Origin of the sequence: Nannocystis pusilla, assembly GCF_020073745.1 — a bacterium.
Classification (GTDB): domain Bacteria; phylum Myxococcota_A; class Polyangia; order Nannocystales; family Nannocystaceae; genus Nannocystis; species Nannocystis radixulma.
This window is the reverse complement of record NZ_JAIRAU010000001.1, coordinates 1-114756: the sequence shown is the minus strand read 5'-3', so window position 1 is coordinate 114756 and position 114756 is coordinate 1. Positions and strand designations below refer to the sequence as shown.

General features: G+C 71.6%; 97 protein-coding genes (1 of these 97 only partly in view). 47 read left to right on the top strand and 50 right to left on the bottom strand.

Translation table 11 applies throughout. From position 1 onward, the window contains the following. A protein-coding gene (locus K7C98_RS00480) for an HU family DNA-binding protein (RefSeq protein ID WP_224189476.1) crosses the window boundary here: on the bottom strand, nucleotides 1-125 show its 5' end (the start). It extends 301 nt beyond the left edge of the window; the window shows 125 of its 426 coding nt (coding positions 1-125); its start codon is at nucleotides 123-125; the stop codon falls past the left edge of the window. Nucleotides 126-211: 86 nt separating this feature from the next. After that, nucleotides 212-736, bottom strand: coding sequence for a hypothetical protein (locus K7C98_RS00475; protein WP_224189475.1), 525 nt, complete (start codon nucleotides 734-736; stop codon nucleotides 212-214). A 152-nt stretch (nucleotides 737-888) separates the two neighbouring features. Here K7C98_RS00475 and K7C98_RS00470 point away from each other — a divergent pair, with 152 nt between their 5' ends. From K7C98_RS00470 to K7C98_RS00450, 5 genes are all read left to right on the top strand, one after another. Continuing rightward, nucleotides 889-1536, top strand: coding sequence for an RNA polymerase sigma factor (locus K7C98_RS00470; protein WP_224189474.1), 648 nt, complete (start codon nucleotides 889-891; stop codon nucleotides 1534-1536). Beyond that, the gene (locus K7C98_RS00465) at nucleotides 1533-3146 is read left to right on the top strand and encodes a FecR domain-containing protein (RefSeq protein ID WP_224189473.1); all 1614 of its coding nucleotides are present in this window, start codon (nucleotides 1533-1535) and stop codon (nucleotides 3144-3146) included. Before K7C98_RS00470 ends, K7C98_RS00465 begins: the two co-directional genes overlap by 4 nt. Nucleotides 3147-3384: 238 nt before the next feature. Beyond that, a complete protein-coding gene (locus K7C98_RS00460; protein WP_224189472.1) occupies nucleotides 3385-3624 on the top strand; it encodes an RNA recognition motif domain-containing protein in 240 nt (79 codons plus the stop codon). A 42-nt stretch (nucleotides 3625-3666) separates the two neighbouring features. Further along, nucleotides 3667-4212, top strand: coding sequence for a GNAT family N-acetyltransferase (locus K7C98_RS00455; RefSeq protein WP_224189471.1), 546 nt, complete (start codon nucleotides 3667-3669; stop codon nucleotides 4210-4212). A 96-nt stretch (nucleotides 4213-4308) separates the two neighbouring features. Then, a complete protein-coding gene (locus K7C98_RS00450; RefSeq protein ID WP_224189470.1) occupies nucleotides 4309-6528 on the top strand; it encodes a DUF3160 domain-containing protein in 2220 nt (739 codons plus the stop codon). A gap of 123 nt (nucleotides 6529-6651) precedes the next feature. Here K7C98_RS00450 and K7C98_RS00445 read toward each other — a convergent pair whose 3' ends face one another. Beyond that, a complete protein-coding gene (locus K7C98_RS00445; RefSeq protein ID WP_224189469.1) occupies nucleotides 6652-6945 on the bottom strand; it encodes a gamma-butyrobetaine hydroxylase-like domain-containing protein in 294 nt (97 codons plus the stop codon). A gap of 7 nt (nucleotides 6946-6952) precedes the next feature. Then, nucleotides 6953-7960: a hypothetical protein gene (locus tag K7C98_RS00440; RefSeq protein WP_224189468.1), complete on the bottom strand. Its 1008-nt coding sequence runs from the start codon at nucleotides 7958-7960 to the stop codon at nucleotides 6953-6955. A gap of 183 nt (nucleotides 7961-8143) precedes the next feature. On the opposite strand from K7C98_RS00440, the gene K7C98_RS00435 reads away from it, so the two are divergent. After that, complete coding sequence (locus K7C98_RS00435; RefSeq protein ID WP_224189467.1) at nucleotides 8144-9079, top strand: ribonuclease Z; 936 nt, start codon at nucleotides 8144-8146, stop codon at nucleotides 9077-9079. A gap of 65 nt (nucleotides 9080-9144) precedes the next feature. Here K7C98_RS00435 and K7C98_RS00430 read toward each other — a convergent pair whose 3' ends face one another. Further along, nucleotides 9145-11754: a serine/threonine-protein kinase gene (locus tag K7C98_RS00430; protein WP_224189466.1), complete on the bottom strand. Its 2610-nt coding sequence runs from the start codon at nucleotides 11752-11754 to the stop codon at nucleotides 9145-9147. A 126-nt stretch (nucleotides 11755-11880) separates the two neighbouring features. On the opposite strand from K7C98_RS00430, the gene K7C98_RS00425 reads away from it, so the two are divergent. The 4 genes from K7C98_RS00425 to K7C98_RS00410 all read left to right on the top strand — a co-directional run bounded on the left by K7C98_RS00425 (nucleotide 11881) and on the right by K7C98_RS00410 (nucleotide 16991). Then, the gene (locus K7C98_RS00425; protein ID WP_224189465.1) at nucleotides 11881-13245 is read left to right on the top strand and encodes an acetyl-CoA carboxylase biotin carboxylase subunit; all 1365 of its coding nucleotides are present in this window, start codon (nucleotides 11881-11883) and stop codon (nucleotides 13243-13245) included. A 3-nt stretch (nucleotides 13246-13248) separates the two neighbouring features. Next, nucleotides 13249-14979 (top strand): acyl-CoA carboxylase subunit beta, encoded by a 1731-nt coding sequence (locus K7C98_RS00420; RefSeq protein ID WP_224189464.1) that lies wholly within the window; start codon nucleotides 13249-13251, stop codon nucleotides 14977-14979. 2 nt (nucleotides 14980-14981) lie between these two features. After that, complete coding sequence (locus K7C98_RS00415) at nucleotides 14982-15650, top strand: acetyl-CoA carboxylase biotin carboxyl carrier protein (protein ID WP_224189463.1); 669 nt, start codon at nucleotides 14982-14984, stop codon at nucleotides 15648-15650. 174 nt (nucleotides 15651-15824) lie between these two features. After that, nucleotides 15825-16991, top strand: a complete 1167-nt coding sequence (locus K7C98_RS00410) for an AI-2E family transporter (protein ID WP_224189462.1) — start codon at nucleotides 15825-15827, stop codon at nucleotides 16989-16991. 206 nt (nucleotides 16992-17197) lie between these two features. On the opposite strand, the gene K7C98_RS43285 is transcribed toward K7C98_RS00410, so the two are convergent. The 5 genes from K7C98_RS43285 to K7C98_RS00390 all read right to left on the bottom strand — a co-directional run bounded on the left by K7C98_RS43285 (nucleotide 17198) and on the right by K7C98_RS00390 (nucleotide 21582). Then, on the bottom strand, nucleotides 17198-17332 hold the full coding sequence (locus K7C98_RS43285) for a hypothetical protein (RefSeq protein ID WP_263429130.1): 135 nt from the start codon (nucleotides 17330-17332) through the stop codon (nucleotides 17198-17200). A gap of 218 nt (nucleotides 17333-17550) precedes the next feature. After that, entirely contained in the window at nucleotides 17551-18114 is a 564-nt protein-coding gene (locus tag K7C98_RS00405; RefSeq protein ID WP_224189461.1) for a hypothetical protein, read from the bottom strand. Nucleotides 18115-18381: 267 nt separating this feature from the next. Then, on the bottom strand, nucleotides 18382-19698 hold the full coding sequence (locus tag K7C98_RS00400; protein WP_224189460.1) for a sensor histidine kinase: 1317 nt from the start codon (nucleotides 19696-19698) through the stop codon (nucleotides 18382-18384). 240 nt (nucleotides 19699-19938) lie between these two features. Next, entirely contained in the window at nucleotides 19939-20223 is a 285-nt protein-coding gene (locus K7C98_RS00395) for a hypothetical protein (protein ID WP_224189459.1), read from the bottom strand. A gap of 138 nt (nucleotides 20224-20361) precedes the next feature. Next, a complete protein-coding gene (locus K7C98_RS00390) occupies nucleotides 20362-21582 on the bottom strand; it encodes a hypothetical protein (RefSeq protein ID WP_224189458.1) in 1221 nt (406 codons plus the stop codon). 331 nt (nucleotides 21583-21913) lie between these two features. On the opposite strand from K7C98_RS00390, the gene K7C98_RS00385 reads away from it, so the two are divergent. Further along, nucleotides 21914-22699 (top strand): energy transducer TonB, encoded by a 786-nt coding sequence (locus tag K7C98_RS00385; protein ID WP_224189457.1) that lies wholly within the window; start codon nucleotides 21914-21916, stop codon nucleotides 22697-22699. A 70-nt stretch (nucleotides 22700-22769) separates the two neighbouring features. On the opposite strand, the gene K7C98_RS00380 is transcribed toward K7C98_RS00385, so the two are convergent. Beyond that, complete coding sequence (locus K7C98_RS00380; RefSeq protein ID WP_224189456.1) at nucleotides 22770-23894, bottom strand: gluconolactonase; 1125 nt, start codon at nucleotides 23892-23894, stop codon at nucleotides 22770-22772. Between the two features lie 10 nt (nucleotides 23895-23904). Next, nucleotides 23905-25617, bottom strand: coding sequence for an alkaline phosphatase family protein (locus K7C98_RS00375; protein ID WP_224189455.1), 1713 nt, complete (start codon nucleotides 25615-25617; stop codon nucleotides 23905-23907). Between the two features lie 93 nt (nucleotides 25618-25710). On the opposite strand from K7C98_RS00375, the gene K7C98_RS00370 reads away from it, so the two are divergent. Next, nucleotides 25711-26373 (top strand): DUF4920 domain-containing protein, encoded by a 663-nt coding sequence (locus tag K7C98_RS00370; protein WP_224189454.1) that lies wholly within the window; start codon nucleotides 25711-25713, stop codon nucleotides 26371-26373. Nucleotides 26374-26458: 85 nt separating this feature from the next. On the opposite strand, the gene K7C98_RS00365 is transcribed toward K7C98_RS00370, so the two are convergent. Together K7C98_RS00365 and K7C98_RS00360 are read right to left on the bottom strand one after the other, a co-directional pair. Next, entirely contained in the window at nucleotides 26459-27721 is a 1263-nt protein-coding gene (locus tag K7C98_RS00365) for a hypothetical protein (protein ID WP_224189453.1), read from the bottom strand. A gap of 239 nt (nucleotides 27722-27960) precedes the next feature. Then, nucleotides 27961-29040, bottom strand: coding sequence for a hypothetical protein (locus tag K7C98_RS00360; RefSeq protein ID WP_224189452.1), 1080 nt, complete (start codon nucleotides 29038-29040; stop codon nucleotides 27961-27963). Between the two features lie 165 nt (nucleotides 29041-29205). Between K7C98_RS00360 and K7C98_RS00355 the strand changes: the two genes are divergently transcribed. From K7C98_RS00355 to K7C98_RS00345, 3 genes are all read left to right on the top strand, one after another. Continuing rightward, nucleotides 29206-30801, top strand: coding sequence for an aldehyde dehydrogenase family protein (locus K7C98_RS00355; protein ID WP_224189451.1), 1596 nt, complete (start codon nucleotides 29206-29208; stop codon nucleotides 30799-30801). A gap of 115 nt (nucleotides 30802-30916) precedes the next feature. Further along, nucleotides 30917-31882, top strand: coding sequence for a hypothetical protein (locus K7C98_RS00350; protein ID WP_224189450.1), 966 nt, complete (start codon nucleotides 30917-30919; stop codon nucleotides 31880-31882). Then, nucleotides 31879-32646 carry a hypothetical protein gene (locus tag K7C98_RS00345; protein ID WP_224189449.1) on the top strand — a complete coding sequence of 256 codons (768 nt, stop codon included), beginning with the start codon at nucleotides 31879-31881 and terminating at the stop codon, nucleotides 32644-32646. Before K7C98_RS00350 ends, K7C98_RS00345 begins: the two co-directional genes overlap by 4 nt. 155 nt (nucleotides 32647-32801) lie before the next feature. Here K7C98_RS00345 and K7C98_RS00340 read toward each other — a convergent pair whose 3' ends face one another. Together K7C98_RS00340 and K7C98_RS00335 are read right to left on the bottom strand one after the other, a co-directional pair. Then, nucleotides 32802-33449 (bottom strand): 4Fe-4S single cluster domain-containing protein, encoded by a 648-nt coding sequence (locus K7C98_RS00340; RefSeq protein WP_224189448.1) that lies wholly within the window; start codon nucleotides 33447-33449, stop codon nucleotides 32802-32804. A gap of 116 nt (nucleotides 33450-33565) precedes the next feature. Next, nucleotides 33566-34387 (bottom strand): pseudouridine synthase, encoded by an 822-nt coding sequence (locus K7C98_RS00335; protein ID WP_224189447.1) that lies wholly within the window; start codon nucleotides 34385-34387, stop codon nucleotides 33566-33568. A 62-nt stretch (nucleotides 34388-34449) separates the two neighbouring features. On the opposite strand from K7C98_RS00335, the gene K7C98_RS00330 reads away from it, so the two are divergent. The 5 genes from K7C98_RS00330 to K7C98_RS00310 all read left to right on the top strand — a co-directional run bounded on the left by K7C98_RS00330 (nucleotide 34450) and on the right by K7C98_RS00310 (nucleotide 37547). Next, nucleotides 34450-35049 (top strand): RNA polymerase sigma factor, encoded by a 600-nt coding sequence (locus tag K7C98_RS00330; RefSeq protein WP_224189446.1) that lies wholly within the window; start codon nucleotides 34450-34452, stop codon nucleotides 35047-35049. 72 nt (nucleotides 35050-35121) lie between these two features. After that, nucleotides 35122-35658, top strand: a complete 537-nt coding sequence (locus tag K7C98_RS00325) for a hypothetical protein (protein ID WP_224189445.1) — start codon at nucleotides 35122-35124, stop codon at nucleotides 35656-35658. Continuing rightward, a complete protein-coding gene (locus K7C98_RS00320) occupies nucleotides 35655-36200 on the top strand; it encodes a hypothetical protein (RefSeq protein ID WP_224189444.1) in 546 nt (181 codons plus the stop codon). Before K7C98_RS00325 ends, K7C98_RS00320 begins: the two co-directional genes overlap by 4 nt. Before the next feature lie 65 nt (nucleotides 36201-36265). Further along, nucleotides 36266-36805, top strand: coding sequence for a hypothetical protein (locus K7C98_RS00315; RefSeq protein ID WP_224189443.1), 540 nt, complete (start codon nucleotides 36266-36268; stop codon nucleotides 36803-36805). Next, nucleotides 36792-37547: a hypothetical protein gene (locus tag K7C98_RS00310; RefSeq protein ID WP_224189442.1), complete on the top strand. Its 756-nt coding sequence runs from the start codon at nucleotides 36792-36794 to the stop codon at nucleotides 37545-37547. Before K7C98_RS00315 ends, K7C98_RS00310 begins: the two co-directional genes overlap by 14 nt. 87 nt (nucleotides 37548-37634) lie before the next feature. On the opposite strand, the gene K7C98_RS00305 is transcribed toward K7C98_RS00310, so the two are convergent. Then, nucleotides 37635-39953: an Rv1355c family protein gene (locus K7C98_RS00305; RefSeq protein WP_224189441.1), complete on the bottom strand. Its 2319-nt coding sequence runs from the start codon at nucleotides 39951-39953 to the stop codon at nucleotides 37635-37637. A 396-nt stretch (nucleotides 39954-40349) separates the two neighbouring features. Here K7C98_RS00305 and K7C98_RS00300 point away from each other — a divergent pair, with 396 nt between their 5' ends. Beyond that, on the top strand, nucleotides 40350-40778 hold the full coding sequence (locus K7C98_RS00300) for a hypothetical protein (RefSeq protein ID WP_224189440.1): 429 nt from the start codon (nucleotides 40350-40352) through the stop codon (nucleotides 40776-40778). A 168-nt stretch (nucleotides 40779-40946) separates the two neighbouring features. On the opposite strand, the gene K7C98_RS00295 is transcribed toward K7C98_RS00300, so the two are convergent. The 3 genes from K7C98_RS00295 to K7C98_RS00285 all read right to left on the bottom strand — a co-directional run bounded on the left by K7C98_RS00295 (nucleotide 40947) and on the right by K7C98_RS00285 (nucleotide 44968). Next, the gene (locus tag K7C98_RS00295; protein ID WP_224189439.1) at nucleotides 40947-41675 is read right to left on the bottom strand and encodes a hypothetical protein; all 729 of its coding nucleotides are present in this window, start codon (nucleotides 41673-41675) and stop codon (nucleotides 40947-40949) included. A 248-nt stretch (nucleotides 41676-41923) separates the two neighbouring features. Further along, complete coding sequence (locus K7C98_RS00290) at nucleotides 41924-44197, bottom strand: Rv1355c family protein (protein WP_224189438.1); 2274 nt, start codon at nucleotides 44195-44197, stop codon at nucleotides 41924-41926. A gap of 129 nt (nucleotides 44198-44326) precedes the next feature. Beyond that, complete coding sequence (locus tag K7C98_RS00285; protein WP_224189437.1) at nucleotides 44327-44968, bottom strand: bifunctional 4-hydroxy-2-oxoglutarate aldolase/2-dehydro-3-deoxy-phosphogluconate aldolase; 642 nt, start codon at nucleotides 44966-44968, stop codon at nucleotides 44327-44329. A gap of 165 nt (nucleotides 44969-45133) precedes the next feature. On the opposite strand from K7C98_RS00285, the gene K7C98_RS00280 reads away from it, so the two are divergent. Both K7C98_RS00280 and K7C98_RS00275 read left to right on the top strand, forming a co-directional pair. Beyond that, a complete protein-coding gene (locus K7C98_RS00280; protein WP_224189436.1) occupies nucleotides 45134-45919 on the top strand; it encodes a rhomboid family intramembrane serine protease in 786 nt (261 codons plus the stop codon). Then, nucleotides 45906-46730 (top strand): SDH family Clp fold serine proteinase, encoded by an 825-nt coding sequence (locus tag K7C98_RS00275; RefSeq protein ID WP_224189435.1) that lies wholly within the window; start codon nucleotides 45906-45908, stop codon nucleotides 46728-46730. The genes K7C98_RS00280 and K7C98_RS00275 overlap by 14 nt, the downstream gene beginning before the upstream one ends. 62 nt (nucleotides 46731-46792) lie before the next feature. On the opposite strand, the gene K7C98_RS00270 is transcribed toward K7C98_RS00275, so the two are convergent. Further along, a complete protein-coding gene (locus tag K7C98_RS00270; RefSeq protein WP_224189434.1) occupies nucleotides 46793-47614 on the bottom strand; it encodes a lysophospholipid acyltransferase family protein in 822 nt (273 codons plus the stop codon). A gap of 74 nt (nucleotides 47615-47688) precedes the next feature. Beyond that, on the bottom strand, nucleotides 47689-48603 hold the full coding sequence (locus K7C98_RS00265) for an alpha/beta fold hydrolase (protein WP_224189433.1): 915 nt from the start codon (nucleotides 48601-48603) through the stop codon (nucleotides 47689-47691). Between the two features lie 339 nt (nucleotides 48604-48942). Here K7C98_RS00265 and K7C98_RS00260 point away from each other — a divergent pair, with 339 nt between their 5' ends. The 6 genes from K7C98_RS00260 to K7C98_RS00235 all read left to right on the top strand — a co-directional run bounded on the left by K7C98_RS00260 (nucleotide 48943) and on the right by K7C98_RS00235 (nucleotide 57853). After that, complete coding sequence (locus tag K7C98_RS00260) at nucleotides 48943-50106, top strand: glycosyltransferase (RefSeq protein ID WP_224189432.1); 1164 nt, start codon at nucleotides 48943-48945, stop codon at nucleotides 50104-50106. Between the two features lie 128 nt (nucleotides 50107-50234). Further along, nucleotides 50235-50987, top strand: a complete 753-nt coding sequence (locus tag K7C98_RS00255; RefSeq protein ID WP_224189431.1) for a DUF2334 domain-containing protein — start codon at nucleotides 50235-50237, stop codon at nucleotides 50985-50987. Nucleotides 50988-50990: 3 nt separating this feature from the next. Next, nucleotides 50991-51980 carry a glycosyltransferase family protein gene (locus K7C98_RS00250; protein WP_224189430.1) on the top strand — a complete coding sequence of 330 codons (990 nt, stop codon included), beginning with the start codon at nucleotides 50991-50993 and terminating at the stop codon, nucleotides 51978-51980. A 13-nt stretch (nucleotides 51981-51993) separates the two neighbouring features. Further along, nucleotides 51994-54660, top strand: a complete 2667-nt coding sequence (locus K7C98_RS00245) for an efflux RND transporter permease subunit (protein ID WP_224189429.1) — start codon at nucleotides 51994-51996, stop codon at nucleotides 54658-54660. 176 nt (nucleotides 54661-54836) lie between these two features. After that, on the top strand, nucleotides 54837-56003 hold the full coding sequence (locus K7C98_RS00240; protein WP_224189428.1) for a mannose-1-phosphate guanylyltransferase: 1167 nt from the start codon (nucleotides 54837-54839) through the stop codon (nucleotides 56001-56003). Nucleotides 56004-56446: 443 nt separating this feature from the next. After that, nucleotides 56447-57853: a glycosyltransferase gene (locus K7C98_RS00235; RefSeq protein ID WP_224189427.1), complete on the top strand. Its 1407-nt coding sequence runs from the start codon at nucleotides 56447-56449 to the stop codon at nucleotides 57851-57853. 55 nt (nucleotides 57854-57908) lie between these two features. On the opposite strand, the gene K7C98_RS00230 is transcribed toward K7C98_RS00235, so the two are convergent. Continuing rightward, nucleotides 57909-59255, bottom strand: a complete 1347-nt coding sequence (locus K7C98_RS00230; protein ID WP_224189426.1) for an ABC1 kinase family protein — start codon at nucleotides 59253-59255, stop codon at nucleotides 57909-57911. A 479-nt stretch (nucleotides 59256-59734) separates the two neighbouring features. On the opposite strand from K7C98_RS00230, the gene K7C98_RS44535 reads away from it, so the two are divergent. The 3 genes from K7C98_RS44535 to K7C98_RS00215 all read left to right on the top strand — a co-directional run bounded on the left by K7C98_RS44535 (nucleotide 59735) and on the right by K7C98_RS00215 (nucleotide 62584). After that, nucleotides 59735-60751 carry a helix-turn-helix transcriptional regulator gene (locus tag K7C98_RS44535; protein ID WP_224189425.1) on the top strand — a complete coding sequence of 339 codons (1017 nt, stop codon included), beginning with the start codon at nucleotides 59735-59737 and terminating at the stop codon, nucleotides 60749-60751. Between the two features lie 209 nt (nucleotides 60752-60960). Then, a complete protein-coding gene (locus tag K7C98_RS00220) occupies nucleotides 60961-61995 on the top strand; it encodes a type I asparaginase (RefSeq protein WP_224189424.1) in 1035 nt (344 codons plus the stop codon). 10 nt (nucleotides 61996-62005) lie between these two features. Next, nucleotides 62006-62584 (top strand): TlpA family protein disulfide reductase, encoded by a 579-nt coding sequence (locus K7C98_RS00215; RefSeq protein ID WP_224189423.1) that lies wholly within the window; start codon nucleotides 62006-62008, stop codon nucleotides 62582-62584. A 129-nt stretch (nucleotides 62585-62713) separates the two neighbouring features. On the opposite strand, the gene K7C98_RS00210 is transcribed toward K7C98_RS00215, so the two are convergent. The 3 genes from K7C98_RS00210 to K7C98_RS00200 form a co-directional block, all read right to left on the bottom strand. Then, the gene (locus K7C98_RS00210; protein WP_224189422.1) at nucleotides 62714-63451 is read right to left on the bottom strand and encodes an MYXO-CTERM sorting domain-containing protein; all 738 of its coding nucleotides are present in this window, start codon (nucleotides 63449-63451) and stop codon (nucleotides 62714-62716) included. A gap of 107 nt (nucleotides 63452-63558) precedes the next feature. Next, a complete protein-coding gene (locus K7C98_RS00205) occupies nucleotides 63559-63843 on the bottom strand; it encodes a glutaredoxin domain-containing protein (RefSeq protein WP_224189421.1) in 285 nt (94 codons plus the stop codon). A gap of 48 nt (nucleotides 63844-63891) precedes the next feature. Continuing rightward, nucleotides 63892-64620, bottom strand: coding sequence for a hypothetical protein (locus K7C98_RS00200; protein ID WP_224189420.1), 729 nt, complete (start codon nucleotides 64618-64620; stop codon nucleotides 63892-63894). A gap of 141 nt (nucleotides 64621-64761) precedes the next feature. Here K7C98_RS00200 and K7C98_RS00195 point away from each other — a divergent pair, with 141 nt between their 5' ends. Then, on the top strand, nucleotides 64762-65709 hold the full coding sequence (locus K7C98_RS00195; protein WP_224189419.1) for an HDIG domain-containing metalloprotein: 948 nt from the start codon (nucleotides 64762-64764) through the stop codon (nucleotides 65707-65709). Nucleotides 65710-65914: 205 nt separating this feature from the next. On the opposite strand, the gene K7C98_RS00190 is transcribed toward K7C98_RS00195, so the two are convergent. From K7C98_RS00190 to K7C98_RS00175, 4 genes are all read right to left on the bottom strand, one after another. Beyond that, nucleotides 65915-66250: a hypothetical protein gene (locus K7C98_RS00190; RefSeq protein ID WP_224189418.1), complete on the bottom strand. Its 336-nt coding sequence runs from the start codon at nucleotides 66248-66250 to the stop codon at nucleotides 65915-65917. A gap of 112 nt (nucleotides 66251-66362) precedes the next feature. Beyond that, entirely contained in the window at nucleotides 66363-67181 is an 819-nt protein-coding gene (locus K7C98_RS00185; RefSeq protein ID WP_224189417.1) for a pseudouridine synthase, read from the bottom strand. 709 nt (nucleotides 67182-67890) lie between these two features. After that, nucleotides 67891-68859: an Hsp33 family molecular chaperone HslO gene (locus K7C98_RS00180; RefSeq protein WP_224189416.1), complete on the bottom strand. Its 969-nt coding sequence runs from the start codon at nucleotides 68857-68859 to the stop codon at nucleotides 67891-67893. A 22-nt stretch (nucleotides 68860-68881) separates the two neighbouring features. Further along, a complete protein-coding gene (locus tag K7C98_RS00175) occupies nucleotides 68882-70105 on the bottom strand; it encodes a S1C family serine protease (protein WP_224189415.1) in 1224 nt (407 codons plus the stop codon). A 150-nt stretch (nucleotides 70106-70255) separates the two neighbouring features. Between K7C98_RS00175 and K7C98_RS00170 the strand changes: the two genes are divergently transcribed. From K7C98_RS00170 to ybaK, 3 genes are read left to right on the top strand one after another with little or no spacing between them, the layout of a single operon-like run. Further along, entirely contained in the window at nucleotides 70256-72157 is a 1902-nt protein-coding gene (locus K7C98_RS00170) for a serine/threonine-protein kinase (protein WP_224189414.1), read from the top strand. Nucleotides 72158-72201: 44 nt separating this feature from the next. Next, nucleotides 72202-73698, top strand: a complete 1497-nt coding sequence (locus tag K7C98_RS00165) for a PQQ-dependent sugar dehydrogenase (protein ID WP_224189413.1) — start codon at nucleotides 72202-72204, stop codon at nucleotides 73696-73698. Between the two features lie 7 nt (nucleotides 73699-73705). After that, a complete protein-coding gene (gene ybaK, locus K7C98_RS00160; protein ID WP_224189412.1) occupies nucleotides 73706-74179 on the top strand; it encodes a Cys-tRNA(Pro) deacylase in 474 nt (157 codons plus the stop codon). Nucleotides 74180-74215: 36 nt separating this feature from the next. Here the strand turns inward: ybaK and K7C98_RS00155 are convergent, their stop codons facing one another. The 3 genes from K7C98_RS00155 to K7C98_RS00145 all read right to left on the bottom strand — a co-directional run bounded on the left by K7C98_RS00155 (nucleotide 74216) and on the right by K7C98_RS00145 (nucleotide 77845). Beyond that, a complete protein-coding gene (locus K7C98_RS00155) occupies nucleotides 74216-75796 on the bottom strand; it encodes a hypothetical protein (RefSeq protein WP_224189411.1) in 1581 nt (526 codons plus the stop codon). Nucleotides 75797-75805: 9 nt separating this feature from the next. Beyond that, nucleotides 75806-77356, bottom strand: a complete 1551-nt coding sequence (locus K7C98_RS00150) for a hypothetical protein (protein ID WP_224189410.1) — start codon at nucleotides 77354-77356, stop codon at nucleotides 75806-75808. Between the two features lie 63 nt (nucleotides 77357-77419). After that, nucleotides 77420-77845, bottom strand: coding sequence for a ribonuclease III domain-containing protein (locus tag K7C98_RS00145; RefSeq protein ID WP_224189409.1), 426 nt, complete (start codon nucleotides 77843-77845; stop codon nucleotides 77420-77422). A gap of 112 nt (nucleotides 77846-77957) precedes the next feature. On the opposite strand from K7C98_RS00145, the gene K7C98_RS00140 reads away from it, so the two are divergent. Beyond that, the gene (locus K7C98_RS00140) at nucleotides 77958-79208 is read left to right on the top strand and encodes a spinster family MFS transporter (protein ID WP_224189408.1); all 1251 of its coding nucleotides are present in this window, start codon (nucleotides 77958-77960) and stop codon (nucleotides 79206-79208) included. Nucleotides 79209-79424: 216 nt separating this feature from the next. On the opposite strand, the gene K7C98_RS00135 is transcribed toward K7C98_RS00140, so the two are convergent. The 4 genes from K7C98_RS00135 to K7C98_RS00120 all read right to left on the bottom strand — a co-directional run bounded on the left by K7C98_RS00135 (nucleotide 79425) and on the right by K7C98_RS00120 (nucleotide 84975). Then, nucleotides 79425-80744, bottom strand: coding sequence for a hypothetical protein (locus K7C98_RS00135; RefSeq protein WP_224189407.1), 1320 nt, complete (start codon nucleotides 80742-80744; stop codon nucleotides 79425-79427). 13 nt (nucleotides 80745-80757) lie between these two features. Beyond that, complete coding sequence (uvrC, locus tag K7C98_RS00130; RefSeq protein ID WP_224189406.1) at nucleotides 80758-83166, bottom strand: excinuclease ABC subunit UvrC; 2409 nt, start codon at nucleotides 83164-83166, stop codon at nucleotides 80758-80760. A gap of 107 nt (nucleotides 83167-83273) precedes the next feature. After that, nucleotides 83274-84362 carry a M50 family metallopeptidase gene (locus K7C98_RS00125; protein WP_224189405.1) on the bottom strand — a complete coding sequence of 363 codons (1089 nt, stop codon included), beginning with the start codon at nucleotides 84360-84362 and terminating at the stop codon, nucleotides 83274-83276. Between the two features lie 25 nt (nucleotides 84363-84387). Next, nucleotides 84388-84975 (bottom strand): hypothetical protein, encoded by a 588-nt coding sequence (locus K7C98_RS00120; RefSeq protein WP_224189404.1) that lies wholly within the window; start codon nucleotides 84973-84975, stop codon nucleotides 84388-84390. A gap of 439 nt (nucleotides 84976-85414) precedes the next feature. Between K7C98_RS00120 and K7C98_RS43275 the strand changes: the two genes are divergently transcribed. After that, entirely contained in the window at nucleotides 85415-86032 is a 618-nt protein-coding gene (locus K7C98_RS43275; RefSeq protein ID WP_263429129.1) for a single-stranded DNA-binding protein, read from the top strand. A gap of 124 nt (nucleotides 86033-86156) precedes the next feature. On the opposite strand, the gene ttcA is transcribed toward K7C98_RS43275, so the two are convergent. The 8 genes from ttcA to K7C98_RS00075 all read right to left on the bottom strand — a co-directional run bounded on the left by ttcA (nucleotide 86157) and on the right by K7C98_RS00075 (nucleotide 91706). Continuing rightward, the gene (gene ttcA / locus K7C98_RS00110) at nucleotides 86157-87035 is read right to left on the bottom strand and encodes a tRNA 2-thiocytidine(32) synthetase TtcA (RefSeq protein WP_431312823.1); all 879 of its coding nucleotides are present in this window, start codon (nucleotides 87033-87035) and stop codon (nucleotides 86157-86159) included. Nucleotides 87036-87076: 41 nt separating this feature from the next. Further along, nucleotides 87077-87502, bottom strand: a complete 426-nt coding sequence (locus K7C98_RS00105) for a secondary thiamine-phosphate synthase enzyme YjbQ (RefSeq protein ID WP_224189402.1) — start codon at nucleotides 87500-87502, stop codon at nucleotides 87077-87079. Next, on the bottom strand, nucleotides 87499-87759 hold the full coding sequence (locus K7C98_RS00100; RefSeq protein ID WP_224189401.1) for a DUF1244 domain-containing protein: 261 nt from the start codon (nucleotides 87757-87759) through the stop codon (nucleotides 87499-87501). The genes K7C98_RS00105 and K7C98_RS00100 overlap by 4 nt, the downstream gene beginning before the upstream one ends. A 94-nt stretch (nucleotides 87760-87853) precedes the next feature. Continuing rightward, a complete protein-coding gene (locus tag K7C98_RS00095) occupies nucleotides 87854-88441 on the bottom strand; it encodes a hypothetical protein (protein WP_224189400.1) in 588 nt (195 codons plus the stop codon). 120 nt (nucleotides 88442-88561) lie between these two features. Then, nucleotides 88562-89245 carry a succinylglutamate desuccinylase/aspartoacylase domain-containing protein gene (locus tag K7C98_RS00090; protein ID WP_224189399.1) on the bottom strand — a complete coding sequence of 228 codons (684 nt, stop codon included), beginning with the start codon at nucleotides 89243-89245 and terminating at the stop codon, nucleotides 88562-88564. A gap of 67 nt (nucleotides 89246-89312) precedes the next feature. Beyond that, a complete protein-coding gene (locus tag K7C98_RS00085; RefSeq protein WP_224189398.1) occupies nucleotides 89313-90002 on the bottom strand; it encodes a sterol desaturase family protein in 690 nt (229 codons plus the stop codon). Then, a complete protein-coding gene (locus K7C98_RS00080; RefSeq protein ID WP_224189397.1) occupies nucleotides 89983-90762 on the bottom strand; it encodes a FadR/GntR family transcriptional regulator in 780 nt (259 codons plus the stop codon). The genes K7C98_RS00085 and K7C98_RS00080 overlap by 20 nt, the downstream gene beginning before the upstream one ends. Nucleotides 90763-90935: 173 nt before the next feature. Further along, a complete protein-coding gene (locus tag K7C98_RS00075) occupies nucleotides 90936-91706 on the bottom strand; it encodes an arginyltransferase (RefSeq protein WP_224189396.1) in 771 nt (256 codons plus the stop codon). A gap of 85 nt (nucleotides 91707-91791) precedes the next feature. On the opposite strand from K7C98_RS00075, the gene K7C98_RS00070 reads away from it, so the two are divergent. The 3 genes from K7C98_RS00070 (at nucleotide 91792) to K7C98_RS00060 (ending at nucleotide 96276) form a co-directional block, all read left to right on the top strand. Further along, complete coding sequence (locus K7C98_RS00070) at nucleotides 91792-92622, top strand: MBL fold metallo-hydrolase (protein WP_224189395.1); 831 nt, start codon at nucleotides 91792-91794, stop codon at nucleotides 92620-92622. A gap of 98 nt (nucleotides 92623-92720) precedes the next feature. Next, a complete protein-coding gene (locus K7C98_RS00065) occupies nucleotides 92721-93128 on the top strand; it encodes a response regulator (protein ID WP_224189394.1) in 408 nt (135 codons plus the stop codon). Nucleotides 93129-93582: 454 nt separating this feature from the next. Continuing rightward, nucleotides 93583-96276: a putative bifunctional diguanylate cyclase/phosphodiesterase gene (locus tag K7C98_RS00060; RefSeq protein WP_224189393.1), complete on the top strand. Its 2694-nt coding sequence runs from the start codon at nucleotides 93583-93585 to the stop codon at nucleotides 96274-96276. 3 nt (nucleotides 96277-96279) lie between these two features. Here the strand turns inward: K7C98_RS00060 and K7C98_RS00055 are convergent, their stop codons facing one another. Next, nucleotides 96280-96750: a VOC family protein gene (locus tag K7C98_RS00055; RefSeq protein WP_224189392.1), complete on the bottom strand. Its 471-nt coding sequence runs from the start codon at nucleotides 96748-96750 to the stop codon at nucleotides 96280-96282. A 34-nt stretch (nucleotides 96751-96784) separates the two neighbouring features. After that, nucleotides 96785-97378 carry a tRNA-(ms[2]io[6]A)-hydroxylase gene (locus K7C98_RS00050; RefSeq protein ID WP_224189391.1) on the bottom strand — a complete coding sequence of 198 codons (594 nt, stop codon included), beginning with the start codon at nucleotides 97376-97378 and terminating at the stop codon, nucleotides 96785-96787. Nucleotides 97379-97407: 29 nt separating this feature from the next. Here K7C98_RS00050 and K7C98_RS00045 point away from each other — a divergent pair, with 29 nt between their 5' ends. The 4 genes from K7C98_RS00045 to K7C98_RS00030 all read left to right on the top strand — a co-directional run bounded on the left by K7C98_RS00045 (nucleotide 97408) and on the right by K7C98_RS00030 (nucleotide 100994). Continuing rightward, nucleotides 97408-98256 (top strand): hypothetical protein, encoded by an 849-nt coding sequence (locus K7C98_RS00045; RefSeq protein ID WP_224189390.1) that lies wholly within the window; start codon nucleotides 97408-97410, stop codon nucleotides 98254-98256. 10 nt (nucleotides 98257-98266) lie between these two features. Next, complete coding sequence (locus K7C98_RS00040) at nucleotides 98267-99226, top strand: sensor histidine kinase (protein ID WP_224189389.1); 960 nt, start codon at nucleotides 98267-98269, stop codon at nucleotides 99224-99226. Continuing rightward, nucleotides 99223-99978: a response regulator transcription factor gene (locus K7C98_RS00035; protein ID WP_224189388.1), complete on the top strand. Its 756-nt coding sequence runs from the start codon at nucleotides 99223-99225 to the stop codon at nucleotides 99976-99978. Before K7C98_RS00040 ends, K7C98_RS00035 begins: the two co-directional genes overlap by 4 nt. A gap of 62 nt (nucleotides 99979-100040) precedes the next feature. Continuing rightward, nucleotides 100041-100994: an acyl-CoA desaturase gene (locus tag K7C98_RS00030; RefSeq protein ID WP_224189387.1), complete on the top strand. Its 954-nt coding sequence runs from the start codon at nucleotides 100041-100043 to the stop codon at nucleotides 100992-100994. 86 nt (nucleotides 100995-101080) lie between these two features. On the opposite strand, the gene K7C98_RS00025 is transcribed toward K7C98_RS00030, so the two are convergent. The 3 genes from K7C98_RS00025 to K7C98_RS00015 form a co-directional block, all read right to left on the bottom strand. Beyond that, a complete protein-coding gene (locus tag K7C98_RS00025) occupies nucleotides 101081-103993 on the bottom strand; it encodes a carboxypeptidase regulatory-like domain-containing protein (RefSeq protein WP_224189386.1) in 2913 nt (970 codons plus the stop codon). Between the two features lie 60 nt (nucleotides 103994-104053). Beyond that, nucleotides 104054-106972 carry a carboxypeptidase regulatory-like domain-containing protein gene (locus K7C98_RS00020; protein ID WP_224189385.1) on the bottom strand — a complete coding sequence of 973 codons (2919 nt, stop codon included), beginning with the start codon at nucleotides 106970-106972 and terminating at the stop codon, nucleotides 104054-104056. A gap of 104 nt (nucleotides 106973-107076) precedes the next feature. Beyond that, nucleotides 107077-107325 (bottom strand): hypothetical protein, encoded by a 249-nt coding sequence (locus K7C98_RS00015; protein WP_224189384.1) that lies wholly within the window; start codon nucleotides 107323-107325, stop codon nucleotides 107077-107079. A 673-nt stretch (nucleotides 107326-107998) separates the two neighbouring features. Between K7C98_RS00015 and K7C98_RS00010 the strand changes: the two genes are divergently transcribed. Both K7C98_RS00010 and K7C98_RS00005 read left to right on the top strand, forming a co-directional pair. Then, nucleotides 107999-109306: a metallophosphoesterase family protein gene (locus K7C98_RS00010; RefSeq protein ID WP_224189383.1), complete on the top strand. Its 1308-nt coding sequence runs from the start codon at nucleotides 107999-108001 to the stop codon at nucleotides 109304-109306. A 1740-nt stretch (nucleotides 109307-111046) separates the two neighbouring features. After that, on the top strand, nucleotides 111047-114598 hold the full coding sequence (locus K7C98_RS00005) for an AAA family ATPase (protein ID WP_224189382.1): 3552 nt from the start codon (nucleotides 111047-111049) through the stop codon (nucleotides 114596-114598). The last annotated feature ends 158 nt before the right edge of the window (nucleotides 114599-114756 follow it).

Genomic DNA, 114756 nt, shown 5'->3' with positions numbered 1-114756 from the left:
ATGCCTTCGCCGCGGACCATCGCCTCCGTCATGGCCCCGAAGATCGTCCCGACGACCAGCTCGGCCTTGCCCTTGGTCAGCTTCGCAGCTTCGGACACGCGCTCGATGAGTTCGGATTTGGTCACGTCGCAGATCTCCCAGACCGCCGGGGGCGATGATGGTAGGCGGAAAAAACGAGAGATCTCAAGCAGTAAGACGGCCCCTGAGGCTGCTAGGGCACCGGTGGCGGATCGCCCGTCCTGGCGTCCCAGGGACCCTCACGGCCGAACAACTCCAGGTTGAGGGCCGAAAGGCCGAGACCGGCCTGGGCGGCCAGCCACGCGTAGGCCATGCGCACCCGGGCCTGCGCGCCGCCGACCCGGATCAGCAGCGCGAGATCCGCCGGCCAGCGCGACTCGGCCGAAGTGCCCTTGACGAAGGCCAGCAGCCCTGCTGGCCCGTCCTTGCCGGCCGTCGCCCGCCGCCACGCCTGCAGATCGGCCAGCAGCGGGTGCAGGTCGGCCCACAGGACCACCGGCGCCGCCCCGACCGCGCGCCAGCTCGCGCGCGGGCGTTGCGGGGCCGAGAGCCCGGCCAGCGCCTGATCCTTGCGGGTTTGACAGCGGGCGGGCCCGGCCAGCTGCGACTCGCGGAGGCAGCCGGGCCAGGTTTGCGCCGCCGCGCGGAGGGCTGCGTCCTGGGCCGGGCCTGGGGGCATCGCCTCCAGGGTCGCGAGGGCCGCGTACTTGGCGGCCATCGCCGCACATGCCTCCCGGTCGAGCGGCCGGTCCCAATACCGGACGCGCCAGGACGAGAGCGCGCCCGTCGCCGGATCGATCACCTGTCCAGTGTAACCCTGCTATGGTGAGGCAAGCGCCCGGAAATTTCCGCGGAAAGGTTGTCGGATCGGTGACACGCAACGCCCGCACCATGGATCAGGCCCTGCCGATCGCCGATCTGTTCGCCGCCGACGCGACCACCGACGCTGCCCACGCGTCCGAGGCCCGTGCGTCCGAATACCTCACCACCGAGGAGCAGCTCGTCCTCGCCGGGGCGCGCGCCGGCAACCCGCGGGCGCTGCGACAGTTCTACGAGGCGCACCAGTCACAGGTGCGCGGCCACCTCTACCGTCTGCTCGGGCCCGACAGCGAGATCGACGACATCGTCCAGACCGTGTTCGCGCGGGCGTTCGCGGCGCTCGGCACCTTCAAGGGCAACTCGGCGCTCAGCACGTGGCTGTACCGGATCACCACCAACACCACGCACAACCTGCTGCGCCAGCGCTTCCGTCGCAACCGCGTCAAGTCGGCCTTTCAGTGGTGGACCGACGGGCGTGACGCGCACCTGCACTCCGGTCGGGTCGACGTGCGCGGCGAGGCCGAGCGGCTGCTGCAGCGGCTCGCGCCCGACCTGCGCGAGGTCTTCGTCTTCTATCACTACGAGGGCCTGACCCTGCAGGAGATCTCCCAGATCCTCGACAAGCCGGTCTCCACCGTCGGCGACCGGCTCACGCGCGCCCGCAAGCGCCTCCACGACCTCGTCCACGGCGACGCATGAATTCCACGCTCCACGACGACGCTGCTCCGCGCTACGGCTGCCTCGAGTGCCGCGAGGACGCCGAGCTCGTCGTCTGCGATCGTCTGCACCCCGAGGGTCTCGCCCGCTACCACGCCCACCTCCGCGGCTGCGACGCCTGCCGCCGCGCCCATCAATTGCTCGGCGCCGTCTACCGCGGCCCCGACCCGGCGAGCTCGGGCCACGGCATGGTCGCGCGCGACCGCGAGTTCTCGGCGATCCTCCGCAAGGTCCGCGCCGCCGCACCTGTCCCTTGGTACAGGCAGAACGCCAGCCTCGCCGGCGTCGCCGGGCTGGCCGCCGTGCTCGCCTGGCTGCTCGTCGTGCCCGCGGGCGGGCCGGCGCTGCACGAGCCCGGCGGCGCCGCGTCGGGGTTGTCGCGCGACAGCTCGCCCGTCGAGACGCCCGCGCTGGCCGAGCCCGAGCGGGCGGCGGGGCTCGACCATCACGCGCAGGCCGACTACGGCCGGGTCGTCGCCGGCAACAGCTTCGTCGCCGAGGGCGAGCGCCCCGTCGCCACCGACACCTTCCCGGTCGGCACGCGCTTCGAGGTGTTCCCGGGCAGCAGCATGCAGATCGGCCTGGTGGGGAAGATCCTCGCCAACTTCGGCAGCGGCTCCGAGGTCCACTGGACGCGCGCCGACCCCGGCCTCGTCGAGCTCGACCTGCGCCGCGGCATGATCGCCGTCCGCTACGAGCGCCTGCCGGCCGACCCGATCCTCAAGATCCGCACGCCCTCCGCGATCGTCCGCGTCGTCGGCACCGTCTTCACCGTCGAGGTCGACGACCACGGCGGCACCGCCGTCGCCGTGCTGCGCGGCGAGGTCGAGGTCCTCGACCCCACCACCCAGGAGCTGCTCGCCGAGGTCAGCGCCGGCTATCGCTTCGACGTCGCCCGCTCGACCTACGCCGACGTCGGCCGGCACGAGGTCGGCCTCGCCATGCCGCTCAGCCACGGCGACGGCGACGGCCGGTACGGCCTCGCCGACGGCACCATCCCGCCGAGCTGGGTCGTCCCCGGCCTGCCCGACGTCCCCCGCCTGCGCCGCCTCGAGCACATCGTCGCCCGCACCCCCGGCGCCGGCGATCGCACGCGCCTCGAGCGCCCGCACAGCGCCATGCACAAGCGCGGGCGCGAGGTCCACGGCGACGACGGTCAGGCCCTCATCGACAAGCTCGTGCGCGACACCAAAGCCTCGCGCCGCGAACAACTCATGGCCTCGCTCGCGCACTGCCAGGGCCTCTACGAGTCGGCCGAGACGCGCTACCTCTCGGCGCGCTGCCTCACGCAATTCATGAGCGAGCACGGCGACGACGACATCGCCGAGGGCCACCTCTTGATCGGCATCCTGCGCATGGACTTCGCCAACGACTATCCTGCCGCCAAGCAGGCGTTCGAGAAGTTCCTCGCCCGCGCCCCGGACCACCCCGACGTCGAGCTCGCGCGCTACCGGCTGTGGCTCGCCAGCACCGAGAACGGCGACATCCACGAGGCCATCGGCCACGGCCGCGACTACCTCCGGCGTTATCCCGACGGCAAGTACGCCGGCAAGATCCTCCAGCGCTTCCCCCGGCTCGTGTCCGAGCTGTAGCGCGGCGACACGTCGCGCCCGCAGCGAGCCCCGCGGGCCGCGATCGTTCGGCACGCCCCGTCCACCTTCGCTACCGGCGTCGTCAACGTCGTTAGGCGAGACGGATCGACCACGACACGACACTGACGATCGCGGCCGCTTCGGCCGCCGACCGGCGCGTGCGACCTCGCCGTGCTAAACACCGACGTGCGGCTCCAGGGCCGCGGGACCACCTCGTAGTAGCAAGAAGGAGGCAACGATGCCCAAGCGCATTCGTGTAGAGGGTTTGAGCATGTCCACCACTCCGGCGACGCTGCAGGCCGGCTTTACCAACTTCGGGCCGCTCGTCCGCTGCCAGCTCGAGTTCGACGTGAATGGTGTGCCGCTGGGCGTCGCGCACCTCGAGTACGGCGCCACCGAGGCCGGCGCGGCCGCGATCGCCAACATGAACAATACGCCGTTCGACGGCGCGACCATCAGCGTCCGAGAAGACTCGTGAGCGCGGCTTGTCGGCGGCGGCGGACCTCGCTAGCTTCCCCGCGTGATCGTCGTCGACCTCACGTATGATCGTCCGGACCTGCTCGAACAGGCAGCCGAGGTGTTGCACGCGCGGATGCCCGAGGGCTGGCCCGACCTCGCGGCCGCGCGCGACGAGGTCGACGCGGCACTCGACCCGGCCCGGATCGCGCGGGCCGTGGTGGTGGGCTCGACGCTGCTCGGCTGGGCCGCGGCCAACGAGCGTTACACGGATCACGTATGGGAGATCCACCCGCTCGTGGTGAGGGCCGACCGCGAGCGCAGCGGCGTCGGCCGCACGCTCGTGCGCGACCTGGAGGACCGCGTGCGCGCGATGGGCATCCATACGATGTTCGTCGGCTCCGACGACGAGCTCGGGCTGACCTCGCTCGCGGGCGTCGACCTCTACCCCGACGTCATCGGCCACCTCGCCCGCCTCCAAAACCTGCGCGCGCACCCGCTCGGCTTCTATCGACGCCTCGGCTACTCGGTGATCGGCGTCATGCCCGACGCCAACGGCTTCGGCCAGCACGACATCTACCTCGCGCGTCGCCTGGTACCCCCATCCTGATCGCGGCGCCGCGACATCGACGTCATGGTGGCACGCACTGGCCCACGCGCCGGAGAATTGGTTGACGGGCAGCGAAGTCCATCTACCCTCGGGTGCATGACATTGCTTCGCCTGTCCTCCCCCTTCGTCGCGCTGCTGCTCGCCGTCACCGCCTGTCAACCCGACGGCGGCGACAACGGACCGAACCCGGCCCCCGAGGTCGAGCAGCCCAAGCCCGACCCGTGGATCGCCGAGAACTACGCGCCGGTGCAGGAGGAGGCCAAGCAGCTCAGCGTCGAGAAGTTCCTCGAGCTGTACCCGCAGCCGGCCTTCGTCGCCAAGGTCTCGTACGACGCGCTCGCGGCCGCCGGCCTCGACCTGATCGGCCCCTACGCCGGCCTCACCGACGCGCACAACCAGGTTCTGGCGCAGAACGGCTTCGTCGCCGTCGACGCCGCCGAGACCAGCACCTTCGCCACGACGTACCTCGACATCTACGACAACGACCTGCCGGTCCTCATCACCGCCGACAGCATGCTCTACGCGCTGCACAAGTCGTTCGACTCGATGCTGATGTACTTCGAGCGGACGGTCCTCCGCCCCGAGATGGCGCGGATGCTCGAGGTGACGCACGGCGAGCTCGGCCAGCGCCTGGCCAAGCTCCCGCCCGAGCTCGCCGCCGCCGCCGCCGACCTCGACGTCTACCTCACCGTCGCCCGCTCGCTGCTCACCGGCTACGCCGAGCCGGTCAGCGGCGACCAGGCCGTCAAGAGCAAGGTCGAGCGGATCCTCGCCGCCGCGACCGCGCTGCAGCCGGGCGAGCTCGAGCTGTTCGGCGTCTCCAGCCTCTACGACTTCTCGCAGCTCGAGCCCCGCGGCCACTACGAGGACGACACCGACCTGCAGACCTACTTCCAGGCGATGATCTGGCTCGGCCGCACCGACCTGCCGATGGTCGTCTACGACGAGGAGCAGAAGCCCAGCTTCAACCGCCGCGGGCTCGACGCCGCGTTCCTGCTGCATCATGTCCTTCAGGACAGCGGCGCCGAGACCAACTGGAAGCGCATCGACAGGACCATCTCGCTGCTGATCGGCGAGCGCGACAGCATGAGCCCGGCCGACATGACGGCCTACATGGACGCGGTCGAGGCCCACACGCCGGAGGAGCTGGTCAAGCTGTCCGACGAGGCCGTGTACAAGGCCCTCATCGACGGCGACTACGGCATCCAGCGCATCATGTCGCAGATCATGTTCACCGACCCCAACGCGCCGCAGCTGATGCTCCCGCGCGTGTTCCACCTGCTGGGCCAGCGGTTCACGATCGACTCCTACGTGTTCAACAACGTCACCTACGACCGGGTGCAGGACCTGCGCACCGGGACCAAGGTGACGCGCATGCTGCCGAGCGAGCTCGACGTGCAGTTCGTGCTCGGCAACAACAGCGCCGCGCACCACCTCAAGCCCGAGCTCGACGAGTACGGCTACCAGGGCACGCTCCACGAGATGCGCTTCCTGGTCGACAGCCACCCGCAGGACTTCTGGGACGCGAACTTCTACAACGGCTGGCTGGCGGCGATCCGCTCGCTCGGCGAGCACGCCGACTTCGACAGCCTGCCCGAGTCGATGCGCACCGCCGCGTGGGCCGACAAGGGCCTCAACACCCAGACGGCCTCGTGGGCCGAGCTGCGCCACGACACGCTGCTGTACGTCAAGCAGTCGTACTCCGGCGGCAACGGTTGCGAGTACATCGACGCCTACGTCGAGCCGGTCCCGGCCCTCTACGGCCGCCTGGCCCACCTCGGCGAGATCGGGCTCGGGCTGACCGACGAGCTCGCCGACGAGGGCTTCGAGGTCACGGCCGCGCAGGCGTTCTTCAAGCACCTGGGGGACGTCTCCTCGAAGCTCGAGGGCATCGCCCAGAAGGAGCTCGACGGCCTGGCGCTCACGGTGGCCGAGTACGACTTCCTCCGCGGCACGATCGAGATGGAGCTGGTCGGCTGCGGCGAGGTCCAGTACGACGGCTGGTACGGCAAGCTGTTCTTCGACCAGTCGAAGATCGCCGAGTTCGAGCCGACCATCGCCGACGTGCACACGGCCCCCACCGACGCCCAGGGCGACCCGAAAGGCTGGGTCCTCCACGCGGCCACCGGTCGACCTATGCTGATGGTCTTCACCATGGAAGACTGCTCGGGCACCCGCGCCTACGTCGGACCGGTGTCGAGCTTCCACAGCGTGCTGACCGAGAACTACGACCGCCAGACCGACTCGGCCTGGCGCGAGCAGCTGGCCGGCGATCCGCCGCCGCGGCCGAGCTGGACCGACAGCTTCGTCCGCTAAGACATGCTCTGAAGGGCGTGTCCTTTAGAACATGCGGCGAGCCGGCGCGCACGCCGGCTCGCGTCTGAAGGCGCGAGCCCGGATCGTCGCGAGCGGCGACGGCCCCGCCCGCCGCGTCGGCGCTCAGGTCTGCCCGTACGCGGCGATCCAGCGCAGATGCGGCCAGGTGTAGATGCCGTTGTCGTGGCCGTCGGAGAAGCGGATGCCGAGCGCGTAGGCGCCGACCTCGTGCAGCTCGGCGATCGTCACGCCGGGGGGCGGCTCGTGGAAGCGCAGGCCGGGCGAGTGGCCCTGGCAGGTCGCGCAGGGGCACCAGCCGCGCAGCTGGGCCGCCGACAGGCGCGTCACCGAGCCGTCGTCCCAGGTGACCTCGAGGACAGCTTCGCGGACGTGGTGGGCGATGTCGACCGGGGTCACGACGGGCTCACTCCGTGATGCACAGCGGCTTGCCGCCCTGAACCGTGCAGCCGGCGCACTGGGCCGCGTAGTAGATGTCGTCGACGCAGAGCTCGACCTTCACGTCCATGCCGATCGCCTCGCCGCACTGGCTCTCCTGACCTGGGTCGCACTGACCCTGCGGCGTCTCGGCGCAGGCGCAGCTCCAGCCCTGCTCGTCGCCGACGCAGCCGGCCACCTGCGGGTTGGTGAAGCCGAGGTTCTCGCAGGCGCTCGGCTGGCAAAAATCGGGCAGGAGCACCCAGGTGGTGTCCTGGCAAAACAGCAACTGACCCAGCGCACCGGGGCCGGCATCGCAGGCCGTCAAGCCCGGGCTCATGCAAGTACCGCCCTCCATCGGACCGCCGCTGGTGCCCATCGTCGTGTCGGTCGTGCTGGTGGTGTCGGTCGTCGTCGTCGTCGTCGACTCGGTCGTCGTCGCGGTGTCGCCCGTGCTGGTGCTCGACGTGCTCGTCGTCTCGGTCGGGTCCGTCGTGGTCGTCGTGCCGGTCGCGGTGACCGTCTCGGTCTCGCTGCCCGACTCGGTCGTGCCGGTCTCGGTGACCGTCGGGTCGTCGGTCGTCGTCGGCGTCGTGGTCGTGCTCTGTCCGGGCTCGCACTCCTCTTTCCCGAGCGGCATCGCCTCGCCGAGCGCCGGGACCTTGGCGTTGTAGCGCGCCTGCACGACCTCGCTCCCGGCCGTCCAGACCACCAGGATGTCGGCCTTCAAGGTGCCCGTCGGGGGCGTAAAACCGACCGTGGCGAACCCGTCCTCGAACACCTTCGCCGGATCGGCGATCGGGAACGTCTTGACCAGCGGCTCGCCGATCTTCCCGTCGGCGCCGCTGCTCTGGATCGTCAGCTCCACGCTCGTCGGCAGGCCGACGGTCAGGTCGCACGGGTAGAGCCGAAGCTCGACCTCGGTCGGCTGCTCGCCGCACGCGCAGAGCGCCCACACCGTGGAGCAGCCGATCAGCCTCACGAGGCGAGAATGCACGGCGCGGATTCTACCACAGCGCCCTCCCCGCGTGCGCGCCTCTGAACATCGTATCAGTCCATCCCCGACCCTGCTGTCCGTTCGGACCTGTCTCAAGGGACTTGCCGTCACTGGGACAAACACCGCTCCGCCCGTCCGCTCGCCCCCGCGGCCGACGAGCCTGATCTATGCTCCGCCCCCCTCATGTCCGCCCGCGAGCTCATCGCCCTCGGCACCGCCAGTCAGGTGCCCACGCGCTACCGCAACCACAATGGTTACCTGCTGCGCTGGGACGACCACGGCCTGCTGTTCGACCCCGGCGAAGGCACGCAGCGGCAGATGATCTACGCCGGGGTGACGACCGCCGCGATCACGCGGATCTGCGTGACGCACTTCCACGGCGACCACTGCCTCGGCCTGGCCGGCATCTCCCAGCGGATCTCGCTCGACCGGGTGCAGCACGAGATCGCGGTCCACTACCCCGCGTCCGGCCAGGTGTACTTCGACCGCCTGCGCCACGCCTCGATCTTCCACGACGTCGCTCACATCACGCCGCGGCCGATCCGCACCGCCGGGATCATCTACGAGGACGCCGACCTCACCCTCTCGACCCTGCCGCTCGAGCACGGCGTCGAGGCCTGGGGCTACCGCCTCGAGGAGAAGGCCAAGCGGACCATGCTGCCCGACCGCCTCGCGGCCGCCGGCGTGCGCGGCCCGATGGTGCGCCGCCTCATGACCGAGGGCTCGCTCGAGATCGACGGCCGCACCGTCCGCCTCGAGGACGTCAGCCTGCCGAAGCCGGGCCAGGTGTTCGCGTTCGTCATGGACACGCGCCTGTGCAAGAACGCCTTCGAGCTGGCCCGCGGCGCCGACATGCTGGTCTGCGAGTCGACCTACCTCCACTGCGACGCCGACCTCGCCCACGACCACGGCCACATGACCGCCGTCGAGGCCGCCACCATCGCCCGCGACGCCGGCGTCCGCCGCCTGGTGCTCACCCACTTCTCGCAGCGCTACACCGACACCGAGGCCTTCGTCGCCGAGGCCCGCGCGATCCACCCCGACAGCATCGCCGCCCGCGACTGCGACGTCATCCCCGTCCCGCGCCGCCTCGAACCTGGCGCCGGGGACATGCGCTGAACGACATATCCCACCGTTTATGTCCGCGAGGACATGCCTCGTAGGACACCCTCCCTTGAAGACGATCAGCCGCCGAGCTTGGTCTTGACCTTGGCGATGCGCTGGGCGGCCTTGGCGTCGCCGAGCTCCTGGGCCTTCTCGTACTGCAGCAGCGCGTCGCGGTAGCGGAGCGCGTTGTAGTAGGCGTCGCCGAGCTTGAGCCGGTACGAGCCGTTGTTGGGGGCCACCGCGACCGCCTTCTCGGCGAAGCGTTGCGCCTTGTCGGCCGAACCGCGGTCGAAGTAGATGTCCGACAGGCCGATCAGCGCCTCGGCGTTGCGGCGGTCGTAGCTGATCGCCTGGTTGAACAGCGACTCGGCCTCGTCGCGGCGGCCGGACGCCAGCGCCGTCTTGCCCTGGCCGGCGATCTCGGTCGCCTTCGCCGGGTCGCGCTTCACCGGCGCGTCGGGCAGCTCGTCGTCGCCCGGGTCGTCCTGCTCGCCCTTCTTCTTGCCGCCGCCCTTGCCGGCCTTCGGCGCCTGCTTGGCGGTCGCCTCGGGCGGCGGCTCGACCGGGTCGGGCTCGATCTCCGGCGGGTCTTCCTGCTTCGGCGGCGCCGCCTCCGGTGCCGGCTCCTTGGTCTTCGGCGGCGGCGCGGCCTCGGGCTCGACGTCGACGCCGGCGCCGCGGGCGACCTCGAGGAGCGCCGTCTGGGCCGACAGCGGCGCCTCCGTGCGCGCCTTGGCGATCGCCTTCTTCATGCTCGCCTCGCGCTTGACCTCGTCGGGCTGGATCATCGCCACGGCGATCTCGCCGCTGACCTTCTCGCCGGGGCTCAGGGTGCCGGCCTCGGCGCGCTTGACGTAGTCGGCGATCTCCGCCTGCGAGCGGGCCGCGCGGGTCAGCGCGCGCTCGCTGTGGGGGTCGAACGCCAGCGCCCACGCGTAGTAGTCGCGAGACAGCGCGCGCGTGCCCTCGGTCTCCCAGAACTTGTCGCCGATCGTCAGCAGCTGGTTCGAGAACTCCTTGCGCAGCTCCTCGCCGCGCTCGTCGGCGATGCGCTGGCCGTTGCCCTCGACCGCCTCGAGCTCCTTGACCTTGAGCAGCGCCGTCGGGCCGCCGTCCTCCGGCAGGTTGACGTAGTGGCCGATGCTCGCCGCCTGGCGGGCCGTGCGGCTGAGGCTCTCGATCTGCTCCTGCTCCTCCGGCGTCACTTCCGGCGCGCTGGTCAGCATCAGCACCACCGCCGTCACCACCGCCGCGCCGACGGCCGCGGCCGCCGGCAGCAGCCAGCGGCGCTTGTGCGCCAGCTCGGTCTGTTGCCCGGGCATGCGCGCGAGCAGGCTGGCGCGCCGCTCGGGGTCGATGTCTGGCAGCGGCAGGTCGTCCCACTCGGTGGTGATCCTGGCCGCGATCTGGGCCTCGCACAGCGCCGCCTCGAATTCGGCCATGTTGGCGTAGCGGTCGCCGGGCGACTTGGCGAGGCAGCGCATCACCACGTCCTCGAGCGCCTTCGGGATGTTGCGCTCCGGCTTGATCTGGCTCGGCAGCGGCGGCGCGCGGTTGATGTGCGCCAGCAGCACCTCGGCCAAATTGTCGTCGACGAACGGCGGGTGGCCGACGAGCAGCTCGTACATCACGCAGCCGATCGCGTACATGTCGAGGCGGCCGTCGAATTCGGTGTTGTTGATCTGCTCCGGCGGCATGTAGGCCGGCGTGCCGGCGATCGGGCCGGCGCCGCGGTCGGCCGACAGCATCGCCGACACGCCGAAGTCGACGATCTTCACCATGTCGCGGCGGCCCTCGTGCGTGACGAGGATGATGTTCTCCGGCTTGATGTCGCGGTGGACGATGCCGGCCTTGTGGGCCATGCCGAGGCCCCGGCTCACCTGGCGCAGCACGGCGATGAGGCGTGCGAACTCCAACTCGGTCTCGACCAGGCTCGCCAGGTCGACGCCGCTGAGCAGCTCCATGCAGAAGAACAGGCGCCCGTCGGGCAGCTCGCCGAAGTCGAAGATCTCGACGATGTTCTTCGAGCCGGCGCGGGTGGCCGCGCGGGCCTCGTCGCGGAACACCTGGGCGGTGTCGCTGCGCAGGCTCAGCTCGGCGCGGAGGATCTTCAGGGCGACGCGCCGCTCGATGTCGATGTGCTCGGCTTCATAAACCACGCCCATGCCGCCCTCGCCGAGCCAGCGGAGCAGCTTGTAGCGGGTGCCCGGGATCGGCTTGCCCGCCGTGAGTTTGATCGGCGTGCGCAGCTCGAGGTGCGTATCGGCGTTCGCGATCGTGGGCGGGGTGAACTCGCCGGTGTCACGCTTTCCGCCGGTGTGCGCGCGGATGTCCGGCACCGTGTGGTCGGACGTGACCTGCCGCTCGGCCGTCTGCGCCGCGGCTGCGCCGATGAATTGCCCGGGTTTGGCGACGATCGTGTGCTTCGCCTCGACCACGCGCTTGTCGTCGCGGGTCAGGTCCCGGACGTCGCGCATGGTGTCGTCGTCGTCGTCGTGGGCGACGGCTCTCGGCGGGACCTTCACCGGCGGAGCGGGCCGCGGGGGCGCGACGGCCGGCGGAGGCGGCGAAGGAGCCGTGGCCTGGCGCGTGGCAGCCTGGACCGACGCCGGCAGGCCGATGCCGAAGACCGTACGCCCCTTGTCGTCGCCCTGTCCGCGTCCCTTCTCTGCGCCCTCGTCCGCCATAAGGAGAACCTCGCGGCGATTATAAATGGAAAGCGCGCGCCGAGATCGTCGGCGCGCACGGACCTCGCGCGCGCGCGACGAGCGACGGGGCAGTACCGCGCAAAAGGTGGTAGCCTCGGCGCCTCCATGAGCGCCAAGACCCGCGGCACTCCCGCTGTACCGATGTTTCGCCGGCTGATGGTCGCCAACCGGGGCGAAGTCGCGGTCCGGATCGCCAGGGCTTGTGACCTCCTCGGCATCACGCCGGTGTTTGCCACCTCGACCGCCGACCGTGACGCCGGCTACTTGCAGGGGCGCGAAACCGTCTGCATCGGCCCGGCACGCTCGCCGCAGAGTTACTTGAATATGCAGGCGATCGTCCAGGCGGCGCGCCAGCGCGAGTGCACCGCGCTCCACCCCGGCTGGGGCTTTTTGTCGGAGAACCCGGTCTTCGCGGCCCTGTGCGAGGCCCACGGCGTCACCTTCATCGGCCCGCCCGCCCGCGCCATGCACCTGATGGGCAAGAAGACGCCCGCCAAGGCGGCCATGCGCGCCGCGGGCCTGGCGCTGATCCCCGGCAGCGACGGCATCCTCGACAGCGCCGAGCAGGCCCGCGAGGTCGCCGACCGCGTCGGCTATCCCGTCCTCCTCAAGGCCGAGAGCGGCGGCGGCGGGCGCGGCATGCGGATCGCCCGCGGGCCGGACGAGATCGCCGGCGCCTATACGGACGCCCAGGCCGAGGCGATCGCCGCGTTCGGCGACGGCCGCCTCTACCTCGAGCGCCTGATCGAGGGCGGCCGCCACGTGGAGATCCAGCTCATGGCCGACCGCTACGGCGGCGTCGTCCACCTCGGCGAGCGCGACTGCACCGTCCAGCGCAATCATCAGAAGTTGCTCGAAGAGTCACCGTCGCCGTCGCTCTCGCCCGAGGAGCGCGAGCGCACCCTCGTCGCCGCGGTGCGGGCCGCCGCCAGCATCGGCTACGTCGGCGCCGGCACCATGGAGTTCCTGCTCGATCACGGCACCCTCCGCTTCATGGAGATGAACACCCGCCTGCAGGTCGAGCACAGCGTGAGCGAGGTCCGCAGCGGCCGCGACCTCGTGGTCGAGCAGATCCGCGTCGCCGCCGGTCATCCCCTGTCCTTCGGGCAAGCCGACGTCACCCTCATCGGCCACGCCATCGAGTGCCGGATCAACGCCGAGGACCCGGCCGACAACTTCAAGCCCGCCCCCGGCAGGATCGTCCGCTGGCGCAGCCCGACCGGCGACGGCGTGCGCGTCGACACCCACGTCGACAGCGGCTACGAGGTGCCCCCGCACTACGACAGCCTGCTGTGCAAGGTCATCACCGCGGGCGCCACCCGCGACGAGGCCGCCGACCGCATGATCACCGCCCTCGGCGAGCTGGTGTGCGAGGGCGTGCCGACCACCGTCCCGCTGCACCTGCAGATCCTCCGCTCGCCCGCCTTCCGCTCCAACAACTACGACACCCGCGCGATCCCAGGAACCTGACCGATGGCACATGTCCCTTTGGTCCCGATCGGCACCCCGCGCGAGCAGGCCGCCGACCCCCGCACCTTCGACGAGCAGCGCCAGGCGCTCGGCGACCTCGAGGCCGCGCTCGCCTCGCGCCGCGCCGCCGTCCACGCCGGCTGGGGCGACACCTACGTCGCCCGCGTCCACGCCAAGGGCAAGCTGACCGCGCGCGAGCGCGTCGCCCGGCTCATCGACCCCGGCACGCGGACCTTCGAGGTCGGCACCTTCGTCAACGACGGCCTCGTGTTCGGCGACAAGCTGACCTCGCCGGCGGCGGGGGTGGTCACCGCGTTCTGCCGCGTCGAGGGCCGGTGGTGCATGGTCATCGCCAACGACAACACCGTCGCCTCGGGCTCGTGGTGGCCGCGCACGCCGGAGAAGATCGAGCGGGCGCAGACGATGGCGCTGCGCCTGCGCCTGCCGACGATCTACCTCGTCGATTGCTCCGGCCTGTTCCTGCCCGAGCAGTCGAAGAGCTTCCCCGGGGCGACCGGGGCCGGGCACATCTTCAAGATGAACAGCCTGCTGTCGGCGAACGGCGTGCCGCAGCTGGCCGGCGTGTTCGGCGACTGCATCGCCGGCGGCGGCTACATGCCGATCATCAGCGACCGCGTCTACATGACCGAGCAGGCGTACATGGTGATCGCCGGCGCCGCGCTGATCAAGGGCGCCAAGAGTCAGAAGCTCACCAGCCTCGACATCGGCGGCCCCGAGGTGCACGTGCACCTGAGCGGCTGCGCCGACCGGCGCGTGCCGAACGACGAGGTGCTGATCGACTGCCTGCGCCGCGAGGTCCGCAAGCTGCCGAGCTCGGGCGCCGACTTCTACCGCGGCGACGCCGGGGCGATCGACCCGCTGTTCCCCGCGCACGAGCTGTGCGGCCTCATGCCCGTCGACCACCGCGAGGGCTACGACGCCTATCAAGTGCTCGCGCGCCTGTGCGACCAGAGCCTGTTCTGGGAGCTCATGCCCGACGCCGGCGAGGAGATGATCTGCGGCGTCGGCCGCGTCGGTGGCCTCTACGCCGGCTTCATCATCAACCGCCAGGGCCTCGTCGGCGACCCCGAGCACCCCGGCGCGCGCCGGCCCGGCGGCACCCTGTACCGCGCCGGCATCGCCAAGATCTCCGCCTTCTCGCGCGCGTGCGACAGCGACGGCCTGCCGATCATCTGGCTGCAGGACATCTCCGGCTTCGACATCGGCGTCGAGGCCGAGCGCCAGGGCCTGCTCGCCTACGGCTCGAACCTCATCTACACCAACAGCACCAACACCACGCCGATGTTCACGGTGCTGCTGCGCAAGGCCTCCGGCGCCGGCTACTACGCCATGGCCGGCCTGCCCTACGACCCGGTGGTGCAGCTCTCCACCTGCCTCACGCGCCTGTCGGTGATGGAGGGCCGCACGCTGGCGATCGCCACCTACAACACCAAGCTCGACGACGACTTCGAGATCCTCGCCAAGGACCCCGACGAGCGCCGCGCCATCGAGACCGGCATGCGTTCGGTCGAGCAGCGCATCGAGGCCGACATGGACCCGTACGTCGCGGCGCGGCAGATGGACACCGACGAGATCGTCGGCGTCAGCGAGCTCCGCAGTTACCTTTGCGCGCTCGTCGAGATGAGCTACCAGTATCCTGGTTACCGTCGGGTCAAGAACCCGCGGATCTGGACCATGCACGACCTCGCGGTGCTCACCGGAGGGATCCGCTAGTCATGCCCGTGAAGAACTTCGCCCTCGACGCTCGCCTCACCCCGCCGGTGCTCCGCGCCCGCCTGGCCGCCGGGCCCGACGGGCGCCAGCGGCTGCTCGCGCCGGGCGTCGGCATGTTCCGCAGCGCGCCCGACCCGGGCGCCCTCGTCGGGCCCGACCAGGCGATCGGCGCGCTCGAGATCCTCGGCGTCGTCCATCACGTGCTCGCCCCGGCCGGCGCGGGCGGCCTGGTGATCGCGCCCGCCGAGGCCCCGCGCGGCCCCGTTGCCGCGCGCAGGCCGGTCGGCTTCGACGACCTCCTGCTCACCCTCGACCCCTCGGCCACCCGCGGCGACTCCGCCGCGCAGCAGACCGGCGCGACCGCGGGCGCCACCGTCAGCGGCGCGGTCGTGCTGCGCGCCCCGACGAGCGGTCGCTTCTACGTCCGTTCGGGCCCGGGCAAGCCCGCGTTCATCAGCGTCGGCGCGGTCATCGAGGTCGGCCAGACCGTCGGCCTCATCGAGGTCATGAAGACCTTCAGCCGCGTGCTGTACGGCGGCGACGCGCTGCCCCCCCGCGCCCGGGTTGTCCGGATCTGTCAGACCGATGAATCCGACGTCGCTCAGGGTGACCCGCTCCTCGAGGTCGAGGACGCCGCGAGCGACCAAAATACGAAACCCCACCCGGCATAGCGATAGCGCAGGTGGGGGTCGACTTAGATAGCGTTGAGGGGGGACGGCCTCAGAAGACGGCGGCTCCGCTGACTGCGGACCAGCGAACCCGCGTACTCATAAGGTGCGTCGCAGGCCGATTTGGATGAGAGGCCGATGCATTTTTTTTCCGACCCCGTTTGAAGAGGTTCCTGCTTGGACGAACGACCCGAAGACAAGCGCGAGAAGGTCCGCTGGCTGATCCTGCTGAGCGGAGTCGCGCTCGCCTTCTATCTCTGCTGGCTGATGCTGCAGCCGTTCGTGAAGGTGCTGCTGTGGGGCCTGGTCCTCACCTCGGCCTTCGCCCCGGTGCACGCGAGGATCGAGGCGAAGGTCAAGAGTCCGGACCTCGCGGCGCTCCTGTCCTGCTTCGCGGTGATGCTGACGATCGGCGTCCCGACGGCGCTCATCGGCCTCGCGCTGGTGCGCGAGCTGACGCCGGCGTTCGAGACCCTGCAGGCGATGATCTCGAGCCTGCTCGACCCGCACTCGCCGGTGATCGGCCAGGTGACGACCTGGCTGTCGGAGCGCGGCGTCGACATCGAGGCGGTCAAGCGGCAGGCGATCGAGCAGGCGCAGGCGGCGATGACGGACCTGACCTCGAACTCGATCGGCTACGTGCGCGGGATCCTCGGCGGGATCCTCGGCGTCATCATCGAGGTCTTCTTCGTCTTCTTCACCATGTTCTACCTGTTCCGCGACGGCCAGAAGCTGCACGCCGCCCTCGCGGCCGCGCTGCCGCTGCGCGGGGGGACGATGAACCAGATCTTCGTGCGCGTCCGCGAGGTCATCAGCGCCAGCGTCTACGGCGTGTTCGTGATCGCGGTGCTGCAGGGCACGCTCGGCGGGCTGGCGTTCTGGGTCATCGGCCTGCCGTCCGCGGTGGTCTGGGGCCTGGTGATGACGTTCATGTCGCTGATCCCGCTGGCGGGCGCGTTCGTGGTGTGGGTGCCGGCGGCGATCTACCTGGCGGCCACCGGCTCGTGGGGCGCGGCGATCGGGCTGTCGCTGTGGGGCTCGATCGTGATCGGCCTGGTCGACAACTTCCTGCGCCCCAAGCTGGTCGGCGAGAAGGCCAAGCTGCACGAGCTCTTCATCTTCTTTGCCGTGCTCGGCGGACTGCAGCTGTTCGGCATCGTCGGCCTGTTCCTCGGGCCGGTGATCCTGGCGATCGCGCTGGCGCTGTTCGACGCCTTCCTCCACCCCGACATGTCGCTCAAGGGTGGGCGGCCGACGATCCCCCCGCCGGACCTGCCGCCGGCGCCGCTGCTGCCGCCGCTGCTGCCGCCGAACCGCGGCCCTGCGGGCCAACAGGGTCCTTAAATAGATAACGACCGGCCACGGCGCACTTGGACCCGAACCCTGGAACACCGAGGCCCAGGTGCGCCGTGACCGGTCGAGGACACAGACCGATGACTCGATGAATGAGCGTCGCCCCGGCCTGGAACGGATCACGACTTTTTGCGAACCGCGGCGCGCGTCGTCGCGCCTGCACCGTGACACGTCCGTCGCGAGGCCGTCACATTCGCTCAGACCATCAGGGCCAGGCGCACCACCGCGCTGATGACGCCACCGGCGACGAACAGGCAGCAGAGGTCACTTCTGAGCCTCCGCAGCCGCGCCAGGGCGAGCGGGCCCCGGGGAGAGATTTCTTCGAACAGCATCGGGAAATCTCGATCGCGCGTAACATCCATGACCCCTGGTTGTAACACAGCGAAGGGTCCTCGCAAGATCCATTAGCGCGCATTTTGCGCGCGGAACTGCTCCGAACCTTGTAGACGCAACGAGCGGAGCTGCGGCGGTGGCAGAAGAGCTGCGCGGACCCGCGGCGCGGTTTGCTGCGAGCGCAGCGGCGTCGCGGCCGAGCAGCGCCCTCTGCTGCTCAGGCGAGGTCGTCGAGGTCGTCGTCGTCGTCGCCGCCCAGGCGGGACAGCACGTCGTCGTCGAGCGGGGGTCCCGGGAGTTCGACGGGGAGCGCCACGGGGGCCTCCGCGTCGTCGTCGTCGGCCTCGGCTGTGGCGTCGAGGTCGGCGCTGAGCCGCCGGCTGATCTCCAACTCCGAGGGCTCGGACTCTTCGGACATGTCCTCTAGGTCATCCTCGGCGTCGCCGCCTGATTCACCCTCCGAGTCGGAGCTGCTCGCCGACTCGGCCGCCGTCGCGCCGCCGGCCTCGCCGCTCTCGCCGCTCGCGGCCGCGACCACGGGCGCCGCCTCTTCACGCGGCTTGCGGCCGACAGCCTTCTTCGCGGCCTTCTTCGCGGCCGTCTTCTTCGCGGTCGTCTTCTTCGCGGGGGCGGCCTTCTTCGCGGTCTTCTTGGTGGTCGCCTTCTTCGCGGTCGCCTTCTTCGCCGCGGCCTTTTTGGTCGCCTTCTTGGGCGCGGCCTTCTTCGCGGTCTTCTTGGTCGCGGTCTTCTTCGCTGCCTTCTTCCGATATGACGTAGCCATCGCTCCTCCTCCCCAGGGCCCACTCGCTTGCAGAGCGGTTTTCTGTGACCGCAGCAGTTTGCCATGGAGCGCGGTGACCTTGTCGATCTGGACCAGAGCACGCGGCGACAGGCGACGCGCGCGGCGTCGCTCTCTCGCTGCGTCGCCGCCTCGTCTCACCGCGGATCGTCGCCGGAGCGAGCGACATCTCCGGCGCCCCGGACGACCGCGCCGATCTTCGGCATGGCCCGACACCGCTCGTGCGTGCGGGCGCTCGGCCGGCGACGCTCAGACGGTCCAGGGGTAGACGCCCGAGCGCGTCGGGGTCTCCTCGAGCGACTCGTCTTCGCCGTCCATGCTGCTGGCGGCATCGACCTCGCCGGGCGGCTCGAGGTCGGCCTCGGCGAGGCGCACGGGCAGGCGCACCGTGAAGGTGGTGCCGCGACCGAGCGCGCTCTCGACCTCGACGTCGCCGCGCATCAGCTGGCAGAAGTTGCGGCTGATGGCGAGGCCGAGGCCGGTGCCGCCGTAGCGGCGGGTGGTGGCCGCGCTGCCCTGCGCGAACTCCTGGAAGATGCGCTTGATCTGGCTCGGCGACATGCCGATGCCCGAGTCGGACACGGTGAAGACGAGCTGCTCGCCGTCGTCGTTGGCGGTCCGGTGGGCGGCGAGCGCGACCTCGCCGCTGCTGGTGAACTTGGCGGCGTTGCTGAGCAGGTTGAGGAGGACCTGGCGGACCTTGACGCGGTCGAGGCGGACCGGGCCGAGGGCGTCCTCGCAGCGCGACACGAACGTGTTGCGGTTCTTCTCGATGAGCGGGCGGGCGGTCATCGACACCTCGTCGATGACCTCGCCGAGCTCGAACTCCTCGAGGAAGAGCTCCATCTTGCCGGCCTCGATCTTCGACAGATCGAGCATGTTGTTGATCAGCGACAGCAGGTGCTTGGCGGCCGCCTGGATCTTCTGCATGTCGGGGATGAAGCTCCCCGCCTGGACGACATCGTTGAACTCGTCCTCGAGCAGCTCGCTGTAGCCGATGATGGCGGTCAGCGGCGTGCGCAGCTCGTGGCTCATGTGGGCGATGAAGGCGCTCTTGGCCCGCGACGCGTCGAGCGCCTCCTCGTTGGAGCGGGCCAGGCGACGGGCGCGGCGCTCGAGCGTGTTGCGCTCGAGCTCGAGCCGCTCGGTGTGGGCCGTCTCGAGCGCGAGCGCGAGGTGGTCGGCGATCGCCAGCAGGATGTCGACGTCGTCCTGCGTGAACGGCCCGCGGGTCAGCGGCCGGTCGAGGTAGATGACGCCGAAGAAGCGGTGCCCGAGCAGCAGCGGCGCGGCCAGCATGTGCCGCGGCGGCAGCGGGCTGCCGTCGAGCTGCTCGTTGCCCTCGGCGTCGCCGGACACGGCGAACGGCTCGCGGCTGAGCCGGACGCGCTCGAGCACGGCCGCGCTCGCCAGCGCCAGGTCGGCCTCCTTGCCCTCGGCGTCGCGCGCCGACTTGAGGTGCAGCCGCTCGGTGCTCTCCGAGTAGAAGTACAGGTAAGCCGCGTCGGCACCGACGATCCGGACGATCTCGGGCAACGCGAGCGGCGTGGGCGACTTCCGGATCATGACTCGGAGGGCTAGGAGAGCGTCCTGTAGCTAGAATGGCAGCCTAGACCATCGGCGCGGGCGTATCAACTGTTCGGCGGGAGCGGCCGGTCGGGCCCGCCGGACGGGCCAAGATGGCGCAGATCCGCCCGCGCGCGAGCTCTACGGCTCGTCCGCACGCTCTCGATGTTCACCACGACTACCCAACGTCAGCACGACCACATGGCCCATGCGCCATGCGAAAAACCACCCCGACCGACGCTACGTGTAGCGGAGCGCGCAGCGGGTCTCTTCACCGTCGACGGTGAAGATCAGGCGACAGTCAGGACGCGCGCTCTCGCAGATCGTGCCGCCGATCGAAGACGGACGACCCTCGGGGTCCATCACGGTCTGCACTTCGATGCTGACGCCGAAGGTCTGCTCGAGCGAGCGCACCCACGTCATGTAGTCGTCGGAGCAGTTCGGGTCGCGCGTCAACAAGACACTGCTGCGCTGCGCGATGAGGTTGACCAGATGCGTGTACCGGCGAGGACTGTTAGCGATCACGACACCGACTCCAGGCGTTCCGCCCCACGGACGGAAGACTACTATGGGCCGGAACACCCGATCCATCCATCGACGCAACTCGAGGCCGGAAATCTTTGTAAACCAGATCGCAAAAGTCGGCGCTCGCGCCTCGGGAAGTCAGGGAGTTCCCCTCGATTCGTCGCCCTCGGAGGCGCTGGAGCCGGACGGTTGTCCGTGTGGGACGTTGCGGCAGAACACCCCGCGGTCCCAGATGGTGTTCGACGAGGCGGCGCAGACGACACCGCGGCGCCAGTCGACGGCCAGGCTGCGCACCTGGACCCGTTCCAGGCCCAGCGCCGTCCAGGTCGCGCCGCCGTCGTCGCTGCCCCAAACGCCCTGTCCCCACGACCCGGCGACCACGCGCGCCCCGTCGTCCGGATCGGCGACGATCACCCGGACGTCCGGCGCCGGCGGCGTGCGCCGCTCGAACGACCGTCCGGGCGCGGCGACCTGGAGATCGCTCGACCACAAGCCGCTGTGCCAGGCGTAGCGCCAGCCGCGACCGCCGACGGCCGCGTAGTAGTAGTCGAGACTGTCCTTGGCGGGCCGGGTGAGGTCGACCCACTCGCCCCCCTGGCCCTCGCGTGACCACCACGACGCTCCCAGGGCCACTGCGGTGCCGCCGCCGAGCGCGAGGCTCTCCACCCGGCCGGTCAGGGCCTGCTCCTTCGACCATGTCCCTCGCGCCAGATCGAGACGATGCAGCGCGCCCCCGACGGTCACGAGCAGCTCGTCCGCGCCGACCGCCAGCGCCTTGAACTCGCCGGCCGGGCGGCCCAGCGAGTGCCAGCGACCGGTCGCGGGGTCGCGGCGGTCGAGCCGCGCGGTGCCCTGCGGCGCCGTCCACAGCGCCCCGTCGGGCGCGACGTGGAACTCCCACGCGCGCCCACCGGGCGGCACGCCGAGGTCGCGCCAGTCGTCGCCGCTCCACGCCCACACGCCGCCGCCGCCGTCGTGCACGACGAACCCGTCGACCTGCGAGAAGCGGACGATCGGGTCCGACCAGTTCTCGCTGTCGGCCAGCGGCGCCCACGCGCGATCGATGGGCCAGACGATCAACAACAGCGCCCAGCCGGCCGCGACCCCATGCGAGGCCACCGCCACTCGCACCGCCGCGCGCTGCAGCCATGCGGGCGCCCACTCGAGCAGCTCCGCGAGCGCGCGCGTGTCGAACAACACCCCGAGCGCCGCGCACAACAACGCCGCCCCCGCGAGCCCGCCGCGCAGCGCCCACCACGGACCGACGAGTACGAACACGCCGATGAACACGAGCTGCACGTACATGAAGACGCGGTAGAACACCCGCGCCCCCCGAGCCAACAGGTCGCTCACGCTCACGCGTCGACGATGCCACAGCGCAGCATCCGGGGCCCAGCACGAGTTCGCGGTCGCACACGAGGAGCCACGCGAGGATCTCACCGGCGACCCGCGGCACCTGGCCCGCGACGTCGCTCTTGTTGCTCTGGCCACGGGCGACACCTCGGCCGCGCGCGCGAGGGCGAGCGCGAGCGACCGCCACGGCTGCGCGCGGACGAGGTCGAGACGACCTGTCCCATGGAACAGGAACAGGCACCGGCCGATCCCGCCCGTGCAGTCGCGACCGAACGGTCAGCGTCTGTTCCGAAGCCGGTCCGGTCCGCGCGAGGTCGGGTGCCGTTAATGTGACAACATGTTCGAGCACTATCTGGATCAGCACGCCCCGGACCGCCGTCGTCGTCTGCGTATGTTGGTGGCGGCTCACCTGGCGGCGGCGGCCACGACGGGCGCGATCGGCTTCACCTGGCTCATGGGCAAGCTGCACATCGCTCAGGTCGCCCCGCCGACCGCCAACTTCGTGATGGTGCAGATGTCGCTCGACACCCCGCTGCCGCCGCCTCCGCTGCCGCCCGCGCCGGCGCGCAGCGAGCCGGAGGACCGCCAGGAGCCGGAGGAGCCGGAGCCCGACGACGAGCCGCCGGAGGACGTGACCGAGCTGCTGCCGCCGCCGAAGCCGCGACCGGGCCCGGTCGGCAACGGCCCGCCGACTGCCGTCGGCAAGGCACCGATCGGCGTGCCCGGGGTCGGCGTCGGCATCCCCGGGGTCAACCACATGCCGCTCAACTTCAACACGGGGATCGCCACCGCGCGCCCGCCGAAGCAGGAGCAGCGGGCCCCGGTCCCGCTCTCGGTCGTGCGCGCGCAGTCGGTCTACACCCCGAGCCCCGACCAGGACCGCCTCGCGGCCACCCGCGCCGGCATGTTCGACAAGCGACCCGGCGAGAACGAGACCGCGTTCTGCGTCGACGCCACCGGCCGCACCACCGAGGTCCGCACCGTCAAGGCGTTCCCCGGCGACCCCGGCGTCGACGAGGTCATCCGCTCGACCATCAAGACCTGGCGCTTCCGCCCGTTCATGGTCGAGGGCAAGGCGGTCAAGACCTGCACCTCGCAGGTGTTCCGCATCACCTTTAAATAGAGACATGCCCTTGCGGACATGCCCTTACAAGCATGTCCCTTGAAACATGGCTTAAATCTTAAAAAGATCGTCAGGGCAGGCCGATGGGCGCGCCGTGGATCCCGACGGCGACGCGCCACAGATCGCCGGGGTTGCCCGACAGGTAGATGCTCTCGGGGTCCCAGCCGGGGCCCTGGCCGAACTGCGCGTTGGCGACGCCGCTGTCGAATTCGGCGAGCAGCTCGGGCTGGCCGACGAGCCCGGCGTCGCCGTCGAGGATCCCGCGGAACAGGCGGGCGTTGCCCTGGTCGACGGCGTAGACGTTGCCGCACGCGTCGAGCGCGAGGCCGTCGAGCACGGCGCCCGGGACCGCGAGGACCTCGACGGGCTCGCTGATGGCCTCGCCGAGGTCCTCGACCTCGAGCTTGAGCACCCGGCCCGCGCCGTAGTTGGTGAAGAACAGCAGGCCGCGCGCCTCGTCGAGCACGATCCCGTTGGCGGTCGAGGCCATCGGGCCCTCGTAGACGGTGACCGGGCTCCACCCGTCGAAGCGGACGACCCGGCTGCCGCCGAACTCGGTGAGCCACACGCGGCCGGTCGTGTCGACGTAGAGCCCGTTCGGGCTGTCGAGCCCGCCGACGAGGTCGTTGAGCGTGCCGTCGCCGGCGATGGCCAGCAGGTCGCCCGACTGCGGCAGCGCGACCAGCAGGTCGCCGGAGGTGGTGAAGCGGGTGCCGTAGACCTGCGGCAGGCCGTCGGCGAGCTGCGTCTCCTGCAGGTCGGCGCTGACGATCACGACCGCGTCGTCGCGCTTGAGCGCGAGCCCGCCTGCCCCGTCGAAGCCGAGGTCCTCGCTGCCGTCGTAGCCCTCGCCGACCAGCTCCGGCGCGAACGGCCCGGGCATGATCGTCACGCAGTCGAGGCCGGGCCCGGTGGTCTGCTCGTCCGTCGTGCTCGACGTCGCCGGCTCGGTGGTCGAGCTCGCCGTATCCTCCTCGCCGGTCGAGGTCGCCGTCGTCGTCGGCGGCGCGGTCGGATCTGCGCTCGTGGTCCCGGTGGTCGGTTCGGTCGTCGAGCTCGTGCCGGCCGTCTCGGTCGACGTCGGCCCCGACGTGGCGCCGGTGGTCTCGGTGGTCGAGCCGCCGTCGTCGCCGCAGGCGGGGACGAACAGCAGGGTGGTCAGAGCGATCGTAAGAACAGGTGCGTGCGAGGCCATGGCCCGCACGCTATCGCGTCGTCACCAGGCTGGCCAGGCTGCGGCCGTCGATCTGCGCCGGCGGGTCGACGGCGATGAACTCGGCCAGCGTCGGCGCGACGTCGACGGTCCCGACCGGCTCCGCGAGCGTCTTCGCCACCACCGGCCCGCCGAAGAAGATCAGCGGCACGTGCGTGTCGTAGCGGTACGGCGACCCGTGGCTGGTGCCCCGCGGGAAGCTGGCGGCGAGCGTCCACTCCTTGAAGCGCATCGTCACGTCGGGGCTGCGGCCGGGGAAGAAGCTGCGCCGGTAGCCTTCGAGGAACACGGACGCGCCGGTGTCGGGGGCGTCGCCCGTCAGCACGTCGGCGGTGAAGACCTCGGCGACGAAGTCGAGCGCGGCGAGCTGCTGGCCGACGGCCGCGCGCAGCTTCGCCGGCGCGACCCCCTTGGCCTCGGCCGCGGCGACGTCGAGCCACACGCCGTCCTCGCCGATGTCGAGCAAGGTCTCCGGCGGCAGGCCGAGCGCCGCCGTGGCCGCGCCGACCTGGCGGGTGACGAGCCGCTCGTAGTCGGCCAGGACGACGCGCCGGGCCTCTTTCTGGCCCTGCTGCGCCAGCTGTTCCGGGACCGGGATCGCGCCGTGGTCGGCGGTGAGGGCGAGGACGTAGTTGCCGGCGCCGACCTGGGCGTCGAGCTCGCGCAGGAACACGTCGAGGTAGCCGTCGAGGCGCATGTAGTAGTCCTGGGCCTCGTGGCTCATCGGCCCGTAGCGGTGGCCGACGTAGTCGGCGCTCGAGCAGCTGACCAGCAGGATGTCGGGGTCGGCGTCGCGACCGAGCTGCTCCTCGCGGATCAGCCGGCCGGCGAACGCGAGCGTGAGCTCGTCGCCGAACGGGGTCCACTGCAGCTCCTTCAAGAACTTCTCGCGCGCCTGCGGCGTGCCGTCGTCGAAGCCGTGCGGCAGCTCGGTGTGCGCGCCGTCGGCCTCCCACTCGGCCTTGTCGGCGCCCGAGCGTGAGTACGCCGCGGGCTCGCGCTGGCGCTGCCAGCCCTCGGCGAAGCGCAGGAACACGGCGCCGCCGGCGTTGAATTCGGCGACCCATCCGGGCAGCGCGTCGCCGTACCAGCTCGACGACACGTAGCCGGCCGCCGCGGCGTCGAACCAGTAGGCGCGGTCGGGGTGCTGCCCGCCCATCATCACGCTCGAGCGGTCCTTGAAGGCGACCGAGAACACCCTGGCCTTCGGGACCTGTTCTTTGAGCCAGTCACCGATCGCCGGGCGCATCAGCTGCTCCGGCGAGCGCCCGTCGGGCGAGCCCGCGCGCGCGCCGGTGGCGACGATCCGCGCGTCGCGGTCGTCGGCCGCGTAGGCCTTGCGCCGGGCGGCGCGGTCGTACCACTCGTTCTCGATGATGCCGTGGTGGCTCGGGTGGGTCGCGGTCGACGCGCTGGCGTGTCCGGGGGCGGTGAAGGTCAGCGCGTGCTGGATGTGGGCCTCCTCGAACAGCGCGCCCTGCTGGCGCAAGCGGGCCAGGCCGCCGGAATAGAGGTCGGCGTAGCGCGTGAGGTAGTCGGCGCGCATCTGGTCGACCACGAGCAGCACCACCAGACGCGGCCGTGGGCCGGCCTCCGGGATCTCGGGCGCGTGGACCGTCGACATCGCGCCCGGCTCGCGCGTGCAGGCGGCGAGCAGGCCGAGAGCGAGGGTCCACGAGAGCGTCGGGCGGTGCGCTGCGGGCATGTCCGGCCTGGTTTACGCGGCTTCGCAGCCCCGGTCCAGGTGTGAGGCAGGCACCGATTGACAGCCCATGGTCGCCCTTTCACACTCCGCGCCATGCACGTCCGCCACGCGATCCTCGCCTCGCTCCTCGGATGCACCGTCGTCGCCTGCCAGGGCGGCGCCGCTGCTCCCGCCGCCCAGCCCGCAGCCGAGCCCGCGAAGGTCGCCGAGCCCGCGAAGGCCGCCGAGCCCGCGAAGGTCGCCGCCGCCGCGCCCGAGAAGCACGAGGCCGAAGAGGGCTGCATCTACGCCGACGCTCACAACAAGAAGGAAGGCGACGACGAGGCCGACTGCCCGCACGGCGGCGGTCACGACACTCCCGCCACCGGCGAGCCGGGCCACTTCGGCGCCGCGTTCGCGCTCAAGGAGACCCGCGCGCTCGGCCCGATCCTCGCCGCCGGCAAGGACGCGCTGCCCAAGGACGCCGTCCAGGTCAGCGGCACCGTCGACAGCGTGTGCCAGAAGAAGGGCTGCTGGATGGTCGTGAAGGACGGCGAACAGCAGGCGCGGATCCTCATGAAGGACCACAGCTTCACCGTGCCGATGGACACCAAGGGCAAGCCGGTGGTCGTCGAGGGCACCCTCGAGGCCCGCACCTTCACCGAGGCCCAGGTCAAGCACCTCGAGAAGGACGCCGGCAAGGACCCGGACGCGGCCGCCGGCGAGCGCACCGAGTACGTCCTCACCGCCTCGGGCGTGAAGATCCAGAACAGCTAGGTCGGCGCGGGGTCGGGAGACCCTGCCTGTCTCGCGGGCCATGTCCCCGGCGCCATGCGCCGAAGGACATGGCTCTTCGCACATACTAGCCCGACGGCGAGCCGGCGTTGCTGAGGGCGAAGCCGGTCATGTCGCTGTAGGTGTAGGGCGCGGTCAGACCGGTGAAGGTGTCGACCACCTTGGTCAGCGGCTCGACACGGTAGGCGTAGGGCTCCTGCAGCGTCACGCCCCAGACGTAGCCGTAGAAGTCGATGCTGATGCCGTGGACGTAGCTGGGGATCGCCAGCGTGTCCTTCTGCGTCATCGTCATGGTGTCGATGGCGAGGATCGTCGCCCCCGCGCCGGACATGTAGAGCGTGCCGTTGCCGTCCTCCATGCAGCCGTCGCCGCCGGGGACCGCGAGGGTCTGCCAGGTCTCGGTCATCGGGTCGAAGCGGGCCGCGCCGGAGCCGCTGCACGTCCACACGAAGCCCTTCGAGTCGACGGTCATGCCGTAGCCCGGCAGCGCCATCGGCCACAGCTTGTACTGCAGGGTCACGCGGTCGACGAAGACCAGCTGGCCCATGCTGAGCTGCGAGCCCCAGAAGTTGCCGTCGCCGTCGACCGCGGCGCCGTAGATCCCGTAGTAGTCGGGGGTCACGCCGACCACGTTGACGGTGGCCTCGATCGCCCCGGTGTCGCCGTTGACGAGCAGGATGTCGAGCTGGTTGTCGGCGTTGACGAAGTCGTCGTTGTTGCCGGAGGTCCAGACCTTCTGGTTCTCCCACTGGCAGGTCGCCTGGTTGAAGTTGCCCTGCGTCCACGCGACCGGCCGCTGGCTGATGTAGCTCATCGGCGTGTACCAGGCGACGCACTCCTCGACGCCCCACGGCAGGAAGTTGGCGTCGGCCGCGGTCTGGATCCCCGGCATCCCGTTGGTGTCGGCGCACCGCTCGGACTGCGCGTACACCTTGGTCAGGCCGCCGTTGCGGTTGGCGATCACGACGTCGCCCGAGAGGTTGACCGAGGTGCGCGAGGGGCTGCCCGCCGAGTCGGGGCGGACGATGTAGCGCCCCTCCTCGACCAGGTTCACCGTGTTGATCTTGCTCATCGTGCCCTGGCCGCTGTTGGCGACCCAGATGTACGAAAAGTCAGGTTCGTCGCCGCCGCCGCCGCCGCAGCCCATGCCGCCGTCGGGCACGATGCCGAGGTCGAACTTCGGTCCGCTGTCGTTCGTGGCGGTGCCGGTGACGCCGTCGGTCGGGTCGGTCGGGCTGGTGCCGTTGCTCTCGCTGCCGGTGCCCATCGTCGGCGTCTCGCCGGTCGGAGCCGCGGTCTCCGACACGCCGGCCGTCTCGGTCGCGGTCATCGTCGCCGTCGCGCTCGAGGTGGGCGTCAGCGTGGCGCCGCCGCCGGCGTCGTCGCGGCCGCGCTGTCACCGCAGGCGAACACCACCGACGCGGCGATAAGGGTTTTAAGCTCGTTTCTCATGAAAAACTCCCCGATGCCGCACGCTAACACGGCAGGGGGAATTCTCGTCACCAGAAGCGGGGATCCCCGCTCGCGCCGGAAGGGCTCCTCCGGATCTCGCCGAGCGCGAATCCTCGCTCAGTCGCGCCGACGACGACGCAGGCCGAGCAACAACAGGCCGAGGGCCCACGGCGCAGGTCCGCCCGTGACCGAGCAGGTCAGCGAGGTGTCGTTCGACGAGGCCGGCTCACCGGCCGCGAGGCGCACCGAGACCGCAGACTCGACGCCGTAGGCGCGCGCGGTGACGCGACGGAACTCTTGATCGGGGTCGTGCTCGTAGATGAACACGTCGCCCGGCTCGGTGAACCCGCGGTCGGGCAGGGCCCAGTCGAAGTCGACGCCGTAGATCGGCTGCTTGTCCTCGGCCACCGCCTGCGCGACGAGCAACCACTCGCCGGCGAGCTCGTCCGGATTGGACGCGTCGCCGTCGATCAGCTCGATGCCGGCGATCATGCTCGGGCGCACGCCGTCGATGTCGATCTGCTCGACGAGCAGATCGCCGAGCCACAACTCGGCGCTGTGCCGGCCCTCGGCGCCGACGCTGACCTGCAACCAATTGCGGTTGTCGACCAGCTCGGAGTGCCGCACCGCGGCGTCGATCGCCGTGCTGCCCACGGCCTGGATGTCGGTCGAGCCCTGCAGGCGGATGTCGTTGTGCAGATACTCGACGGCGAAGGTCGCGGTGCCGCCGACGACGATCCGCGGGCGCGGGGTCTCGCCGCGGAAGTCGGAGTTGTCGAGCGCGTAGATCGGCGCGGCGAACAACTTGGCGCGGGTCGGCCGCTTGACCTCGACGGCGGCGCTGCCACGGATCGCGCCGGAGGTGTCACGCAACAGCAGCTCGGTGACGCCCTCGCCGGCCGCGGCGACCTCGACCGCGAGGATGTGCGCGCCCACGCGGTACGGCGCAGCGCGCAGCTGCAGGACCTTCGGGTCGGTGCTCTCGACCTTCCAGTCGACGAAGTCGGTCTCCTGGTCGTTGTCCTCGACGAACACCTCGAACTGCGCCCCGAGCACGTACGGCGTGCTGAGCTCGTCGCCGAACTCGGCGCGCGGCTTGAACTCGTACAGCCGGCTGTTGACCGAGTCGGTGAAGGTGAACTCGCTGGTACACGCGGCGAGGAGACTGAGGCCGAGGAGCGTGGACGCGACCCGCATACCTTCAAGCTAGACGGACACGATGGCGCGCTCAAGTGCGGCGGGCTGCCAAACTGTCACTTCGGCCCGCCGGCCCGCATGGGGCGGACCACGATGGCGCCGGGCGGCCAGAGTGGGGCGGATCACGCGCAGGCAGGCGATGCTTTGCGGTAGGGTCCCCGCGCCATGGACCACGCCGCCTCGCCGAAGAGCCTCGCCGCCGCGCGCCCGACGATCCCCTGCTCCGACCCGGCCACCGGCGAACCGCTGGGCGAAGTCCCGGTCATGGATCGCGCCGAGGTGCTCGCCCGCCTGCAGCGCGCCCGCACTGCGCAGGCCGCGTGGGCGAAGACGAGCTTCGCCCAGCGCCGCCGCGTCGTGCGCCGCGTCCTCGAGCACCTGCTCGCCCACACCGACGAGCTGTGCCGCCTCATCAGCCGCGACAGCGGCAAGACCCTCGAGAACGCGACCGTCGAGCTGTGGCCGATCTGCGAGATGCTGCGCTGGAACCTGGCCCACGCCGAGGCGGCGCTCAAGCCGCAAAAAGCCTCGTCCGGCGTGCTCATGCACAAGTCGGCGCGCATCGAGTACCACCCGCTCGGCGTGATCGCGGCGATCTGCCCGTGGAACTTCCCGCTGCAGAACGTGCTCGCGCCGGCGATCCCGGCGCTGATGGCCGGCAACGCGGCGATGATCAAGGTGTCCGAGTGGACGTCCTGGTCGGCGCCGCGGATCCAGCAGATCTTCGACGAGGCGCTGACGGCCGAGGGCCACTCGACCGACCTCGTGCAGCTGATCACCGGCTACGCCGAGACCGGCGCGGCGCTGGTCGGCGCGGGCGTCGACAAGGTGATCTTCACCGGCTCGATGGCCAACGGCAAGCGCGTGCTGCAGACCGCGGCCGAGACGCTGACGCCGGTGATCCTCGAGCTCGGCGGCAAGGACCCGATGATCGTGTGCGACGACGCCGACGTGCACCAGGCGGTCCACAACGCGCTGATCGGCACGCTCACCTCGGCCGGCCAGCTGTGCATGGCGGCCGAGCGGATCTACGTGTTCGACGCCGTCTACGACGAGTTCGTCGCCGCGATCGCCCGCATCGTCGGCAGCCTGCGCCAGGGCCCGCCCCTCGGCGGCGGCGTGGTCGACGTCGGCGCGATGACGATGCCGGCGCAGGTCGACATCGTCGAGCGCCTGGTCGCCGACGCGGTCCAGCGCGGCGCCCGGGCCATCGTCGGCGGCAAGCGCGGCCCCGGCGGCCAGTACTTCGAGCCGACGGTGCTGGTCGACGTCGACCACGACATGAAGATCATGCGCGAGGAGACCTTCGGCCCGGTGATCGCGATCATGCGCGTGCACTCGGAGGAGGAGGCGATCCGCCTGGCCAACGACTCGGCCTACGGGCTGTCGTCGTCGGTGTTCTCGCGCGACCGCGCCCGCGCCGAGCGGATCGCCCGCCGGATCGTCGCCGGCTCGACCGTGATCAACGACTTCGCCATGCACTACATGGCCCACGAGCTGCCGTTCGGCGGCGTGCGCGGCTCCGGCTTCGGCCGCCTCAACGGCCCCGAGGGCCTCCGCGGCCTGTCCAACGTCAAGGCCGTGATCACCGACCGCCTGCCGCTGCACGCCGCCGTCGAGATGTACCCGGTCCGCCCCGGCAACTACGAGCAGGGCAAGGCGATCCTCCACATCCTCTACAGCACGAGCCTGGCCGGCCGCGCGCGCGGGCTCGTCGACATGGGCAAGGCGCTGTGGAAGCGCGCAGCGACCAAGAAGTGAGGCGCGCCGGCGAGGCGCCCCGGCAGCGCGCAGTCGCGGGAGAGACGCCGTGGAGACGCGCGAGGTCGACGTAGCGAGCGCCGGGCCGGCGAGCGACCCACATGTCCCTCGGGACATGGTTTCGCGAGCAGGCCGCGGCGCGGCCCTGGCGCTGCTCGCCGCCGGCTGGGCGGCCCTCCGCCTGCAGATGAACGGCGAGTACAAGGGCGCGACCTGGGCCCAGATCGCCGACTTCACCGCGCCGCTGCCGTTCGGCCACCGCCCGCTGATGCCGCTCGTGGCCTGGCCGCTGCGCGCCGCCACCGACTGGCCGCTCGCGCTGGTGTGGGGCGTGCTCGAGGCCGCGGCCGCGCTGGCGCTGTGGTTCGCGCTGCGCGCGGCGCTGCGGCCGGTCGTGGGTGCCCGCTGGGACATGTTCTTCGCGACATGCTTCTTCGCGCTGCTGCCGTTCGCGTTCCTGCTCCGCCACAAGTGGGCGGTGTTCTACCCGTGGGACACGCCGGCGATGGCGTTCACCGCCGCCGGGCTGGCGCTGGTGGCCGCGCGCCGGTTCACCGCAGCGGCGGCGCTGTGCTTCGCGGCGGCCTTCAACCGCGAGAGCGCGGTGCTCATCCCGGCAGCGGCCGTGGCGCTGCACGTGGGCTCTTCGGGACATGTCCTCAAAAACATACGAGGGATGCTCCGCCCGCTCCTGGCGATGCTGGCCGCCGGCGCCGCGGCGCGCCTGGCGGTCGCGCTCGCGCTGCCCGACAACCCGGGCGCCGCCCTGCACTTCTCGCTCGGAAAAAACACCCCGCGCTGGCTGCACAACCTCGAGTGGCTGGCCGACCCCGTGCACTGGTTGTGGCTGCCGATGTACTTCGCGCTGCTGCCGCTGGCCTGGCTGCTGCTATGGCGCCGGCTCTCCGGCCCCCACCGCCGCCTCGGCCTGGTCGCCCTGGCCTGGTTCGCCGGCCTCATGCTGGTCGCCAACATCTACGAGCCGCGGGTGTACGGCGAGATCCTCGTGCTGCTCTACGTCCCGGCCGCCGCCGCCGCGTGCCGCTGGCTGCGGGCAGCGGATACACTGGGCCCGGCATGACCAAGATCGAGCTGACGCCGGCCCAGAAGCTGCAGATCTTCGAGGAGTACCAGCGACGCATGCGCAGCTGCGTGCCGTGGGACTCGGCGATGAAGTGGACGCCCGAGCTCAACCTCGTCGGCGAGACGTATCGCCCGTTCATCGCGTTCCCCGAGCTCGCGCCGTCCGACGCGCCGGTGGCCGAGCTCAACCCGGCCGAGCGCGCCGACTCGCCGAACAAATTGTTCCGCTACTGCATCCGCCTGCACCGCGCCGGCCGGCGCCTGCTGACGTGGTGGGGCGCGCAGACGGGCTCGGTGATCTTCGACAGCGACGTGCCGATCCCGGCGATCTTCCAGTGCCCCGACGGCGAGCCGGGGGTGTGGAACGAGTCGCCGTGGATGTCGCTGACGCCCGCGGAGCTGATGACGCTGCGCGAGGGCACGCGCCTGGCCAAGGGCCGCGTGGTGATCGCGGGGCTCGGCCTCGGCCATCAGTTGATCGAGGTGTCGCGCCGCCTGCAGGTCAAGGAGGTCGTGCTGGTCGAGCTCAGCCAGGAGCTGGTCGACTTTTACTTGCCGCGGATCCGCCCGCACGTGAAAAAACGCCTGACGGTGATCGTCGGCGACGCGTTCGAGGTCCTGCCGACGCTCTCGGCCGACGTCGCACTGGTCGACATTTTTCCAAACTACGGCGGCAACGAGGCGGCGATGCAGGAGCTCCGCCGGCGCTGCCCGAAGATCAAGAAGCTGTGGGGCTGGGGCACGGCGACGATGACGCTGTGACGTGGTCGCGGAGGCTTCCGCGACCCCGTCGGGCGAGTCTCTCGGTGAGCGTCCCGCGTCCGTCGGGCGGGGCCGCGGAGATCGTCGCGGGCGGTCGAGGGGCGGCGCAGTGGGCCTGCGTCCGCTCGGGAGACTCAGGTCCGTTTTACATATGTCTATTTGGACATGTTCCTGAGAACTTGTCGCAGGAGATCTGGCGCGCCGTGGGCGGTGAGCCGGCCGGTCGCGTCGATCTGCAGCTCGACGTGATTGCGGCCGCGCCACAGTGCCGGGTCGGCGTGGCGCGGGGTGAGGTGGACGACCTGCTGGTTGGTCGAGCCGATCCAGCGCCGGCCGTCGACGGGCTCGCGCCGGCGGGCGTCGAAGCGGCCGTCGACGAGGGTGTCGACGGCCGCGAGCAGCGGGCGCATCTCGGGCAGGACCTGCAGCTCGGCGTGGGTGCGGCCGGTGAACACGATGGTGCCGAGGCCGAGCTCGCGCGCGGCGAGGCTCAGCGCGGCCACGGCGGCGGGTTGCTCGCTCGGTTCGCCCCCGAGCACGGTCAGACCGGCGAGGCCGTGCACGTCTCGCGCGACGCGGAGCTCGTCCACCAGCGCCGCCACGGCGACAGACTCGCCGCCCTCGCGGGCGAAGAACTCGGGGTTGCAGCAGCCCGGGCAGCGCAGGCTGCAGCCCTGCACCCACACGGCGAAGCGCCGGCCCGGGCCCTCGGCCTCGGTGCAGGCGACCCGAGCCGCGACGACGAGGCGGAGCTCGGCGTCGGTCGCGAGCGGACCTCTGTCGCCGCATGTCTCTTCGGACATCTGACTTCCCGCTCCGCCTGAGGCCTGGCGCGACGCGTCCTCGCCCGGCGCTCCGGCCGTTCGACCTCGGGCCCCGCTCGCCGCTCCGTCATGCATGGCCGCCGCGCCACGCCGGCTCATGCATCCTCGCCGGCCTCGTCGGCATCTTTTATAGCTGTCTCTTCGAGCATGTCCTCCTCGCCAGGCTTGAGCGGTGCCGGGTGCAGGGTGCCGGCGAACAGGGCGTGGAGGTCGATCTCGCGGTGCTCGCCGGCGGGCAGGTCGCGCGGGAGCTCGAGCGGGCCGAACGAGACGCGGCACAGGCCGAGGACCTCGGCGCCGAGGGCGGCGAAGATCCGGCGGACCTCGTGGAACTTGCCGGAGGCGATCGAGATGCTCGCCAGCGCACCTGTCCCTTCGGGCACGTACAGACCGGGGTGGACCTCGGCCTCGGCGAGCGCGCGGAGGTCGAGGATCTCGGGGCGGTGGCCGTCGTCGAGCTCGAAGCCGGGCGGCGGCGCGCGCCACGGGCCGGTCAGGGCGGCCTGGTAGGTCCGGCGCACGGCGTAGCGCGGGTGGGTCAGCCGGTGCAGCAGCGCGCCCTCGGTGGTCCACAACAACAGGCCGGAGGTGTCGAGGTCGAGGCGACCGACGGCCCGGAGATCGCGCCCGAGCGGGGCGCCGCGGACCAACTCGTAGGCGGTGCGGTGGCGATCGTCGCGCAGCGCCGTGACCACGCCGACCGGCTTGTGCTGAAGGAGGTGATAGCGGACCCGCAGCGCCACCGGCGAGTCGTCGAAGAGCACGGTCCGCGGCAGGGCGCTCGGCGCGATCTTCAGCCCAGGGTCGCGCAGCGGCTCGCCCTCGGGCGTCTGCACCCGCCCGGCGCGGCAGGCCCGTGTGACCTGTCCGCGCGACAGACCGAGGTTGTGAGCGATCAGGAGGTCGAGCCGCGGCACCCCCGAAGCCTAACCTCGCCGCGCTCGCCACACCGACGAAAAGCGCGATAGTCTCGCGGCGCGTGGGTCGCCCCGAGCCGCTCCCCGACGAACGCAGCGTGGTCGAGAAGGCCGCCGCCGGGGACCGCCGCGCCTTCGAGCGGATCTACCGCGCCTACGCGCCGACTTTGTTCTCGTACGTGCTGGTGCCGATGCTCGGCGACCGCGACGACGCCAACGACTGCCTGCGTGAGACCTTCCTCTCGGCCTACCGGCACCTGCCGAACTTCGTGTGGCAGGAGGCCGGGGTCTACCCGTGGCTGAAGACGATGGCCAAGAACAAGGCGCGCGACCTGCTGCGGGCCTCGGGCCGGCGTCAGCGGCTGCGCGGGGCGTTCGAGGAGCACCTCGGCAACGCCGGCGCGGCCGAGCCGAAGAACCCGGCCGAGGAGGAGCTCCAGCGCGACGCGCTGCGCGTCCGCATCGAGGCGGTGCTCGCCGAGCTCAACCCGCGCTACGCCCTCGTGCTGCGCCTGCGCCTGCTCGAGGATCGCCCGCGCGAGGAGTGCGCCGCCACCCTCGACGTGAAGATCGGCACGCTCGACGTGCTGTTGTTCCGCGCGTGCAAAGCCTTCCGCGCCGCCTGCGAAAAACGCGGCCTGCCCGTCACCGCGGAGTCATGACTTCCATGGCCTCGCGTAAGCTGTGCCAGGCAGCCCTCGTTCAGCCACCAGACCGCGCCTCAGGAGGCTCGCATGACCGGGTCTGATCCGTCCGCCAGTTCCACCAAGCCCGATATCGACCGCACCGCGGCCCGCGGCGTCCTCGACCCGGCGTGGGAAGACGAGCTGCGGCGCGGCCAGGAGGCCGACGGCGAGTCCGGCTCGATCGACGCGGAGCTGGCCATCGTCCGCCTGCTCCGCCACGCGCGGGCGCCCGAGGCGCTCACGGCCGGCGACCTCGACAACTTGTGGGCGGGCGGACTCGCCCCGGCGCTGACGCCCACGCCGTGGTGGCGCCGCCGCTGGCTGTGGGGCGCCCTGCCCGCGGTCGCCACCGCCGCGGTGGTGCTGGTGGTCGTCCGCGGCCCCGAGGCTCCGGCCCCCGAGGCGACGATCGCCGCCAGCGCCGCCCCCGCCTCCGCGCTCGCGCCGAGCACCTCGCAGCTGCTCGCCAAACAATTCGCCCAGCTCGAGGCCGACGCGCGGCGCGACCTCGACGCCCGCGTCGACGACGACCGCGGCGTCCTACGACATGACCTTTTGGCCATGTCACTCGGAGACAAGCCATGACGCGCCACACGTGGATCGCCACGCTCCTCGGCGCCGTCGTCGGCGCGGGCGTGATGCTGGCCGGCCTGGCCCAGGCCGGGCGGCTCGCGCCGGCCCCGCGGCCCGAGGTCCTCGTCACCCTCGCCCAGACCGTCGACGCCGAGCACAAGCGCGTGGACCTGCTGATCAAGCAACGCGACTACGCCGGCGCGATCGCGGCGCTCGAGCAGATGCGCGCGATCTCCTGGCCCGAGCCGGCCGTCGCCGGCGACGCCGCCGCGGTGCTGCGCCACGACGTCTACGGCCGCCTGCTCCGCCTGCGCCTCGACCACCCCGAGGTCGACCCCAGGGCTCCCGACGCGCTCGCCGCGGTCGCCGGCGAGGGCCTCGGCCCCGACTACAAGTCGATCGCCACCAACGCGTTCACCGCCCGCCTGGTCGGCCTGCGCGGGGAGATCGCCGAGAAGCAGGGCCGCGACGACGACGCCCTCGTCGCCTACGAGGAGGCCCTCGACATGAACCGCGCGCTGCTCCAGCAGGCGCTCGCCGGAGCCGCGCCATGAGTCGGCCGCCTGCTCGTTCAGACCTGTTCCTTCGGCCCTTGCGTTTCCGCCCTGTCGCAATGCACATGTCCCTGCGAACACTCTCCCTCGCCCTCGCCGGGTTGGTCGTGAGCGCCTGCGCCAAGCGGGCCACCGAGACGGCGGCGCCGGAGGAGGCTGCGGCGCCGGCCGGCGGCGAGGCGTCTGCAGACATCGACGCGCTCGAGGCCCAGCTGGCGGCGCGCGAGGACCAGCTGCGCGCGCTCGGGGCGGCTCCGCCGGCCCGCGGCGCCGGAGAGGCCGAGGTGATGGGCGCGACCGCGACGCCGCAGGACGAGGACGTCGAGAGGACCACCGGCGCGGTGGCCAAGAAGTCGAGCGAGGCCCAGAGCGTGTCCGCCGACGCGAGGCCCGCGACCGCCCCGGCGCGCACCGACGCGCGCCCCGCCTCGCCGGGCTCCCGCTGCGAGTCGGTCTGCGAGGTCACGACGTCGATCTGCCAGCTGCGCGACAACATCTGCGAGCTCGCCAGTCGCCACCCCGACGAGCCGCGCTACGGGCGGACCTGCGACCGCGCCGCCGCCGACTGCGACTTCGCCACGGAGGCCTGTCATGCGTGCACGTGATGTCGCTGCCGCCGCGGCGCTCGCGGTCGTGTCCGGCTGCGCCAACCAGGACGCCGGCATGATCACCCCCGCGCCGCTCGACGCCCTCGCGCCGGCGCCCGAGCCCGAGCCCGAGCGCGCCGAGAGCGAGAACGCCGACGGCGACGAGCTCGGGCTCGCCGAGTACGAGCGCCTGCTCGCCGACAAGGAGACGCGTCTGCGCGCCGCCGGCGTGTTGCTGGCGGCCCGTCACGACGACGCCCAGGAGGAGGCCCGCGACAGCCGCTTCGCCCCGCCGCCACCGGCAGCGGCCCCGGTCGGCGGGGTCGCGGCCGAGGGGTACGCGGCCAACGAGGACGCCACGCGCCGGGAGGCGCCGGTCAAGTCGAAGCGCGCGGCCGAGAGCAAGGGCGGCGGTGGAGGGCGCGGGGCGCCCGGCGCCGGTCCACCGCCATCGCCCGCACCGAAGGCGCCGTCGACCGTCGCCTCCAACCGCAAGCGCGAGAAGCAGGTCATGTACGACGCCGCGGCCCGGCCGGAGGCGGGCGACTCGCTCAGCGTCTCCGCGCCGGCCGAGGCCCCCGATCCGGTCGGCCGCTGCCAGAACATCTGTGATCTGTCCGCGGCGACCTGCGACCTCGAGGGCAAGATCTGCGACCTCGCCGCCCGCCACGGCGACGACCCGCGCTACGCCGAGCTGTGCCGCCGCGCCGACGACGACTGCCGCCAGGCCGCCGAGGCGTGCCAGCGCTGCTCCCCGTGAGCGGAGCGGCGATCGTACGCTGCTGCGACCACAACTCTTTGATCATGGCCTTTGCGACATGTCCCGAGGGACATTGTCGCAAGGCCGTCAGCCCGGGCTGACGTGCAAGATCTCGTCGACCGTGCGGCGCAGCGACTGCAGCGTCGGCGCCTCGGCGCGCGACACCCGGAACAGCAGCACCTCGGCCTGCTCGGGCTGGCCCGGGAACAGGCGGGTGAAGCGAGGGCGGCTCTCGCTGAGCGCGGCGACGTGCGCCTCGCACAGGCCCTCGCCGCCGTGGCGCAGGCGCAGGAACATGTAGGGGAGCGTCGACATCGGGTAGATCGCCAGCCCGAGGGTGTGCGCGACCAGCCACATGCGCTGCAGCGCCTGGCCGCCGCGGAAGAACTCGCCGACGTCGATGCGCGGCATCGTCAGCAGGCCGACCGCCGAGGCCGCGGCGATCGCCTTGGCTGCCGACTTGCGCAGGCCACGACCGCCGCCGAACGTGTGCAGGAAGGCCAGCGCCTCGCGCCTGCGGCACATCGACAGGCCGGCGCGGTCGGCCGGGGTGAGCTCGAGCGAGTCGATGAAGATGCCGTCGCGGGTCGCCTCGGCCTCCTCGGCGGTCCAGCGGACCTCGCGGAACATGTCGCAGTTGAGGCGGTCGTCGAGGAGGCGCAGCTGGTCGCCGATGCCGACCAGCTCGGCGACCTCGGCGAGCTCGACGTCGTCGGTGAGGAATTGCAGCCGGGCGCCCGCGACCGAGCCGGCGGCCGCCTGCAGCGCGGCGTAGTTGCTGGCGTCGAGCGCCTCGCGGGTCGACGTCTTGCGGTTGGTGTGGCGCAGGCCGAGCACCCCGGCGAGGTCGTCGCGCCAGCGCGGCTCGGCGGCGGGCCCGGGCCCGGCGAGCAGCTCGAACACGGCCGCGAGGTCGGGCACGTCGGCGCGCGGGAACGCGGCCAGCGACAGCTCGAGGCCTCGCGCGTGCGCGGCGAGGCGGAAGCTCTCGGCCGCGGCGCCGAGCGCCGCGACGCCGCCGAGGGCGCGGAAGTCGGCCAGGCTCTCGGAGCGGGCGCGCTCGTGGAACAGGAACAGCCGACCGCCGCGCAGGAGCCAGCGCCACGGCTGGCAGTTGCCGCCCGAGGGGGCTCGCGCGGCGATCGCCACCAGCTCGCGCGCCTGCTCGAGCGACCACTCGCGGGCCGCCGGCGCGCCGCCGGTGACCTCGTCGGCGACGCGCTCCATCGCCTCGGCGGTCCACGCCGGCGGGCGCGGGAGCTCGGGCATCGTCGCCGCGGCCGCGGGCGGATCGTTGGGCACGATGTTCTCGATGTCGGCGATGAAGCGGCCCGAGTAGTTCATCTGCCCGAGGTTCATGCGCCGGACGATGTCGGCGGCCGCGCCGCCGCCGTAGACGACGCACGAGCCGAGCTGCGGCCAGGTCTTGATGGTCGACTCGATCTCGATCATCGACGAGACCAGGCGGCTCGACATGGTCCCCTCGCCGATGATCTTGAGCACGTAGGGGATCTTCTCCTCGGTCGAGAGGTTGGCGATCCGATCGGGCTCGATGTTGCCGACGAGGCCGTGGAAGATCGGCCGCGTCGGCTCGAGGTCGAAGCGCTCGACGTCGATGAGCGAGCGGTCGCTGGTCTCCATCAGCACCGGGATCTTGTGCAGCCTGGCGGTGACCCGCAGCTTGAGCTTGATGTCGATGCTGTCGCACTCGTCGATCAACACGTCGAGCTTGCCGCCGCGCAGGAGGAACGCGCTGAGGTTGTCGTCGTGGACGCCGACCGGGTAGAGCACGACCTTGAGGAACGGGTCGATCTCGGCGATGTCGCGGGCGGTGATCAGGACCTTGGAGACGCCGAGGTTGTGGACGGAGCTGCGGATCCGGTTGAGGTTGGACAGGTCGAGGCGGTCGAAGTCGGCGAGGCGGATCTCGCCGACGCTGCGCTCGAGCGCCATCGTCGTCGCCACCGTCTGGCCGACCGAGAGGCCGACCACGCCGACGCGCTTCGTCGCCAGCCGCGCCTGCTCCTCGGGCGTCAGCTTGTACTTGTTGCGGTTGGTCCGCAGCTCGACGAACTCGGCCTCGTCGAGCAAGTGCACGAGCCGCGCCGCCCACGGGTAGTAGACCCACACGCCGTACTCGTCGGGCGACGTCTCGCCGAGGTACGCCCGCACCCGCTCGCGCGCCGCCAGATCGCTGATGCGCTCCCCCGGGTTACGCGTGCGGATGAGGTCGATCAGCTGCTCCTCGAGCGCGTCGTAGACCTGTAAGCCGGGGACCTCGTCGAGCAACGCCGACAGCGAACGCCGGTCCTCGCTCACGCCCAGGCGAAAGAGCTGAGGTCGCCACGCCTCGCACTCGTATCGCGCCTCCAGCAGCCTCTTGCCCAGTCGGTCCCCTGTGTCCACGTGCTCTCCCGCCGCTGCCCGTCGCGCCCGTGCGGCCCGTCTTCCCGGCATGATAGGCTGGGCTCGACGCCCCGATCCACCTGCGCCGTCACGCTCGATCGCGCACGTTCGGCGCCGCGAGCGCTGAACCTGGAGCCGCGGACCGCATGCGAGCGGTAACGCTCGGCACGGCCGATCCGCGGGGTCCTCACGGACATGCCCTTTGTGACATGTCGCAAAGTACATGCTCCAAAAAGCAGTCCACGCGATCCAGCGAGCTCGACATGCGCAAACCCCGCAGGCCCTCCGAGGGGGCGAATTCGCTCATCGTCCGCGGCACCAGCACCGCTCGCTTGGTCTATACTCTCGCTGCCCAGCGGGGTCGCACCGCCACCGCCATCCGAGAGACGCCCGCCCATGTCCGCCCCCACGATGGCCTACTCGCTGTACCACACGGTGCTGCTGGCCGTGCACACGAAGGACAACCCGACCGACGAGGAGTGGAGCGGCTACGTCGACTTCGGGCGCAAGCAGATGGGCAAATACACCAGTTCCCTCGTGATCTCCGAGGGCGGCGGCCCGAACGCGACCCAGCGCGGGGCGATGAACGACCTGCTCGAGGCCAACAACTTCAAGGGCAAGGTCTCGGTCGTGACGCTCAACCGCCTCGTCCGCGGCATCGTCACCGCCCTCAGCTGGTTCAACCCCAACGTCAAAGCGTTCACGACCGTGCAGATCCCGGCGGCCATCGAGTACCTCGAGATCCCGCGGGACCACCACGACCGCCTGATGGCCGAGATCAAGCGCCTGCGCGACAAGGTCGGCATCTCGAGCACGCCGACCTGACCCTCGCGGATCGACCTCGCGCGCCGCCGCGATCACGCCCGAAGGCCGCGACCCGAGCAGCGTTCGAGCGAACTGAACACCGGACACGAGCGCGCTGCTCCGCGATCGCTCGAGAGCACAGCTCCCACTCGAGCGAGGGCTGAAGGCCACGCACGAGGCTCGCGACGCTCAGGCCGGATGCTCGGCCTGCACCGAGGCGACGTGCTCGGGGGGCGACGTGACGGGCACGCGCTCGCTGGGCTGGACCGGCACGTGCTCTTCGGTCTCGGGCGACCAGAAGATGGGACAGTGCATGCGCAGCGCCTGACGCAGGCCGAGGATCCGCCACTTGTGCTCGGGCTCGGCGGTGGCGAGGCGGACCGGGTCGAGCAGGATGACCTTCGAGAAGTAACGCGCGTCGGGGTACGAATGCACGCCGAGGCGCGGCTCCGCGGTGAACCCGATCGGGGCCCAATGATTGACGACGTAGTGGTGCGAGAGCGCGATCAGCAGGTTGGTCTCGCACAGCGGCGCCGCGGCCACGGCGGTGCGTACCAGCGCATTGCTGAGTTTGGTGCCGCGATACCGCGAATAGGCCCACAGGCCACACACCTCGGCGACACCGTGGGGCCTGCGGCTCTCGAGCAATCGCGCGAGCTGTGACAGCTGCGAGAGCGTATGCTCGACCGGCAACTTGGTGCCCGGGAAGCTGAGGTGGAGCCGCAGACCCCCGACCATCGCTCCCGTCTCGTCGCGGGCCACGAAATACACCACACGGCCGCTCAGCAGGTCTTCTTGACCGACCTCGCTGACCGCCGCCTCCGCCGCGAACTCCCCATAGCAAGCCCGCTGGGCCTGCGAGAACTCGTCCACCACGGACGGTTCAAGATGCGGGTTCACGAGGGAGAGCGAGAGCATGTGTGGAACCACCGTCCATGTGTGGAAAGGGCGCGGCAACCCTCACAAGCACGCAAAACCCCGTTTGCCTCCCGCCACCGCATGTTCGGTCGAGAGTACGGGAATCACCTGGCAGTGTCAAGACGCACTGCTTTCTTGCTTATGCAGCAAATGTGTCCTGTAGTACACAAATTGCAGCGAGTGCGCGGCCTTTGGGCCCCTTCCAGGTGCGTGGACAACGTGTTCGCGACGCGTGCCGTTCGAGTGGATCACGGCGATTTCTTCTCGGGTAACGGCGCGGAGAACACAGCATCGACCGGCCTGCGTAAGGTCCGCAACGGAGCGGGGTCTGCGTAGGAGAGGCGAAACAGCAGGATTTCGACATCCGTGAGCGCCACGGTGAAGGCGCGAGTGAAGCGCTCGCGCATCTCGAGGAAGCGGTGAATCTCGCGTTTGTCGAAGCCGGCGCCGTGGAACCGCTCGACGCGGGCGAACATATCAATGAGCGTGTTGATCGGATGGACGGCGACACCCAGCGCGCTGGCGGTGAGCCACAGCTGTTGCATCGCCTGGCCGCCGCGGACCAGCGCGGTCGGCGATTGGCCGGGAATCGTGAGCAGGCCGACCGCTGCGGATGAGGCTAGGGCCTGGACCGAGGACATCATCAGCAAGCGCCCACCATTCGTGTCTCGTAGCACCTTGGCGACATCGGTCGAGCGCAGCAGTTGGAACGCCGCAAAGTCCATCGGTGTCACTGCCAGTGCCTCGACGCGGATGCCGTCCTGGGTGTCGTGGGCCTCGGCCTCCGACCAGCGGATCTGGCGCATCGCGGGCCCGTGGAGCGTGGGGGTGAGCAGTCGCAGCCGTTCGGCCTCACCGAGCAGCTGGCCGAGTTCGCCGAGCAGCGCGCGGTCCGTACAAAGTTGCAGCTTGGCCCCGTTGTCGCGGGCGGCCGCCGACAACGCTTGCACATGCACCGGCGATAGATGCGCGCGCGTGCCGAGCTGGCGGTTCGTGGCCCTTCGCGGGATCTGCTCGAATAGTGGGTCGGCCGCCGGTCCGCCGGCGCGCAAGCCGAATCGCACCTCCGCGACCAGGGACGGGTCCTGCTTGCCCGGGAACAGTTGAATGTTGGCCTCGCTACCCTTCACCCCGGCCGCGATCTGCAAATTGGACAGCGCCCCGCCGAGGGCCACCAGCGCCCAATGGCGGCCGATTTCGTCGCGCCCGCCGCCGCCGCGCTCGTCGGCGAGGAACAGGCGCAGCACGCCGTCCACGTACTCGAATCGCCACGGCTGGTCGTTGCCGTGCGACGGCGCCATGATGGCGTACTGCACCAATTCACGGACCTCCGCGATCTCGCGGAGCCGGCGCGCGCTCGACAGGTCGGGCAGCGGCGGCGAGGTGACCTCGGCGAGCTGCGCACTCACGTCGATGTAGACGCGACCCGAGGCCATCGGCAGACCGAGGGCGAGGCGGCGGACCGCGGTGGTCGTGGTGGCGCCGCCGAGGGTCACGTCGGAGCCCAGCTGCGAGAAGCCCTTGAGCGTGAGGTTGAGCTCGAGCAGCGATGCAGCCAGGCGCGGCGAGATCGTATGCAGACCTGCGATCTGCAGCACCAGGCCGAGGCGGGCCGGAGGCGGCAGCGTGTTGACCTGGTCGGAGGTCACGGTGCCGACGAGGCCGTGGAGGATCGGGCGGTCGGGCTCGAGGTCGAAGCGCTCGATGTCGAGCATGCCGCGGTCGCTGGTCTCCATCAGCACCGGCAGCCTGCGGGCGCGCGCCTCCTCGCGGAGCTTGAGCTTGATGGCGATGCTGTCGCACTCGTCGATGACGATGTCGGCGCGATCGCCCGGGCCGGTGCCGTCGATGAACTCGCCGATGTTCTCCGGGGTCACGCCGTCGGTGAACAGCACCAGGTTGGCGTACGGGTTCTGCTCGAAGATCTGGCGCGCCGCGATGATCGCCTTGTTGAGCCCGAGGTCGAACACGGCGCAGCGGATCCGGTTCATGTTCGACAGGTCGAGGGTGTCGAAGTCGGCGAGGCGGAGCTCGCCGAACACGCCCTCGAGCGCGAGGGTGACCGCGACCGCGTTGCCGACGCTGAGGCCGGCCAGAGCGATCTTGATCTTGCGCAGCCGCGCCTGCTCCTCGCTCGTGATCTTGTTGCGGTTGCGATCGGAGCGCAGCTCGATGAACGAGTCCGGCGGCAGCAGGTGCACGAGGCGGCGCGACCACGGGTAGAACGCCCAGCGGCCGTAGTCCTGCGGCGCCTGCCCGTCGAGCAGGCGCGCGATCTCCTGCGCGACCTCGTCGTCGGTGTAGTTCTTGCTCGGCGTCCGCGAGCGCACCAGGTCCTTGAGCTGGGCCTCGAGCATGTCATGCACGTACATGACCTCGCCCTCGCTCATCAGCTCGTCCATCGCCTCGGCCTCGGCGGGCACCGAGCGATCGAAGATGAGCGGGAACCATGACTCGCGCTCGGCGGACGCGAGCACCTCACGCCACGGAGCCAGAGTCTTCGGCAAACGGCGCGCGTGCATCGAGGGCTCCTCAGGCAAAGCGGCGGCGCGTGTGCACGGTTCGCAAGGCGTCGACGATAGCGCAAGGCGCGCGAAGTCGACAAGGGCGACGCGTTCCCTTCACTTCCCGACGTGTCGTCGCGACTCGGTTCATGCCGCGGCGCTCCGGACGGCGGCCAGCAGGGCTGTCGCGCGCTCGCCGATCGCTGCGAGATCTCCGGATTGAACGAGCGTCGGTGCGAACAGCGGCGTCGTGAAGCCCACGCCGGCCGCGCCGGCCTGCAGCACCGCGGCGGCGTTCGCGGCGTCGACGCCATTGGTCGGTACGAGGGTCAAGAAGGGCAGCGGCCCGAGCACCGAGCGGACGAAGGCGGCGACGTCGGCGGGGCCGGGGAACAACTTCTGCGCGGCTGCGCCGGCCGCGTGCGCGCGCCACAGCTCGGTCGGCGTGAAGCAGCCCGGCACCGCCGCGACCCCGAGCGCGCGCGCGCAGGCGACGACGCGCTCGTCGAGCACCGGCGAGACCAGGAAGCGGGCGCCGGCGCGGACCGCCTCGCCCGCGGTCTCGGGGTCCATCACCGTACCGGCGCCGACGGTCAGCCGCGGGTCGCGGGCGAACTCCGCCACGAGGCTCATCGCGCCCGGGGTGGTCACCGTGAATTCGACGACGCGGAAGCCGGCCTCGACCGCGGACCACATCGCCGCGGCCGCGTGGTCGCGGCTCGTCGCGCGCATGATGGCGACCGCGCGGTGCTGGGCGAGCGCCGCGGTGAAGGCTGTCTCCGAGGACATGCGGCGACCATCGTAGGCGTCTGCCGCTCGCGCCGCAAGTTCGCTGACGCGGCCGAGGCCGGGGCTCGCCCGAGGCGAAGCGCGCACTCGACTGCGGAGGCGACCGCGCCGCGTCGCGGCGAACGACGGCCCGCGCGGGGTCTCGCCGGACCGTTCGCCGAGGCGATGGCCCCGCAACACTCGCGCTTGCAGAAGCTCGCCGGGCGCCTCACAACCCGCGCTGCCGTGATCCCGCTGTACGACACGATCCCCAGCCGCCACCCCGCGGTCGCGAACTGGCTGTTGATCGGCGCACATGTCCTTGTGTTCATGTTCGAGTTGGGCCTGCCGGAGCCGGCGCTGCTGCGCGTCCTGTTCACCTTCGGCATGGTCCCCGTCGAGCTCACCGCCGGCCCGCCCGCCCCGTACTGGTCGCCCGTCACCGCCGTGTTCCTGCACGGCGGCTGGCTGCACCTCATCGCCAACATGTGGACCCTGTGGATCTTCGGCGACAACGTCGAGGACCGCATGGGCCCGGCCCGCTTCGTCGCCTTTTACTTGCTGTGCGGCGCCCTCGCCTCGCTCGCCGAGCTCGTCGTCCACCCGACCTCGAGCATCCCGGTGATCGGCGCCTCGGGGGCGATCGCCGGGGTCATGGGGGCCTACCTGGCGATGTACCACCACGCACGCATCGTCCTGCTGGTCCCGCTGTTCTTCTGGCCGCTGTTCGTCCAGGTCTCGGCGCTGTTCTTTCTCTTCTACTGGTTCCTGGTCCAGGTGATGAGCAGCAGCCTCGAGCCGTCACTCGGCGGCGTCGCCTACTGGGCCCACATCGGCGGCTTCGCGGCCGGCTTCGGCCTGCACCGCCTGTTCATCGGGCCCCGCGGTCGTGCGCCGTGCGACGACGAGGGCCCGCTCGCTCGCGCCTGGGAGGTCCCGCCGCGCGGAGGTCGTCGCCATGTCCGTCTCTGAGATCTTCTGGCTGTTCTTCATCCTCGTCACGCTGCAGCCGGCGCTGAAGCAGCGCCTGCTCGACGCCTCGCGCGCGCGCATGATCGCCAGCATCGAGCGCCGGCGCGGCTCGCGGGTGATCCTCCTGGTCCACCGCCAGGAGACCATGAGCCTGCTCGGCTTCCCGCTGATGCGCTACATCGACATCCAGGACAGCGAGGCCGTGCTGCGCGCGCTCGACCTCACCGATCCGGCCATGCCGATCGACCTCGTGCTCCACACCCCAGGCGGCCTCGCGCTCGCGGCCTCGCAGATCGCCCGCGCGATCCACCGCCGCCCCGGCAAGGTCACCGTGTTCGTCCCGCACTACGCGATGTCGGGCGGCACGTTGATCGCCCTCGCCGCCGACGCCATCGTCATGAGTCCGCACGCCGTCCTCGGCCCCGTCGACCCGCAGATCGGGACCAACTCGGCCGCCTCGATCCTCACCGTCGTGCGCGACAAGCCGATCCAGGAGATCGACGACCAGACGCTGATCTGGGCTGACCAGGCCCGCAAGGCGCTCGAGCAGATCCGCGAGCTCGTCCGCGAGCTCACCGCCGGCGACCGCGACACCGAGACCGGCCGCCGCCTGGTCGAGCTGCTGTCCGAGGGCCACTTCACCCACGACTACCCGATCACGGCCGGCGTCGCCCGCGACCTCGGCCTACCTGTCTCCGAGGACATGCCATCGGACTTCATGCGCCTGATGGGCCTCTACCCCCAGCCGACCCGCCAGCGCCCCGCGGTCGAGTTCATCCCGTCGCCCTACCGCAAGGCCGACGAGCGCTGAGCCTTGCTGTTTTCAGGACATGTCTGCTTCGACACGTCCTCCAGGACACGCTCTCCGGAGCGTCAGCCGAAGATGGGCAGCAGCCGCTCTTCGTAGAGCGAGTCGAGCATCGACTGCATGGTCTGCTCGACCTGGCCGTAGACCCTCGGCGCGCGCTCGGCCGCCTCGACCTCGCAGCAGGCGCTGTCGGTCAGCGAGAGCGGGGCGCCGACCTGGAACGTGATCTTCGACGGCAGCGGCAAGTAGGGCAGCGCGCAGGTCGGGCCGAGCAGCAGACCCCAGGGGGCCGCGAGGATGATCGGCAGGGAGCTGATGCGGGCCCACTTCTGGGTCTGGATCAGGCGGGCCAGGCGGTGCCCGCGGGTGAGCACGATCATCGTCTCGTGGCTGCCCGCGCTGACCACCGGGACGATCGGCACACCTGCCCGAAGAGCCAGGCGGGCGAAGCCCTGGCGCTGGGCCAGCACGATCCGCCCGCGGTCGCGGAACGGGCGCATCGACTCGACGTCGCCGCCGGGGAACACCAGCACCTTGTGGCCGGCCTCGAGCAACGAGCGGGCCTGGCCCTTGCGCGCGCGGATGATGCCGACCGACTCTAGCAGCCGGGCCACCCGCTTGATGCGGAACAGGATGTCGTGGGCGAGGATGAAGATCGGGCGGTCGTAGCCGCGCTGGCGGTAGTACTCGACCAGGAACAGGCCGTCGACCGGATTGAGGCCGCCGTTGTGGTTGGCGACGATCAGCGCCGGACCCTCGGGCACGTTCTCGACGCCGCGCACCTCGCAGCGGTGGTATCGCGACAACACGTCGAACCCCGCGACCGCCGATCGCAGCGCCGAACGGCACACGCCCTCGGCGAGATCGCCGGGAGTGCCGGATGCCACGACAGGGGCGGGTCGCAGTGGGGGTGGGGTCCCCTCAACCTGCGGCGCGAAGCCCTCGAGCGGGTATGGGCGTGCTAGGCGGATGCGCGAAAGGTGTCATGACCCGGGGCACACGTCGAGCAGTGCTGTGAAACATCCTGCGCAGGCAAGCGCCGCGCAAAATCGAGCACACGCTGGGTGAGGGCCGTCGGTTGCTCCATGAACCCGATGTGGCCGAAATCGGAGAATTCCACGAGCTCGGCGTGCGCAGGCAGATTTTGCGCGAAGAAGCGATAATGCGCGCGCGGCAAGATCCGCTCTTCGCGCCCCCACACGAAGAGCACGGGCATGTGGAGGCTCGCGAGCTCGCCCGGCGTGAGGAGCACGGAGGGGGAGATCTCCCCGAGCAGCTGGCGCAGCTGCGGGTGGTTGAAGCGCCGGCGGAGGTTGTGGGCGATCGGGTGACGGATCAGGGGCGGCACCTTGGCGAACACGTCGTCGACGAATTCGAGCGCCTGGCCGTAGGTGTCGATGCGGAAGCGGTCGAGGAAGGCCGCGTGCTGCGCGGGCGGCAGCGGGGCGCCGCCGGGCGAGACGAGCGCCAGGCCGCGGACCATGTGCGGGCGGGCGAGCGCGTAGCGGATGGCGACCAGGCCGCCCATGGAGTTGCCGAGGATGATGGCCGGCTGGTCGAGCACGCGGTCGAGCGTCTCGACCAGCGCGTCGAGCAGCACGGTCGGCGGGTCGCCCGGCCGCAGCGGGGCCGAGAACCCGTGGCCGGGCATGTCCGGGGCGATGACCGAGCGGACATGCGGCTGGAAGCGCTTGAGCAGCCCGGCGTAGCACACGGCGTGGGCCGCGAGCCCGTGCAGCACGACGATCGGCGGCAGCCCGCCGCCGCCTGCCCCCTCGAGCACGTGGATGTCGCCGACGCGCGTGGGCACGTGGCGGCTCTTCAGGCCGGAGGCGTTGAGGACACGTCGGGCGAGTCGCTCGGGCAGGGACAACATGCGATCAGGAGACTTCAGAGCCCCAGGAAATGTCCACAAAGCGGCGCTCTCAGACCGTGCTGGGGATCACAGGTCGGCTGCGCAGGCCCCTGCGCACGCGCGCATGCGGTCGCGCGAGCGCCGACCCCCCGCCGGTGCGAGTGAACCTGTCCTCGAAGACATTTCAATGCGGCCTCCCTGGGGCACCTGCGACCCACGCGCGTCAACCGCCCGCGCGAGCGCCCCTCGCGCTGGAGGGGGCGGCGGCGCGGTACGGAGCTCAAACATGCCTCTTCGAACATGTCCCATGGGTCTTCTTGACGGCCTCCGCGCCGCCCGCGTAGAAGGGCGCGCGCGGCCATGAAGCTCGTCGACGTGACCGAGTTCTACTCCCAGCGCGGCGGCGGCGTGCGCACGCACCTGACCGAGAAAGCCGCCGTGGCCGCGCGGCGGGGTCACGACCACCTGGTCTTCGCGCCAGGTCCGCGCGGCGCCGTCGACCCGGGCGTGCGCTACGTCCCCGGGCCGTCGCTGCCCTACGATCCGACCTACCACCTGCTGTGGCGCGTCGGCGGGCTGCGCCGGCAGCTGCGGGCCGAGCGGCCCGACGTGCTCGAGATCCACTCGCCGTACGTCGCGGCGATCGCGGCGCTGGGCCTGCGTCCGGGCGAGTTCGGGGTGCGCACCTTCGTCTGGCACTCCGACTTCATCGACACCTACCTGCGCGGCGACCTCGAGCGGCGGCTGGCGACGCTGCTGCGCGCTCGCGCCTCGCGGGCCGCCGACCTCGTGGTCGAGCCGCTGTGGGCCCACGTGCGCCGGATCGCCGGCGCCTGCGCCATGACCGTGGTCGGCTCGCGCTGGCAGAAGCACAAGCTCGAGCAGCACGGCGTCGCCCGGGTCGAGCACATCCCGTTCGGCATCGAGCCCGGCCGCTTCGCCCCCGAGCGGCGCAGCGAGGCCCGCCGCCAGGAGCTGCTCGCCGGTCGCCCCGGGCCGCTCGTCCTCGCCATCGGCCGCTTCGCCGTCGAGAAGCGCTGGGACGTCGTCGTCGACGCCTACGCGCGCCTCGCCGAGCGCCACCCCGGCAGCGTCCTCGCGGTGTTCGGCGACGGTCCCGAGAGACATGTCTTTGAAGACAGGCTCGGTGCGCGCGACGACATCCGCGTCCTCGGCTTCGAGCGCGACCGCGACCGCCTCGCCGTCACCCTCGCCAGCGGCGACCTGCTGCTCCACGGCTGCCCGTTCGAGACCTTCGGCCTCGGGGTCGCCGAGGCGATCGCCAGCGGTCTGCCGGTCGTCGTCCCCGACGCCGGCGGGGCGGCCGAGCAGGCCCCCGCCGAGAGCGCGGCACCGTACCCCGCGGGCGACGTGGCCGCCTGCGTGGCCGCCGCGGAGTCGCTGCTCGCCGTCGACCCTGCCGAATTGAGGGCCCGCGCCGCCGGCCCGGCCCGCCGCGTCACCAGCGTCGTCGACCACTTCGACGCCCTGTTCGCCCGCTACCGCGACCTGCTCGCGCGCTGAGGTGTCCTCGCCGTCCTCGCAGCGACCGGCGCCGAGCACGTGAAGCGCGCCGGCCTCACCGCTCCACGATCTCCTCGGCCCCGCGCCCATCGATTGCGACCGCCCCCGCGGCGTGCCAGCATCCGCGCGTGCCGGTCCACGTATCGATCCACGACGTCAGCCCCGCCTGGGAGGCGGAGGTCGACCTCGCCTTGCAGGCGTGCGCCGCGGTCGGCATCAAACCTGGCCTTTTGGTCATCCCGAATTACCACGGCGCCTGGCCGCTCGACGAGCACCCCGCCTACGCCGCGCGCCTGCGCGGGTGGCAGGCCGCCGGTCACGAGATCTTCCTGCACGGCTACTACCACCTCGCCGGCGCCGGTCCGCGCGAGCCGTCCGCCGCCGGCAACGCGGCGCCGCGGGGCTTGCGGCGGCTGTGGGCGCAGAAGGTCGTGTCCGGCGGCGAGGCCGAGTTCAGCGACGTCGACGAGGCCGAGGCGCGCCGCCGGCTCGACGACGGTGAGGCCGTGCTGCGCCGCGCCGGCCTGCAGCAGCTCGACGGCTTCATCGCCCCCGCGTGGTCGATGCCGCCGTGGATGTTCGCCGTCCTGCGCGAGCGCGGCTACCGTTACACCGAGGATCACCTGCACGTGTACGACCCGAAGGCCGGCGCGCGGCGGACCAGCGTCGTCCTCAATTACGCCAGCCGCACGCCGGCGCGGCTGTGGTCGAGCCTCCTCTACTGCCGGCTCGCGCGCCCGGCCCGGCGCCTGTGGCCCGCGCGCGTGGCGATCCACCCGGCCGACATGCGCCACGCGGTGCTGCGCCGCGAGATCGACGGCCTCCTGCGCTGGGCCGTCGGCGACGCCGTGGTGTCCGCGCGCGCCCTCGTCGAGGCCTGAGTCATGGCGCGCGTCAGCCTCGTCGTGCACGGCCGCGGCCGCGGTCACGCCAGCCGGGCCCTCGCCTGCGCGCGCGCCCTGGGCGACGCCGGCCACCAGCTGCACGTGTTCGCCGGCGGTGATTCGGAACATGTTTTAAAGAACATGTCCCGATATACATCCATCCCGATCGTCCGCCCCGGCCTCGCGGCGCCCGGCGGGTGGTTGCGGCGGCTGTCGAGCGACGCCGCGCGGTTCGCCGCCGCCGCGCCGCAGTGCGTCGTCAGCGACGGCGACCAGCCGAGCCTCGTGCTCGCGCGCCGGAGCAAGGTCCCCGGCGTCGCCGTCGACCACGGCCTCGCGCTCACCCACGGACGCCTGCCGGTGCGCCCGCCGGCGCTGCTGCGGCTGTACGAGCGGCTCAACAACGCCCCGCTGGTGCTCGCCGACCGCCTCGTCGCCGTCCACTTCCTCCCGTTCACGGCCGCCGACCCGCGCGTCGCCGTCGCTCGCCCCGACCTGCGCGACGACCTGCGCGGGCCCGTCACGCGCGACGGCTTCCTGCTGGCCTACTTCCGCGACGACAACGGCCGCGACGCCCTCGCCCTGGCCCTCGCCGTCGGCGCCGAAGTGATTTGCTTCGGCGAGCGCGACCCCGGGCTGCCGGGCCTGCGGTTTCATCGCAGCGACCGAGCCGGCTTCGCCGACCACCTGCGCCGCTGCGACGGCGTCATCACCTCCGCCGGCAGCAACGTGCTCGCCGAGTGCGTCATGCTGCGCAAGCCGGCGCTGGCGCTGTACCGCCGCGGCGACGCCGAGCAGGCGCTCAACGCCCAGCTCGCCGAGCACGCCGGGGTCGCGCTCGGCCGCAGCATCGAGGACCTCGGCGCCCGCGACCTCGCCGAATTCCTGACCCGCGCGCGCGGCGGTGAATTCGCCGCGCACGACCTCGTCGCCGCCATGCCGCCGGTCTCCGAGGTGGTCGTCAGCACCGTCGCGGCGCTCCTGGTATAAGGCCCACGCCCGCATGAGCGACTCCTCCCGCGCCACCGGCCTCGCCGCGCTCGTCGTGCGCCGCCCGCTGGCGATCGTGCTCGTCGCCCTGCTGCTCGGCGTGCTCGGCTACTTCGGCACGCGCCGGCTCGGCATCGACCAGGAGCTGCGCGCGCTGCTGCCCGACGACGCCCCGAGCGTCGTGCGCCTCGACGCCGTCAGCGAGCGGCTCGGCAATCAATCCGACCTCTACGTCACCGTCCGCGGCCCCGACCGCGCCGCCAACCTGGCTCTCGGCGCCGCGATCGCCGAGACCCTCGAGCAGCGCGACGACATCCGCTACGTCCTGTTCCGTCGCGACCCGCAGTTCTTCCGCGACAACCTGCTGCTCTACGCCGACCTGCAGGACCTGCTCGACCTGCGCCAGCGGGTCATCGACGCCATCCAGGCCCGCGTCCGCCGCGAGCTCAGCATGTTCCCCGAGGACCGCGAGGCCGCCGGCGAGAGCGACGACCTCGACCTCGACGAGAAGGCGCTGCGCGAGCGCTACGGCCTCGACCGCGAGCCCTCCGAGTACTTCGAGCGCGACGAGGGCCGGCTCGTCGTCGTGCGCGCGCGGCCGACCCGGGCCAACACCGACATCTCGTTCGCGCGCGGCCTGTCGCGCAACCTGCGGGCCGCCATCGACGGCCTCGAGCCGAACAAGTTCCACCCCGACATCGAGGTCACGATCGACGGCAGCTACGCCGAGCACACCGCCCAGGCCAGCAGCCTCGAGCGCGACATCATCTCCGGCACCGCGGTCGCGTTCGGCCTGCTCCTGCTGGTGGTGGCGCTCTACTTCCGCGGCCTGCGAGCCGTCCCGCTGGTGCTCGTGCCGCTGCTGACCGCCGTCGTCACCACGCTGGCGATCGGCTGGGCCGCCTACGGCGAGCTCAACCTCGTCAGCGCCTTCATCTTCGCCGTCACCCTCGGCCTCGGCATCGACTTCGGCACCCACATCCTCTCGCGCTACCGCGACGAGCGGCGCCGCGGCCTCGATCAACTGGCCGCGATCACCACCACGATCGCCACCACCGGGGCGTCGACCGCCGGCGGCGCGCTGAGCACCGCCTTCGCGTTCCTGTTCCTCGTCCTCGCCGAGTTCCGCGGCTTCTCGCAGTTCGGGGTGATCGGCAGCCTCGGCATCATGATCGCCCTCGTCGCCGCGCTGGTGGTCCTGCCCGCGCTCGCCCTCGTGCTCGAGCGCATCCGGCCCTGGCGCGTGCCGCCGCCCCCCGCGCGCGAGGCCCCGGGCGCGGCGATCGTCTCGCGCAAGTTCCCCTACCTGGCCCTCGGGACAGTCCTCGTCTGCCTGCTCGTCGGGCTCTGCGGCGCCGCCGCGGCGCCGAACATCGGCTTCGAATACAACCTCGGCAAGCTGGGCCCGCCCGACCGCACCAGCCCCGAGGAGCAGAAGCGGGCCAACGAGTACCGCGACGCCGTCGGCCGCACGCAGTCGACCGACCCGACGATCGTCCTCACCGACGGCCTCGCGCACACCGAGGCCGTGAACCGCCAGCTGCAGGCGATCCTCGACCTCGAGCCGGAGGAGATCGCCGAGATCACCGGCCTTGAGCCCTACTCCGACACGCCGCGCAAGCCGAAGCCCGAGCCCGAGCCGGCGCCGAAGCCGAAGGCCGTCGACGACGAGGAAGAGGACGAGGACGTCGAGCCCGACGACCCGAAGTTCGTCCGCCTCGCCGAGCTCGCGCGCCAGCGCGGCAAGGTCGACCCGGCCGTGCGCGAGCAGCTGAAGCAGTACCCGCCCGAGCGCCTGCGCGAGATGGACGACCTGCTCAGCAGCGTGCTGTCGATCTACACCTTCGTGCCCGAGCTGCAGCAGGAGAAGCTGCAGGTCATCGGCGACATCAAGCAGCGCATCGACAACAAGCGCGGCTCGTTCAGCGACGCCGAGCTCGACAAGCTGAGGTCGTGGGAGCGCTACCTGCAGGTCGAGCGCCCGGTCGGGCCCGACGACCTGCCGGCGTGGGTCAAGGTCCAGTTCACTGACATGCACGGCGAGCTTGGCCGCTTCGTCGCCTGCTGGCAGCGCGGGCCCAAGTCCGAGTACGCCCACGCCAAGCGGATCCACGACGCCTTCGACACCATCGACACGCCGCTCGGCCCGGCCCCGGCGGTCGGCTCGCACTTCGTCGTGCCCGAGGTCGTCGACGCCATCCGCGGCGACGGGCCGCTGGTGATGTGCGCCGTGTTCGGCGTGCTCATCGCCACCGCCCTGGTGATGTTCCGCAGCATCGCCGGCGCGGCGCTCGTGTTCGCCACCGTCGGCGTCGCGCTGTGCTGGCTGGCCGGCGTGTTCGTGTGGATGGGCTGGACCCTCAACCTGTTCAACCTGGTCGCGCTGCCGCTGCTGGTCGGCATGGGCCAGGACGACTCGCTGCACATCATCCACCGCCACCGCGAGGAGGGCGCCGGCCGGCTGGCGCACACCATGCGCGAGACCGGCGGCGCCGTGGTCCTCACCACCGTCACCACCGTCATCGGCTTCTCGAGCATGCTGTTCGTCGACCACATCGGCCTGCGCTCGCTCGGCTGGACCGCGGTGGTCGGCATGACCTTCTGCCTGCTCGCCTCGCTCACGCTCGTGCCCGCTTGCCTGCACCTCGGCGAGTGGTGGCGGGCCCGGCGAGGCGAGTGAGAGGTCCTTTCCGACATGTCCTTGAAGACATATGAAGATCCGGCGCCGCCCGCCGCCGTCCTGCCGGTCGCTGTGCGCCCGTGCGCGCATCCGCCTGCGCGCCTGCACGGTTTTGCCGGGCGCGCAAGCGCGCGGACTGGCCTGCCGTGGGGCAAAGCCGCTACAGTGAGGGGAGCATGCGGATCGCCCTCGTGATGGCCGGCGGCGGCGGCTCACGCCTCTGGCCCGCCTCGACCCCCGAGCGGCCCAAGCAGTTCATGGCGCTGCGCACCGATCGGAGGCAAAGCCTGCTCGCGGCCGCGGTCGAGCGCGCCGCCGCGGTCGCCGGCGCCGACTGCACCTTCCTCGTCACCACCGCCGAGCTGGCCGCCGCCGTCCGCGCGGCTGCGCCGCAGCTCCCGCCCGAGCACGTGATCGAGGAGCCGTGCCCGCGCAGCACCGCGCCGTGCGTCGCCCTCTCGCTGGTGCACATCGTCGAGCGCCTGCGCGCACGCGGCTGGTCGGAAGGACAGATCGACGAGACCCCGCTGGTGGTGCTGCCCTCGGACCATCACATCGGCGACGAGGGCCGCTTCGCCGACCTGCTCGGTCGCGCCTGCGACTGCGCGGCCGAGGCCCGCGACGTGGTCGTCCTCGGCGTCACGCCGACGCGGCCGGAGACCGGCTACGGCTACATCGAGCGCGACGGCGTCCCGCGGGCCTCCGCCTGCGACACCGCCTGCGCCTCGCTGACCCTCTACTCGGCGCTGCGCTTCGTCGAGAAGCCGAACCTCGCCCGCGCGCGCGAGTTCCTGGCCAGCGGCCGGTTCCTGTGGAACGCCGGCGTGTGCATCGCCCCCATCGGCCGCATGCTCGCCGAGTACCAGCGCCACGCCCCCGGGCTGTGGCAGGCGTTCGCGCCGGTGGTCGCCGCCCTGCGCGAAGGCGAGGTCGAGCTGGCCCGCGGGCGCACGGCCGCCGCCTACGCCTCGATCCAGCCGGCCTCGATCGACGTCGCCATCCTCGAGCAGCTCGCCGACCTCAGGGTCGCCGCCACCGACGTCGCGTGGACCGACCTCGGCTCGTGGGCGGCCATCCGCGAGGCCCTGCCGCGCGACGGCGACGGCTTCGCCGTCCACGCCGAGAACGGCGCCGCCGTCCACGTCGTCGGCGGTCGCGACGGCCTGGTGTGGACCGACGGCGCCGACGTCGCGATCGTCGGCCTCGACGGCGTCGCCGTCATCTCGTCGGGCGGCCGGATCCTCGTGTGCCCGCTCGAGCGCGCCCAGGAGGTCCGCGCCGCCGCCGAGGCCTCCGCCAAGTACGCCGCGGCCCGCCCCCGCGACAAGCCGCGCGACCCGTGAGCCCGGCTGTCCCGAAGGACATTTGACTGGTCCATGCCGCGCGCGGATGCCGAGCAAATTTGGGGACATGTCCTCAAATTAACTTCGGGGGCGAGCACGTGGCATCCGCTCTGGCCTCGCCCTCACCGCGCGGCGACAGCGGGGCCTGCGACGCTCTCCGCGGGCGGACGAGGGGCGGCGCAGCGGGACGCCGCCGGGGGCCCCATGCCTCGCGCGCAGACGCCGGGCCAATCTTCGGACATGTCCTAAAATTACATCGGCGGCGAGCACGTGGCATGGCAGGTCCGGCGTCGCGACGGGACCCGCTGCGCCGCCCCTCGTCCGCCCCTCGACGATCTCCGCGGCCCCGCCCTCCGGAATGGAGAAACCGCGAAGTCCGCGCGCGAGCCCTCGCACACCGAAGCGCGGGGGCCAGTCGCCGCGCTTCGTTATACTCGGCGCCCGTGACGAGCACCGGAGCAAGCACCCGCGCCACGCCGCCGCCGTGGCTGCGGCGCGTGGCGATCCTCAACGACTACGCGCGGATCCCCTACGCCAACGGGTCCTCGTTCGCCTCGCAGATGTTGCGGCGAGAGTTCGCCGCGCGCGGGCAGGAGGTCACCGTCATCGGGCCCAACGACCCGGGTGCGCGCCCCGATCAGCTGCCGCCGCGGCGGATCTTGCTGCCCTCGTTGCCGCTGCGCAATCACCCCGGGGTGTACATGCCGTTCCCGTCGGCGCGGAGCTTCCGCGAGGCGGCGGCGCACAAGTTCGACTTCGTGCTCAGCCAGAGCAATCACGACCTGTGCGACCTCGGCGTGTGGCTGCGCTTCAAGCACGACGTGCCGCTCCTGTGCGTCAACACGCTGCACCTGCCGAGCGTCTACGGCGTGGTCCTGTCCGACCGCATGCGGCGCAGCCGGACCATCAACGGCCTGTTCGAGGATCGCCTGATGCCGTGGCTCGAGCACCACTGCGCCGAGGTCTACAACCTCGGCGACGGCCTCATCGTCCTCGCCGAGGGCCTCGTCGACTACTGGCGCGAGCGCGGCGTGACCGTGCCGATCCACGTCATCCCGCGGGCCGTGGCGCCGCACATCTTCGACGCGCCGGTCGGCGCCGATCCGTTCCCCGCCGGCGCGACCGCCGGCCAGCGCCTCCTGGTCGTCTGCCGTCATTCGCGCGAGAAGGGCGTCGAGCGGCTGCTGCGGCTGTTCGCCCGCCACGTCGCGCCCGCGCGGCCGCAGGCCTCGCTCACCCTCGTCGGTGACGGCCCCGACCACGACGACTTCCGCGCCCTCGCCGACCGCCTCGGCCTGCAGGACCGCGTGCAATTCGTCGGCGAGGTCCCCGTCACCGACGTCCCGAACTGGTACCGCCACGCCGACCTGTTCGTCTACACCTCGCTGTCGGAGACCTACGGGCAGGTCGTCAGCGAGGCGATGTGGTGCGGGCTCGCGGCCGTGGCCTTCGCCGACGGAATGGGCGTGTCGCAGCAGATCCGCGACGGCCGCGACGGCTTCCTCGTGCCCCCCGGGCCCGACCCGGACGCTGCCGACGCCGCGTTCGGCGCCCGCGTGGTCGAACTGCTGCGCGACGAGGCTGCCCGCAAGCACATGTCCGAAGAGGCATCTCGCCACGCGCACGAGCGCGCCGCGCCGGAGCGGAGCGTCGCCCGCTACTATCAGGCCTTCGAGGCCGCGCGCGAGCACTGCCGCGGCACCGCGGAGGCGCGCCGGACCCAGGGCCTGAACACGCCCCGCCTGATCTCCCGCTGGCTCGCCGTCCACGGCGCCGTCGTCGGCCTGAGCGCCCTCCGCCCGCCGGCCCTGCTCAACCGCAACGGCGGCGAGCAGCCGGCGTGGAGTTGAGCGCGTCGAAGCGCTATTCGGGCATGTCCCATACGACATGCCCCGCAGGACCATCTCACCCGGGCGCGTTGGCCAGCGCGATGTCGAGGTAGGGCTGGAGCATGTCGAGCAGGCGCCCGCGGGCGCGGACGCGGCGGAGGTTGCCGTAGTGGCCGACGATCGCGCGGTCGATGAAGATGATCTCACGCGGCGGCTGGAACGAGGCCATGTGCTTGATCGCCGCCGGGATCATGCGGATGACGTCGTCGTGAATCGTGGCGGCGGCGTAGTCGAACAGCTCGCCGGTGAGGAACGGCAGGGCCAGGATGTCGCGCCACTGCTTATAAAATGTGTGCTCGACCGGCGGGCCGTCGGGGTTGCGCACGCCGAGGCCGCGCAGGCCGACCTCGACGCCCGCGTAATCCTCGGCGAGGCCGCAGCGGATCGTCGTCGCGTAGGCGGCGGCGATCTCCGGCGCGACCTGCTTCACGCAGCCGAAGTCGTAGAGGACGACGTCGCCGTTCGGCCGGAACGCCAGGTTGCCGGGGTTCGGATCGGCGTGCAGGAGCCGGTGCTCGAACAGCTGGGCCGCGAGCGCGCGGAACAGGTTGTCGCCGAGCCGGTCGCGGACCTCCTGAGAGTAGCCGCGCGCGTCGAGCTCGTCGATGCGGTCACCCGGCTCAAAGGTCAGGGTGAGGACGCGCTGCGACGAGCGCTCGGCCACGACCTCGGGGATGATGACGTGCGCGTCGCCGCGGTGGATCTCGCGGAACCGGCGCACGTTGTCGGCCTCGTTGCAGTAGTCGAGCTCCTCGACCAGACGCGCGCGGATCTCCGCGAACACCTCGTCGAGGCTCTGCTGCTTGACATCGATCAGGCCGGTGGCCCGCTTGACGAAGCCGCCGGCCTTGAGCGCGAACTTCAGCTGCGCGAGGTCGGAGTCGACGGCGCCGTCGACGCCCGGGTACTGCACCTTGACCACCACCTCGCGGCCGTCGTCGGTGGTGGCGCGGTGGACCTGACCGATCGAGGCCGCCGCGAACGGCTCGACCTCGAATTTTTTGAAGAGGACCTCGGGCGGGGCGCCGAGCTCGCTCTCGATCTGGCGGGCGATCACCGCGAAGTCGACCGGCGGCGCCTGCCGCTGCAGCGAGCGCAGCGCCTCCGCCAGCTCCTTCGGCAGCAGGTCGCTGACGATCGACGCCATCTGCCCGACCTTCATGACCGCGCCCTTGAGCTCGCCGAGCGTCCGGGCGATACGCCCGCCGTTGAGCTCGTGCGCCGCGTTGCGCTCGCGCTCCGCGTCCTCCTCGGACTGGAACATCGACTTGATCCGCGTCTTCGCGTAGCTGCCCGCGACCTGCGCGGTCATGCCGGCGAGCCTGAAGAACCGCTTCCCCCTGGTGACCGGGCCCTCGTTCATCGCCGCTCGCTCCCGTTTACTCTGCCCGCCCGACCCCGCCGGCGCAAGCCCACGCGCCCGCGCGTCGCAGCGCCGGCGCGCGGGCCGACGTCGCTACGACCCCCCGGCTCGTGACCGGCCCCCGCCGCGGCAGACCTCACGAGGATGTCCCTGGGGACATGTCCGGGGCGCATGGTAACATATCCCATAGGCCATGTCCCATCGAACAGGTGCGTAAGAGCCCCGCCCGCGCGGCCCGCGGGAGAGACTCGCGTCTGGCCCGGTGTGCGCTGGCTCGCGGGGGCGGCCCCGGCGGGTCGACCGGCGCCCGGAACGCCGCGAATCGGCCGCTCGCACCCGAATTGGGCGGATCTCGCGCTCGCTCGCCGGCGCCGGAGCCGATGGGGCCGCGATTCAGGCCGCCGCCCGGCCGGGCCGGATCCGCGAGGAGCCCGCGCCGCCGGGCTCGCGAGCCTGTAGGATGAGCCCCGGAGCCGATCGTGACCCGCGAAGCGAAGCCAGACTCGTCGAGGACCGTCCAGGAGACCGCGCGCTTCATCCTCCGCTACCTGCGGGAGAACGCCGACGGCGCGACCAAGGAGACGCTGTCGTCCAAGGCCGGCGTCGCCGGCGTGACGGTGCAGCGGGCGCTCAAGTACATGCGCGAGGAGTGGGACGCGCCGCTCGAGTTCGTGCACGCGAGCAAGGTGTGGAAGCTGCTCGACGACAAGTTCACGCTGCCGCTCACCGACCCCGACCCGGAGGACCTCGCCGCGGTGGTGTTCGCCTCGGCGCTGCTGCAGCCGGTCGCCGACGCCGAGCTCAACGCGCGCGTCAAGCGGCTCGTCGAGCAGATGGACGCCGCGGTCGAGGAGACGCAGAAGAGCGCGGCCAAGGTGCGGCCGAAGAGCGTGACCGCGACGATGACGACGGGCACGCGGGTCGACTCGCGGCTGGTCTCGAAGCTGTTGCAGGCGGTCGGTTCGGGCGTGGTGCGCATCGAGTACGACAGCCCGTGGTCGGGCACGCGCAAGACGCACGACATCGAGCCGTGGCAGCTGCGGCTGCACGACGGCGTGATGTACATGCGCGCGTTCTCGCGGACGACCGGCGACGCGCGCAGCTTCCGGGTGGCGCAGATCGTCCACGCGCGCGTGCTCCCGGGCCAGACCCCGCGCGAGCCGGTCCCGACCAAGAACAACTTGTGGGGCTCGTCCGACCCCGGCTTCGGCATCGACAGCGACCGCCCCGGCGTCGCCACCTTGCGCGTGCGCGGCGGCGTGGCCCGCTGGATCGCCAACCTCGTGTGGGACCCCGGCCAGGAGGACCGGTGGGTCGAGCCGGGCGAGCTGCTCGAGCGCAAGGTGCCGTACCACTCGTGCCGCGAGTTCGCGCGCCGGCTGCTGCAGATCGTCGACGGCCTCGAGTCGATCGAGCCGGCCGAGCTGCGCGAGGAAGTGGTCAGCGACGCGCGCGCGTTCCTGGAGCGCCTCGATCGCCACGCCGCGCCGGCGTGACGTCCGCGCGTTGTCTGCCGCGGATCAAGCGCCCGTGGCAAGCTGCGCTCGAGGTCGACGGGGGATCTGATCAGGGCGGGTGACTTCATCACTCCGGGGCCTGCTGACGGCCTTTCGGGTTTGAAGTCGTGGTGACCTCAAGCCCAGGCGGGGGCTCACGCGGCGCAGGTCGTCGCGTGGGCCCCCGCCTCCTTTGCTATCATCCGCGCGTGAGCGCGCGCCCGCGAGTCTGCGTCCTTCATGTCGGCGGCACGATCGGCATGGTCCGCACCGAGGCCGGCTACGCGCCGCAGCCGGACTTCCTCGGCAACTACATGAACGCGATGCCCGAGCTCCGCCGCCCCGAGCTGCCGGCGTTCGACGTCGTCTCGCTCGAGCCGCTGCTCGACTCGGCCGACATGGCGCCCGAGGACTGGGTCCGGATCGCCGCCGCGATCGCCGAGCGCTACGACGACTACACCGGCTTCGTCGTCGTCCACGGCACCGACACGATGGCCTACACGGCCTCGGCCCTGAGCTTCCTGCTGCCCGGGCTGGCCAAGCCGGTCATCATGACCGGCTCGCAGCTCAGCCTCGAGAACGTCCGCAGCGACGGCCGCGAACACATCATCACGTCCTTGCTGCTCGCCGGGGCCGGCGAGATCCCCGAGGTCTGCATCTACTTCGCCTCGCGGCTGCTGCGCGGCAACCGGGCCCAGAAGGTCCACAACCTCGACTTCGTCGCGTTCGACAGCGGCAACCTGCCCCCGCTCGCCCAAGTCGGGGTCGGCGTCGAGGTCGCGCGCCACCTGGTCCGAAAGCCAGGTGCTCGCGCGATGAAGATGGTCCCGCTGGTCCGCAAGCCCGAGGTCGCGGCGGTCCGCCTGTTCCCGGGCATCGGCGCGGCGATGATGTCGAAGCTGCTCGAGCCGCCGCTCGAGGGCCTGGTGCTCGAGACCTACGGCGTCGGCAACGCGCCGAGCCGCGACCACGCGCTGCTCACCGCGATCGCCCGCAGCGCCGCGCCCCCGCGCGAGGTCGTGATCGTCAACTGCTCGCAGTGCCACGGCGGCTCGGTCCGCCAGACCGTCTACAGCACGGGCGCCGCGCTGGCCCGCGCCGGCGTCCTGTCCGGCTTCGACATGACGCCCGAGGCCGCCCTCACCAAGCTCTACTGCCTACTCGCCGCCGGCCTGCCGCCGGCCGAGGTCCGCGCTCGCATGCAGCAGGACCTCGCCGGCGAGCTCACCGCCAACGTCCCGTGAAGGTGCGACGATGCGTGTCCTGAGCCTGTCCGTCAGCCTGTCTGTTTGTGCATGTCTGTTTGCACATGTCTCCGGGTGCAGCTCTCCGCCGCCCGCGCCGCAGGCCGCGCCTGCCCCGGCCAGGGCCGCGGCGCAGCCCGCGGGCGAGGCCCTGGTCGGCTACGACCTGCGCCGCCTGCGACCGCGCGACGAGGAGACGCTGGCCGCGATGTTCGACCGCCTGCTCGCCCAGGCCGTGGCCGACGGCAAGCGCGTGGCCGTGCTGTTCAGCGCCGACTGGTGCGAACCCTGCCGCGAGCTCGAGACGGAGCTCGGCAACCGCCACAAGGCGGCCGAGATCGGCGACGTGCGCTTCCTCGAGCTCAAGGAAGAGGACTGGACCGCGGCCGCGCGCATGGACGAGTTCAACGAGCTCCGCCGCCGCTGGGCCGACCAGGTCGGCTCGTACCCGCTGCTGCTGCTGCTCGACGCCCAGGGCAAGCGCGTCGAGGAGATGAAGCAGGCGATCGAGCGCCTCGAGGCGGCGAAGATCGAGCCGACGCTGGCGCACTGGCTGGCCGACACGCGGCCGAAGAACAGCGCGTCGTAGCTCGAGCGCGTCGGATTCATGCGTGCGCGCCGGTCTCGACGTCCTCGCCGCAGGCGAGGGGCGTGTCGACGCGCCGCGACTCTCGGCGGGCGGCCGCACGAGCCGTGCGGCCGCCCTGCGCCGCGCGGCTCAGCGGCGGCGGCGGAGGATGAAACCTGCCCCGAGGGCCAGGAGGACCATCGCACCGTTCCAGGCCTGGCCGTCGGCGTCGACGGAGCAGCCCTTCTTCTTCTCGACCGGGGGCGGGCCTTCCTTGCCGGCGTCGCCTTCGGGAGCGGCGGAGCCGTCGTTGCCGTCGCCGCCGCCGAGCGAGTCGTGGGCGTCCTGCTCGGCCGCGGCCTTGTCCTCGGCGTCGTCCTCGTCTTCCTTCGGCGCTTCGGGCTTCTTGCCGCTCTTGATCAGCTTGATCTTGCCGGTGGCGAGGGTGAGCTCCTTGCCCTTGGCGTTGACCTGCGTGACCTTGATGTCGTAGGTGCGGTTCTTGTTGAAACCCTTGCGGCCGTCGAGCTCGAGCTCGCCGTAGAACCACTTGTCGCCGGCGAAGTCGTTCTCGTCGTGGCGCCAGACGGAGGACTTGTTGCCGTCGAGGTCCTGGAAGAACTCGACGTAGAGCGGGCCGGGCGCCGGGTTGTCGAGCTTGGCGTGGACGTAGGCGATCCAGCGGTCCTCACCCGGTACTTCGTCGAGCGTGTCGACGACCGCCGACTTGCCCTTGGCGGTGATCTTGCCGGCCTCGTCGATCTCGATCGGAGTGGCGCCGATTTTCACCTCGCCCGCGTAGGCCGCGGCGCTGCTGAGCGCGGCCAGCGCGAACGCCGAAGTGAGCGTCAGGCGTCGCAGGAAGTTGTTGCGCGGTGTGCTGTTCATGGCGATCGGCAGCGAGGGTAGCACAGCCCGCGCCGGGGACTGTGAACCCCAAGAGCGTGTACCTGCACTCCGACGGCGGAGCGAAAGCACGTGCAAAGTGCGCAGGATCAGCCGGCGAGCGCAGTCGCGAGCGCACCGCTGCGGTCCATCGCCGCGAGCTCGGTGAAACCACCGATGCTCGCCGCCTTGACGAAGATCTGCGGGACCGTGCGCCGGCCCGTCTTCTCGATCAGCCAGCTGCGGGCCTCGGGCAGGTCGGTCACGTCGACGGCGACGAACGCGATTCCGCGCCGGCGCAGCAGCGACTCGGCCATGCGGCAGTAGCCGCACGTTTCGGTGACGTACAGGACGACGTCCGCGCCGAGCTGCTCGGGCGTGTGAAATTCGGTCAATGCCTCCGCGACACCCATGGCTGTTCTCGCCGAGGTGATAGCAGAGAATCAGTCCTCGGCGAGCAGCGCGAGGATCTCGTCGTCGAGCTTGTGCTGGTGCTCGCTGGCAAACTTGCCGACGATGACGTCGCGCCGCTGGGCGATCGGAGTGCCGGCGGTGACGCCCTGTCCACCAATGCCGCCGATCGGGCGCCGACCGACGCGGCTCGGCCCGCGGCTCGGACGCGGCGGACCCTGACCCGCGGCCGAGGCGGCCACCTGCGCCTGCGCCTCGGGGGCGGTGAACACGACGTGACCCAGCGTGGGATCGAGGGTCGGGCCCGGTTCACCGGCCTGGAGCGGCGGACCCTGCGGCACGACCTCGCGCGGGTCGGGCGGCGGCCGCCGGTCGGGGCGCTTCGCCGGCGCCTTCTCCGGTGCCACCGGCGCGGCGACCTCGGGCTTGTTCGAGGCCTCGGGGTGCGCGCCGATGTACTTGACGATCCGCTCGTCGAACGACCCGCTGCGCAGCTGGCGGATCATCGACTTGTGCGAGTCCTGCATCGCCGCGACGATCACCGCGTCGAGGTTCTCGCTCTCCAACTTGTCGCGATAGTCGACCTTGTTGGTGGCGATGATCGTGCCGTCGTAAAACACGTGCGTGAAGATGTGGGCCTTCTGAATGCCCGAATCCTCGGTCTGCACGTGATAGAGCCGCCCCCGGTGCGGGATGTTGTGGTTGTAGCCGAGCTGGGGGGACTGGTTGGCCGCCATGATGCTGCTCGCGGGAGCGTGCATGCCTAGGTTGCCGGCGATTTACGCGCACCGCAAGCCCAACTGTACTTCGCAGGCCGTCCGCTTCGACAAATCTCCCGCAACTACGGCGGCGAGGGCTCCTGCTATGCTGCGGCACCCGACAACGTCGGGCCGCGAAGTCCCGTGTCCGCTGCCGCCATCCCGCTCACCCCCTCTCCCGGCGAATTGCTCGTCCCGGCCGTTCAGGCCGGTCAAACGGGGGAGATCCCCGAATCCGCGCTCACCGCGCAGGTCGCCGCTTGCGCCGAACGGGTGGCTGCCATCGACCCTCGTGAGGCCTTCGAACTGCTGACGGAGGCGTTCTGCGGCCGTCACCCCGACGTGGCGATGCAGTGGCTCCGCGACGCCGGCCTGCTGGTCCACCTCCTGCCCGAGCTCGACGCGACCGTCGCGTTCTCGCAGGAGGGCGGCCGGCGCCACAAGGACGTCTGGGAGCACACGAAGGCGGTGGTCCGCCAGTCGGTGCCGCGACCCGCGGTCCGCTGGGCCGCGGTGCTGCACGACATCGGCAAGGTCACGACCCGTCGCTTCGTCGGCCCGGGCAAGGTCACGTTCCACGGCCACGCCGAGGAGGGCGTGCGCATGTACCGACGCGGCCCGGCCCGCCGGATCGGCTTCCCGCCGGAGATCCGCGAACAGGTCGAGCTGCTCATCCTCCATCACCTGCGCCCCGGCCAGTACGACGGCGCCTGGACCGACGCGGCCGTGCGTCGCTTCGCTCACGAGATGGGCCCGCTGCTGACCGACCTGCTCGACCTCTCGCGCGCCGACGTGACCAGCAAACGCCCCGGCAAGCGCCAGCGCTGCCTTCACTTCATCAGCGAGCTGGGCCGGCGGATCCGCGAGATCGCGGCGCTCGACGCCCGCGTGCCCCCGCTGCCCTCGGGCGTCGGCGACGTGCTGATCCGCGAGCTCGGCCTGGCCCCCGGCAAGATCATCGGCCTCCTGCGCAACCGCCTGACCGCGATGTGCGAGGCCGGCGAGATCGAGGCCGGGCAACCCGCGGAGTACTACGTCGGCGTCGTGCGTGAGCGCGGACTGCTCGCCGAACTCTCCGCGCCGGCGAGTTGAGCTGTCCCCCGGGACATGTGGTCTTTTAAAAAGACACGTCCTGAAGCGCTCATGCGCCGGATGGCCTGGATCGCGAGCCTCGTGCCTCGCGATCGCGGCTCGCGCCCCGCTGCGTCGCCGCCGCGTCGCGCGCGAGCGATCGCTCGCGCGTCCTGGCGCTGAAACCTGAGCTGTCCCGCGGGACAGCTCATGCGTGTGCGACGACTCAGCTCTTCTCGCCGTCGGGCGCCTTCGCGTCGGCCGGCGGCGTGCCACCGGCTGCGGGGGCGCCGTCGACCGGGACGGCCTTGTCGCCGCCCTCCTTCTGGCCGCCGCACTTGCCCTCGCCGCACTTGCCCTCGCCGCACTTCATCTCGCCGGACTTGGCGTCCGCGGGCTTGGCGTCGACCGGCTTGGCGTCGGCCGGCTTGGCGTCGGCCGGCTTGGCGTCCGCCGTCTTGGTCGGAGCGGCGTCCTTGGCGTCCTTCTTGGCCTCGCCGCCGCACGCGCCCGCGCCGAGTCCGAGGAGAGCGAGGGTGGCAGTGATCGTCTTGAGATCCATCAGCTCTTGCGTCCTTGCGCCGAGGGTACCACGCGCGAAGGCGACGGCGGAGGTGAAGCGCGAGCGGGCCCGGCGGGATGGATCCGGCGCGACGACGACCGCTCGTCGCGTCTCACTTCGCGCCCGGCTCGGCCCACGGCGGCAGTTCGGCGCGCACGTCGATCACGGCGCCGCTGATCGGGTGAGTGAAGGCGATCCGCACGCATGCCAGCTCGAGCACCTCGCCGGCGCCCGCGCGACCGACGACGGGCAGCGCCTGCGCCTGCGCGTGCAGCGAGATCTGCTCGCTCGACCCGCGGTGCAGCTCGACCTCGACCAAGCTCGCCCCGTCGCCCGCAGCCAGCGGACGAAACTCGGTGCGCGCCGGCACCGCGTCGCGCTCGCCCTCGCGCGCGAGGCGGAGGCCGCCGCCGGCCTTGATGAGGGGTGTCTCGCAGACCATGACCTCACGGACATGTCCCGAAAGACGGGCGCGATAGACCCGCAGCGTGTCGAGGTCGGTAAACCGGGCGAGGAAGCTGGCGGTGTCCTGGCCGCGAACGGTGAACAGGACCAGACCAGCGGCCGCGGGGTCGAGCGGGTGAACGAGACCGACGTAGGGCCGCTGAACACCCTCGCGCGCGAGCAGCTGGACGAGGGCGTGGCTGATCGCCCCGCGACTGCCCTCGCGGGTGGCCGCGGCAGGGACGCCGTGCGGCTTGTCGACGATGATGCACTGGGCGTCGCGGTGGACGATGCGAAGGCTGCCGGGGTCGAGCGGGGCCGCCTCCGCGGCGCCGCGGTAGATGGTGACGCGCTCCCCCTCCCGCACGCGCAGGGTCGGGATGCAGGTGCGCACGTTGCCGATGTACACGCCGCCGGCGCGGATCAGGTCGGAGGCGGGCGCCACGGCGAGGCCGAGCCGCCGCCCGAGCAGCTGACGCAGCGTCATGCCGTCCTCCATCGAGATGACCCGCACACGCACGCGGTCGCCAGCGGGCACGGGCGCGCCTGGTTGTGTCGGCTCGTCGGACCTGTTCATAAGACCCTGCTCATCCAGACATGCTCCGGAAGACATAACCATCGAGACATACAACGGGCGGAAGCGGCGGGCCGATCCGGCCACGCGGAACTGCGGGAGAGCTGGGTGGCGCGGGGCGCTCGGCTCCTGGCCGGCACAAAGCTCGCCGAGTGCGACAAGCGGGGCCCGAGACGCTCTTCACAGGGCGGGGCGGGCGCGGCGAGAATGGGACGCAGCGAGCATCGCAGCACCGACTCGGCTCCTGGCCGGCACGAAGCTCGCCGAGCGCGACAAGCGGGGCCCGAGACGCTCTTCGCAGGGCGGGGCGGGGGCGGCGAGAATGGGACGCAGCGAGGGGCCCCATGCCTGACGCGCAGACGCGGGATCAATCTCCGGACACGCCCTGTCGAACACTCCGCGTCGAGCATCTGGCATGGCAGGTCTCGCGTCGCGAGGGACCCGTTCTCGCCGCCCCCGCCCCGCCCCACCCAGCTCTCTCGCAGCCCCGCGCCCCCGGAGCGGCCCGACTCTCGCGCCCCGGAGCGGCCCGACTCTCGCGCCCCGGAGCGGCCCGACTCTCGCCCTATCGGCCATGTTCTCGAGGACATGCGCATAAAACCCTGTCCGTCAGGACATGCCTCTACGAGCGGTGCAGGCGCAGCTCGGCGGCCAGCTCGCGCAGCTCGGCGGCGGTGAGGAGGTAGCGCTCGCCGCAGTAAGAACAGCGGACCTCGGTGACCTCGCGCTCGCCGGCCAGGGCCTCGACGTCGTCGGCCCCGAGCATCGCGACGATGTCGCGGGCCACGGAGGGCCCGCAGTTGCAGCGGAACGCCAGCGGCGTCTCGGCGACGGGCTCGAACACGGCGCCGCCGAGGGCGAAGCGCAGCAGCTCGGCGGGCTCGCGCGGGAGGAGCAGCAGCGTGGCCAGGGCCTCACCGGCGAGGCGCTCGCGCAGCGGCGCCAGCGCCTCGTGGTCGCCGCCGGGCAAGGTCTGGCACAGGATGCCGGCCGCACGCACGACCCCGCCGTGGCCGTCGAGCAGGACCTCGCAGCGCAGCAGCGACGGGACCTGCTCGCTGGTGTTGAGGTAATGCTCGAGGTCGAGGTCGACCTCGCCGGCGACGAGCTCGACGGTGCCCTGATAGCGGCTGTCTGTCCCCGCGGACAGGTCGAAGTCGCGGGTCACGGTGAGCGCGCCGCGTCGGCCGAGGAACGGCGACAGCGGCAGCCGACCCGAGGCGCGCTCCAGGGTCGCGCGCAGCGGCGTGTCGCCGAAGCCCCGCCGCAGACAGCCGCGCACCGTGCCGTCGCCGTGCGCGTCGATGAGAAAGCCGCCGGGCTCGCCGTCGCTGCCGCCGCTGCCGCGCAGGTCGGTGAAGCTGCGCGCGTCCACCCGCAGGCGCTCGTTCGCCGACTTCGTCAGCGTCGTCAGCAGGCAGCCCGCCGTCAGCGCCCGGCCGAGCGCGATCGCCTCGAGCCCGTGCAGGCCGTGGCGGCGACAGGACTCCTGGACCAGGTCGGTGGTGACCGCAGCCAGCGTGCGCATCGTCGGCGCCGCGGGCGCGGCAGCGTCGGGCGCAGCGGCAATCGCGCGAAGAAGGACGTCCACGGCGAGAGCGTAGCGCAGGCGCTCAGGGCAGGTCGATCAAGTTGAGCTTCACGCTGGCGGCCGCGCCGTCGCGGACCAGCTTGACCTCGACCTCGTCGCCGACCTTGAAGCGGTCGAGGGCGTTGTACAGGTCGTCGTAGTTGCGGACCTTGTGCTCGTTGATGCCGACGATGATGTCGCCGAGGACGAGCTCGCCGGTGCGGTCCTGCGAGAGGCCGCGGATGCCCGCCTTGGCGGCCGGACCGCCGGCGACCGTGCGGGTGATGACGACGCCCTTGACGCCGACGCGCGCGGCGTAGGCGTCGGGCAGCGGCTCGATGCCGAGGCCCGGGTGCTCGACGCGGCCCTTGTCGATGATCTGCGGGACCACGCGGCGCACCGCCGCGACCGGCACCGCGAAGCCGATCCCGGCGCTGCTGCCGGTCTTGCTGAAGATCATCGTGTTCATGCCGATGAGGTGCGCGCCGCTGTCGAGCAGCGGGCCGCCCGAGTTGCCGGGGTTGATCGAGGCGTCGGTCTGGATCATGTCGCGGATCGTCACGCCGCCGTAGCCCTGCACCTCGCGCCCGATCGCCGAGACCACGCCGGTGGTCAGCGTGTGGTCGAGGCCGAACGGGTTGCCGATCGCTATCGCCGTCTGCCCGACCTCGAGCGGCCCGCCCTGCGGCAGCACGCGGATCGGCGTCAGCGGCTCGTCGCAGTCGATCAGCCTGAGCACCGCGATGTCCTTGTTCGGATCGCCGCCGAGCAGCTGCGCGTCGTAGGTCTTCTGGCTGTAGAGCGTCACGCTGTAGGTGCCGCGCGAGCGGCCGGCGTCGACCACGTGGTAGTTGGTGACGACGTGCCCCTGCGTGTCCCAGACGAAGCCGGTGCCCGAGCCCGCCGGGACCTCGAGCGCGCGCATCGAGTAGTCGCGGACGACCCGCTTCTGCGTCACGAACACGGTCGCCGGGGCGGCGGCGCGGAACACGTCGATGACGTTTTGTTCAGCTTCGAGGCGCGCGGCCGGCGACGGGCGCTTGACCTCCGGGGTCGCTGCGGGCTGCGACGGGGCGGCGACGACCCCGGTCAGCGTCGCGTGCGCGCCCACGTCCGGGGCGATCTCTCGCGGCGCGGACGCGGTCACGGTCTCGGTCCGGGGCGACGGCGGCGCTGCGGCCTGGCACTCGGTCATGCCCGGCAGAACCGTGAGGCAGCCGAGGAGGACCAGGGACGTGGACAGCAAAGTACGGCGTGAGGCGGCCATGGCTGGGCTCTGTTTTAGGCGCCCGCCCGCCGTCCGCAAGGGCCCGCTGCGCCCGGCGAGGGCCGCGAGGCTGCATTTATGTGCAGGCCGAAGCCGCGCGGGCGCGCTGCTGGGCGGCTTCCGGCCGCGCCGTGATATACCTTGCCGACCATGAACGGTGCCGCCGCCGCGCCAGCCCCATGCCCCTTCTGCCAGCAGTCGCACCCGGAAGACGTGTTCGTGTGCCCGACCGCGGGGAAGGTCCTGCCGCTCGAGGGCCGGCTGCTGGACGGCAAATTCAGGTTCACGAAGCTGCTCGGCGCCGGCGGCATGGGTGCGGTCTGGCGGGCCCAGAACATCCGCGTGCGCAAGGCGGTCGCCATCAAGCTGATGCACGCCGAGTTCGCCGGCAATCCGGGCATCCTCGACCGCTTCCGCAACGAGGCGACCGCCGCCGGCCAGATCGGCAACCCGCACATCTGCGACATCTACGACTTCGGCCAGAGCGTGCTCGGGCCCTACATCGTGCTCGAGATGCTCAACGGGCGCTCGCTCGGTGAGCTGGTCCAACAGACAGGTCAGGTCGACCCCGGGCTCGCGGTCCTGATCATCCGCCAGGCGCTCATCGGCCTCGACGCCGCCCACGCGGTCGGCATCGTCCACCGCGACCTCAAGCCCGAGAACATCTTCCTCCACGAGCCCTCGCCCGGGCACCTGCTCGTCAAGCTCATGGACTTCGGCATCTCGAAGTTCTCGCAGGGCGGCACCGAGGGCGGCGGCCGCACCAGCGCCGGCGTGCTCATGGGCACGCCCGAGTACATGTCGCCCGAGCAGACCGAGGGCGCGGCCGGGGTCGACCTCCGCACCGACATCTGGGCGATGGGCGCGATCCTGTACAAGGCGCTGACCGGCGCCGACGCGTTCACCGGCGCGACCATGGCGGCGATCCTCGTCGCCGTCTCGACCAAGCAGCCGACGCCGATCGCCCAGCTCGCGCCGCACGTGCCCCCGGGCCTGATCGCGGTGATCGAGCGCTGCCTCGCCAAGGAGCCCGGCGACCGCTTCGCCTCGTGCTCCGAGCTGTCGGCCGCGCTCGCGCCGTTCGAGCAGCTCGGCGCGCCGCTGCCCGCGATGGCCTCGCACACGCACGCGCCGCCGATGACCTCCGCGCCGATGACCGGCGCGCAGTCGTCGGTGCCGCCGCCGCAGGCCACCGGCCCGGTCGCCACCGTCATCACCGGCGGCCCGCCGCCGACGTCTCACCCCGGCTTCGCGCCGGTCGCCACCGTCATCACCGGCGGCCCGCCGCCCTCGACGCCGCCGACCAACAAGCCCACGTGGTCGGGTGAGCTCGGCAGGTCGCATCCCGCCGAAGAGTCGTGGTCACTGGGCCGCGCCGAGGGGCACAACACCCAGCTGCCGATGCCGACCAGCAGCGGCGGCGGCAAGGGCATCATCCTCGTCATCGCGCTGCTCGTGCTCGTCGGCGGTGGCGTCGGCGCTTACTTCATGATGAAGCCGAAGACCACGGTCACGCCGCCACCGCCGCCCGAGGCGATCGGCGCGGTCACGGCCGCGCCCGAGACCAAGACCACGCCGCCGCCCGACACCAAGGTCGAGACGCCGCCCGACACCAAGGTCGAGACACCGCCGCAGCCCGAGACCAAGGTCGAGACGCCGCCCGACACCAAGGTCGAGACGCCGCCCGACACCAAGGAAGACACCAAGAAGGACGACAACAAGAAGGACGACACCAAGAAGCCGCAGCCCAAGCCGAAGGAGCTCATCAGCGACACCGACGTGGCTGGCCTGCGCTTGCCCGGCAAGATGTTGTGGGAGAAGGCCAAGGAGCACTGCGAGAGCTCCACGGCCGACGGCCTCAAGACCTGGCGCCTGCCGAAGAGCGGCGAGGTGCTGAAGTTCCGCAAGAACCCCAAGCTCGCCAATCGCAAGGTGTGGACGTCCGAGATGAGCGCGGGGCGAGTGAAGGTCGTCGACATCAACTCGGGCGCGGTCGAAGAGGTCGCCCCCAACACGCCGAAGATCGACGTCACCTGCGTCGCGCTCAAGTGAGTGCGGCGCGCAGGCGCGCGTGGGCTCGTGTTAGGGTGGCCGCCATGTCTTGGCAGAACTTCGCCCGCCTCACCCTCCTGCCCTGCTTCACGCTGTTCGCGTGCGGTGACGACGGCAGCGGCACCGACTCGAACGCCACCACGTCGACGGACACCACGGACACGACCGCGACGACCAACGCGACGCCCGGCACCTCGACCGCCACCGAGACGTCACCGACCACCACCGAGACGCCGCCGACCACCACCGACGTGACGGCGACCACCGACGAGGTGACGTCGACCACCGTCGACCCGACCACCGACAGCACCTCGACCACCACCGGCGAGCCCGCGTGTCCCTACACCCCGGTGCCCGGCGAGCCCGGCTTCGCGCTCGAGATCATCGCCACCGGCTTCGACCGCCCGGTGCTGGTGCGCCCCGACCCGAGCAGCCCCGAGCGCCTGTTCGTGGTCGAGCAGGGCGGACGGATCAAGATCCTCGAGCCCGGCGAGACGACCGCGCCCGACGACAGCTTCCTCGACATCGACGTCAAGAACAAGGTGCCGATGCAGATCGGCCCCGAGCAGGGCCTGCTCGGCTTCGACTTCCACCCCAACTTCCCCGACGACCCGCGGATCTACGTCAACTACAACCCGGGCATGTGGCAGGGCGCCGGCCCGACGTACGTGTCCGAGTTCAAGCTCGACCCCAACGACCCCGACAAGGTCGACCCCGACTCCGAGCGCATCGTCATCGCCATCTCGCAGCCGGCCAGCAATCACAACGGCGGCATGATCGAGTTCGGGCCCGACGGCATGCTGTACATCGGCATGGGCGACGGCGGCGGCGGCGACGACCAGTACGACACCGGCCGCGACAAGCAGTCGCTGCACGCCAAGATCCTCCGCATCGACGTCGAGCCCGACGGCACGCCCGACATGAACGACCCGTGCGGCAACAACTGCGAGCTGCTCGACGGCTTCGACTACACGATCCCGGCCGACAACCCGTTCGTCGACGACCCGGAGTTCTCGCCGGAGATCTACGCGTGGGGCTTCCGCAACCCGTGGCGCTTCTCGTTCGACCAGGACGGCACGCTCTACGTCGCCGACGTCGGCCAGAACCAGTGGGAGGAGGTCAGCGTGGTCGTCGGCGGCGCCGACTACGGCTGGAGCCTGATGGAGGGCAACCACTGCTTCAACGGCGGCTGCGACGACTCCAAGGGCGTCAACGAGGTCAACGACCAGGGCCTGACCACGCCGATCGCCGAGTACAACCACGGCGAGGGCTGCTCGATCACCGGCGGCACCGTCTACCGCAGCTGCGAGGTGCCCGAGTGGAACGGCACCTACTTCTACGGCGACTACTGCTCGGGCGGCGTGTGGGCCCTCAACTGGGACGGCACCGCGGTCGAGAACCTCGGCCAGGTCGCCACCCAGGACGACCGGATCATGGGCTCCGGCAGCAACGGCTTCGGTGACGTGCTGTTCACCGTCGTCGAGCTCGACGGCTTCAACGCGCCCGTCGACGGCAAGATCCTGCGGGTCGTCCCGCAGTGAACGAACAGTGAAGACCAACGCCGCCAGGATCCTCGACAACCTCGGCATCGACTACGAGCTGCGCCCGTACCCCGTCGATGCCGAGCACCTCAAGGCGGCCGAGGTCGCGGCGCTGGTCGGCCTTCCCCCCGAGCAGGTGTTTAAAACACTCATCGCCCGCGGCGACCGCAACGGGGTGTGCCTCGCGGTCGTGCCGGGCGACGGCCACCTCGACCTCAAGGCCCTCGCCCGCGCCAGCGGCGACCGCCGGGTCGAGCTGGTCGCCCTGCGCGAGGTGACGCCGCTGACCGGCTACGTCCGCGGCGGCGTCACGGCGCTGGCCGGCAAGAAGGACTACCCGGTGTTCCTCGACGAGACGGCGATCCTCTATGAACAGATCGCCGTGTCGGCCGGCACGCGCGGCCTCCAGATCGTGCTGCACCCCGACGACTACGTGCGCGCGACCCGGGCCACGCTCTGTCCCCTGGTACAGGATTCTTGAGACATGCCCTGACGGGCATGTCCTTTAGATAAGAAATCAATCGTCGAGCGCGCCGGCCTCGATCCACGCGCGCAGCTTGGCGACCAGCGGGTCGGGCAGCAGGGTCGGGGCGTTGAACGGCATGTGGCGCACCGCCGCGCCGGCGCCGTTCTGCGGCTCGCACTCGGACACCAGGCGGTACAACCAGCTGGCCGCGGGGTCGCCCGGGGTGACGAGGTCGTGGGGCGTGTCGGCGTGGGCGGGCACGCCGACGAGGCGGTCGGCGAGGCCGTCGGCGGTCTGCAGGTCGAGGCCGGCCGCCGGGGCGCTGGCGTCGTGGCACGACGAGAAGATGCAGCTGGGGGCGAAGATCGAGTCGCGCACGCTGGTCAGCGTGGCCGGCACGTCGGGCGCGACGGCGCTCACGCTGTCGGCGCAGTCCTTGGTCGGCTCGAGGTCGACGTCGCCCGGGTCGGTCGGCGGCACGTAGAGCGGCGCGCCGAGCTCCTTCGCCGTCGGCGGGGCCTGGGCCGGGTTCTTGAACACGGCGTAGTTGGCACACTCGGCCTCGTTGAGCAGCACCTCGCCGTCGACGCCGACCAGCTGCGAGCCCTCGGTGACGCGCGACTCGATCATCACGCGCGCGTCGACCAGGCCGAGCATCATGCACATCTCCTGGTCGCCGATCCCGTAGCCGATGTCCTTGCCGAGCCAGTTGTTGAAGCCGCAGGCGAAGCGCAGGCCTTCGGCGTCGGCCAGGTCGACCGGCGGATCGAAGGTGCGGCCGTTGGCGTCGCCGTTGAAGCCGTCGAGCTGGAACAGGAACTCGCCGTCGCGCGCGCCGCCGAGGATCTGCAGGCCGAAGTACTCGCCGAGGTAGTGGTAGTGCGGGAGCACGTGGTAGAGCTTCATCTCGAACGGCTGGCCCGTCGCCTTCTCGTAGGTGCTCCTGAACGAACAGGCCCCGGTGAAGCGGCTGCGCTTGCCGGCCGGGATCGCCAGCTCGCGGTAGTCGAGGTGCATCGCCGCGAGCACGACGTCGACGTCGCGCGGGTGGATGATGTCGAGCGCCATGCGCAGCTCGGAGTCGAGGTCGGTGCTGCCGAGGTTGAGCAGGTGCACGCCGGCGATGATCTTGTGCCGCGGGGGGATCTTGATGACCGCGCCCGCGGGCAGCTGCATGACCTCCTGGCGCGACTGGGTCGACTGGGCGAACAGCACCGTGCCCTCGACGGCGGCCGTGATCTCGTTGTACTCGCGCGAGGCGCAGTCCCAGAACCCGTCCTCGCCGGCGAACACCTGCTCGGGCACCGCGAACCAGTTGCTGTGGTGGAACCCGCCGTCGTTGACCAGCGTCACCGCGTCGACGTAGATCGCCTCCTCGTTGTGCAGCGTCCACTGCACGCACGGCTCGATCTCGAGGTACGGCGTCATCAAGTAGTTGCCGAAGCTGTGGACCACCGTAGCCGTCTCCGGCTCCTGCTCGCCGGTGGTCGGCGCCTCCACGGTCGTGGTGCCGCCGGCGCTGGTGGTGCCGTCGGAGGTGGTGGCGGTGCCGGGCCCCTCGCTGTCCCCAGGGACAGGTTGGGGCTGACAGGCGCACGCGAGGGCGAGGGCGACGAGCGGGCGACGGGCCATGGCGTTCTCTCAATTATCCTCGGCGCCGGCGTTGATCCACGCGCGGATCAGCGCGACGTTGCCGTCGGTGAGCAGGGTGGGCGCGTTGTAGGGCATGTGTCGCAGGACCTGTCCGTCCCTGTCGGTCGGGTCACAGCGCGAGACGATCTGGTACAGCCAGCTGCCCTCGGCGTCACCTGGAGCGACGAGCGGCGCGTCGACGCGGGCCGCCACCTCGTGCGCCAGCAGGCGCTCGTGCAGGCCCGGCGACTGCAAGTCGAGGCCCGCGGCCGGCTGCTTGGCGTCGTGGCACGACGAGAACACGCAGCCCGGTGCGAAGATGGCGCCGCGGATGCCCTGCAGGCTCGGCGCGCCCTTGGACGGCACCGTCGCGTCGGCGTCGACGCAGCGCTTGAGCGGCTCGAGGTCGACGTCGCCCGGGTCGCCCGGCGGGACGTACAGCGGCGCGGCCTCCTCCTCGGCGGTCGGCTCGGTCTGCGCGCCGTGCTCGGGGAAGGCGAGCACGGTGCACGGGCCCTCGTGCAGCAGCACGTCGCCGTCGACGCCGCTCGCCCCGGAGCCACTGAGCACGGCGATGTCCATGACGGCGCGGCTGTCGGCGAGGCCGAGCATGACGCACATCTCCTGGTCGCCGATGCCCCAGCCGATCGAGACGTCGCGCCAGTTGTCGTAGCCGCAGGCGAAGCGCAGGCCGTCGCTCCCCGACAGGTCGAGCGGCGGGTCGAAGGCCTTGCCGTTGGCGTCGGCGTCGAAGCCGGTCTTCTCGAACACGACCTCGCCGTTGCCGGCCGCGTCGATCGTCTCGAGGCGGAAGTAGTCGCCGAGGTAATGCGTGTGCGGCAGGACGTGGTAGAGCTTGAGGTCGAACTCGCCGTCGACGGCGCCGACGTACGGCCCGGCGAGCTTGCAGGTGCCGGTGAAGCGGCTGCGCCGCTTCGCCGGGATGTCGAGGTCGTAGTAGGTGAGGCGGAACGGCGCGACCAGGACCTCGACGTCGCGCGGGTGGATGATGTCGAGCGCCATGCGCAGCTCGGTCTCGACGGCGACGCTGGCGAGGTTGAGGAGGTGGACGCCGGCGATGATCTTGTGCCGCGGGGGGATCTTGATGACCACGCCCTCGGGGAGCTGCTGCACCTCGCTGCGCGACTGGGTCGACTGGGCGAACACGACGGTGCCCGCGAGCGCCGCCTCGAGCTCGGTGTAGCCGCGGTCGGAGCAGCGGAAGAACCCGTCCTCGCCCGGGAACTTGTCCTCCGGCACCGTGAGCCAGTTGCTGTGGTGAAACCCGCCGTCGTTGACCAGCGTGACCGCGTTGACGTACAGCGGCTGCTCGTTGTGCAGCGTCCACTGCACGCACGGCTCGGTCTCCTCGTAGGCCTGCAAGGTCGTGAGGCCGTAGCTGTGGACCAGCGTGGCCCGCTCGCCGCCTTCGGCCCCGGTGCTCGCGCCGGTGCTCGCGCCGCCGGTGGACGACTCGGTCGCGGCCGGGACCTCGGATGTCTTGCAGGACAGGCTGGCCGCGAAGACGCCAGCGACGACCATACGCACCAGCGCGTGCATGCACATCCTCCAGGCCGGCCCAGGCCGGCTTCACGTCACGGTATCACCGCCACCGGCCGCTCGCTATGTCGACCGCGCCGGACGGGCCGTGGCCGCCAACACCGCGTCGATCGCCGCTTCCAACTTCGGGATCACCAGGGCCTCGAAGCGTGCCCGCGCCGCCGGGTCGCCGTAACACCAGTGACCCACCAGCGCCTCGAGTCCGGTCGCGGCGCGGTAAGCCCGCACGTCGCGTACCGCCCTGCCAGAGGCCTTGGGACTGACGTTGCGGCCGCGCCGCACGACCCCGGTCTCGACCTCGTCGAGCTCGGACTCCAGCGCCGCCAACATGTCGGCCTGGGCCTCGGCACAGACGATCCGCGCCTTCATGGCGTGCAGCCGGTCGGTCGGGAAGTCGCCCCGCCGCGCGAGCCGGAGCCGAACCTCGCGTTCGAACTCGGCGTCGCCGAGCCAGGCGAGGGTCCTGATCGATCGACCGCGCAGGTCCATGGCGGGCGCAGCATAGTCCAGGCCCGCGCGCGCCCGCGCGTGAGCCCGTGCACGTGAATCCGACGAGCCGGCGTCGGTGACGCTGCCGACCGGCGCTATGCTCCGGCCGCCCATGGTCGAGAGCCCCCGCTTCTCCTCCCGCTACCTCGCGTACGCGCTCGCGGTGGTGTTCTTCGCCAACTTCCTCAATTACGCCGACCGCCAGGTCGTCAGCGCGCTCGAGCTCGAGATCAAGAGCGCGTTCGACATGAACAAGACCGAGTTCGGCATGCTCTGGTCGGCGTTCACGCTCGGCTACATGGTGTTCGCGCCGCTGATCGGCTTCTGGGCCGGCCGCTACCGCCGCACCCTGCTGTTCGCCGCCTGCGTGTTCATCTGGTCGCTGGCGACGATCGGCTCCGGCATGGCGACCGGCAAGACGGCGCTGTTCCTGTCGCGCTTCCTGATCGGCGTCGGCGAGGCCGGCTGCCTCGTCATCGGGCCCACGCTGGTCGCCGACTACTTCTCCGACCGCTTCCGCGGCCGCGCGCTGGCCCTGTTCTTCCTCGGCATGCCGCTCGGCGGCACCGCGGGCTACCTGATCGGCGGCCTCGTCACCCACTACACCGGCGGCTGGCAGAACGCCTTCTACGTCGCCGGCGCGCCGGGGCTGCTGGTCGCGGTCCTGATCGCGCTGCTCGCCGAGCCGCCGCGCGCGGGCTCCGGGACAGGTTCTCAAGAACATGACCATGGGGTCAGGTCGTACCTCGCCCTGCTGCGCAACAAGACGCTGATGCTGATCATCCTCGCGCAGGCGTTCGCGGTGATGATCCTGGTGCCGATCCTCCACTACAGCATCGAGTTCTTCCAGCAGGAGCGCGGCATGACCAAGGTCGAGGCGTCGCTGGCGCTCGGGGTCATCGGCCTGGTCGGCGGCCTCATCGGCTCGGGCCTCGCCGGCCTGCTCGGCGACCGCCTGGCCCGCCGCACCCGCGGCGCCTACGCCCTGCTGGCCGGCGTCGCCTACGCCCTCGCCCTGCCGGCCTTCTTCATCGGCTTCTCCGCCGACACCCGCGCGGTCTTCCTGCCCGCCCTCGGCGTCGGCGCGACCTGCCTGTTCCTCTGCATGCCGGCGGTCAACACCCAGATCGCCAACGTCGTCCCCGGCAGCCAGCGCGCGATGGCCTACGCCCTCGCCGTGTTCATCCTCCACTTCCTCGGCGACATGGCCGCCCCGCCGCTGTTCGGCAAGGTCGCCGACATCTACGGCTCGCAGCAGACGTTCCTCGTCACCTCGTCGACCCTCATCCTCGCCGCCACCTGCTGCTTCCTCGCGGTGCGCACGGCCGACAAGGACATCAAGAAGTTCGTCGAAGGGCAGTGAGCTGCCCACAAGGACATGTCCTTATGTCCTTGTGGGCCGCAGGCCGCGCGCGACCGGTGGACTCTCGTCCGGCGCCCGCGCGGGCCCTCGCAGTGTCCGTCCCTCAGCTATCTACTTCGCGCTCTGCTGCGCGTCTTTCGAGGCTAGCAACGGCGCGCGGCAGCGACAAGGTGCGGCCGGACCTCATGTGGCCTTCGCGACAGGTGACTCGGCACCTCAACCGTCGTACGACTCGGCGCCGATCGTCGCCTTGAGCGCACCGGTTGCGGCGTCGTACACCTCGACCGAACTCATACGCACCAGGTACACATGGTTCGCGGTGGCCTCGATGCCGCCGAGCCAGTCGACCGCGAAAATGCTGCGCAGCTTGTCGTCCCACAGCCGATCGCCGGTCTTCGCGTCGAAGGCGGCGAGGTGCCAGTGCTCCGGACCCTCGCCGTAGGTGGCGAAGTAGCGACCACCGACCAGGATATCCTGTTCGTTGTCGCGCTCGCGCACCGACGCGAGGTCGACCACCGGCACCGGGCTCTTCCAGCGGATCTGGCGCGACGCGGGGTCGAAGCCGACGGCCATCGGATACGCGGTGCCCGGCGACTTCACGCCGCGCGCCACGGCGAGGTCGCCGTCGACGTGCACCCCGGTGGCCTCGAAGCCCTCGACCTTGGGCGCGCGACGCAGGCGCTCGCTCGTCGAAAGCGTCGGGTCGCCGCCGCGCGAGCCGAACCGCTGCCGGGCCTCGCACACCCGCGGCAGCTTCTCCTCCTTGAGCGCGGGCACGGCGGCGTCGACCAGGAACTCGCGCTGGTCGACCTGCGCGAGGTAGAGGCGCGGCTTCTCGTCTGTCCCTTCGACCAGGCAGAAGCGCTCGGCGCGGTCGGTCAGCGCGATGTCCTGCACCGGCTCGCCGCTGGCGAGCTCGAACACCTTGAGCTTGCCGCGGAAGTCGGTGACCAGCAGGCGCTCGCCGGCGACCGCGAAGTGCGTGGCGCGGTAGGCCTCGCCGTAGCTGCCGAACGGGCCGACGCGGTAGCGCGCGGCGCCGCTGTCGGCCGCGAACGCTCCGATGTGGAGCTGGTCGTCGGGGCGCACGCGCAGGCGGCCCAGCACGTACTCGGCGCCGTCGATGGTCACGACGATCGGCGGGCCGCCGACGTCGTCCCACATGAAGTCGGCCTCGTTGCGCGTCGGGTCGTTCTTCGTCGGTGCGGGGACCGGCGGAACGGGGACAGTGGGCGCATCGATCGGCTTCGCCGGGACTCCCGGCACGAGCGCTTGCGTGACCGGCATCGAGGGCGGCGGCGCAGAGGTCATGAAGTACGAGACCGTGGCCCCGATCGTGACCATCGCCGCCACGCCCGCGAGGAGCGCCCCGCCGGCGCCGGCGCCGGCGCTCGCGGGCACGCGCTGCGGCGCGACGGCGGTGGCGCGCGGCAGGTCGAAGTTGGCGCCGCAGTACTGACAGCGCGCACGTCGCTTGCTGTCGTCGGGCTGGAGCTTGGCGCCGCAGTTGGGGCAGTCGAAGCTGATGACGGCCATCGCCGCGACGGTACTACGACTCGCCGCGCGGCGGCGCACTCGAGTCGCCTCCGGCCTCGCGCAGGGCCTCGTGGATCCGCTGCGCCAGGGCAGCGCCGACGCCCTTCACCTCGGTGAGCCGCGCCGGCACCGCTGCGCGGATCTCCGCGACCGTGCCGAAGTGCTGGATCAGCGCCTTCTTCAGCGCCGGACCCACGCCGGGGATGTCGTCGAGGGCGCTGTGCAGCGCCCGCTTGCCGCGGCGCTTGCGGTGGTGGGTGATGGCGAAGCGGTGGGCCTCGTCGCGGATCTGCGTCATCAGGTACAGCTCGGAGCTGCCGGGGCGCAGGCGGATCGCATCCTTCGCGCCGGGCACGAACACGCGTTCCGGCTTGACCTCCCACTCCTCGGGGCCGTCGTCGGGCGTGCGCACCACGTAATCTTGATAGCTCTGGCCCGGCCGTTGCGGCGCGTCGGGGTCGGGCTCGGCGATCACCGGCGCGTCCTCGGCCTTCGACGTGGTCGCGGCGTCGAGCGCGGCCGCGGCGTCGGCGTAGGTCTTGAAGGTGCGCAGCCGCTGCAGCGCCGCCCTGCCGTGGCCGAGGCCCTGGCGGCGCTCCTTGGCCAGCGAGACGACGTCGACGCCGCCCTCGCCGATCGGCACCCCGAGGTCGCGCAGCGCCGCGATCACCCGCCCGAGCTGGCCCTTGCCGCCGTCGATCACCATCAAGTCCGGCAGCGCCCAGGTGTTCTCCTCGACCTCGAGCTCGTCGGCGGCCCCGACGTCGGCCTCGCCCTCGCCGGCCTCTGCCTCTGCCTCGGGCGCATCAAGTGCCTCTTCGGACATGTCCTCGCCGACATTCGCGCGCTTGAGCCGGCGGCCGAGCACCTCGTACATGCTGGCGAAGTCGTCGTTCTGGCGGTCGCCCTGGGCGAGCCCGCCGAGGCCCTTGATTTTGAAGCTGCGGTAGCGCTTCTTGGCCGCGGCGCCGTCGACGAACACGACCATCGACGCGACCGTGTCCTGGCCCTGGATGTGGCTGATGTCGTAGCACTCGATCACGCGCGGCAGGCGGCTGAGGCCGAGGCGCTGCTGCAGGGTGCGCAGGGCCTGCTCGCTGTCCTCGGCGCGGTTGCGGCGCGAGGTGAAGTTGGACGCCGCGTTGCGCTGGGCCAGGATCGACAGCTTCTTGCGGTCGCCGCGCTCGGGCACCAGGAGGGCGACCTTGCGGCCGCTGTGTTCGCGCAGCCACGCCTTGAGCGGCGCCTCGTCGTCGTCGGCGAGCTCGGAGGGCAGCAAGATCTCGTCGGGGATCGTCGGCGCGTCGTCGTAGTAGGCGACGAGGAAGCTGCCGAGCACGTCGGGGTCGGGCAGCTCCATGCCGCGGGCCGAGAACGTGCGCGTGCCGAGCAGCTTGCCCTGGCGCACGTGCATGACCACGAACTCGACCTGGCCGCCCTCGCGGTACATGCCGACGACGTCCTGGTCGAGCGTGGCCGAGCCGACGACCTGCTGGCGCTCGAGGCTGGTGCTGATGGCCGACAGTTGGTCGCGCAGGCGCGCGGCGGTCTCGAACTCGAGCGCGCCGGCGGCGTCTTCCATCTGCGTGGTGAGGCCGGCGACCAGCTCCTTGTGACGGCCCTCGAGGAACAGGCCGACGCCCTTGACCTGGTTGGCGTAGGCGGCGGCGTCGACCGGGTAGACGCAGGGCGCCGGGCAGCGGCCGATCTGGTGCTGCAGGCACGGGCGCTTGCGGTGCGTCAGCGTGTAGTCGCTGCAGGTGCGCAGCTTGAAGTAGCGGTTGACCACCCGCAGCGTGTGGCGGGCGCTCTGGGCCGAGTGGTACGGGCCGAAGTAGCGGGCGCCGTCCTGGCGCATGCGGCGGACCAGCTCGAGCCGCGGCCACTTCGCCTTGGGGTCGAGGCGCAGGACCAGGAACTGCTTGTCGTCGCGCAGCTTGACGTTGAAGCGCGGCTTGTACTTTTTAATCAGGTTGTTCTCGAGCAGCAGCGCCTCCTTGTCGTTGGAGGTGACCACCGTCTCGATGTCGCCGAGCGTCTGGGCCAGGTAGGGCACGAACAGCCGCGGGTCGGTGCCGTTGAAGTACTGCCGCACGCGCGCGCGCAGGCGCCGGGCCTTGCCGACGTAGACGACCTCGCCCTTGCGGTCGCGCATCAGGTAGACGCCCGGCAGGTCGGGCAGGCGCTCGACGATCTCCGCCAGCTCCTCCGCCGTGCCCGCGCGCGGCTGCCACGCCGCGTCGGCCTGGATCGCCGCCAGCGCCTCGGTCTTGCTGGTGCCGACGAACCGGCCCGGCGCGTCGAGGTCGCCGGCGCCGCCGTCGGCGACCTCGAAGCTCTCGAGCACGTCCTCGGTCTCCGGCGCGTACGCCTCGCTCGTCGGCGGCTTCGGGGCCTCGTCCGGATATGGCTTTTGGGCCATGTCCTCAGGGACCTGTCCGGATGTCCCTTCAGCGAGGGGAGCGGGCGCCGGGCTCGGAGTGGTGGGCTTTCTCGGGGGTCGTCCTTGACGCGCGGCCATGGGCCATCTCAGCCGAAGAGGTGCGAGAACAGGTCGTTGCGGATGGTGACCCAGAGGATGAGGCCGAGCAGGGCCAGCATGCCGATGCCGTGGACGGTCTCCTCGATGCGGGGCGTCACGCGGCGGCGGGTGATGCCCTCCCACAGCAGGAACACGAAGCGGCCGCCGTCGAGGGCGGGCAGCGGGAGCAGGTTGAACAGGCCGAGCAGGGTGCTCATCTTGATGGCGATCTCGACGAAGGCCTCGATGCCGCGCTCGGCCGACTTGGCGATCTCGCGGACGATGCCGACGGGGCCGCTCATCTTGCCCTCGATGCGGCCGGTGACCCACTTGCCGAGGGCGTCGAGCTGGAAGGCGCTGAACTTGATCGGGAACAGCACGGCGGTCTTGGCGGCCACGCCGGCCGGGTGGGTCTCGCGGGTGACGTCGCCGGGCGACATCTGGATGCCGATCTTGCCCTCGGCGGTGAGCGGGAGGTCGAGGGCGACCTCCTGGCCGTCGCGGCGGACCACCGTCGCCACGGTCTCGCCCTTGTGCGCGCCGGTGGTGGCGAGGATCTTGTCCTGCGTGCCGCGGCCGGTGACGTCATCGCCGGCGATCTTCAACAGCTCGTCGCCGGGGAGCAGGCCCGCGGTCTGGGCGGCCGGCTCTATCACGGCGTCGACGCGCATCGACAGCGGGACCTCGTTGCCGATCATGGTGAGGGCGACGAACCCGAGCACCATCGCGGTGAGGTAGTTGGCGAGCGGGCCGCCGAGGATCGCCAGCATGCGGGCCCAGATCGGGCGGTTGCGGTAGAGGCTGGGGTCGTTGGGGTCGTGGTCGGGGACCTCGCCGGGGCGCCCGCCCTCGGCCACCGCGATCGAGGGCGCGTCGTCGGCTTCCATGCCGACGATGTGGACATAGGCGCCGAAGGGGATGGCGCTGATGACGAACTCGGTGCCGCGCCACACGCCAAGCCGCGCGATCACCGGTCCGATGCCGAACACGCTGAAGCGGTCGACCTTCATGCCGGTGGCGACCGCGCAGATGTAGTGCCCGAACTCGTGAACGATGATTAAAAGCGAGAGCGCGACGATGGCGAGGAGGGTGGCCACCGCGGGACTATAGCAGCGGGCGAGCTCAGGTCCCGAGCGGGCGGTCGAGCTGACTCAAACCGACCCAGCCCAGGTGCTGGCGCACGAACAGGAGGGCGCGCTCGGCGACGCCACGGTCGGGCGCGGGGCTCCACGCCGGCCGCTGGCCGCGAGCGGTGAGCTCGTGTTCGACGGCCTGTTGGGCCGAAACGAGCCCGCCGGACAGGTTGCCGAGCACCTGCGCGCCGAGCTTGGCCTCGACCGCGAGGATCTCTCCCGGCACGATCGCGGCCCGCTTGCCGTTCTCGAGCTGGTGCAGGCCCCACTTCATCAGCTCGGGGTCGACGAGGCGGTCGACGATCAGCCAGCGGTCGCCGCGGGCCGCCCGCGCCGCCTCGATCACCGCCATGCCCTGACGCACGTCTTGCAGGATCCGCAGCTCGGGGAGCCGCGCGTGCAGCACGCTGAGCAAGCTCAGCGTGTTGTCGACCGAGGTCTGGTCGACGGCGAGCAGCTCGAACGGTCGCCCCTTGGCCCCGACGCTCCGCAACACGTCGACAGCCCGCCGCACCATCTGGGTCACGGCCGGTTCACGGTTCCGCAGCAAGAGGATGACGCTGAGCGACATGTGCATGGCGACGTGCCTGGGGGATTACTCCCTCACTATGCCCGGTAATAGTTCGGAACGCCGCTCTTCGTCAACAAATCACCGATTGGCGGCCGGGCAGACGCGGAGGAATCAGGCTTCACGGCCGTCCTCAGGCGCGGCCTCCGAGATGCCTGAGGTCTGGTGGAGGCGGAGGTCCTCGCCGATCTCGTCGGCGGGCGATGGTCGTGCGCAAAGTCAAGCGCTGTGAACCACATCGTCCGCGCGTCGCTCACGAGCGCGCGCAGGGGTCGCCGCGGCGAGGCGGCGGCCTCGACTTTTTTCATGCGGCCTGCAAACAGGCAGCCGCACCGAGCGACCTCCCCGTGGGGAGCAGTTTCGCGTATACCACCCACCATCCGCGCGCCGCTCGTGATTGCCCCTCGCGGGCCCGCGCGACCACCGAGAAAAGAAGCAGAGCAACCTCATGGCTGGCGTCAACAAAGCCATCGTCCTCGGCCGCCTCGGCCGCGACCCGGAGCTTCGGTACATGCAGAACGGGCAGCCGGTCTGCAAGCTCAACGTCGCGACGTCGCGCAAATACCAGAACAAGAACAACGAAATGGTCGAGGAGACCGAGTGGCACCGGATCACGGTGTGGGGCAAGCAGGCCGAGCACTGCAACAACTTCCTCACCAAGGGCCGCGAGGTCTACGTCGAGGGTCGCCTGCGCACCTCGTCGTACGAGAAAGAGGGCCAGAAGCACTACACGACCGAGATCGTGGCCGACACGGTGCAGTTCCTCGGCGGCCGCGGTGAAGGTGGCGGCGGCGGTGGTGAGGGCGGCGGCGGTGGTGGCGGCTACGGCGGCGGCGGCGGTGGTAACCGCGGCGGCGGTGGCGGCGGCTACAACCGCGGCGGCAGCGGTGGCGGCAACCGCGGCGGCGGCGGCGGCGGTTACAACCGCGGCGGTGGTGGCGGCGGCTTCGGCGGCGGCGGCGGTGGCTTCGACGAAGAGGGCGGCGGCGGTGGTGGCGGCGGCAGCGAGCCGTACGACAACAACTACATGCCGTCCGACCCGGGCGACGACGACATCCCGTTCTGAGCCCGGGCTCGCGGCGGTGTAAGCAGCCTGGCGCGAGGGGCATGTCCCCGGCGCCAGGGCCGATGGGACATGTCTATGCGGACATGTCTTCGACTGTTCGCGCGAGAACGCGCCCGAGGCGTGCTCAGGGCAGCACGGTGAGGCGGCGCGGTCGCGAGCGCGGGGCGCTGTCGGCGGCGGCGTCGTTCGGCTCGCCGAGGAGCGGTCCGGGTTCGCCGCGGACGGCGACCTCGTCGACCTCGGCGCGCGCGAGCAGGCGTGGGTCGAGCAGGTGCGACGGGGCCACGTTCTTCAGCGCGCTGAGCATCACGGAGCGGACGGCGGGGTTGTCCTGCTCGAGCTGGCTGATGAGGGCGGACATCTTGTCCCGGCGGAGGTTGTCCTGCGAGCCGCACAGGTTGCACGGAAGGATCGGGTAGCCGGCCTCGCGCGCGTGCGCGGCGATGTCGGCCTCGGCGCACTCGATCAGCGGACGGATCACGCGGAAGCGGCCGTCGTCGGTGGTGTAGCCGGCGGGCATCGCCTGCAGTCGGCCGGCGTAGAACAGGTTGAGCAGCAGCGTCTCGAGGCTGTCGTCGCGGTGGTGGCCGAGCGCGATCTTGTTGCAGCCGAGCCGCTCCGCCGCGGTGTAGAGGATCCCCCGCCGCAGCCGCGAGCACATCGAGCAGTACGCCTTCCCGGCGGGCGTGTGGGCCACCACCGGCGTGTACGTGTCCTCGCGCAAGATCTCGAACGGGGCGCCGAAGCGCTCGAGCCAGCGCCGCAGCGGCGCGCCGTCGTAGCCGGGCTGGACCTGGTCGAGGTGCACCGCCACGAGCTCGAAGCGGAACGGCGCGCGCGCCCTCGCCTCCCACAGCAAGTCGAGCAGCGTGTAGCTGTCCTTGCCGCCCGACACGGCCACGAGCACGCGGTCGCCGGCGCCGATCAGGTCGTAGGTGGCGATCGTCTTGACCATCGCCCGCGCGAGCAGGCGCCGCTGCGCCGAGCGGCCGTGGACGGGCAGCTCGGGCGGGTCCTGGGGGGCGTTGTGCGGGATCGAGTCGGTCACGAGCCGATGACGGTGAGGGTGAGGCGGCGGCGGTGGCCGGCGTGGCGGTGCTCCCACAGATAGATGCCCTGCCAGGTGCCGAGGGCGCAACGCCCGGCCTGCACGGGGATCGCCAGCGAGGTCTGGGTGAGGGCGCTGCGGACGTGCGCGGGCATGTCGTCGGGGCCCTCGGCGTCGTGGCGGAACAGCGGGTCACCGTCGGGGGCGAGGCGGGCGAACAGGCGCTCGAGGTCGCGGTGGACCTCGGGGTCGGCGTTCTCGGTGATCAGCAGCGAGGCGCTGGTGTGGTGGATGAACACGGTGCACAGGCCGTGGCGGACCTTGCAGTCGCGCACGAACGCCTGCACCTCCGCGGTGACGTCGACGAGGCCGCGGCCGCGCGTGCCGACCTCGAGCTCGCGGGACTCGAGCGACAGCGTCATTTCTGGTGCTTCGCCTTCCACTCGCTGTACGGCATGCCGTAGACGATCTCGCGCGCCTCGTCGTTGCCGAGCGCGATGCCCCGCGCCTGCGCGGCCTCGTGGTACCAGCGCGACAGGCAGTTGCGGCAGAAGCCGGCGAGGTTCATCAGGTCGATGTTCTGCACGTCGGTCCGCTCGCGCAGGTGGGCCACCAGGCTGCGGAACGCCGCCGCCTCGAGTTGCTCGGTCTGCTCCGGGGTCAGCCGCTCGCTCGTCATGACATGTCCTCTCGCACAGGGTGTTTCGTGCATGTCCTGGCGACCAGGTCACTGGAGACATGCGTGGAAGGCCAGGTTCTCTCGGCGCGCGGGATCAGAAGAAGATCCCGCTGACCAGGGTCCACGGCTCGTGGCGCAGGGTCCGCCAGGTGAAGTCGAGCAGCACGCGGTCGAAGTTGTCGCGCGGGTAGGCGGCGAACACGGCCGCGACCGGCCCCTTCGGCAGGCCGAAGCGCAGCAGGCCGCGGGTGTGCTCGATCTGGACCGCGCGGCGGAACGCGTCGGCCTGCGGCGACAGGTTCGGCACCGACAGCAGGCGGTGGTTGTAGACCAGGCACTCGTCGACGATGTCCTGCGGGGCGGCGATGGCGTAGCCGGTCATCTCGCGCGCGAACAGGCTGCGGCTGCGCTCGAGGTAGGTGCGGCCGGTGTCCTCGCGGCTGACGATCCCGAGGTCGTGGCACATGGCGATCGCGTAGGCGAGGTCGCGCGCGAGCGGGGTGCCCTCGCGCGCCAGCAGCATCTCGGTGAACAGGAACAGGCGCCGGCAGTGGTTGCGGAAGCCGTCGCCGTCGTAGGGGCTCGTGGCCTCGAAGACGGCCTCCGCGCGGGCGGCGAGCGGGCTCGTCGGCAACGAGGGGGCGGCCGGGGCGGTGGCGGTCTGGGTGGCGGGCTCGAGCACTCGCAAAAATCTACCGCAGACCCGCGCGGGGCACGACAAAACCGGCGTGAGGCTCCCCCGCGCAAGGGCCGTGGCAGCGGGACGGACGCCTGCGGTCAAACGCGCGCGCAGCGGCCCGAATCAGGCCATCGGACGGACACCGAGGTCGTCGAGCAGCAGCTCGACCACGGTGCGCTGCATCTCGATGCGGCGGGGCTCCGGCAGGCCCATCCACGTCTCGACGCAGATCCCCACGCACCCGGTGGCGTCGACGATGACCTCGGTCGACGACGTCGCGACAGGGTAGTACTGCGGAGCCCAGCGCTCGTCCTCGCCGGCGAGGCGCGCGTTGAGGCGGTCGATCGTGCGGCCGATGATCGCCGGCATCGGCTCGACGCCGTAGACCAGCGTCTGCCCGAACGACGGCTTCACCTCGGGGTGGTAGCGCTTGTGGCTCTCGTGCAGCGTGGCCATCAGCGCCGGCCGCTCGGCGAGCACGAGGTCCATGAAGCGGCGGGCCAGCTTGCGCTCGCGCTCGGGCGCGTCGGCGTCGCCGGGAAAGCAGCGGTTGAGATCGAGGCCGCCGGGGGCGCAGCGCTGGCGGGCGCGATAGGCGGGAGGGTTCATCACCGGCACGACGATCAGGCGCCCGCGCGCCGGCCGGATGTCCTCCTCGAGCAGCTCCTGCAGCGCGTGCACGCCGGCGACCTCGTCGCCGTGGATCCCGGCCTGGATCAGCGCGACCGGGCCCGGCTCGGCGGCGTCGAAGACGTGGATCGGCAGCGTGGGCGAGAACCAGTGGACCCCGGGCGACAGACGCGACACGCCGCGAGGATGCCCCAGGGCCGCGGCGCTCGGCAAGGAGCTGCAGATGTCCCGAAGGACAGGCTGCTCACGGCGGGCCGGGCAGGTCGGTCGGCGCTTCGATCCCGAGGGTGCGGCACGTGGGCGAGTTGGGCACGCCGGCGTGGTCGGGCATGGTGCCGAGGATCCGGTCGCCGAGGTGGGTGGTGACGCCCTGCCAGTAGTGCTCGTTCTTGAAGTGGTGCAGGCGGTGGTAGCGCCAGATCCGGCGGTAGAACTCGCTCTGGGGCTTGTAACCGGTGTGCGTGAGGTAGTGCGTCCACTCGTAGAGGAAGGCCACGACCACGCTGCCGACGACGCCGCTGAGGGCCATCTGCGGGGTGGGCGCGAGCAGGAACCACACGGCGGAGAACATCGCCAGGCCGAGCCAGCCGGCCCGCCGCGGGATGAACACCAGCTCGAGCCGCCACGGGTCGCGGTGGTGCGCGCGGTGGAACTTGGCGATCTGCAGGTCGAAGGTGCGGCCGAACACCCGCGTCGGCTTGAAGTGGAGGATGTAGACGTGGATCAGCCACTCGGCGAACGGCTGCACCGCCAGCAAGATCGGGACGACGAGCAGGTCGGACCAGCCGAAGCCGCCGACGGCCACCCGCGTGGCGACCAGCAGCGGCAACACCACGGCGAAGATCCGCGGGCTGTGAAAGGTGAAGAAGGCGCGCGCGGCCTGGCCCAACGTGGGGTTCTTGCCACCCAGGGGTTCATGTTCGTGGGTCGTCATCGTCCTCGTCCTCCTCTCCTTCTTCTTGTTGGTCGGTCGACGTCTCGAGCGCGGCGAGCAGCTGCAAGATGCCGCGCGAGCCGTGCTGCATGAGCGCCTGGGCCGACTGCCCGGCGCCCTCGCCGTCGCGGCGGCGCACGGCCTCGGCGATCCGGCGGTAGGCCGCGAGGTCGCGCAGCTCCTCGCCCATCACCTCGACCAGCGCCTCGCGCATGCCCTCGTAGCTGTGGCGCAGGCCGTTGAAGGCCAGCTGGTAGGCGATGTTCTCGCTGCACACGGTCAGCAGGTCCCAGAACTGCAGCGCCAGCACCTGCAGCGCCAGCAGGTCGTGCTCCTGCGCGGCCATCGCCGCGACGACCTCGTCGAGCTGGAGCACCTGGCCGGGGCTGCGGCGCAAGGCGGCCAGGCGAGCGATGTCCGGGGCCATCGCGGCCCGCATCTCCATCACGCTGCGAGCGACGCGGAGGTCGACCGTGCCGTCGTGATGAAAGAGGAGGCGATTGAGCAGGTCGAGGCTGGCGGTCTGCTTGAAATCCAGCACCCGCGTGCCGCCGCCGTGCTGAATGGCGATGAGGCCGGCCTGCGACAGCCGCTTCAGCGCCTCGCGCACCGCGCCGCGGTTGACCCGCAGCACGTCGCACAGCGCGCGCTCGCTCGGCAGCGGCGTGCCGGGACGCATCCGGCCGTGCACGATCTCCTGGGAGAGCTGCTCAAAAACAGCGTCGGACAGGGATTTTCGGGCGACGGGCTTGAGGCGCATGGCAGACAGCCTGATGCGCTGAGCATGTCATGCTGAGATTCGATGGTCAACTGGTCATACCAGTTTAACAAAGGCGCGCGAAACCGCCCCTCGCTCAGCGCGAGAGGCGGAGGCGAATCGGGGACCGGGCAAGCACGCTGCCGCTGGGGCCGCGGCGCCGCATGGCCCACGCGTCATGTCTCTTCAGACATGTCGTCGGTGCTCGCGCCGGGGCGGTCGAAGCGGCGCCAGCGCCCGCCGATGCGGCGCTCGTGGGGCAGGTAGCGGGCCTTGTAGGCCATCGACGGGCACTCGCGGATGTACAGGCCGAGGTAGAGGTAGCGGAGGCCCCAGGCGCGGCACAGCTCGAGCTGCTTCATGATCGAGAAGACGCCGGGGGACAGCGGCTCGAAGTCGGGGTCGAAGTAGAAGTAGACGGCGGACAGGGCGTCTTCGGCGCGGTCGACGACGGCGACGCCGACCAGGCGGCCGTCGACGCGGTAGCGGATCTCGAACGACTCGCAGCAGGTGTCGACGAGGAACGCGCGGTAGCCGACCTCGTCGATGTCGTGGCCGTCGGCGTTGAGGTCGCGCTCGGCCTTGTGGCGGTTGTAGAGGGCGACCTTCTCGGGCGTGAGCTCGGGCGGACCGATCTCGACGTCGATGCGCCCGAGGCCGCGCCGGTACACGCGGCGCTGGGTCTTGTCGGCGACGAAGCGCTCGACGTCGATGCGGATCGGCTCGCACGCCTGGCAGCTCGGGCACGAGGTGCGGTAGAGGAGCACGCCCTGGCGGCGGTCGCCGACCCGCAGCCGCTCGGCGAACTCTTGCGGGGTAAGCATCCGCGTGGGCACGCGGAGCGGCATCCGAGCGTCGCGCCCCTGGAGGTAGGGACAGACGGTCGCCTCGTCGTATACGAGCAACTCGGGCGGGTCGGCCGCGAGCAAGCGAGGGCGCCAACGCATCATCGGTCAGTATACGGGGCCTCGACGCCGCGAGGCGCGCCATCGACGGTTGTACTGGGCGGCCCGCCCATTACACTCGGCTGCCATGGCCGAGCCTGAAGTCCTCGACCCCGGCGTCTGGCGGGTTCCGTTCGAGACGCCGACGCTTCCACCGGCGACCGCCACCAATACTTTGATCGTCGGCACGCGGCGCCTCGCGGTCATCGAGCCGGCCACGCCGTATCCGACTGAGCGGGCCGCGCTCGACGCGTTGCTCGCGGAGCGAGCCGCCGGAGGCGCGGAGATCGTCGCCGTGCTCGTCACCCACCACCACGGCGATCACATCGGCTACGCGTTCGAGCTCGCGCAGCGGCTGGGTGCGCCGCTCTACGCCCACGCGCTCACGGCGGAGCGGCTCGATTTCCCCGTCGACATCGCGCTCGAAGACGGCGACCGGCTCGAGCTCGGCGACGGATATGTCCTTCGGGCCCTGTTCACGCCGGGCCACGCGCCGGGCCACCTCGTCTACTGCGAGGAGCGGACCGGGATCGCCTACGCCGGCGACCTCGTCGCCGGGCTCGGGACGATCCTCATCGACCCTGCCGACGGAGGAGACATGTCGGCCTACCTCGATTCGCTCGCCCGCCTCGCCGGCGAGCGGCCGAGTGCCCTCGTCCCCGCCCACGGTCCCGTCATTGCGGCGCCGCAGGAATGCCTCGAGCGCTACATCACCCATCGCAGACAGCGCGAGGCCCGGGTGCTGGCCGCCCTGCACGCCGGCGCCACGCGGGTGCCCGAGCTGCTGGCCGGCGCCTACGCCGACACCCCGCAGGCGATCTGGTGGCTGGCCGAGCGGTCCCTGGACGCCCACCTGCGCAAGCTCGAGGCCGAAGGCCGGGTCCGGCGCGAGGGCGACGGTCAGTTCGTGCTGCCCTGAACGGGCGCGCCGCCGTACACCGGCTTACCAGCGCGCAGTCGCCCGGCGCGTCGCGCGGTCGCCCTTCGCCGGCTGCTGGTGTTAGGATGGACCCGGTTATGCCCAAGGTCTTGATCGTCGAGGACAACGAACTCAGCCGGGACATGCTCTCGAGGCGACTCCGTCGCAAGGGCTACGAGGTGCTCGTCGCCGTCGACGGCGGCGAGGGTGTCGCCATGGTGAAGAAGGAGAAGCCCGACATCGTGCTGATGGACTTGAGCCTCCCGGACATGGACGGCTGGTACGCCACGCGCGTGTTGAAGGAGCACGAGGCGACCGCGAACATCCCCGTCATCGCCCTCACCGCGCACGCCATGTCGGGCGACCGCGAGAAGGCCCTCGAGGCCGGCTGCGACGATTACGACACCAAGCCGATCGACCTGCGGCGGCTCCTGTCGAAGATCAACCGCTTCGTGCCCGACCCCGAGGGCGGCGCCGGCGACCCCGGCGACAGCCGCGGCGGTTGAGCCGGCGCTGCTCGTGACGCACCGCGGTCGTGCGTCGCCTCCGCTGTCTCGCCGCGTGGCCCCGACGCAGGCTCGCAGACCGGACGCGACGCAGGACCTCTCGCCTGTTTCTTCCGCCATCCCATCGGGGTGCGCCGGTCACTCGTCCGCGCACCGACGCACCCGTCCGCGCGCCGATCTCACCGCCCTGCCGTCAGGAATTCGCGCCGGACCGCCCCGGGAAACCGCGATAGAACCATGTCCTGACCGGCTCCTCACGCGTCCTGGAATTGACACCCCTCGCGGGCCCCTGTAACGCTCTTTTGGCACGGTTTTCCCGCGGAGAACTGCGATCACGGACTCGCATCCACACCTCGCTGCGCCCGCCGAGAGCGGGCTCGAACCCCAGGGAGACGCCGGGGCTGCAGGCCGGCTGGCCGCCCTGCGCGCGCAGATCGAGCAGCGTTTCGGCTACTTGCCGGCCTTCTTCGAGCCGGCCTTCGCCTGTCCGGACACCCTCGCCGACCTGTGGCACGCCGCCAGACACGCCTACCTCGATTGCCCGCTGCCCGCCGTCTTCAAGGAGCTCACCCTGCTCCTCGCCCTCCGCCGCGCCGGCGCCGGCCTCGTCGAGCACGCGCTCGCCCTGACTCGCCTCGGCCGCGCGCCCGCCGAGGTGCTGGCCGTCCTCGACGACCCGCGCGCCTTCGTCGAGCAGCTGCCGGCCCGCCGCGACGGCCTGCGCGAGCGCCTGCGCGAGGTTCACCTGCACCTCGAGACATGGCCTGAAGACCCTGTCCTTCACGACATCCTCATGGGCTGCGGGCTCGCCTTCGCCGCCGACGCGCGCGACGGCGCCGAGGGCCGGGCGCTCCTGGCCGCCTGCCTGACCCCGGCGCTGTACGCCCGCTGGACCGCGCTGGTCGCCTACGCGCGCAGCCGGGCCGCCTGGTACGAGCTGCACCCGGACCTCGGCCAGCGCGTCGACCCGCCGCTGGTCGAGACGCACGCCTGGCTGCTGCGCGAGGCGCCCGGCCTGGCGCGTCACTTCGGCGACCCGGCCGCCAGCGCGCGCCCGCTGATCGCTCCCGCGCTGCTGCGGCTCATCGACGCCGTCCCGACCGGCATCCTCCAGCTCGACGCCCGCGGCGCGGTCGTCATGTCCAACACCACCGCGCAGCGCCTGCTCGGCCACAGCGCCGCGGCCCTCGCCGCGCTCGGCATCGACGACCTCGAGACCGGCGCCCTGCGCGACGACGGTCACCCGCTCGGCCCGGCCTCGCCGCTGCGGCGCTGCCTCGAGCTCGGCAAGCCGCAGCCGCCGATGACCGTCGGCCTCCGGACCGCCCGCGGCGAACTGCTGTGGACCAGCCTCACCGCCGTCCCGGTCGACGACGACGGCCAGGGCGCGGCCGCGATCATGGTCACGCTGGTCGACATCAGCGAGCGCCGCAAGATCGAGCGCGCCCTGCAGGAGAGCGAGATCAAGTACCAGCTGCTCGTCGAGGCCTCCGACGTCTTCCTGCTCTGCTTCGACCGGCGCGGCATCATCTTCCACGCCAACGAGCTGATCGCCGACCTCTTCTCCTCGACCGTCGACAGCCTGATCGGCAAGAGCCTCGCCGACCTCGCGCCCGACCTGCCCGAGCTGGCCGAGGCCTACCTCGCCCGCTTCGAGCAGGTCATGGAGAGCGGCATCGGCGTCTCGGTCGAGGAGATGATCGAGGTCCGCGGCAAGACCGGGTGGTTCTCGTCGACCGTCGTCCCGCTGCGCGACTTCGACGGCGAGGTGACCGGCGTCCAGGTCGTCGCCCGCGACATCACCCGCCGCCGCCGCGCCGAGATCGCCCTGCGCGCCCGCGAGGAGCGCTCGCGCCACGACTCGCTGCACGACCCGCTGACGCGCCTGCCCAACCGCCAGGCCTTCATGGAGAAGCTCGAGTCCGCGCTGCAGGCCGTGCGCCAGGGCCGGCCGGCCTTCGCCGTGCTGTGCCTCGACCTCGACCGCTTCAAGAACATCAACGACAGCCTCGGCCACTCGATCGGCGACCGCCTCCTCATCTCGTTCGCGCGCCTGCTGCAGGACTGCGTCGGCGCCGACGACCTGCTCGCGCGCCTGTCCGGCGACGAGTTCGGCATCCTCTTGCCCAACGTCCAGGACGCCAGCGACGCCATCCGCGTCGCCGACCGGATCCTCGGCCAGCTCAAGCAGCCGCTCGCCCTGCGCGACCAGGAGGTCTACACCTCGATCAGCGTCGGCATCACCTGGAGCGCGCTGGGTTACGAGCGCACCGAGGACATCCTGCGCGACGCCGACACCGCGATGCACCGGGCCAAGCGGCGCGGCAAGAGCCGCTACGAGCTGTTCGACGCCGACATGCACGCCGAGGCCGTCGCCCAGCTCACGCTCGAGAGCGACCTGCGGCGGGCCATCGAGCGCGGCGAGTTCGAGGTCTACTACCAGCCCGTCATCGACCTCGTCAGCGGCCAGATCAGCGGCTTCGAGGCGCTCCTGCGCTGGAACCACCCCACGCGCGGCCTCGTGCTGCCCGGCGAGTTCATCGGCTGCGCCGAGGAGACCGGCCTCATCATCCCGATCGGTGAATGGGTCCTGCGCGAGGCCTGCGGGCAGATGCAGCGCTGGCACCTCAAGTACCCGCACCGCGAGGCGCTGTCGATCAGCGTCAACCTCTCGGGCAAGCAGTTCGCCCAGCCGGCGCTGATCGCCAAGGCCCTGCACGAGAGCATGCTCGTCCCGTCGAGCCTCAAGCTCGAGATCACCGAGAGCGTGATCATGGAAGATCCGAAGACCGCCTCCGAGCTGATCGAGCAGCTGCGGATGGAGCAGGTCCACTCCTACGTCGACGACTTCGGCACCGGCTACTCCTCGCTCAGCTACCTGCATCGCTTCCCGATGTCGGCGCTGAAGATCGACCGCTCCTTCATCAGCAACATCGGGCCCGACGGCGAGAACGCGGAGATCGTGCGCACGATCGTCACGCTGGCGCACAACCTCGGGATGAGCGTGATCGCCGAGGGCGTCGAGACGCGGGCGCAGCTCGACCTGCTGGCCGAGATGGGCTGCGAGTTCGGCCAGGGTTACTTCTTCTCGCGGCCGGTCACCAGCGCCGTCGCCGAGTCGATGATCTCGCGCGACTGCGTCGCGTGAGGCTCAGCGGCCGGCCGCGATCAGCTCGGCGGGCGCCTGGACCAGCTCGATGAGCACGCCCTCGCCGCCGAGCGGCGCGTCGCCGTCGCCGCGCGGGTGGATGAAGCACACGTCGTGGCCGGACGCGCCGCGGCGGATGCCGCCGGGCGCGAAGCGGACCCCCTGTCCCGAGAGCCAGGTCACCGCCGCGTCGAGGTCGTCGACCCACAGGCCGATGTGATTGAGCGCCGGCTCGTGCACGCGCGGCTTCTTGTCGGCGTCGAGCGGCTGCATCAGGTCGACCTCGACCTGCCACGGCCCCGAGCCGGCGACGGCGATGTCTTCGTCGACGTTCTCGCGCTCGCTGCGGAAGCTGCCGACGATCGGGAGGCCGAGCAGGTCGGACCACAGGTGACGGAGCGCCGCCTTGTCGCGGCCGCCGACTGCGATCTGCTGGACCCCGAGGACGCGGAACGGGCGGTGTTCGCTGGTCATGGCGCGCAGACTGTAACGCCGAACGCGCGTCGGTTCACGCCGCGACCGCGCTGTGCAGCCGCGGCTCGCCCGGGTCGCCGCGGAGGACCTCGGCCTCGTGCAGCGCCAGGGCTTCGAGCCTGGCCGTGAGCTCCGCCTCGCCGACGACCTCCAGCTCGCGCGCCAGCTCGACGTAGCTGTGGAAGTGTCGCGCCTCACAGGCGAGCAGGCCGCGGTACAGCTTCACCAGCCCGGGGTCGTCGAGCGTCTCGGCCAGCAGCCGCATCCGCTCGCAGCTGCGCGCCTCGATCAGCGAGCAGCACAGCAGCGTGTCGAGCAGCCGCATCGGCTCGTGCGTGCGGGCGGCGCTCATCAGCCTGGCCGCGTACGGGCTCGGCGTCTGGCGGCGGAACTCGAGCCCGCGCGCGCGCATCACCGCCACCACCTCCTCGAAGTGGGCCAGCTCCTCGCGCGCCAGCCGCGACAGCGGCACCACCATGGCCGGCCGCTCCGGGTAGCGGAAGATCAGCGACAACGCAGTCGACGCCGCCTTCTTCTCGCAGTGGGCGTGGTCGAGGAGGATCTCCGGCAGGTGCTCGCGCGCTCGCGCGGCCCAGCTCTGGTCGGTCGGCGCGGCCAGGTGCAGCATCGGCGGCGGCAGTGTACCCTGGCGCTCGCGTGCCTGCCCTGTTCCGCGTCGCGGCGGTCCTCGCGTTCGCCGCCTGCGCCGTCGCCCCGCCCGGCCTGCCGGCGCAGCCGCCCGCGGGTGCGGCCGCGCCGGCGCGGCCGCTCGGGCCGCCCACCAAGATCCTCTCCGCCCACGCTCAGCCGCCGGCCAGCGGCGACGAGCGCGAGTACTTCGGCGTGGGCGTCGGCACCCTCCTCTACGTCGACTTCAGCCGCCCGCTCGACCCGGCCGGTCTCATCCCCACGCGCTTCGTCGTGCTCGCCCGCGACGGCACCCGCCGCGTCCCGATCGCCGCCAGCCTCGCCCCCAGCAGCGAGCGCGACGAGCTGCGCGCGCTCGAGCTCGTCATCCCCGCCCCGCAGCGCGAGCTCGTCAGCGTCACCATCGCCGGTCAGCTGTTCGACGCCGACGGCCGCGACCTCGACGGCCTGTCCGCCGACGTCACCCCCGCCGAGGCCGCGCCGTTCCCGGTGTCCGCCGAGATCCTGTCCCAGGGGACAGATTGCCCCGTCATGCCCGGCGCCGCCGGGTCCGCCGCCGTGCGCGTGTGGTGGAGCGCCCCGGTCGCGCCCGGGCCCGGCGGCGTCCGCCTCCTCCTCGCCGACGGTCGCGCCCTCCCGCCGCTCGCGCTGTCCGACCTCGCCTGCACCCCGGAGCAGCGCCTCGCCGAGCCGGCGCCCGCCTGCGACCCCGAGGACGACAGCGTCATCGACTACTGCACCGCCGTCGGCGCCGCGCTCGACCGCGTCGAGCTCGACGCCGGCGCGGTCAAGAGCCGCACCGGGCTCGCCAGCGCCCCGGGCTCGCTACAACTTTCGTACATGTCCGCAAGTCTATGAACCTTTCGCCATGACTCGAAGGACACGCACCATGGCGATCGCCCGCATGACGCGGTCGATCTCCGTGCCGATCATCCTGGCCTCCGGCGCGGTCGCGCTGTGCCTGGCGCTGCTGGTCGGCTGGAGCTACCTGGTGCTGCAGAACCCCGAGCTGGTGGCCGACCTGCGCGGCAACCGCTGGTTGCTGGCCGCGGGCATCGGCTCGCTGGTGGTCGTCATGTTCGTGATCGTCCTCTTCACGGTCTTCCTGGTCCGGGAGATCCGCGAGGTCCGGCGCCAGACCAGCTTCATCGACTCGGTCACGCACGAGCTCAAGAGCCCGCTCGCCGCGCTCAAGCTGTGCCTCGAGACGCTCGCGCGGCCCGACCTGCCGGGCGCGCAGCACGAGCGGCTGCGGCGGATGATGCTCGACGACGTCGAGCGCCTGAGCGCCTTCATCGACCGCGTGCTCACGGCCACGCGCCTGGCCGGCGAGGTCCGGCCGTCGCAGCACCTCACCGACATCTCGCTGGCCGAGCTCGCGCGCCGCTGCGCCGGCGGGGTCACGCGTCGCGCCCACCTGGCCGACGACGTCGTCCGCGTCGACATCGCCCCCGAGCTGCGGATCGTCACCGACGAGGTCGCGCTGGCGGCCGTGCTCGAGAACCTCATCGACAACGCCATCAAGTACAGCGGCGACGACGTCGAGGTCGTCGTCAGCGCCAGCGCCGTCGAGGGCCGCGGGCTCGTCGCGCTCGAGGTGCGCGACCGCGGGATCGGCATCCCGCGCACCCACCTGCGCCGCGTCTTCGAGCGCTTCTACCGCGTCCCCGAGGAGGCCGTCCGCGAGCGCCGCGGCACCGGCCTCGGCCTCTACGTCGTCTCGGCGATCGTGCGCTCGCTCGGCGGTCGCGCCGAGGCCCTCTCGCCTGGCCCCGGCCAGGGCACCACGCTCCGCATCACCCTCCCCATCCGCCTGCGCACGGCATGAACCTCACCACCCCCCGACTCCTCCTCGTCGAGGACGAGCAGCACCTCGCCGCCGGGCTCAAGCTGAACTTCGAGCTCGAGGGTTACGCCGTCGACCTCGCCAGCACCGCGCGGCGGGCCGCCGAGCTCCTGCTCGGGGCGCGCTACGACGTCATCGTCCTCGACGTCATGCTCCCCGACACCGACGGCTTCGAGCTGTGCAAGAAGTTGCGCGACGGCGGCAACTTCAGCCCCGTCCTCATGCTGACCGCGCGCGACGCCACCGACGACCGCGTGCGCGGCCTCGAGGTCGGCGCCGACGACTACCTCGTCAAGCCGTTCGAGCTCAGCGAGTTGCTGGCCCGGGTGCGCTCGCTGCTGCGCAGGCGCTCGTGGGAGCGCGAGCAACGCCCGCCGCTCGAGCGACCCGCGCAGGACACCACCGCATCGACCGCGCCGATCCGCTTCGGCGACGCCGTCATCGACGTCGAGCGCGGCGAGGCCCGCATGGGCGACCAGGAGGTCAAGCTCACGCGCCTCGAGTTCGACCTCGTGCGCTACTTCGCGGCCAATCCGGGTCGAGTGCTCTCGCGCCAGGAGCTGCAAGAGCAGGTGTGGAAGCTCGCCAACTACCCCAACACGCGCATGGTCGACAACTTCATCATGCGCCTACGGCGCCACTTCGAACCCGACCCGGTGAACCCCGTGTATTTCGTGTCGGTGCGGGGCACAGGCTACAAGTTCGTCGTCCCGAGTCCGGTGACCAAACCGTGACACGAGGTGACGACTCGAGGACAGGCATCGATCGGGCAACTCCGGCACCTTGACCGGAGCGCATGCAGCTCGACTCGCCGATCCCGATCCCCGACAAGTACCGCGACCTCCCTGCGCCGGAGCGACCGGGGTACGACTGGGCCAGCATCGGGCCGATGGCGATCATCCACCTGCTCCCGCTCGGCGCGCTGTGGACCGGCGCGCGCTGGCAGGACTGGGCCATGTGCTTCGCCCTCTACTTCGGGCGCATGTTCTTCGTCACCGGCTGGTACCACCGGTACTTCTCGCACCGCACCTTCAAGACCAGCCGGATCGTCCAGTTCATCGCCGCCTTCCTGACCCAGACCGCCTCGCAGCGCGGCGTGCTGTGGTGGGCCGCGCACCACCGCAACCACCACAAGTTCAGCGATCTGCCGTGGGACACCCACTCGCCGATCCAGCGCGGCTTCTGGTACTCGCACATCGGCTGGATCTACGAGAAGAACGCCGGCCACACCGACTACAACAAGATCCGCGACCTCGCCAAGTACCCCGAGCTGCGCTGGCTCGACAAGCACTGGTATGTCCCGCCGACCGTCCTCGGCGTCCTCACCACCCTCACCATGGGTTGGTCGGGCCTCTTCATCGCCTTCGCCCTCAGCACCACCCTGCTGTGGCACGGCACCTTCACCATCAACTCGCTCGCCCACGTGTTCGGCAAGCGCCGCTTCGCCACCACCGACACCAGCCGCAACAACTGGCTGCTGGCGCTCATCACCCTCGGCGAGGGCTGGCACAACAACCACCACCACTACATGGGCTCGACCCGCCAGGGCTTCTACTGGTGGGAGGTCGACATCACCTACTACATCCTCAAGGCCATGAGCTGGGTCGGCCTCGTGTGGGACCTGCGACCTGTCCCCGAGACCATCCTCGCCGAGGGCCGCCGCAAGAGCGCCGGCCCGACCGCCCCGGCCGCCAGCAGCGAGATCGACCTGCGCGACGCCCTCGACGCCGCCCTGCCCGACCAGCTCTGAGCGGATCGCCCTGTCCTTGGCGACATGCCCAGTCGGGCATGTCGCCATACGCATGTCCCAACGGACATGCCCTCTTTAATAAAAACTCATCGCGGCACGGCCGTGACCGCGACGCTCGCCCCGCGCGCCAGCCCCAGCGTCACCGCGGTGTTCGCCGCCACCCGCGTCAGCGGGAAGAACAGGTGGTTGTTCGCCCCGCGCACGTCGTGTCCGTCGACGCTCACGATCTCGTCGCCGACCACCACCCCGGCCCGCGCCGCGGGTCCCCCGGGCCGCACGTGCGCCACGATCCAGCGCCGCTGCAGCGGATCTGCCCCGGGCTCGACGTCGCGGAGCGTATAGCCGAGGTCCCCCGACGCCCCGTTCGGCTCGACCCGCCGCGGCGCGATCGGGATCGGCGGCAGCTCGACAGTCGGCGCCTCGGCCGACAGCAGCGCCGACGCACTCGTGAAGTCGTAGTCGCCGCGTCCGTTCGGTATCACGATCACGCGCACGGGCCCCGCCGGCGCGTTGTGGACCTCGAACCGACCTGACTCGTCGGTCACGTTCGCCTTGCCGTCCTTCGCGCTCGCCGTGGCGCCGCTTCCCGTCACCTGGACCGCCATCCCCGGCACCGGCTTCCCGTCGAGGTCGACCACCGTCCCGCGCACCGTGACCTTCGGCGTCAGCTCGACGCGCACGCCCGCGAGCTCCTCGCCGGCCGCCACCGTCACCGTCGTCTCCGCCGCCCCGGCCCCCGTGCTGACCTGCAGCTTGAACGTCCCCGCCGGCACCTCGGCGAAGCTCCACGCCCCGCCCGTGCGATAGAACTGATCCTGGCGGCGATACCCGCTCGTCTCGTCGAACATCCGCACCGAGAACTCCTCCGGCGCAGCGCCCCCGCGCAGCGACACCGTCCCGGCCACCCGTCCCGCCGCCGCGATCGTCAGCGTCACCTCGCTCCCGAGCGCCACGTGCTCGACGAGCGCCTCACCACCGCCGCGACGGTGCGCCCGCAGCGTGTGCTTGCCCTCCGACAGATCGCTCAGCGAAAACCTCCCGTCGGCGTCGGTCAGGTTGGGCTTCTTCCCGAAGCTCCACCGCGTCTCGAGCGAGCCGGCGTTCCCTGCGGCCCCCGCCCGCTCCGACTCCCGCGCCGCCTCGACGAACGCGTCCGCGACCGGGCTCCCGTGCTCGTCGCGCACCACCCCGGTGATCTTCCCGCTCGCGCTCGCCACCACCAGGTCCACCGTCGTCACCGCGTCGCTGCGCACCTCGATCTTCTCGCCCTGCACGTCGTCGTCGCTCGTGCCCGGCGCGCGCAGGTCCTCGAATCCTCGGTGCGCCCTGACCCGGTACTCGCCGGCCCCCACGTATTCGATGCGGAACGTCCCGTCGTCCGCCACCGACGACCCGTAGCGACTCGAGCCGCCGGACAGCGCCGCCGACGCCCCGCGCACCGGCCGTCCCTCCGCGTCGCGGACGCTCCCACGCACCTCGCCCGTCGCCGGCAGCTCGATCCGCACCCCATCGAGATCCTGTCCCTTCGACACGGTCACTTCCAGCGGCTTCGGCGGGGTCGCCCGCGGCGGCTCCCACGCCTGCACCTCGAGCAGATAGCGACCCGAGAGCAGCCCCGTCACCTCGAAGCGCCCGCTCGCCGCGGTCTTGGCGTTCCCCGACGTCTTCTGCACCCGCGGGTCGCTCGCGTTTTGCTGCGGCGCGGCCACGACCCGGACCTTCGCCACCGGCTCGCCGCGCGCGTCGACCACCACCCCGCGGATCGCCTGCCCGCGCGACACCTTCCACGCCAGCCCCGACACGCTCCTGTCCGTGATCTTCACGTCCTCGTACGTGTCCTCAGGGACATGTCCCTGGCAACGCACATCGACCTTGTACTCGCCCGCCCGGATCCCGCGGAGCCGCGCCACCCCGTCCACCTCCACCTGTGCCTGCGCCCAGCGACCGCCCGCGGCGTCGCGCAGCGCCACCCAGCCGGTGTCACAACTCCCTCCCCCTTCGATCACCACGCGCCCCTCGACGAAGAACGCCGGATGCGCCGCGATCACCACCGGCTCCGACGTCTCTCCCAGCCCGAGCATCACCTGCTCCTCGGCCAGCCCGTACACCTCGTCCGACTCCGCCCGCGGCTTGTACGGCCCCGGCAGCAGGCGGTCGATGCGGAACTGTCCCTGCGCGTCGGTCATCGTCGACCCTCCTCCGGGACCGTTCCCCAGCACGCGCACGCCCTCGAGCGGCTCCCCGCCGCCGGCCCGCACCACCTTGCCGACGAGCACCGCCTCCGGCGTCAGCAGGATCTCGTACGCGTGCCCCGGCGCCACCCCCCCGTCGCTGCCCATGGTGTAGCCATCGGCCGTCGCACTCAGCCCGATCTCCCCCGGCTGCACCCACATCGAGAATTCGCCCTCGGGCCCGGTGAGCGTGGAGAACTGCCGCCAGTCCTGCACCACCGCGCCCTCGATCGCGCCGCCGCTCAGATCTTTCACGACCCCGCGCACCTCGACGCCGCCCGCCTCGAGCACGATGTCGACGCCCAGCGCCTCCATCGCCGGCCGCAGATCGATCCACTCGCGCCGCCCGGCCCCCTCGCCGCGCTCGTACCGCGTCGGCTTGAAGGTCGGAGCCCCCGCGATCACCTCGTGACGCACCCCGAACAGCCCCGCGATCCGGTAGTGCCCGTCGCGCTCGCTCGTCACGCAGTTGCGTCGACGCCGTTCGTCCTGCGTCAGCCGCTCCGACATCGTCGACGCGCACACTTGCGCGCCCGCGACCGGCTTGCCCTGCGGATCGGTGATCGTCCCCGCGATCGACGCCAGCGCCCCGAGCCGCAGCTCGATCGTCTGCGGCTCCTCCGCGCCCTCGCGCCCCACCGCCGGCAGCTCCGGCCCGCGAACCTCCTCGCCCGCCGCGATCCCCACCTCCTCCGGCGAGCCGCGCAGCCACCACAGTCCGCCCGCGATCACCAGCAACACTGCACCGACGACTCGTTCGCTCCGCATGCGCATCGATCCCTCCTGTCCCTCGGGTCCAATCACATGACCCGAGGGACAGCTCACTCCTCACGGCTTCTTGCCGGCCGTCACCGCCACGCTCTTCCCGCTCGCCAGGCCGAACGTCAGCGTCGTCCCCTCGGGGACGTTCGTCAGCGCGTAGTACAGGTATGCGTTCGCCCCGCTCACGTCCTGGCCGTCGACGCTCGTCACCTCGTCCCCGACCTGGATCCCGCCCACCGCCGCCGGACCGCCGGGCCGCACGTGCGCCACGATCAACCGCCGCGCCAGCGGGTCGGCGCCCGCCTCCGACTCCTTGTACTTGATCCCCAGCTCGCCCGAGGCCTCGCCGTCCTTCACCCGGCGGCGCGCCACCTTGATCGGCGGCAGCTCGATCACCGACGCCGAGTTCGACAGCTGCGCCGGCATCGACGACCACGAGAACTCGCTGTCGCCCCAGCCGCGCGGATACACCTGGATCGACACCTGCCCGCTCGGCGCGTTGGCCACCTCGTAGCGGCCCTGCTCGTCGGTCACGTGCAGCTTGTTCTCGTCCGCCCCGCTGCTCGACCAGGTGCCGGGCGCCTGCACGGACACCTCCATCCCCGCGACCGGCTTGCCGTCGGTGTCGACCACCGTGCCGCGCACCGTCACCTTCGGCGCCAGCTCGATGCGGACCCCGCTGGTGTCCTTGCCCGCGCTCATCGTCGTGTGGATCTCCGCCGTACCGGCGCCCGCGCTCACGCTCACCTTGTACTTCCCGGCCGGCAGCTCGGCCAGGCTCCACGCCCCGCCCGTGCGGAAGAACTGGTCACCGCGGCGGTAGCCGGTCGCCTCGTCGACCGCCGAGATCGTGAACTCCTCCGGCGCTCCGCCGCCGGGCACCACGACCGTGCCCGACATCCGACCGGCCGCCTCGATCGTCAGCACCACGTCGCTGCCGAGCTCCACGTGCTCGACGATCGCCTCGCCGCCGCCCTTGCGGTGCGCGCGGAGCGTGTGCTTGCCCGTCGGCAACCCCTCGAGCGTGAACCTGCCGTCCTGGTCGGTCAGCTTCGGCTGCTCCCAGAACGAGCCCCACCGGCCGTTGCGCACCGCCCGGCCCGCCGAGGCCGCCGCGCTGTCCGACTCGCGCGTCGACTCGATGAACGCGTCGGCCACCGGCCCGCCGCTCTCGTCGCGCACCTGTCCGCTGATCCGCCCCGACGAGCTCTCGACCACCAGCTTCACCGTCGCGACCTTGCCGTCGCGGACCTCGACCACCTCGCCCTGCACGTCGTCGTCGCTGGTCCCCGGCTTGCGCATCGACCCGCCCCACCAGCCGTGGCTGGCCGTCACCCGGTACTCGCCGCCCGGCACGCTCGCGAAGTGGAAGCTGCCGTCGTCCGCCGCCTGCGTCGACTGCCAGTGCACCCCGTCGTTGATGCCGACGTTGGCCTTGGCGATCGGCTGCCCTTGCGGGTCGCGCACCGACCCGCGCAGCTCGCCGCTCGGCGGCAGCTCGATGCGGATGTCCTTTACGTCCTGTCCCTCGGGCAAGACGACCATCGTCGGCTTCGCCGGCGTCGCCCGCGGCCGCGAGTACGAGCTGACCGACACCTCGTAGGTCGCCGGCAACAGCCCCGCCAGCTCGAACCGCCCCTGCGCGTCGGTCACGACCCCCCACGCGCCCTCGGTCTGGTGCGCGCGCGGGTTGTTCGGGTCGGGCTTCGCCGCCGCGCTGATGTTCAGCTTCTCCACCCCCTTGCCGGACCCGTCGACCACCACGCCGTGGATCGAGTGCCCCTTCGTCACCTCCCAGCGCAGGCCGGTCACGCTCTTGTCGACGATCTTCACCCGGTCGTAGCGCTCGGCCGCCACGAACCCGGTGCAGTGGACCGAGATCTGGTAATCCCCCGGCAGGACCCCGCGCTTGCGCACCTGCCCCGCCTCGACGCTCACCCAATCGCTGCGCCCCTGCGCGTTGTCGTTGAAGCTCACGTTGCCGTTGTCGCAGCTGCCGCCGCCCTCGGTCACCACCGTGCCCTCGAGCAGGAACGCCGGGTGCGCCTCGATCACGATCTTCGCCGACGTCTCGCCCAGCCCCAGGATCACCTGCTCCTTGCCGACCCCGAGCGCGTCGTCGGCCTCCGCCCGCGGCTTGTAAGCCCCCGGCTCGAGCCCGTCGATGCGGAACTCCCCGTTCGCGTCGGTGTACGCCGACCTCGTGTTGAACGACCAGCTGCTGCCCGTCGCGAACACCTGCGCCCCCTCGATCGGCTCGCCGCCCTCGCCTGCGCGCACGACCTTGCCGACGAGCACCGACTCGGGCGTCAAGAACACCTCGAACGCGTGCCCCGGCGCGACCCCGTCCTCGCTGCCCGGCGCGTAGCCCTCGGCCGACGCCTGCACCCACGCCGGCCCCGCCTTCACCCACATCGAGAACGACCCGTCGGCGCCTGTCCACGCGAAGCTGCGATCGGCCTGCACCTGCGCGCCCTCGACGGGTCCGCCGCTCAAGTCCTTGACCACCCCGTGGATCTCCACGCCGTCGTCCTCGAGCGAGACGTCGATCCCGACCGCCTCCATCTTCGGCCGCAGATCGATCCAGCTCCGCAACGCCGCGCCCTGGCCCTGCTGATAGACGCCCGGCGCGAACCCCGGCGCGCTCGCCATCACCGTGTAGCGCACCCCGAACAGCCCCTCGATGCGGTAGTGCCCGTCGCGCTCGCTCGTCGCGCAGATCGGCTTCTCGGTGTCCTTGCTCGCCAGCATCTCCGCCCGGGTGGTCGCGCACACCTGCGCCCCCGCCACCGGCTGCCCGCGAGGGTCTCGCACCGTCCCTGCGATCGACGCCCGCTCGCCCAGGCGCACCGGCAGCACCAGCTCCGGCCGACCCTCCGGCAGCGCGACCACCGGCCCCTGCACCGGCAGCGCGCCCGCGTCCGCCGCCTCCGGCTCCGCCCCGCCGCCGGCCCCGCCGCGCCACCACCACAGTGCGGCCACCACCAGCCCCGCGACCACCAACAATAACGGCCCTGTCGATCGCGACCTCTCGTTACCGCTCATGAATTTGCCTGCCCTTTCGCACATGCCCCATCGTGCATGTCTTTTTAAACATGTTTATTGCGCCTGCCCGCCCCGTGCGCGCCAGATTGAGGGTCACCGCCGTGCCTGACCCCGCCGTCCTCGAGCGCGATGTCGATCGCCGGCGCCTCCATCGCCGCCCGCAGATCGATCGCCTCACGACCCTCGCCGAAATCGTAGATCTCCGGCACGAAGCCCGGCGCGCGCCCCGTCACCTCGTGGCGGACCGCGAACAGCCCCTCGATGAGGTCGTGGCCGCCGCGCTCGCCCGCCACGCCCGTCGGCCGCCGCGTCTCGCTCGCCGCCCACCGATTCGACCGCGCGGACGCGCCCGCCACGGGTCGTCCCCGGGCGTCTCGCACCGTCCCCGCGGGTCGAGCGAAGGCATCTCCGGTCGCGGCTCGAACCTGCCGACCTGGCCGCGCGTCCCCGGCCCCGCCGGCCTCGGCGCGGCCTCGCTCTCGGCCCGCCCGCGGATCTCCCACAGCCCCTCGCCCAACAGACCCGCCGCCGCCAGCGCCGCTCACCAGTTTCTTCCGTGAATTCTCGGTCTGTTGCACGCGCATCACCCGGTCCGGCGACGTGTCGCTCGGGACATGTGATTTCTCCGCGACGCGTCGGGCTCGCGGTTGTTCCGGCCTGGGCACATACGCAGGAGCGGGGGTCCACGATCTCACGACCCGGCGGATGCTATCGCCTCGGCCGCGCGTCTTCCTGCGGCTCTGCCCGACCCCGGCCACGCCGTCCGCGCCGCCGGGGCGCCACCCGGGAATTCCTCCGTCACGTGAGCAAGAAAGATCTCGTCGGCCGATCGACGCGGCCCTGGAGATCGGCCCCCAGGGAGCTCTGGGCCCCAATCTCCGCCGACTTCGATCCATGACCGCGGCGGCGCCGCCTGAGCCCGGCCGCGCTGGCACCCCGCGATCAAAGGTGCCACCGTCACCGGGGATGAGGGTCATCCACGCCGCCGACCTGCACATCGACAGCCCGCTCCGCGGGCTCGGTCGCATCGAGGGCGCGCCCGTCGACGACATCCGCCTGGCCACCCGTCGCGCCTTCAGCCGCCTCGTCGACACCTGTCTCGAAGACCAGGCCGCCCTCCTGATCCTCGCCGGCGACGTGTTCGACGGCGAGTGGCGCGACTTCAACACCGGCCTCTTCTTCGTCCGCGAGCTCGCCCGCCTGCGCGACGTCGGCACCCGCGTCGTCATGGTCCGCGGCAACCACGACGCCGAGTCCGTGCTCGCCCGCCACATCCCCCTGCCCGAGCACGTCCACACCTTCCCGGTCGAGGCGGCCGGCACCCTCGAGCTGCCCGACCTCGGCCTCGCCGTCCACGGCCAGAGCTACGGCAACCGCAGCGTCGAGGACAACCTCGCCGAGTTCTACCCCGAGCGGCGGCGCGACCTCGTCAACATCGGCGTCCTCCACACCAACGCCATCGGCGCCGCCGAGCACAGCAACTACGCCCCCTGCACCGTCCAGCAGCTGGTCCGCCGCAACTACGATTACTGGGCTTTGGGACATGTCCACAAGCGCAGCATCCTCCACAGCGACCCCTGGGTCGTCTACCCTGGCAACCTCCAGGGCCGTCACGCCCACGAGGTCGGCCCGCGCGGCTGCACCGTCTTCGAAGTCGACAACCTGAAGATCCGCGACGTCGCCCACCGCGACCTCGACGTCCTCCGCTGGGCCGAAGTCGGCCTCGCCGCCGCCAACGCGGCCGACACCGACGACCTCCTCGGCACCCTGCGCATGCGCCTGCAGCAGGTCGTCTTCGAGGCGGGCGGTCGACCCGTGCTCGCGCGCGTCCTCGTCGACGGCGCGACGCACCTGCACGCGCGCCTGGCCGCGCACCCCGAGCCGTTCGCGGCCCAGGCGCGAGCGATCGCGGCCGACCTCGGCGACGTGTGGATCGAGCAGGTCCGCTTCCGCACGCGCCCTCCCGCCGAGACCGAGACGGGCGAGCTGCTCGCGCTGCACCAAGCGCTGCGCGACGAGCTGCAGGCCCTGGCGAGCGATCCGTCGCGCCTCGCCGAGTACGGCCCGGCGCTCGCCTCGCTCGGCTCGCTCGTCGCCCCCTACCTCGGCGTGCGCCCCGACGACCCCGAACGCCTCGCCGCGCGCCTCTCCGAGGTCGAGGCCCTCCTGCTCGGCCTGCTCGCCCCCGACCTCCCGGGGCCCCGCGCGACGCCTCACCTGACCGCGCAAGACCCGGCCCCTCTTCGCTCGAGCACGCACCCCGACGTCCAATGACCTGCCAGCCGATGCGAGCGCGCCGCCCTGCGCAGCTCCGCGCGCCCGGAGCCCTGACCTCGGGAACATGTCCGCAAGGACAGTCCGCTCCGCTCCGCGAACACGACCCCGCCCCGCGAGCCTCTCCGCTCCGCGAACGCGACCCCTCTCCGCTCCGTGAATGGGAGGCCGTGCATGGAGCCTCTCCGCTCCGCGAACGCGACCCCTCGCCGCGACCCTCTCCGCTCCGCGAACGCGACCCCGCGCCGCGACCCTCTCCGTTTCGCGAATGCGAGGCCGTGCATAAAGCCTCTCCGCTCCGCGAACGCGGGGCCGTGAAAGACCTGGGTGGGTCGGGGCGGGGGCGGCGAGAACGGGTCCCTCGCGACGCGAGACCTGCCATGCCAGATGCTCGACGCGGAGTGTTCGACAGGGCGTGTCCGGCGATCGATCCCGCGTCTGCGCGTCAGGCATGGGGCCCCTCGCTGCGTCCCATTCTCGCCGCCCCCGCCCCGCCCCGCGAAGATCGTCGCCGGCCCCGCTTCCGTCCGCGCAACGACCTCCCGCCGACACCTACCTCGTCCGGCGTTCGACACACCCTGCTCGCAAGAGCATGTCCGAAGATTCATCCCGTGTCTGCACGTCAGGCACGCCGGACCTCGCCGCCCGGTGCTCGACCTGGCCTATCCGGTAGGACATGCTCGAAGAGCGTTCCTGCATCTGCGCCTCAGGCATGGACCCCCTCACCGAAGCCCATTTCGCCTCGCGCTCGCCGCAATGTGCTCGAGAGGACATGTCCGAAAGTCGGCCTCACACCGGTGCGTCCGCCGCGATGGTCGCGCCCCGTTCTCGCCGCGCAACTTCGCCACGGCCCTGCACCTCGGCTGCCCCCCCGAGCATGTCCTGAGAGACACCTCATATCATCACTTCAGGCAGCCCGGCAACGCGACGCTGATCGTCGTCTCGCATCGAACAGAGCGCGAGACGCATGTCGCTACCTCCTCGCGGCACAATGCCGCCGGCGCGACGCTCTCCGCATCACGCCGAGCGGGGCCCGAGACGCTCTCCGCTGGGCAGGCCGGGCGCGGCGAGAATGGGACGCAGCGAGGGGCCCCGTGCCTGACGCGCAGACGCCGGGCCAATCTTCGGACATGTCCCAAACACCACATCGGCGTCGAGCATCTGGCATGGCAGGTCTCGCGTCGCGAGGGACCCGTTCTCGCCGCGCCCGGCCCGCCCCTCCACGCTCTCCCGCCGCCCCGCGCCCCCGCATCGGCCCAACCCTCCGCGCCCCCACCACTCTCCTCGAAGCACCAACTCGCCGGCGCGACGCTCTCCGCATCGGCCCATTTCTCTGCGAGCTCACCCCTCTCGATTCACGCCGGCACGACGCTCTCCGCATCACGCCGAGCGGGGCCCGAGACGCTCTCCGCTGGGCGGGCCGGGCGCGGCGAGAATGGGACGCAGCGAGGGGCCCCGTGCCTGACGCGCAGACGCCGAGCCAATCTTCGGACATGTCCCAAACACCACATCGGCGTCGAGCATCTGGCATGGCAGGTCTCGCGTCGCGAGGGACCCGTTCTCGCCGCGCCCGGCCCGCCCCTCCACGCTCTCCCGCCGCCCCGCGCCCCCGCATCGGCCCAACCCTCCGCGCCCCCACCACTCTCCTCGAAGCACCAACTCGCCGGCACGATCCTCTCCTCGAAGCACCAACTCGCCGGCACGAGCCTCTCCTCGAAGCAGCAACGGTCCCCCCGATCCATGCGCTTTGAACGCCTGACAGTCGAGCGCTTCGGCCACTTCGAGTCGCTCGACATCGACCTGCCCGGAGGGCCAGGTCTCGTCGTCATTTACGGCCCCAACGAGGCCGGCAAGACCACCCTCTTGCGCGCCCTGCACGGCCTCCTCTTCGGCGTCGACGAGCGCACCCCCTACGCCTTCGAGTACGACTACCGCGCGATCGCCCTGCGAGCGGTCCTGCGGGACAGCGCCGGGCAGCGGCTGCATGTCACTCGCCTCAAGAAGCGCAAGGACTCGCTCGCCGGCAGCTTGCACAGCGACGCCGGCGAGGTCCCGCTCGACGCCGCGCGGTTCGGGCGCTACTTCGGCGCCATCACCGAGGAGCTCTACCGCGCGATCTTCGGCTTCACCCACGCCGACCTGCAGCAGGGCTCCGACGTCTTGCAGGTCGCCGGACTGTCCGAGCTGCTCGGCGGCGGCGCGCTCGGGGGCAGCGCCGAAAAGATCCGCGGCGCTCTCGCCGGCCTGCAGAGCGAGAGCGAGGCGCTGTTCAAGGCCAAGGGCAAGAACCCCGCGATCAACCGCGGCCTCACCCAGCTGCGCGACGCCAAGCTCGCCCTGCGCGACGCCATGTTCGCGCAGCCGCAGTACGCCGCGCTCACCACCGGCCTCGCCACCGCGCGCGACGAGGCCGAGCGCGCCGAGGCCGAGCTCGTGCGTCTGCGCGAGCGCGAGGCCCGGCTGCGCACCTTGCTCGCGGCCTTCGAGGACTTTCACGAGCACCTCGGCCTCGTGCGCGCCCTCGCCGATCCGTCGCTGCGCACCGAGCTCGACGAGCCCGCCGCCGAGCGGGCCCGCCTGCGGCATGGCGACCTCGTCGCCGCCGACGCCCAGCTGCGCGCCCTCGATGCCGAGCTCGCGCGCCTGCTCGCGCGCGCCGACCAGCCCGCCGCCGATCCGGCCCTGCTCGCCGAGGCCGGCGCCGTCGAGCGGCTCGTCCGTCGCGTCGAGGCCGCCACCGAGCAGCGGCTCGTGATCCCGCGCGAGCGCGAGCGCCTGGCCCGCGAGGCCGAGGCGCTGCAGGCTGTCCTCTCCACCATGTCTCCCGGGACACGTCCCGAAGAGCATGCCCGATGGGCCATCCAGCCGCACGAGCTCGACCGCCTGCGCGCCCTCGCCACCCGCTGGCAGCGGGCGCGTCAGGAGCTGCTGCTGGCCGCGCGCGGCCTGGCCGACGACGAGGCCGAGCTGTCGACCTTGCGCGCCGGCCTGGCCGACCTCGCCGCCGCCGCGCCGGACCTCGAGGACAGCGCCCTGCTCGCCGAGCTCGAGGACGTCCTGGCCCGGCGGGCCGAGCTCGACCGCCAGGAGCTCGCCCTCGTCCGCCTGCGCAGCGACCTCGAGCTCGGGCTGCTGCGCCTCCACCCGCCGGTGCCCGCCGCCGAGCTGGCCGCCGTCCCGCTGCCGCGCCCGGCCGAGCTCGACGACCACCACGCCCGCGCCCTCGACCTCGAGCGCGAGCGTCGGGCTGCTCTTTCCGACCTGTCTCGAGAGACCGACGACCTCGCCCGCCTGCGCGGCGAGCTGGCGGCGCTCGCCGCCGCCGACCTGCCCGACCCGGACGCCCTCACCACCGCCCGCGCCCGCCGCGAGGAGGTCTGGCAGGAGGTCCGCCGGCGCCTGCAGGGCCAGGAGAGCTTCGGCGCGCTGTTCGCCGGCGCCGAGGAGGCCGACCCGGGCCCCGACACCGCCGGCAGTCGCCGCCAACTGGTGCGCCGCTTCGAGCGCGCCGTGGCCCACGCCGACGACCTCGCCGACCGCCTGCGCGACGCCGCCGACGTCCTGGCCAAAAAGACAGGCCTCCTCCGCCAGATCGATCAGGCCGAGCAAGACCTCGCCCGCGCCCGCGAGCGCCTCGCCGCGGCCACCCGCGCCGAGGAGCGCTGGGCCGCCGACTGGGCCGCGCTGTGGCGGCCGTCGCGGATCTCCCCCGGCCCGCCGGCGGCGATGATCCCGTGGTGCCGCGACGCCACGGCGCTGCGCGACCTCGCCGCGGAGATCGTCCGTCACGAGGACGCGGCCCGCCGCCTGCGCCCCGCGCTCGACGAATTCACCGCCCGCCTGCAACGCCGCCTCTCCTGGCCCGGCGCCGGCCTCACCGCGCTCGCGCAGGGCCTCCGCGAGCGCGAGCGCTCCGCCATGGCCGCCCGCGCCCGCCTCGAAGCCGCCTCCGCCCGCCTCGCCGGCCTCGAGAGCGCCGTCGCCCGCGGCCACGCCGCCCACGCCGCCCTCACGCGCGAGCTCGCCGACATCCGCGCCGCGCTGTCCGCCCTCCTCGTCGCTCTCGGCCTGCCCGCCGACCTCGAGCCCGACGCCGCGCTCGCCCGCATCGATGCCCTCGAGGACATGTCCCAAAAGCTCGTCTCGCTCGAGGCCCGCCGCGAGGCGCTGGTCCGCGGCGAGGCCCTCCTCGCCGGCTTCGACGCCGAGCTGTCCGCCCTCCTCGCGCGCCTCGGTCGGCCCGCCGACGACCTCGCCCCCGAGCACACCGTCGACCGCCTCAGCCGCCGGCTCGCCGAGGCCCGCACCGCCGCCGCCGCCGCCGCCCAGGCGCGCGAGCAGGCCGAGACCAAGCAGCGCGAGCGCGACGCCCTCGCCGAGACGCGGGCCGCCGCCGCCGACGAGCTCGCGGCTCTGGCCGCCCGCGCCGGGGCCCGCGACACGCCTGAACTTCTGGACATGTCCGAACGAGCACTTCAGCGCGCCCGCCTGCAGCGACGCCAGAGCGAGCTCGCGCTGCGCCTGGCCCGCGCGCTCGGCGACGGCCCGGCGCGCGACAGCTACGACGCCGAGCTGCAGGTCGCGCGCCGCGAGGCCCTCGTCGCCGAGCGCGACGAGCTCGCCCGCCGCGTCGCCGAGCTCGAGCGCCGCCGCACCGCCGCCCTCGAGCAGAAGGGCAAGCTCGACAACCAGCTCCAGCACCTCGGGGGCGACCGCGCCGCTCGCCTCAACGCCGAGTGCGAGGCTCTCGGCGCCGACCTCACCCAGCACGTCGACCGCTACGTCCTCGTCCAGCTGGCCCAGCAGGTGCTCGCCCGCGTCACCGACCGCTACGCCCGCGAGAACGAGTCGGCCATCCTGCACTACACCTCCGAGATGCTGGCCACGATCACCGGCGGCCGCCACCTCCGCGTCGTCCCCCAGCCCGAGGCCGGCACCCTCGCCGCCGTCGGTCGCGGCGGCCGCCTCCGGCTCCCGAGCGAGCTGTCCCTCGGGACACGTGAGCAGCTGTTCCTGGCCCTCCGCCTCGCCTACGTCCTCGACTACTGCGACCGCAACGAGCCGCTCCCGCTCGTGATGGACGACGTGCTCGTCAACTTCGACGAGGACCGCGCCGCCACCACCCTGCAGGCCCTCCGCGACGTCGCCCGCACCACCCAGATCCTCTTCCTCACCTGCCACCGCCACCTCATGCAGCTCGCGCGCAAGACCGTCGACACCGGCGCCGACCTGCAGGTCGTCGAGCTCCCCGGCCCGCCCGCCGCCTCCATCCCGCGCGCCGCCGAGGCCTGACTGCTCCTCGGGACATGTCCCGAGGTTCTCATCAGTTCAGTCGCAGTACATCCGCTGCCACTGCTCGAGCACGATGAGCGACCAGATCCGCGGCCCGTGGTCTCGCGCCCCGCGGCGGTGCTCGCCGAGGATCCGCGCCACCCCGGCCGGCTCGAACA

Excerpts from the sequence above, each read along its gene's own strand:
- K7C98_RS00475 (WP_224189475.1), bottom strand. The coding sequence starts at position 736 with ATGGCCGCCAAGTACGCGGCCCTCGCGACCCTGGAGGCGATGCCCCCA.
- K7C98_RS43285 (WP_263429130.1), bottom strand. The coding sequence starts at position 17,332 with ATGCTGTTCGAAGAAATCTCTCCCCGGGGCCCGCTCGCCCTGGCGCGG.
- K7C98_RS00185 (WP_224189417.1), bottom strand. The coding sequence starts at position 67,181 with ATGACGCTGCGTCAGCTGCTCGGGCGGCGGCTCGGCCTCGCCGTGGCG.
- K7C98_RS00215 (WP_224189423.1), top strand. The coding sequence starts at position 62,006 with ATGCGTGTCCTGAGCCTGTCCGTCAGCCTGTCTGTTTGTGCATGTCTG.
- K7C98_RS00065 (WP_224189394.1), top strand. The coding sequence starts at position 92,721 with ATGCCCAAGGTCTTGATCGTCGAGGACAACGAACTCAGCCGGGACATG.
- K7C98_RS00245 (WP_224189429.1), top strand. The coding sequence starts at position 51,994 with ATGAGCGACTCCTCCCGCGCCACCGGCCTCGCCGCGCTCGTCGTGCGC.
- K7C98_RS00450 (WP_224189470.1), top strand. The coding sequence starts at position 4,309 with ATGACATTGCTTCGCCTGTCCTCCCCCTTCGTCGCGCTGCTGCTCGCC.
- K7C98_RS00370 (WP_224189454.1), top strand. The coding sequence starts at position 25,711 with ATGCACGTCCGCCACGCGATCCTCGCCTCGCTCCTCGGATGCACCGTC.
- K7C98_RS00040 (WP_224189389.1), top strand. The coding sequence starts at position 98,267 with ATGACTCGAAGGACACGCACCATGGCGATCGCCCGCATGACGCGGTCG.
- K7C98_RS00260 (WP_224189432.1), top strand. The coding sequence starts at position 48,943 with ATGAAGCTCGTCGACGTGACCGAGTTCTACTCCCAGCGCGGCGGCGGC.
- K7C98_RS00365 (WP_224189453.1), bottom strand. The coding sequence starts at position 27,721 with ATGACCGCGACCGAGACGGCCGGCGTGTCGGAGACCGCGGCTCCGACC.
- K7C98_RS00420 (WP_224189464.1), top strand. The coding sequence starts at position 13,249 with ATGGCACATGTCCCTTTGGTCCCGATCGGCACCCCGCGCGAGCAGGCC.
- K7C98_RS00350 (WP_224189450.1), top strand. The coding sequence starts at position 30,917 with ATGGTTTCGCGAGCAGGCCGCGGCGCGGCCCTGGCGCTGCTCGCCGCC.
- K7C98_RS00080 (WP_224189397.1), bottom strand. The coding sequence starts at position 90,762 with ATGCGCCTCAAGCCCGTCGCCCGAAAATCCCTGTCCGACGCTGTTTTT.
- K7C98_RS00295 (WP_224189439.1), bottom strand. The coding sequence starts at position 41,675 with ATGCTCTCGCTCTCCCTCGTGAACCCGCATCTTGAACCGTCCGTGGTG.
- K7C98_RS00375 (WP_224189455.1), bottom strand. The coding sequence starts at position 25,617 with ATGCCCGCAGCGCACCGCCCGACGCTCTCGTGGACCCTCGCTCTCGGC.
- K7C98_RS00325 (WP_224189445.1), top strand. The coding sequence starts at position 35,122 with ATGACCGGGTCTGATCCGTCCGCCAGTTCCACCAAGCCCGATATCGAC.
- K7C98_RS00140 (WP_224189408.1), top strand. The coding sequence starts at position 77,958 with ATGGTCGAGAGCCCCCGCTTCTCCTCCCGCTACCTCGCGTACGCGCTC.
- K7C98_RS00265 (WP_224189433.1), bottom strand. The coding sequence starts at position 48,603 with ATGTTGTCCCTGCCCGAGCGACTCGCCCGACGTGTCCTCAACGCCTCC.
- K7C98_RS00425 (WP_224189465.1), top strand. The coding sequence starts at position 11,881 with ATGAGCGCCAAGACCCGCGGCACTCCCGCTGTACCGATGTTTCGCCGG.
- K7C98_RS00010 (WP_224189383.1), top strand. The coding sequence starts at position 107,999 with ATGAGGGTCATCCACGCCGCCGACCTGCACATCGACAGCCCGCTCCGC.
- K7C98_RS00465 (WP_224189473.1), top strand. The coding sequence starts at position 1,533 with ATGAATTCCACGCTCCACGACGACGCTGCTCCGCGCTACGGCTGCCTC.
- K7C98_RS00070 (WP_224189395.1), top strand. The coding sequence starts at position 91,792 with ATGGCCGAGCCTGAAGTCCTCGACCCCGGCGTCTGGCGGGTTCCGTTC.
- K7C98_RS00230 (WP_224189426.1), bottom strand. The coding sequence starts at position 59,255 with ATGAACGAGGGCCCGGTCACCAGGGGGAAGCGGTTCTTCAGGCTCGCC.
- K7C98_RS00435 (WP_224189467.1), top strand. The coding sequence starts at position 8,144 with ATGTCCGCCCGCGAGCTCATCGCCCTCGGCACCGCCAGTCAGGTGCCC.
- K7C98_RS00430 (WP_224189466.1), bottom strand. The coding sequence starts at position 11,754 with ATGGCGGACGAGGGCGCAGAGAAGGGACGCGGACAGGGCGACGACAAG.
- K7C98_RS00170 (WP_224189414.1), top strand. The coding sequence starts at position 70,256 with ATGAACGGTGCCGCCGCCGCGCCAGCCCCATGCCCCTTCTGCCAGCAG.
- K7C98_RS00165 (WP_224189413.1), top strand. The coding sequence starts at position 72,202 with ATGTCTTGGCAGAACTTCGCCCGCCTCACCCTCCTGCCCTGCTTCACG.
- K7C98_RS00030 (WP_224189387.1), top strand. The coding sequence starts at position 100,041 with ATGCAGCTCGACTCGCCGATCCCGATCCCCGACAAGTACCGCGACCTC.
- K7C98_RS00035 (WP_224189388.1), top strand. The coding sequence starts at position 99,223 with ATGAACCTCACCACCCCCCGACTCCTCCTCGTCGAGGACGAGCAGCAC.
- K7C98_RS43275 (WP_263429129.1), top strand. The coding sequence starts at position 85,415 with ATGGCTGGCGTCAACAAAGCCATCGTCCTCGGCCGCCTCGGCCGCGAC.
- K7C98_RS00285 (WP_224189437.1), bottom strand. The coding sequence starts at position 44,968 with ATGTCCTCGGAGACAGCCTTCACCGCGGCGCTCGCCCAGCACCGCGCG.
- K7C98_RS00320 (WP_224189444.1), top strand. The coding sequence starts at position 35,655 with ATGACGCGCCACACGTGGATCGCCACGCTCCTCGGCGCCGTCGTCGGC.
- K7C98_RS00145 (WP_224189409.1), bottom strand. The coding sequence starts at position 77,845 with ATGGACCTGCGCGGTCGATCGATCAGGACCCTCGCCTGGCTCGGCGAC.
- K7C98_RS00105 (WP_224189402.1), bottom strand. The coding sequence starts at position 87,502 with ATGACGCTGTCGCTCGAGTCCCGCGAGCTCGAGGTCGGCACGCGCGGC.
- K7C98_RS00380 (WP_224189456.1), bottom strand. The coding sequence starts at position 23,894 with ATGGCCTCGCACGCACCTGTTCTTACGATCGCTCTGACCACCCTGCTG.
- K7C98_RS00085 (WP_224189398.1), bottom strand. The coding sequence starts at position 90,002 with ATGACGACCCACGAACATGAACCCCTGGGTGGCAAGAACCCCACGTTG.
- uvrC (WP_224189406.1), bottom strand. The coding sequence starts at position 83,166 with ATGGCCCAAAAGCCATATCCGGACGAGGCCCCGAAGCCGCCGACGAGC.
- K7C98_RS00100 (WP_224189401.1), bottom strand. The coding sequence starts at position 87,759 with ATGACGAGCGAGCGGCTGACCCCGGAGCAGACCGAGCAACTCGAGGCG.
- K7C98_RS00025 (WP_224189386.1), bottom strand. The coding sequence starts at position 103,993 with ATGCGGAGCGAACGAGTCGTCGGTGCAGTGTTGCTGGTGATCGCGGGC.
- K7C98_RS00310 (WP_224189442.1), top strand. The coding sequence starts at position 36,792 with ATGCGTGCACGTGATGTCGCTGCCGCCGCGGCGCTCGCGGTCGTGTCC.
- K7C98_RS00050 (WP_224189391.1), bottom strand. The coding sequence starts at position 97,378 with ATGCTGCACCTGGCCGCGCCGACCGACCAGAGCTGGGCCGCGCGAGCG.
- K7C98_RS00415 (WP_224189463.1), top strand. The coding sequence starts at position 14,982 with ATGCCCGTGAAGAACTTCGCCCTCGACGCTCGCCTCACCCCGCCGGTG.
- K7C98_RS00190 (WP_224189418.1), bottom strand. The coding sequence starts at position 66,250 with ATGGATCTCAAGACGATCACTGCCACCCTCGCTCTCCTCGGACTCGGC.
- K7C98_RS00405 (WP_224189461.1), bottom strand. The coding sequence starts at position 18,114 with ATGGCTACGTCATATCGGAAGAAGGCAGCGAAGAAGACCGCGACCAAG.
- K7C98_RS00275 (WP_224189435.1), top strand. The coding sequence starts at position 45,906 with ATGTCCGTCTCTGAGATCTTCTGGCTGTTCTTCATCCTCGTCACGCTG.
- K7C98_RS00315 (WP_224189443.1), top strand. The coding sequence starts at position 36,266 with ATGTCCCTGCGAACACTCTCCCTCGCCCTCGCCGGGTTGGTCGTGAGC.
- K7C98_RS00400 (WP_224189460.1), bottom strand. The coding sequence starts at position 19,698 with ATGATCCGGAAGTCGCCCACGCCGCTCGCGTTGCCCGAGATCGTCCGG.
- K7C98_RS00460 (WP_224189472.1), top strand. The coding sequence starts at position 3,385 with ATGCCCAAGCGCATTCGTGTAGAGGGTTTGAGCATGTCCACCACTCCG.
- K7C98_RS00055 (WP_224189392.1), bottom strand. The coding sequence starts at position 96,750 with ATGACCAGCGAACACCGCCCGTTCCGCGTCCTCGGGGTCCAGCAGATC.
- K7C98_RS00210 (WP_224189422.1), bottom strand. The coding sequence starts at position 63,451 with ATGAACAGCACACCGCGCAACAACTTCCTGCGACGCCTGACGCTCACT.
- K7C98_RS00280 (WP_224189436.1), top strand. The coding sequence starts at position 45,134 with ATGGCCCCGCAACACTCGCGCTTGCAGAAGCTCGCCGGGCGCCTCACA.
- K7C98_RS00150 (WP_224189410.1), bottom strand. The coding sequence starts at position 77,356 with ATGCACGCGCTGGTGCGTATGGTCGTCGCTGGCGTCTTCGCGGCCAGC.
- K7C98_RS00135 (WP_224189407.1), bottom strand. The coding sequence starts at position 80,744 with ATGGCCGTCATCAGCTTCGACTGCCCCAACTGCGGCGCCAAGCTCCAG.
- K7C98_RS00340 (WP_224189448.1), bottom strand. The coding sequence starts at position 33,449 with ATGTCCGAAGAGACATGCGGCGACAGAGGTCCGCTCGCGACCGACGCC.
- K7C98_RS00355 (WP_224189451.1), top strand. The coding sequence starts at position 29,206 with ATGGACCACGCCGCCTCGCCGAAGAGCCTCGCCGCCGCGCGCCCGACG.
- K7C98_RS00290 (WP_224189438.1), bottom strand. The coding sequence starts at position 44,197 with ATGCACGCGCGCCGTTTGCCGAAGACTCTGGCTCCGTGGCGTGAGGTG.
- K7C98_RS00240 (WP_224189428.1), top strand. The coding sequence starts at position 54,837 with ATGCGGATCGCCCTCGTGATGGCCGGCGGCGGCGGCTCACGCCTCTGG.
- K7C98_RS00360 (WP_224189452.1), bottom strand. The coding sequence starts at position 29,040 with ATGCGGGTCGCGTCCACGCTCCTCGGCCTCAGTCTCCTCGCCGCGTGT.
- K7C98_RS00385 (WP_224189457.1), top strand. The coding sequence starts at position 21,914 with ATGTTCGAGCACTATCTGGATCAGCACGCCCCGGACCGCCGTCGTCGT.
- K7C98_RS00075 (WP_224189396.1), bottom strand. The coding sequence starts at position 91,706 with ATGCGTTGGCGCCCTCGCTTGCTCGCGGCCGACCCGCCCGAGTTGCTC.
- K7C98_RS00175 (WP_224189415.1), bottom strand. The coding sequence starts at position 70,105 with ATGGCCGCCTCACGCCGTACTTTGCTGTCCACGTCCCTGGTCCTCCTC.
- K7C98_RS00200 (WP_224189420.1), bottom strand. The coding sequence starts at position 64,620 with ATGCACGCTCCCGCGAGCAGCATCATGGCGGCCAACCAGTCCCCCCAG.
- K7C98_RS00155 (WP_224189411.1), bottom strand. The coding sequence starts at position 75,796 with ATGGCCCGTCGCCCGCTCGTCGCCCTCGCCCTCGCGTGCGCCTGTCAG.
- K7C98_RS00250 (WP_224189430.1), top strand. The coding sequence starts at position 50,991 with ATGGCGCGCGTCAGCCTCGTCGTGCACGGCCGCGGCCGCGGTCACGCC.
- K7C98_RS00005 (WP_224189382.1), top strand. The coding sequence starts at position 111,047 with ATGCGCTTTGAACGCCTGACAGTCGAGCGCTTCGGCCACTTCGAGTCG.
- K7C98_RS00345 (WP_224189449.1), top strand. The coding sequence starts at position 31,879 with ATGACCAAGATCGAGCTGACGCCGGCCCAGAAGCTGCAGATCTTCGAG.
- K7C98_RS00120 (WP_224189404.1), bottom strand. The coding sequence starts at position 84,975 with ATGCACATGTCGCTCAGCGTCATCCTCTTGCTGCGGAACCGTGAACCG.
- K7C98_RS00300 (WP_224189440.1), top strand. The coding sequence starts at position 40,350 with ATGTCCGCCCCCACGATGGCCTACTCGCTGTACCACACGGTGCTGCTG.